General features: G+C 37.6%; 101 protein-coding genes, 1 tRNA gene and 3 pseudogenes (2 of these 105 only partly in view). 59 read left to right on the top strand and 46 right to left on the bottom strand.

From position 1 onward, the window contains the following. On the bottom strand, positions 1-833 hold the 5' portion of the coding sequence (trxB, locus tag GUU89_RS09285) for a thioredoxin-disulfide reductase (protein ID WP_162127648.1). The gene continues 112 nt to the left of window position 1, outside the view; only the first 833 of its 945 coding nucleotides appear in the window; it begins with the start codon at positions 831-833; its stop codon lies off the left edge, out of view. Positions 834-973: 140 nt separating this feature from the next. Here trxB and GUU89_RS09280 point away from each other — a divergent pair. From GUU89_RS09280 to GUU89_RS09255, 6 genes and pseudogenes are all read left to right on the top strand, one after another. Next, positions 974-1048 (top strand) — tRNA-Pro (locus tag GUU89_RS09280). A 251-nt stretch (positions 1049-1299) separates the two neighbouring features. Beyond that, positions 1300-1907, top strand: a pseudogene (gene udk, locus GUU89_RS09275) (uridine kinase). Positions 1908-1909: 2 nt separating this feature from the next. Continuing rightward, positions 1910-2263 (top strand): FtsB family cell division protein, encoded by a 354-nt coding sequence (locus GUU89_RS09270; protein ID WP_162127647.1) that lies wholly within the window; start codon positions 1910-1912, stop codon positions 2261-2263. 11 nt (positions 2264-2274) lie between these two features. After that, positions 2275-3636: a methylmalonyl-CoA mutase subunit beta gene (locus tag GUU89_RS09265; protein ID WP_162127646.1), complete on the top strand. Its 1362-nt coding sequence runs from the start codon at positions 2275-2277 to the stop codon at positions 3634-3636. A 1-nt stretch (position 3637) separates the two neighbouring features. Further along, the gene (gene scpA, locus GUU89_RS09260) at positions 3638-5764 is read left to right on the top strand and encodes a methylmalonyl-CoA mutase (protein ID WP_162127645.1); all 2127 of its coding nucleotides are present in this window, start codon (positions 3638-3640) and stop codon (positions 5762-5764) included. 61 nt (positions 5765-5825) lie between these two features. Then, a complete protein-coding gene (locus tag GUU89_RS09255) occupies positions 5826-6053 on the top strand; it encodes a DUF4287 domain-containing protein (RefSeq protein ID WP_162127644.1) in 228 nt (75 codons plus the stop codon). On the opposite strand, the gene GUU89_RS09250 is transcribed toward GUU89_RS09255, so the two are convergent. The 3 genes from GUU89_RS09250 to GUU89_RS09240 all read right to left on the bottom strand — a co-directional run bounded on the left by GUU89_RS09250 (position 6048) and on the right by GUU89_RS09240 (position 11320). Further along, entirely contained in the window at positions 6048-6491 is a 444-nt protein-coding gene (locus tag GUU89_RS09250; RefSeq protein ID WP_162127643.1) for a hypothetical protein, read from the bottom strand. The two genes, GUU89_RS09255 and GUU89_RS09250, sit on opposite strands and share 6 nt — an antisense overlap. 74 nt (positions 6492-6565) lie before the next feature. Then, positions 6566-8299, bottom strand: coding sequence for a TonB-dependent receptor (locus GUU89_RS09245; protein ID WP_162127642.1), 1734 nt, complete (start codon positions 8297-8299; stop codon positions 6566-6568). Positions 8300-8305: 6 nt separating this feature from the next. Further along, positions 8306-11320 (bottom strand): tetratricopeptide repeat protein, encoded by a 3015-nt coding sequence (locus GUU89_RS09240; protein ID WP_162127641.1) that lies wholly within the window; start codon positions 11318-11320, stop codon positions 8306-8308. 220 nt (positions 11321-11540) lie between these two features. Between GUU89_RS09240 and GUU89_RS09235 the strand changes: the two genes are divergently transcribed. Then, positions 11541-12224: a cell division ATP-binding protein FtsE gene (locus GUU89_RS09235; RefSeq protein WP_162127640.1), complete on the top strand. Its 684-nt coding sequence runs from the start codon at positions 11541-11543 to the stop codon at positions 12222-12224. 131 nt (positions 12225-12355) lie between these two features. Here the strand turns inward: GUU89_RS09235 and GUU89_RS09230 are convergent, their stop codons facing one another. After that, positions 12356-13588: an ArnT family glycosyltransferase gene (locus GUU89_RS09230; RefSeq protein WP_162127639.1), complete on the bottom strand. Its 1233-nt coding sequence runs from the start codon at positions 13586-13588 to the stop codon at positions 12356-12358. Positions 13589-13626: 38 nt separating this feature from the next. Here GUU89_RS09230 and GUU89_RS09225 point away from each other — a divergent pair, with 38 nt between their 5' ends. Beyond that, positions 13627-14340, top strand: coding sequence for a glycosyltransferase family 2 protein (locus GUU89_RS09225; RefSeq protein ID WP_162127638.1), 714 nt, complete (start codon positions 13627-13629; stop codon positions 14338-14340). Here GUU89_RS09225 and GUU89_RS09220 read toward each other — a convergent pair. Both GUU89_RS09220 and GUU89_RS09215 read right to left on the bottom strand, forming a co-directional pair. Then, entirely contained in the window at positions 14333-15175 is an 843-nt protein-coding gene (locus GUU89_RS09220) for a glycosyltransferase family protein (RefSeq protein WP_162127637.1), read from the bottom strand. The two genes, GUU89_RS09225 and GUU89_RS09220, sit on opposite strands and share 8 nt — an antisense overlap. Then, complete coding sequence (locus GUU89_RS09215; protein WP_162127636.1) at positions 15172-15462, bottom strand: glycosyltransferase family protein; 291 nt, start codon at positions 15460-15462, stop codon at positions 15172-15174. The genes GUU89_RS09220 and GUU89_RS09215 overlap by 4 nt, the downstream gene beginning before the upstream one ends. Positions 15463-15514: 52 nt before the next feature. Between GUU89_RS09215 and GUU89_RS09210 the strand changes: the two genes are divergently transcribed. Continuing rightward, positions 15515-16378, top strand: a complete 864-nt coding sequence (locus GUU89_RS09210) for a hypothetical protein (RefSeq protein ID WP_162127635.1) — start codon at positions 15515-15517, stop codon at positions 16376-16378. A gap of 36 nt (positions 16379-16414) precedes the next feature. Next, positions 16415-17350, top strand: coding sequence for a glycosyltransferase family 2 protein (locus tag GUU89_RS09205; RefSeq protein WP_162127634.1), 936 nt, complete (start codon positions 16415-16417; stop codon positions 17348-17350). Here GUU89_RS09205 and GUU89_RS09200 read toward each other — a convergent pair. Both GUU89_RS09200 and GUU89_RS09195 read right to left on the bottom strand, forming a co-directional pair. Next, positions 17334-17740, bottom strand: a pseudogene (locus tag GUU89_RS09200) (sugar 3,4-ketoisomerase). The gene GUU89_RS09205 and the pseudogene GUU89_RS09200 sit on opposite strands and share 17 nt — an antisense overlap. A 4-nt stretch (positions 17741-17744) precedes the next feature. Continuing rightward, positions 17745-18848, bottom strand: coding sequence for a glycosyltransferase (locus tag GUU89_RS09195; RefSeq protein ID WP_162127633.1), 1104 nt, complete (start codon positions 18846-18848; stop codon positions 17745-17747). A 37-nt stretch (positions 18849-18885) separates the two neighbouring features. Here GUU89_RS09195 and GUU89_RS09190 point away from each other — a divergent pair, with 37 nt between their 5' ends. Next, positions 18886-20022, top strand: coding sequence for a glycosyltransferase (locus GUU89_RS09190; RefSeq protein ID WP_162127632.1), 1137 nt, complete (start codon positions 18886-18888; stop codon positions 20020-20022). Between the two features lie 9 nt (positions 20023-20031). Here the strand turns inward: GUU89_RS09190 and GUU89_RS09185 are convergent, their stop codons facing one another. The 5 genes from GUU89_RS09185 to GUU89_RS09165 are packed head-to-tail and all read right to left on the bottom strand — an operon-like array spanning position 20032 to position 25219. Beyond that, entirely contained in the window at positions 20032-21528 is a 1497-nt protein-coding gene (locus GUU89_RS09185; protein ID WP_162127631.1) for an oligosaccharide flippase family protein, read from the bottom strand. Between the two features lie 26 nt (positions 21529-21554). Next, entirely contained in the window at positions 21555-22574 is a 1020-nt protein-coding gene (locus GUU89_RS09180) for a hypothetical protein (protein WP_162127630.1), read from the bottom strand. 7 nt (positions 22575-22581) lie between these two features. After that, positions 22582-23145 (bottom strand): acyltransferase, encoded by a 564-nt coding sequence (locus GUU89_RS09175; RefSeq protein ID WP_162127629.1) that lies wholly within the window; start codon positions 23143-23145, stop codon positions 22582-22584. 2 nt (positions 23146-23147) lie between these two features. Next, positions 23148-24245 carry a DegT/DnrJ/EryC1/StrS family aminotransferase gene (locus GUU89_RS09170; RefSeq protein ID WP_162127628.1) on the bottom strand — a complete coding sequence of 366 codons (1098 nt, stop codon included), beginning with the start codon at positions 24243-24245 and terminating at the stop codon, positions 23148-23150. Next, the gene (locus tag GUU89_RS09165; RefSeq protein WP_162127627.1) at positions 24242-25219 is read right to left on the bottom strand and encodes a GNAT family N-acetyltransferase; all 978 of its coding nucleotides are present in this window, start codon (positions 25217-25219) and stop codon (positions 24242-24244) included. The genes GUU89_RS09170 and GUU89_RS09165 overlap by 4 nt, the downstream gene beginning before the upstream one ends. A 153-nt stretch (positions 25220-25372) precedes the next feature. Here GUU89_RS09165 and GUU89_RS09160 point away from each other — a divergent pair, with 153 nt between their 5' ends. The 13 genes from GUU89_RS09160 (at position 25373) to GUU89_RS09100 (ending at position 38638) form a co-directional block, all read left to right on the top strand. Continuing rightward, the gene (locus tag GUU89_RS09160) at positions 25373-27694 is read left to right on the top strand and encodes a gliding motility-associated C-terminal domain-containing protein (protein WP_162127626.1); all 2322 of its coding nucleotides are present in this window, start codon (positions 25373-25375) and stop codon (positions 27692-27694) included. Between the two features lie 58 nt (positions 27695-27752). Further along, complete coding sequence (locus tag GUU89_RS09155) at positions 27753-28574, top strand: TrmH family RNA methyltransferase (RefSeq protein WP_162127625.1); 822 nt, start codon at positions 27753-27755, stop codon at positions 28572-28574. A gap of 15 nt (positions 28575-28589) precedes the next feature. Then, positions 28590-30146, top strand: a complete 1557-nt coding sequence (locus GUU89_RS09150) for a serine hydrolase (protein ID WP_162127624.1) — start codon at positions 28590-28592, stop codon at positions 30144-30146. A 76-nt stretch (positions 30147-30222) separates the two neighbouring features. Then, entirely contained in the window at positions 30223-32442 is a 2220-nt protein-coding gene (locus tag GUU89_RS09145; protein ID WP_162127623.1) for a RelA/SpoT family protein, read from the top strand. Between the two features lie 109 nt (positions 32443-32551). Continuing rightward, positions 32552-33007 (top strand): Fur family transcriptional regulator, encoded by a 456-nt coding sequence (locus GUU89_RS09140; RefSeq protein WP_162127622.1) that lies wholly within the window; start codon positions 32552-32554, stop codon positions 33005-33007. A gap of 74 nt (positions 33008-33081) precedes the next feature. After that, positions 33082-34353 carry an adenylosuccinate synthase gene (locus GUU89_RS09135; protein WP_162127621.1) on the top strand — a complete coding sequence of 424 codons (1272 nt, stop codon included), beginning with the start codon at positions 33082-33084 and terminating at the stop codon, positions 34351-34353. A 131-nt stretch (positions 34354-34484) separates the two neighbouring features. Then, positions 34485-35012 (top strand): SMI1/KNR4 family protein, encoded by a 528-nt coding sequence (locus GUU89_RS09130; protein ID WP_162127620.1) that lies wholly within the window; start codon positions 34485-34487, stop codon positions 35010-35012. 154 nt (positions 35013-35166) lie between these two features. Next, a complete protein-coding gene (locus GUU89_RS09125) occupies positions 35167-35613 on the top strand; it encodes a hypothetical protein (RefSeq protein WP_162127619.1) in 447 nt (148 codons plus the stop codon). A 142-nt stretch (positions 35614-35755) separates the two neighbouring features. After that, a complete protein-coding gene (locus tag GUU89_RS09120) occupies positions 35756-36133 on the top strand; it encodes a hypothetical protein (protein ID WP_162127618.1) in 378 nt (125 codons plus the stop codon). Positions 36134-36235: 102 nt separating this feature from the next. Beyond that, a complete protein-coding gene (locus tag GUU89_RS09115; RefSeq protein ID WP_162127617.1) occupies positions 36236-36445 on the top strand; it encodes a hypothetical protein in 210 nt (69 codons plus the stop codon). Between the two features lie 20 nt (positions 36446-36465). Further along, positions 36466-36780: a hypothetical protein gene (locus GUU89_RS09110; RefSeq protein ID WP_162127616.1), complete on the top strand. Its 315-nt coding sequence runs from the start codon at positions 36466-36468 to the stop codon at positions 36778-36780. 246 nt (positions 36781-37026) lie between these two features. Beyond that, positions 37027-37488, top strand: coding sequence for a hypothetical protein (locus GUU89_RS09105; RefSeq protein ID WP_162127615.1), 462 nt, complete (start codon positions 37027-37029; stop codon positions 37486-37488). A gap of 460 nt (positions 37489-37948) precedes the next feature. Continuing rightward, positions 37949-38638, top strand: coding sequence for a hypothetical protein (locus GUU89_RS09100; protein ID WP_162127614.1), 690 nt, complete (start codon positions 37949-37951; stop codon positions 38636-38638). A gap of 73 nt (positions 38639-38711) precedes the next feature. On the opposite strand, the gene GUU89_RS09095 is transcribed toward GUU89_RS09100, so the two are convergent. Continuing rightward, positions 38712-40589 (bottom strand): alpha-amylase family glycosyl hydrolase, encoded by a 1878-nt coding sequence (locus GUU89_RS09095; RefSeq protein WP_162127613.1) that lies wholly within the window; start codon positions 40587-40589, stop codon positions 38712-38714. 194 nt (positions 40590-40783) lie between these two features. Between GUU89_RS09095 and GUU89_RS09090 the strand changes: the two genes are divergently transcribed. The 5 genes from GUU89_RS09090 to rplT all read left to right on the top strand — a co-directional run bounded on the left by GUU89_RS09090 (position 40784) and on the right by rplT (position 44715). After that, on the top strand, positions 40784-41305 hold the full coding sequence (locus GUU89_RS09090) for a YybH family protein (protein WP_162127612.1): 522 nt from the start codon (positions 40784-40786) through the stop codon (positions 41303-41305). Positions 41306-41452: 147 nt separating this feature from the next. After that, complete coding sequence (gene thrS, locus GUU89_RS09085; protein ID WP_162127611.1) at positions 41453-43399, top strand: threonine--tRNA ligase; 1947 nt, start codon at positions 41453-41455, stop codon at positions 43397-43399. Positions 43400-43421: 22 nt separating this feature from the next. Next, on the top strand, positions 43422-43976 hold the full coding sequence (infC, locus tag GUU89_RS09080) for a translation initiation factor IF-3 (protein ID WP_162128658.1): 555 nt from the start codon (positions 43422-43424) through the stop codon (positions 43974-43976). A gap of 66 nt (positions 43977-44042) precedes the next feature. Further along, positions 44043-44240, top strand: coding sequence for a 50S ribosomal protein L35 (gene rpmI, locus GUU89_RS09075; protein ID WP_162127610.1), 198 nt, complete (start codon positions 44043-44045; stop codon positions 44238-44240). Positions 44241-44370: 130 nt separating this feature from the next. Further along, complete coding sequence (gene rplT / locus GUU89_RS09070; protein WP_162127609.1) at positions 44371-44715, top strand: 50S ribosomal protein L20; 345 nt, start codon at positions 44371-44373, stop codon at positions 44713-44715. Between the two features lie 86 nt (positions 44716-44801). Here rplT and GUU89_RS09065 read toward each other — a convergent pair whose 3' ends face one another. Both GUU89_RS09065 and GUU89_RS09060 read right to left on the bottom strand, forming a co-directional pair. Continuing rightward, complete coding sequence (locus GUU89_RS09065; RefSeq protein WP_162127608.1) at positions 44802-45644, bottom strand: isoaspartyl peptidase/L-asparaginase; 843 nt, start codon at positions 45642-45644, stop codon at positions 44802-44804. A gap of 3 nt (positions 45645-45647) precedes the next feature. Next, positions 45648-46520: a cyanophycinase gene (locus GUU89_RS09060; protein ID WP_162127607.1), complete on the bottom strand. Its 873-nt coding sequence runs from the start codon at positions 46518-46520 to the stop codon at positions 45648-45650. Positions 46521-46636: 116 nt separating this feature from the next. Here GUU89_RS09060 and rluF point away from each other — a divergent pair, with 116 nt between their 5' ends. The 6 genes from rluF to GUU89_RS09030 are packed head-to-tail and all read left to right on the top strand — an operon-like array spanning position 46637 to position 51780. After that, positions 46637-47410, top strand: coding sequence for a 23S rRNA pseudouridine(2604) synthase RluF (rluF, locus tag GUU89_RS09055; protein WP_162127606.1), 774 nt, complete (start codon positions 46637-46639; stop codon positions 47408-47410). Continuing rightward, positions 47411-47782: a fluoride efflux transporter CrcB gene (crcB, locus tag GUU89_RS09050; protein ID WP_162127605.1), complete on the top strand. Its 372-nt coding sequence runs from the start codon at positions 47411-47413 to the stop codon at positions 47780-47782. A gap of 36 nt (positions 47783-47818) precedes the next feature. Continuing rightward, positions 47819-48823: a DHH family phosphoesterase gene (locus tag GUU89_RS09045; RefSeq protein ID WP_162127604.1), complete on the top strand. Its 1005-nt coding sequence runs from the start codon at positions 47819-47821 to the stop codon at positions 48821-48823. Between the two features lie 3 nt (positions 48824-48826). Beyond that, on the top strand, positions 48827-49393 hold the full coding sequence (gene gldI / locus GUU89_RS09040) for a gliding motility-associated peptidyl-prolyl isomerase GldI (RefSeq protein WP_162127603.1): 567 nt from the start codon (positions 48827-48829) through the stop codon (positions 49391-49393). Between the two features lie 8 nt (positions 49394-49401). After that, positions 49402-50514, top strand: coding sequence for a peptidylprolyl isomerase (locus GUU89_RS09035; RefSeq protein WP_162127602.1), 1113 nt, complete (start codon positions 49402-49404; stop codon positions 50512-50514). Positions 50515-50547: 33 nt separating this feature from the next. Beyond that, positions 50548-51780 (top strand): peptidylprolyl isomerase, encoded by a 1233-nt coding sequence (locus GUU89_RS09030; protein ID WP_394350921.1) that lies wholly within the window; start codon positions 50548-50550, stop codon positions 51778-51780. Positions 51781-51831: 51 nt separating this feature from the next. Here the strand turns inward: GUU89_RS09030 and GUU89_RS09025 are convergent, their stop codons facing one another. Then, positions 51832-53277: an APC family permease gene (locus GUU89_RS09025; protein ID WP_162127600.1), complete on the bottom strand. Its 1446-nt coding sequence runs from the start codon at positions 53275-53277 to the stop codon at positions 51832-51834. 126 nt (positions 53278-53403) lie between these two features. On the opposite strand from GUU89_RS09025, the gene GUU89_RS09020 reads away from it, so the two are divergent. Continuing rightward, positions 53404-55218, top strand: coding sequence for a hypothetical protein (locus GUU89_RS09020; protein ID WP_162127599.1), 1815 nt, complete (start codon positions 53404-53406; stop codon positions 55216-55218). A gap of 35 nt (positions 55219-55253) precedes the next feature. Here GUU89_RS09020 and mazG read toward each other — a convergent pair whose 3' ends face one another. From mazG to GUU89_RS08995, 5 genes are all read right to left on the bottom strand, one after another. Further along, positions 55254-56027 carry a nucleoside triphosphate pyrophosphohydrolase gene (gene mazG / locus GUU89_RS09015; RefSeq protein WP_162127598.1) on the bottom strand — a complete coding sequence of 258 codons (774 nt, stop codon included), beginning with the start codon at positions 56025-56027 and terminating at the stop codon, positions 55254-55256. A gap of 80 nt (positions 56028-56107) precedes the next feature. Beyond that, a complete protein-coding gene (locus GUU89_RS09010; RefSeq protein WP_162127597.1) occupies positions 56108-56617 on the bottom strand; it encodes a DUF5606 family protein in 510 nt (169 codons plus the stop codon). A gap of 105 nt (positions 56618-56722) precedes the next feature. After that, positions 56723-57310 (bottom strand): peptide deformylase, encoded by a 588-nt coding sequence (gene def, locus GUU89_RS09005; RefSeq protein WP_162127596.1) that lies wholly within the window; start codon positions 57308-57310, stop codon positions 56723-56725. 29 nt (positions 57311-57339) lie between these two features. Beyond that, a complete protein-coding gene (ruvX, locus tag GUU89_RS09000) occupies positions 57340-57756 on the bottom strand; it encodes a Holliday junction resolvase RuvX (RefSeq protein ID WP_162127595.1) in 417 nt (138 codons plus the stop codon). Between the two features lie 6 nt (positions 57757-57762). After that, a complete protein-coding gene (locus GUU89_RS08995) occupies positions 57763-58653 on the bottom strand; it encodes a copper resistance protein NlpE N-terminal domain-containing protein (protein WP_162127594.1) in 891 nt (296 codons plus the stop codon). A 179-nt stretch (positions 58654-58832) separates the two neighbouring features. Here GUU89_RS08995 and GUU89_RS08990 point away from each other — a divergent pair, with 179 nt between their 5' ends. Together GUU89_RS08990 and GUU89_RS08985 are read left to right on the top strand one after the other, a co-directional pair. Next, complete coding sequence (locus tag GUU89_RS08990; RefSeq protein WP_162127593.1) at positions 58833-59648, top strand: 2,3,4,5-tetrahydropyridine-2,6-dicarboxylate N-succinyltransferase; 816 nt, start codon at positions 58833-58835, stop codon at positions 59646-59648. A gap of 21 nt (positions 59649-59669) precedes the next feature. Further along, positions 59670-61541, top strand: a complete 1872-nt coding sequence (locus tag GUU89_RS08985; protein ID WP_162127592.1) for an LTA synthase family protein — start codon at positions 59670-59672, stop codon at positions 61539-61541. Here GUU89_RS08985 and GUU89_RS08980 read toward each other — a convergent pair whose 3' ends face one another. Further along, positions 61542-62291, bottom strand: a complete 750-nt coding sequence (locus tag GUU89_RS08980) for a glycosyltransferase family 2 protein (protein WP_162127591.1) — start codon at positions 62289-62291, stop codon at positions 61542-61544. A 116-nt stretch (positions 62292-62407) separates the two neighbouring features. On the opposite strand from GUU89_RS08980, the gene GUU89_RS08975 reads away from it, so the two are divergent. Further along, on the top strand, positions 62408-63487 hold the full coding sequence (locus tag GUU89_RS08975) for a glycosyltransferase family 9 protein (protein ID WP_162127590.1): 1080 nt from the start codon (positions 62408-62410) through the stop codon (positions 63485-63487). Here GUU89_RS08975 and GUU89_RS08970 read toward each other — a convergent pair. Together GUU89_RS08970 and GUU89_RS08965 are read right to left on the bottom strand one after the other, a co-directional pair. Beyond that, positions 63484-64296: a glycosyltransferase family 2 protein gene (locus GUU89_RS08970; RefSeq protein WP_162127589.1), complete on the bottom strand. Its 813-nt coding sequence runs from the start codon at positions 64294-64296 to the stop codon at positions 63484-63486. The two genes, GUU89_RS08975 and GUU89_RS08970, sit on opposite strands and share 4 nt — an antisense overlap. Positions 64297-64338: 42 nt before the next feature. Beyond that, a complete protein-coding gene (locus GUU89_RS08965; RefSeq protein WP_162127588.1) occupies positions 64339-65100 on the bottom strand; it encodes a Kdo domain containing protein in 762 nt (253 codons plus the stop codon). Positions 65101-65193: 93 nt separating this feature from the next. On the opposite strand from GUU89_RS08965, the gene GUU89_RS08960 reads away from it, so the two are divergent. Next, entirely contained in the window at positions 65194-67044 is a 1851-nt protein-coding gene (locus tag GUU89_RS08960; protein ID WP_162127587.1) for a DUF3413 domain-containing protein, read from the top strand. Between the two features lie 124 nt (positions 67045-67168). Here GUU89_RS08960 and GUU89_RS08955 read toward each other — a convergent pair whose 3' ends face one another. Further along, positions 67169-67690, bottom strand: a complete 522-nt coding sequence (locus GUU89_RS08955) for a class I SAM-dependent methyltransferase (protein WP_235922014.1) — start codon at positions 67688-67690, stop codon at positions 67169-67171. Between the two features lie 132 nt (positions 67691-67822). Between GUU89_RS08955 and GUU89_RS08950 the strand changes: the two genes are divergently transcribed. The 6 genes from GUU89_RS08950 (at position 67823) to GUU89_RS08925 (ending at position 73836) form a co-directional block, all read left to right on the top strand. Further along, on the top strand, positions 67823-68779 hold the full coding sequence (locus GUU89_RS08950; RefSeq protein WP_162127586.1) for a hypothetical protein: 957 nt from the start codon (positions 67823-67825) through the stop codon (positions 68777-68779). A 2-nt stretch (positions 68780-68781) separates the two neighbouring features. After that, complete coding sequence (locus GUU89_RS08945; protein ID WP_162127585.1) at positions 68782-69924, top strand: acyltransferase family protein; 1143 nt, start codon at positions 68782-68784, stop codon at positions 69922-69924. Further along, complete coding sequence (locus GUU89_RS08940; protein ID WP_162127584.1) at positions 69921-70490, top strand: L-threonylcarbamoyladenylate synthase; 570 nt, start codon at positions 69921-69923, stop codon at positions 70488-70490. Before GUU89_RS08945 ends, GUU89_RS08940 begins: the two co-directional genes overlap by 4 nt. 19 nt (positions 70491-70509) lie before the next feature. Continuing rightward, on the top strand, positions 70510-71928 hold the full coding sequence (locus GUU89_RS08935; RefSeq protein ID WP_162128657.1) for a CCA tRNA nucleotidyltransferase: 1419 nt from the start codon (positions 70510-70512) through the stop codon (positions 71926-71928). Positions 71929-71999: 71 nt separating this feature from the next. Beyond that, positions 72000-73019, top strand: a complete 1020-nt coding sequence (locus tag GUU89_RS08930) for a COX15/CtaA family protein (protein WP_162127583.1) — start codon at positions 72000-72002, stop codon at positions 73017-73019. Positions 73020-73065: 46 nt separating this feature from the next. Next, a complete protein-coding gene (locus GUU89_RS08925; protein WP_162127582.1) occupies positions 73066-73836 on the top strand; it encodes a CDP-alcohol phosphatidyltransferase family protein in 771 nt (256 codons plus the stop codon). 38 nt (positions 73837-73874) lie between these two features. Here GUU89_RS08925 and GUU89_RS15130 read toward each other — a convergent pair whose 3' ends face one another. Beyond that, the gene (locus GUU89_RS15130) at positions 73875-74006 is read right to left on the bottom strand and encodes a hypothetical protein (protein WP_262886108.1); all 132 of its coding nucleotides are present in this window, start codon (positions 74004-74006) and stop codon (positions 73875-73877) included. Between the two features lie 272 nt (positions 74007-74278). On the opposite strand from GUU89_RS15130, the gene GUU89_RS08920 reads away from it, so the two are divergent. After that, complete coding sequence (locus tag GUU89_RS08920; RefSeq protein ID WP_235922013.1) at positions 74279-74602, top strand: low molecular weight protein tyrosine phosphatase family protein; 324 nt, start codon at positions 74279-74281, stop codon at positions 74600-74602. 15 nt (positions 74603-74617) lie between these two features. Here the strand turns inward: GUU89_RS08920 and GUU89_RS08915 are convergent, their stop codons facing one another. The 6 genes from GUU89_RS08915 to GUU89_RS08890 form a co-directional block, all read right to left on the bottom strand. Beyond that, entirely contained in the window at positions 74618-75373 is a 756-nt protein-coding gene (locus tag GUU89_RS08915) for a LytR/AlgR family response regulator transcription factor (protein WP_162127581.1), read from the bottom strand. A 109-nt stretch (positions 75374-75482) separates the two neighbouring features. Continuing rightward, the gene (locus GUU89_RS08910) at positions 75483-75791 is read right to left on the bottom strand and encodes a 2TM domain-containing protein (RefSeq protein WP_162127580.1); all 309 of its coding nucleotides are present in this window, start codon (positions 75789-75791) and stop codon (positions 75483-75485) included. Positions 75792-75793: 2 nt separating this feature from the next. Further along, on the bottom strand, positions 75794-76093 hold the full coding sequence (locus tag GUU89_RS08905) for a 2TM domain-containing protein (RefSeq protein ID WP_235922012.1): 300 nt from the start codon (positions 76091-76093) through the stop codon (positions 75794-75796). A 2-nt stretch (positions 76094-76095) separates the two neighbouring features. Beyond that, entirely contained in the window at positions 76096-77433 is a 1338-nt protein-coding gene (locus GUU89_RS08900) for a 2TM domain-containing protein (RefSeq protein ID WP_162127578.1), read from the bottom strand. Between the two features lie 45 nt (positions 77434-77478). Next, on the bottom strand, positions 77479-78099 hold the full coding sequence (locus GUU89_RS08895; protein ID WP_162127577.1) for a tetratricopeptide repeat protein: 621 nt from the start codon (positions 78097-78099) through the stop codon (positions 77479-77481). 196 nt (positions 78100-78295) lie between these two features. Beyond that, complete coding sequence (locus GUU89_RS08890; RefSeq protein ID WP_162127576.1) at positions 78296-80437, bottom strand: TonB-dependent receptor; 2142 nt, start codon at positions 80435-80437, stop codon at positions 78296-78298. Positions 80438-80740: 303 nt separating this feature from the next. On the opposite strand from GUU89_RS08890, the gene GUU89_RS15335 reads away from it, so the two are divergent. The 12 genes from GUU89_RS15335 to GUU89_RS08835 all read left to right on the top strand — a co-directional run bounded on the left by GUU89_RS15335 (position 80741) and on the right by GUU89_RS08835 (position 96356). Further along, entirely contained in the window at positions 80741-81532 is a 792-nt protein-coding gene (locus tag GUU89_RS15335; RefSeq protein WP_317163876.1) for a chloride channel protein, read from the top strand. After that, positions 81523-82017, top strand: a complete 495-nt coding sequence (locus GUU89_RS15330) for a chloride channel protein (RefSeq protein ID WP_317163898.1) — start codon at positions 81523-81525, stop codon at positions 82015-82017. Before GUU89_RS15335 ends, GUU89_RS15330 begins: the two co-directional genes overlap by 10 nt. Positions 82018-82021: 4 nt before the next feature. Beyond that, a complete protein-coding gene (locus GUU89_RS08880) occupies positions 82022-82639 on the top strand; it encodes an HPP family protein (protein ID WP_162127575.1) in 618 nt (205 codons plus the stop codon). A gap of 72 nt (positions 82640-82711) precedes the next feature. Further along, entirely contained in the window at positions 82712-83107 is a 396-nt protein-coding gene (locus tag GUU89_RS08875) for a hypothetical protein (RefSeq protein ID WP_162127574.1), read from the top strand. A gap of 119 nt (positions 83108-83226) precedes the next feature. Further along, positions 83227-83763 carry an IS1096 element passenger TnpR family protein gene (locus tag GUU89_RS08870; protein WP_162127573.1) on the top strand — a complete coding sequence of 179 codons (537 nt, stop codon included), beginning with the start codon at positions 83227-83229 and terminating at the stop codon, positions 83761-83763. Positions 83764-83776: 13 nt separating this feature from the next. Continuing rightward, positions 83777-84835 carry a nucleoid-associated protein gene (locus GUU89_RS08865; RefSeq protein ID WP_162127572.1) on the top strand — a complete coding sequence of 353 codons (1059 nt, stop codon included), beginning with the start codon at positions 83777-83779 and terminating at the stop codon, positions 84833-84835. A 154-nt stretch (positions 84836-84989) separates the two neighbouring features. Continuing rightward, complete coding sequence (locus tag GUU89_RS08860; RefSeq protein ID WP_162127571.1) at positions 84990-86828, top strand: BamA/TamA family outer membrane protein; 1839 nt, start codon at positions 84990-84992, stop codon at positions 86826-86828. Between the two features lie 130 nt (positions 86829-86958). Continuing rightward, entirely contained in the window at positions 86959-87222 is a 264-nt protein-coding gene (locus tag GUU89_RS08855) for a hypothetical protein (protein WP_162127570.1), read from the top strand. A 52-nt stretch (positions 87223-87274) separates the two neighbouring features. After that, a complete protein-coding gene (locus GUU89_RS08850; protein WP_162127569.1) occupies positions 87275-88171 on the top strand; it encodes an ABC transporter ATP-binding protein in 897 nt (298 codons plus the stop codon). Positions 88172-88180: 9 nt separating this feature from the next. Next, positions 88181-89017, top strand: a complete 837-nt coding sequence (locus tag GUU89_RS08845) for an ABC transporter permease (protein ID WP_162127568.1) — start codon at positions 88181-88183, stop codon at positions 89015-89017. Between the two features lie 16 nt (positions 89018-89033). Beyond that, on the top strand, positions 89034-91340 hold the full coding sequence (locus GUU89_RS08840; RefSeq protein ID WP_162127567.1) for a T9SS type B sorting domain-containing protein: 2307 nt from the start codon (positions 89034-89036) through the stop codon (positions 91338-91340). 27 nt (positions 91341-91367) lie between these two features. Next, on the top strand, positions 91368-96356 hold the full coding sequence (locus GUU89_RS08835) for a T9SS type B sorting domain-containing protein (protein WP_162127566.1): 4989 nt from the start codon (positions 91368-91370) through the stop codon (positions 96354-96356). A 375-nt stretch (positions 96357-96731) separates the two neighbouring features. Here the strand turns inward: GUU89_RS08835 and GUU89_RS08830 are convergent, their stop codons facing one another. The 12 genes and pseudogenes from GUU89_RS08830 to glgB form a co-directional block, all read right to left on the bottom strand. Next, positions 96732-99218 (bottom strand): DUF7619 domain-containing protein, encoded by a 2487-nt coding sequence (locus GUU89_RS08830; protein WP_162127565.1) that lies wholly within the window; start codon positions 99216-99218, stop codon positions 96732-96734. 93 nt (positions 99219-99311) lie between these two features. Continuing rightward, positions 99312-101084: a 30S ribosomal protein S1 gene (gene rpsA / locus GUU89_RS08825; protein ID WP_162127564.1), complete on the bottom strand. Its 1773-nt coding sequence runs from the start codon at positions 101082-101084 to the stop codon at positions 99312-99314. Positions 101085-101430: 346 nt separating this feature from the next. Beyond that, positions 101431-102684 carry a nucleoside permease gene (locus GUU89_RS08820; protein WP_162127563.1) on the bottom strand — a complete coding sequence of 418 codons (1254 nt, stop codon included), beginning with the start codon at positions 102682-102684 and terminating at the stop codon, positions 101431-101433. A 68-nt stretch (positions 102685-102752) separates the two neighbouring features. After that, positions 102753-103448, bottom strand: a complete 696-nt coding sequence (gene cmk, locus GUU89_RS08815) for a (d)CMP kinase (RefSeq protein WP_162127562.1) — start codon at positions 103446-103448, stop codon at positions 102753-102755. Positions 103449-103462: 14 nt separating this feature from the next. Continuing rightward, positions 103463-104494 (bottom strand): type IX secretion system protein PorQ, encoded by a 1032-nt coding sequence (porQ, locus tag GUU89_RS08810; RefSeq protein WP_162127561.1) that lies wholly within the window; start codon positions 104492-104494, stop codon positions 103463-103465. Positions 104495-104626: 132 nt separating this feature from the next. Beyond that, on the bottom strand, positions 104627-107077 hold the full coding sequence (gene lon, locus GUU89_RS08805) for an endopeptidase La (protein WP_162127560.1): 2451 nt from the start codon (positions 107075-107077) through the stop codon (positions 104627-104629). Positions 107078-107292: 215 nt separating this feature from the next. Next, positions 107293-108492: a fibronectin type III domain-containing protein gene (locus GUU89_RS08800; RefSeq protein ID WP_162127559.1), complete on the bottom strand. Its 1200-nt coding sequence runs from the start codon at positions 108490-108492 to the stop codon at positions 107293-107295. Between the two features lie 33 nt (positions 108493-108525). Beyond that, positions 108526-109632 carry a fibronectin type III domain-containing protein gene (locus tag GUU89_RS08795; protein WP_162127558.1) on the bottom strand — a complete coding sequence of 369 codons (1107 nt, stop codon included), beginning with the start codon at positions 109630-109632 and terminating at the stop codon, positions 108526-108528. A gap of 43 nt (positions 109633-109675) precedes the next feature. Further along, a pseudogene (locus GUU89_RS08790) lies at positions 109676-111018 on the bottom strand (MFS transporter). Positions 111019-111080: 62 nt separating this feature from the next. Next, positions 111081-111896: a M48 family metallopeptidase gene (locus tag GUU89_RS08785; RefSeq protein ID WP_162127557.1), complete on the bottom strand. Its 816-nt coding sequence runs from the start codon at positions 111894-111896 to the stop codon at positions 111081-111083. A 78-nt stretch (positions 111897-111974) separates the two neighbouring features. Beyond that, complete coding sequence (locus tag GUU89_RS08780) at positions 111975-114374, bottom strand: glycoside hydrolase family 31 protein (protein ID WP_162127556.1); 2400 nt, start codon at positions 114372-114374, stop codon at positions 111975-111977. Between the two features lie 163 nt (positions 114375-114537). Then, positions 114538-115343, bottom strand: the 3' portion of a protein-coding gene (gene glgB / locus GUU89_RS08775; protein WP_162127555.1) for a 1,4-alpha-glucan branching protein GlgB. 1099 nt of this gene lie beyond the right edge of the window; only the last 806 of its 1905 coding nucleotides appear in the window; its start codon lies beyond the right edge, outside the window — the gene reads right to left on this strand; it ends in the stop codon at positions 114538-114540.

Raw genomic sequence — 115343 nt, 5'->3', positions numbered from 1 at the left:
CCGGCAACATTGGTTTTAGAACTTCCCGGAACATTGATAATATAACCGGTTTCATCCAAAGTAATATAATCCGCAAAAATATCCGTATTAGGTTTGTGACCAATAGCTACAAAGAACCCCGTGGCCGGAATCGTAATCTCCTCACCAGTAGTTTTGTTCAATGCTTTTACTTCGTTTACCACTTGTCCGTCACCAATAACCTCAACCGTATCGTGGTTCATAAGTATGGTAATGTTTTCTGTTTTGCGAACACGGTCTTCCATGATTTTAGAGGCTCTGAATTTTTCGCTTCTTACCAACATCGTTACTTTTTTACAAAGTTTAGATAAATAATGCGCTTCCTCACAAGCCGAATCGCCTGCTCCTACTATCACTACTTCTTGATTTCTGTAAAAGAAACCGTCACAAACCGCACAAGCAGAAACGCCACCGCCGGTTTGCAAATAATGTTGTTCTGAAGCTAAGCCTAAATATTTAGCCGAAGCTCCCGTAGAAATAATTACAGTATCCGCATGCAATTCAATCGTATCGTTAATCCAAACCTTATGTACAGGTCCTGAAAAATCTACTTTAGTGGCCCAACCATCACGTATATCAGTTCCGAAACGTTTGGCTTGCTCTTGCAGTTGTACCATCATTTCAGGTCCGGTAACCCCATCAGGATAACCCGGAAAATTTTCTACTTCGTTAGTGGTGGTTAATTGTCCACCCGGTTGTGTTCCTTGGTATAAAACCGGATTCATATTGGCTCTGGCAGCGTAAATTGCAGCCGTATAACCCGCAGGTCCTGAACCTATAATAAGGCATTTAATTTTTTCTATAGTGCTTGACATAATTTGATGTTTAATTTGGGTGCAAATGTAACTCATTAAAATGAAAAAAATTATGCCGCTAAATCATAAAAAGCTATGAAAAAATAATTTTATATTATGCTTTGATAAATAAATAATAGCACTATATTTGCACTCGCTTTCGGGGTGTAGCGTAGCCCGGTTATCGCGCCTGCTTTGGGAGCAGGAGGCCGCAGGTTCGAATCCTGCCACCCCGACCGGTAAATCCTTTCTGTACCAACAGAAAGGATTTTTTATTTTAAGATAATTTGAAAAGAAACTCGCAAAACATTTTGCGGGTAATAGTGTCCAAATCAGGCTATCTAATCCTGCCAAAATGAATCCAACTTCATAAAGTCATTTACCTCTTTTATCTATTATCCATTTTCTTTTGTCTTTTCTCTAAAAAATCAAATTCTCTTTCGATATAATTTCTATTTTTGTTGGATATAAAACTAACACAACTATTATGCTTATTATTGGAATTGCGGGGGAACAGGAAGCGGAAAAACAACTGTCGTTCACCAAATTATGAATGAATTACCACAAACTGAAGTGGGTGTACTATCTCAGGATTCCTATTATAAAGAAAATAATAATTTAAGCTTTGAAGAAAGAGCACTTGTTAATTTTGACCATCCACGTGCTATCGATTTCGATCTTTTAGTGCAACATCTTAAAGATTTAAAAGAAGGCAAAACCATCGAACAGCCTGTCTATTCTTTCATCACGCACAACCGTACCGACGATACCATTGTCACTCATCCCCGAAAAGTAATGATAGTGGAAGGGATTTTGATTCTGACCAATCCGGAACTTCGAGAGTTATTTGATGTCAAAGTTTTTGTACATGCCGATTCTGACGAACGCTTAATTCGAAGATTAAAAAGAGACATCGCCGAGCGTGGACGCGATATGGAAGAAGTGTTAAACCGTTACCAAACAACACTAAAACCTATGCACCAGCAGTTTATTGAGCCTACCAAAGCCTTTGCTGACATTATTATCCCGAATGACAAATACAATACGGTAGCCATTGATGTGGTTAGAGCCGTAATCAACCAAAGAATTACCTAATAATGAGTTTATTTAAAAACCTGACTGATTCTTATCCGATTCTCAAAATATTGGGAAACAGATATGTTATCGTGTTGGTTTTTTTTACCGTATGGATGCTGTTCTTAGACAATACTTCTTATATGGAACACCGCATACTAAACAAACAGCTTGACGAACTCGAAGACAACAAAAAATACTATCAGGACGAAATCAAAAAAGACGAAGAGAATATCAAACTCCTCAAAAATCCGGACCAGATAGAAAAATATGCTCGCGAAAAATACTATATGAAACGCGACAGCGAAGACATCTACATCATTGAATTTGAAGGCGATTCCATCAAAGAAGAGCAATCCAGTTCAAAATCTTTATAAGACAAAATACCATGGCTGAACATTTATTTGATGCGTTCGAATCGGTTACTTCCAAACAATGGAAACAACAAATTCAATACGAACTCAAAGGCGCCGACTATAATGAAACTTTGGTTTGGGAATCCCCCGAAGGTATCAAAGTCAAGCCTTTTTACCATAACGATGAAGACACTGCTAAAGTAAGCATCAATACTCCTGAAAAACCTTTTGCTATCCTGCAAAATATCTTTGTACATGATGTAAAAAAATCCAACGAACGAGCCTTAGACAGCTTGAATCGAGGAGCCGAAAGCATTCGTTTTACTATAGAAAATGAATCCGTTTCTCTGGAAGAATTAATGCAAAACCTTCCTTTGGGAGCTACTGCTTATTTTTTTCATTTACCTTTCCTCTCGATTGATTTCGTTACTAAGCTTAATGCTTTTGCTAAAAAAAATAACGCTAATCTCTCAGTTCAAATTGACCCGATTGGACAGTTAGTAAAAGACGGCAACTGGTTCGGAAATTTAGAACAAGATTTTCAGAAGTTAAATGATATTGCTGCAACAACCGCTACTTCATTTCTTACAGTAAATTCAAGAACTTACCAAAATGCCGGGGCCAATATGGTGCAACAATTGGCCTATACTTTGGCGCATGTGAATGAATATTTTAATCGAATTAAAAACAGTAATCAACCCATTACTATTGAAGTAGCCGTAGGCACCAATTACTTTTTTGAGATTGCCAAGTTGAGAGCCTTACGTTTGTTGTTCAATACATTGGCTAAAGAGCACCAACACACTTCTGATTGTTACATCATAGTTACCCCAACCAAACGCAACAAAACACTCTATGATTACAACGTTAATATGCTCCGCACTACCACCGAATGTATGAGTGCTATACTGGGTGGAGCCAATGCCGTAGCCAATTTACCCTACGACAGTTTATACCACAAAGACAATGAGTTTGGTGACAGAATAGCGCGTAATCAGCTACTGGTTTTAAAACACGAAAGTTATTTTGACAAAGTAAACAACCCGGCGGATGGTGCGTATTATATAGAAACCTTGACCGAACAATTAGCCGAAAAAGCCCTGCAGTTATTCAAAGATATCGAAACCAATGGCGGTTTGATTACCCAATTGGTGGAAGGTACTATTCAAAAGAAAATCAATGAAAGTGCAGCCAAAGAACAGGAATTGTTTGATAACGGTAAAGAAATTTTATTGGGAACCAACAAGTATCCCAACAAAAATGATAAAATGAAACACGATTTGGAGTTATACCCTTTCGTTAAACAAAATCCACGCAAAACGTTAATCGTTCCGGTAATTGAAAAACGATTGGCTGAAAAAACTGAACAGGAACGATTAGCACAGGAGGAATAACATGAGAAAAAATATCCAACATATCACTTTGGGGAATTCCAACTTGAAGCATGAAACTTCAGACCCGAAACCGACTTTCCAAACCGCCGAAGACATCCAACTAAAACCTATCTATTCCGAACAAGATTTGGAAGGATTAGAGCATTTGGGCTTTGGTTCCGGTTTTGCCCCTAATCTTCGCGGTCCTTACGCTACTATGTATGTACGCCGTCCGTGGACCATTCGCCAGTATGCCGGTTTCTCTACTGCCGAAGAAAGTAATGCTTTCTACAGAAGAAATTTGGAGGCAGGACAAAAAGGACTTTCTGTAGCTTTTGATTTAGCCACTCACCGAGGGTATGATTCAGACCATGAACGTGTAGTTGGTGATGTGGGTAAAGCCGGAGTCGCTATCGACTCAGTAGAAGACATGAAGATTTTGTTTGACCAAATTCCGTTAAACGAAATGTCGGTTTCCATGACCATGAACGGAGCTGTGTTGCCTATTATGGCTTTTTACATTGTGGCAGCAGAAGAACAAGGTGTGGCACCCGAATTACTTTCCGGAACCATACAAAACGATATTCTGAAAGAGTTCATGGTGCGTAATACTTACATCTATCCGCCTACGCCTTCTATGAAAATCATTGCCGATATTTTTGACTATACCAGCAAAAAAATGCCGAAGTTCAACTCCATTTCCATCTCAGGCTACCACATGCAAGAAGCCGGAGCTACCGCCGATATTGAGTTAGCTTACACTTTGGCTGATGGTTTAGAATATATCCGCACGGGCTTAGCGGCCGGAATGAAAATTGATGAGTTTGCTCCCCGACTCTCTTTCTTTTGGGCCATTGGAATGAACCATTTCATGGAAATCGCCAAGATGCGCGCCGGAAGAATGCTTTGGGCTAAGCTACTAAAACAATTCAGTCCAAAAGATGAAAAATCGTTAGCCTTACGAACGCATTGTCAAACTTCGGGTTGGAGTTTAACCGAACAAGACCCTTTCAATAATGTAGCCCGTACTGCCATTGAAGCAGCAGCAGCAGCCTTTGGCGGAACCCAGTCGTTACACACCAATGCTTTAGACGAAGCGATTGCCTTGCCTACCGATTTCTCAGCACGTATTGCCCGTAACACCCAAATATTTTTACAGGAAGAAACCAAAATCTGTAAAACGGTTGACCCATGGGCCGGCAGTTACTATGTAGAAAGTTTAACCAAAGAAATTGCCGATAAAGCTTGGGCCTTGATAGAAGAGGTTGAAGCCTTAGGCGGTATGACCAAAGCTATAGAAGCCGGTATTCCAAAACTTCGCATCGAAGAGGCAGCAGCCCGCAAACAAGCCCGTATTGATAGTTCACAAGATATCATAGTAGGCGTAAACAAATACCGTTTAGACAAAGAAGATCCATTACACATTTTAGATGTGGATAACCAAATGGTACGCAAGCAACAAATTGAGCAATTGCAACACATTAAAGCCACGCGTGACAACGATAAAGTAAAAGCCTGTCTGGCAAAATTAACTGACTGTGCTCAAAACGCAAACGATAATTTACTATCTTTAGCCGTAGAAGCAGCCCGAAATCGAGCCACATTGGGAGAAATCAGTGATGCCCTCGAAGCGGTTTTCGGAAGATATAAAGCACAAATCAGAAGTTTCAGCGGCGTGTACAGTAAAGAAATCAAAAACGATCAAAGCTTTGAAAAAGCAAAACAATTAGCCGATGCCTTTGCGGTAAAAGAAGGGCGTCGTCCACGAATCATGATAGCCAAAATGGGACAGGATGGTCACGACCGTGGAGCCAAAGTAGTAGCCACAGGATATGCTGATGTAGGCTTTGATGTGGATATTGGTCCGTTATTCCAGACACCTGCAGAAGCGGCTAAACAAGCTGTTGAAAATGATGTACACATTTTAGGCGTTTCCTCATTGGCCGCCGGACACAAAACACTGGTTCCGCAAGTAATCGAAGAACTTAAAAAATACGGACGCGAAGATATAATGGTGATAGTAGGCGGTGTTATCCCGGCCCAAGATTACCAATTCCTCTTTGATGCCGGAGCCGTTGCTGTATTTGGTCCCGGTACTAAAATCAGCGAAGCAGCGATTAGTATTTTAGAGGTTTTATTAGAAGAGTAAAATTTATGATTATAAATAGAACACCTGCTGTAAAGTGGGTGTTTTTTTTATCTTTATACCAATGAAAAAAGCAATGAAAAAAGAATATTGGGACGTATCAGACGAACAAGTTATCGAAAAAACAGGCAAAAAAATTGACTATTGGATTCAAATCCTAACCGCCTTTGAAGCCAAAACTAAAAAATCAAATGAGGTAGTGTCCCATCTACAAAATGAGTATCAGGTACCGCGCTATTGGGCGAGAACACTAACCACTCTTTTCCTAAAATCTGATGGAAGAGCATTATAAAACCGATTCTATCAAATAGGTTTTTCCATTTAACTCAAATGAAAAACCAACGGCATTCCCCAGCAACTGACTGCCCAAAGGCGACTGAGGAGACAAAGCAAAGATGGTTTTATCTTCCACATTTATTTTTGGCAAAGCCGTGCTTATAAACAGTAGTAAACCATTAGCTTGTACCAAACTCCCCAAACCTACTTTTTGGTGTACTGCTGTCCCGTCAATCTTATCTAAAATATTTTTTTGCTCCAGAATTTCTTTCAGCTTGTAGTTTAGTTTTTCCTGTTCTAAATGCATCATTGAGAGTGCCGTTTCGTGCTTATCTCCGGCAGATCCTTTGGCATCATTCTGCGCATCAATCGTCAAGCCCGAAATCATATCCTGAAAAACATCAATACGATCCTGAATGAGTTGTTTGTAGCGAAGAAGGACAAGGTGTTTCATAGAGTAATCCAATAAATGACAAACGATAAGATGATAGTTTTATTAGTCAATCATCTTATCGCTCAGTATCTTTTTTAAAAATCAAATTTATAACTGGCACCACCCATTACTTGTAATCCTTGTACAGGATAGTTTAACCAACGTTGGTAGTTTTGATTCGCCAAGTTGTTTCCTTTTAGGAAGAATGTCAGGCGCTCGCTGTATTTGTAACCTATGTTGGCATTTAAATCGAAGTAACTTTTCAAAGTAATTGGCTCATCCGGGTATGGAGTGATTACTGAGTATTGTCTGAAGATATCTTTTCTTTCGCCTACGAAAAACACATTGATACCGGCAGACCATTTTGGAGTTATAGCTACATCCAAATTAGAAGCCATTTTGATGCTTGGCAAGTTCCAGGCTTCTTCCTCAACATCAGTAGTATAACTGCTGAAGGTTCCGTTTACGCCAAATGATACATTCTTAGAGAAATCAGCTTTTAGTTCTCCGAAAAAGCTAATCGTTTTAATGTTGTCATATACCACACCAAATGAATTGGTATAAGCATATCCTTCAATATTGCTGTTAAAATGATCATAGCCATTGCTTTTAAACATAGGTTTGTTTTCTTCATTTTTATAAGATCCGCGGAGGTTGTAACTTACACTACTGGCCAGTTTTCCTTTTAGTCCGGCATAGATATCGTACTTTTGATCAGTGGGTCCCACACCCAATGTTGGCGATACAAAAAAGTTTTCCTGAACAAAGTCGTTATAGGAATTCTGATGCAATGTCCCTTCTAATCCGGCATAAAAAATCATTAAATCCCCCACCACTCGGTACGAACCGGTAACTTGCGGATAAATAAAGAACTTGCTTTCTCCGGCTTCCTGAGCTGCACTGTAGAAAAGTCCGACACCGGCATTTACCGTCAAGTCATCTTTGTGAATTTTTACACTAGGCTGAAAACCAACATTGGTAAAACCATATTTATAGGAGTCTCCTCCAAAATAAGTTTGGTCAAACGAACCACTGATATAATCCAATACAAAGTCGGCTTTTATTTTCTGCTCAACAATATCAAATTCCAAAGAAGGCTTGGCTACAAAACGATTTTCGGCCGAACCGTAAGCATCCCAAAAACGGCTGAACTTTAACGAGCTTTCTTTTAAAATATCGCTTAGCCCCAGTCTTCCGCCAACATATAATGTGTGATAGGTTTGTTGTTCGTCAATCCCATCAATCATAGCATCAGTCAAGATATCAGGATGAATGCCATACCAATTATAAATCTGATGTTTGTATCCTAAATCGGCATTCCATGTCATAGTTTTGGTTCGACTACCGTAAGTCAAATCCAATCCGGTAGTTGAAAACTTATCGTCTAAAGCAATGCCTTTGATTCCTCCTTGTGATGAATTATGACGTAACATTCCTCCGAAGTAATCGGTATTGCTTACGTTTTCGGTAACAAAAAGCTCTACTCCTACTGTTCCGTAATTCCCGGCAGCCAGCGTAAGGTAGTTGCTGAATATTTTCTCTTCGGGCGATTTGTCAACATTGGCAGCTTTTCCTTTAGCCGGTGCAAAAGTAGACGCCACCGGAAAAGAGAAAATGTTGTATTGAATGTTTTCTTTTTTAGAAGTCTCTTCGTCTTCCAAGGTAGGAGTTTCTTTTACTTTAAAAGCGTCTGATATAGTCGGTGTATAAGGCTTCACAACGTTTACTACTTCGGTTCCTATATTATCGTCTTTCTTTTGGGCCATGGTCTTCTGTATACCTGTCAAAAGTAAAGCGGTTGCTAAAGTATATTGAAATGTCTTTTTCATAGTGTTCTATTTCTCTATTGATGAATTTGTTTTGGCAGCTTCGCCTTTGATAAAACTCAATTCGGTTTGGGCTTCTTCTACCACATCGGTATAGGATGCAAAATTTTTAATCACACTGTCCAATATAGAAGTGGCACTGAAGTTATCCTTCATTTGGAAGTAATTTTTAGCCATTACGATTAATCCTTTAGCTCCGAAATATTTGTAGCCTGAATAATCTTTGGCCAACTTCTGAACTGTTTTATTGGAGTCTTCGTATTTGCCGTCTTTGTTTTTAAAATAAGCATCATAATACAAGGCTTCGGCAGCCAATTCCCCTTTGGCAATGTTTAGCAATTTGGCATAGGCTGTTCTGGCTTTCACTTCATCATTGGCTTTGATAGCCGAACGAGCTACTATAATCTGAGCATCACTCTTTATTATATTATCTGTTTTTGGATTGGCCAACACTTTATCAGCATACACTACAGCATTCGGATAGTCTTTTTGGTCATAATACGCCCGCATCAAGTTGGCTTGGGCAAAGGTTATATTTTGTGGAAAATCAGCTTCGGTTTCTAAACGTTTCAGTACAGGCAATGCTTTGGAATAATCATCTTTTTTCAAATGAATTTCTGCCAAACGCGCTAACGATTGCTCGGTAAATTCATTTCTTGATTTACTGATTACATATTCGTAATTGGCCACAGCACTACTTTCTAAACCGTCAGCATAATAAGATTGTGCCAAGTAGAAGTTGGCTTTCAAAGCATGAATGCCGTTCGGAAATTTTGAAACATACCCACTCAAACTTGAAATAGCTTGTTTGGTATTGTTTTGTAAATATTGTTTCTCAGCCGCTTCATAGGTATCGTTATCCAAATCAGCATCAGAAACTTCAACAAAATCAAGTGTTCTTACCCATGACGCGTATTCGTCTACTTTACCGTTATCCATATAAATCAGACGTGCCGTTGAAACCGCCTCCAAGGCTTCGGGAGTATTAGGATATTCAGCAGCCACTTTTTTGAATTTGGTTATAGCCAATTCATCTTTCTGTGCATTGTAATACACCAGCCCTTGTCGTAAAATAGCTTTGGAAGCAAACGAACCGTTTTTGAATTCGCTCAACAATTGGTCGTACGTTTTTATGGCTAAGTCGGTTTTGTTTTCAGTTACATAGGTATTGCCTAATTCAAACAAAGCGTCATCGCGGTATTGAGAGGTTTTGAAATTTTGTAAAAACTTATTGAAGTCATCAATTTTCTTATCATTTCGGGAAACAAATCCATAGCTCAATGCTTTTTGGAATGCGGCATAATCGGCATCAATCCCTTTCATTTCAATAGCTTTATTGTAAGCATCCATAGCCGGCCAGTATTTTGTAGACACAAAACGGGAATCGCCTAAGCGCAAATAAGCATCATTCAAACGTACTCTATCGTCTTTTCCTCCCTCAATAAAACTCTGGAAATAGTTTCCGGCTTGGTCGTATTCCTTTTGTTTGAAATAGGCATAAGCAATATTGTAATTGATGTTTTTGTATTCCGGAGTTTCTTTTGCGGAAGCATAGCCCACAAATTGTTTGAAACTTAATAATGCTTCATTGAAATTATCCAAACCGTATTCGGTTTCTCCTTTCCAGAACATGGCTCTGGCGGTGAATTTTTCGTTTCTTGGGGTAGCGATTGATTTTTTGAACATACTCAAAGCTTCCTGATAATTTCCATCTGTATATAATTCGATACCACGATAGAACGTTACTTTTTGATACGCCGGTTTATTAGCTTCGGTATTATTTTTTTCTAATAAAGCCAAAGCATCTTTGTAGTTTTTAGAAGTGATGTACGAGTTAATCAACAAGGTCTCGATTTCGGTTTTGCTCGGAGAGTTAGGATACTTGGCTAAAAACGAAGACAATACATCCGGCACACTTTGGTAAGAGTTTCCAATTTCATAACTCAGTTTGGCATAATTCAGATTCGCATCTTCCTGAATCTTTTTGTCAAAATCCATTTCAGAAGCATTCTTGAAAGCGTTTAGTGCCTGTTGTTTTTTATCGGTTTTGAAATAACATTCGCCCAAATGATAATACCCATTTTGAGCTACAAAGTCTTTCCCGTCAATGATTTTATTGAATTGCGCTATGGCGTTTTCATAGTCTTTTTGTTTGTAGTAAGTGTAACCCAATTGATAGAAATCGGTATTGTTCCACTTGCCTTTTTTGCCTTTGTATTCTTTTAGGTAAGGCAAAGCTTTGTCATACTGTTGCAAGTTGAAGTAGCTTTCACCGATGATTTTATTCAACTCTGATTTTTCAGCCGCATTGGATTTAGGCATAGCGGTAAGACCGGCATCGATGGCTTTTTGAAAATCACCCGATTTAAAATTCATATCCGCTTTGAAATAAGACAATTTCTCATCGTACTTTTCTTCACCGGATACTTGCTCAAAATATTTATTGGCTTCCTGATAATTATCGCCTTCATATGCCATAAAACCTAAGTAATATTTGGCTTGAGAGCCGTAATCTTTAGAATTTACTACTTTTTTGAAATACTCGTCAGCCTCTTTTTTGTTACCGGCGGTGAAATAAGCATAGCCTTTTTGAAACGTAAATTTTTCGGTATCTTCTGCTGTCAAAGCACTTTCGTCAACTTTATCAAAATACTGCAAAGCCTGAGGAAATTTCCCTTGTTCAAAATAATATTGAGCCACTTCAATGTAAGCCTGATTCTGTTTGGAACTCGTTGGGTAATCGGCTACGAATTTCTCCATCAATTCGTCGGCATTATTCTGATTCAAATGAATGGCGCAATTGGCAATATAGTAAGCACAATCTGCCTGAACGTCTTGTTCTTTGTGGTCCTGTTTGGCTTTTTCGAAAAGGATTTGAGCGGATTGATACTGCTTGTCTTTATACAATTGCACTGCTTGATCAAAATCGGATAAACTATGGGTATAAATCGTCGATTGCTGCCCCGAAACCTTTGATATTCCTGCTATAACCAACAGAAAAAATAACATTGAAACTCTACGCATGGTTTTATTTTTTACTTATCCAAAAATATTACTCTATACCCTATAACGTAAAAACTATAGTATTTATTATAAACATTGTTGTAAACAATTTGAATTTAGGATTTAGGAATTGGGATTTAGGATTTTTAAAAAGTTTTATATTAAAAATGGCCATCCTTTTCTTTTCGATTTGGAAATTGGAGTTTATATTTATTACTTTTACCCAATAAACCCATTACTCATGTCAGCAACAGTTTTATCTTTAAAAAACGTTACGATTTATCAGGAAAACAAAGTGATTTTATCACAGGTTAACCTGGAAGTTAAAGAAGGTGAATTCCTTTATATCATTGGTAAAACCGGAACCGGAAAGAGTAGTTTTATGAAAACCTTATATGCTGATTTACCGCTAACGGTAGGCGAAGGCACTATCGTTGGGTATGATTTGGCACATTTAAAAGAAAACGACATTCCGTTTTTAAGAAGAAAGCTGGGCATTGTTTTTCAGGACTTCCTTTTGTTACCGGACAGAAGTGTAAATGAAAACATGTTGTTTGTGTTAAAAGCTACCGGGTGGACTGATGTGGCTTCAATGCAAAGTAAAATCATGGAGGTATTGGAAAGAGTGGGTTTAAAAGGTATTGCCAACAAAATGCCACACCAACTTTCGGGTGGAGAACAACAACGAGTAGCCATTGCCAGAGCTTTACTGAATGATCCTGAAGTAATTTTAGCTGATGAGCCTACCGGAAATCTTGATCCTCAAACCAGTGCTGAAGTATTGGCTGTGTTGAAAAAAATCAATGAAAACGGTAAAACGGTGATTATGGCGACGCACGATTATGCGGTGATTATGAAATTCCCGGCAAAAACCCTAAAATGTGAAGACAACACCATCTTTGAAGTGGTGCAGAAAACCGTTTAATTTTTTGGCTTTTCGGTAATTCTAACGCCTTGAGAGCAAGGTATATCCTAAGTACTTGTAATTATAGAGAAACAACCACAACACTGCTATAAAAAAAACTCAAAAACAGTATTTGACAAAAAATGATTTCGTTAGGAAACTGTTTTCAGAATACGATTTTTATAAAAGTCGGCCATCAAAATAAGTAACGCCGGATAAAATGCTAAATGAAAACGATCTCCTTCGTTACTGGAAATCCCCGAAATCAAAAAAACGTATATAATAAAACCGGAAAGCATTAACCGGAAAACATCTTGTTGCTTTCTTTTCACCAAACAATAAAAGGCTAAAGCAAGCCCAACCATTGTAAATACTATATTTTGAAGTTTGGAAATAGCCTTAAATAAAACATGAAAGAGTGAAAAACACATCGTCTTATCTTGATTTTCAGTAGCGTAAACGATGCTGTTTCCTTTGGAAGAATTTAAATAAAGATTTGTAGCATAAGCTTTAAGCAAGTTCACTTTATTGTTCAATAATTGGTTTTTCAAATCCCAAGTGGCTAAGGTTTTCATTTCATGACTGGATAAAGAGATGAAGTGTTTCGTTCGGGGGTTTTCTCCCGGAATATAGGCAATCCCATCTTTCAGGCAATCGGCTCTGGCTCCCAAATAATTGTAATATGTATACGAACCTATATAACTAATGGTAAAATCGCCATACTTTTTTTTTAATGAATACATATGAAAAAACAGCATCGATACACTAACCAAAATTACAACAGCATATTTATTAGTGAATACTTTTTTTGCTTTCTTACTATGATAAAGTAGTAATAAAATCACTAGTCCCAGCGGCATGGGTTTTACTAATAATATCAAAAAGGAAAAAGCAATGGCCAATGTCAGAAAAGAATAGCTACCGGTTTGTATAAACTTATGCATCAAATAAAATATCAGCACCAAAAGAAATACAAACAGCGCTTCGGCTATCAAATGAAATGCAACGGCTAAATTCCCAATGCACAAAATAAAAGCTATGGCAAAAACAAAAGCTTTTTGTCTGTTCCAACGTTCTGCAATAATTTTAAAAACGAGTAAAACCGTGGCCAACCAGCAAATAAAATTGACTATGATGCCCCATTGAATTACGAAGGCTGTTGAAAATCCAAACAAAAACGGGAGTCCAATGACGGCTGAAATAAACATAGGGCGGCTATCGTCCAATACCCCATTAAAATAAAGCACCTTAGCCGCATACAAATAAGTACTATCGTCACCCCAAGATGAAAATCCGGCTTGCAATTGGATGACGCTGGAAAAAAAGAGCACCCAAACCAACGCGATTAAAAACAATAAATATTCGTATTTTAATTTTGAAATCATACTTTTGTTTGTAGCAAAAATATACAATAAATCTGAACATGAACAAGCTATCCATTATCATTCCGGTTTATAACGAAGGAAAAACGGTGCATTTGATTTTGGATAAAGTAAAAAAAGTAACACTGCCACAAAACATTGGCAAAGAAATCATTATTGTCAATGATTGTTCTACTGATGATACCGCTTTAGCTATACAAAACTATATCTCCAATAATAGTGAAATGTCGATTTTGTATTTAGAACACAGCACCAACAAAGGAAAAGGCGCCGCACTTCACACAGGTATTGCCAAGGCTACCGGAGAATATACCATCATACAAGATGCCGATTTAGAATATGATCCCAACGAATACAAAATACTGCTACAACCCGTCTTAGATGGTTATGCCGATGCGGTTTACGGCTCTCGATTTATGGGCGGTAATGCTCATCGCGTATTGTTTTTTTGGCATACAATCGGGAATCGGTTTTTGACTTTTTTGTCAAATATGTGTACCAATCTGAATCTTACGGATATGGAAACCTGCTACAAGTTGTTTAACACCCAAATGTTGCAATCGTTAAAGCTAAAAGAAAAGCGGTTTGGATTTGAACCCGAAGTGACTGCCAAAATTGCTAAAATCCCAAAAATACGAATCTATGAAGTTGGGATTTCTTATTATGGAAGAACCTATGAAGAAGGCAAAAAAATCAATTGGAAAGATGGATTTCATGCTATTTATTGCATCCTTCGTTACGGTCTTTTCAGATAAATGACCCTATTTTTTGAGCGTTTTTAGTATCGTTTAAAATTTCCGAAAGCACGGTTGCTCTCTTATCATTTTCCAGATACGGTTTGTTTTTCAACTCGTTAATTTTGGCTAAAAATTCTGTTTCCGTATTGGCCAATTCACAAAGCTGTACCAAACTCTCATCATCAACCATATTCTTATTGATTAAACAAAAACGACTTTTGAACAGCGAATTAACCAGTTTCAATTTTGTCCCCGATTGCTGAAAAGACAATAACACATTGATATGCGCTTTGGCTAATAACAACTCTAAATGCTGTTCATTTTCAATAGTCACAAAAGCAATATTCGAAACATTTTTTAATTGTTGCTCTACAAAATCTTTTCCGTTAGAAGAAGCAATCAGTAAGGTATAATCGGGTATTTTTTGAAACAGTTGAATTAAAAACTGAACGGCTTTTTTATTATCCGGTAATCGCAAATCACCATGATACAAAGCATACTCCCCTTTTTCTGAAAGATTATTTATTTTGGTATTACCATGAAAAACGGGAACATACGAAACATTATCAGCCCACGATTTCACCATTTCATTTTCATAAACCGAAAGCGTAAAAACGTGTTTAAAATGACTCAATTGCTTTTCATACTTTTTGTATTTCCCAATTTCAAAATAATACATCATTTTCTTTACCCAATGCGTTTCACTTCGGTACATACCGGCGTAAAAATTGGATTCCAAATTGTGCAATCGCAAGAACTTTTTACTACGACAATCCATTTGATGCAACAACATAGTCGATTGCAGACCTTCGAATAAAATGGGCGCTTCAACGGCAGTAATATTTTGAATCAAACTTTTATGAAACCGGGATTTAATGGCAAACGGAATGGATGAAAAAAGGAAAAGCGGACTTCTGTTTTTTTGTATAAATGAACCGTTTCAGTTATCGCTTTCAGTTCTTCGGAAACGGCATTTCTTTTGTCATAAAAACAATGCAGATGAATGGCATATCCTAACGCATGTAAACTTTTAAGCTTATAAAAAACATCAATAACTCCACCATAATCAGGCGGATAGGGATTGTCAAAACTGATGATATGCAAGGGTTTATTGGCCATAGCGGTGAACAAAAATAACATATTTTTGATGTTATACCGAAATTAAATTACTTTTGAAATAAATAAACCCACTATGCTTAAAAAATCCATAATTTATTGGCTGAAAAAATATTTTTACAAACTTAAGCTTAGTTCCCAACTGTCTTCTTCTACTCAAATCCAGCAATTGTATTTGTATCATTATTACAAAGATTGTCAACGGAATGCTACTTTACCCAAATTCAATGAAACCGGATTTAAGGTGTTCTCTCAATTTGAGGAAGATGGCAAGTTGCTTTACATTTTTGCTCTGTTGGGTATGGGAAACAAAACCTTTGTCGATTTAGGTTCCAATGACTGTGTAAATAGTAATTGTGCCAATCTTGTGGTGCATTTTAATTGGAAAGGTTTGTTTGTTGACGGAGATAAAAAACTGTTGGAAATTGGAAAACGCTTTTACAAAAAAACACCGGATGCGTGGAGTTACAAACCTAAATTTGCCACTTGTTTTTTAACCAAAGACAATGTCAATCAGCTCTTGAAAGACAATGGTTTTGAAGGTGAAATTGAATTTCTTTCCATTGATATTGACGGCAATGACTACTGGATTTGGGAAGCTTTAGAAGTGATTCAACCCAAAGTAGTCATGATAGAAAGTCAGGTGGTTTTCGGAAATCAGAATTTGGTTGTCCCTTATCAAGAGCATTTCAAAGGTGACGTGAACAACAACCATTATTATGGTGCTTCGAGTTTGGCTTTGCAAAAATTAGGTCAAAAAAAGGGCTATCGATTAGTAGGTTCTAATGAAAACGGCAACAATTTGTTTTTTGTAAAAAAAGGGTTAATCGAACAGGAACTTCCCGAAATTACTGTAGAAGAAACCTTGCGCCATCCGTTTGCTACCGAACAATTCAAGCACTTTGAAGCCATTAAACACCAACCCTATTTAGAAGCCTAAGCCTCTTTTGAGTATCTTTGGACACAAATCAAAACTATGCCGTTTTTTACTGTTGTCATACCGCTTTTTAATAAAGAGACATTTATTGTAAATGCCATCAACAGCATACTGAATCAAACTTTTCAGGATTTTGAAATTATAGTGGTCGAAGATGGTTCAACCGACAAGAGTTTGGCCAAAGTTACCTCGATTCAATCGGATGCAATTCAAATCATCCAACACGATAAAAACAAAGGGCTTTCTGCGGCCCGAAATACCGGAATCCAAAAGGCGAAAGCTGATTATATTACATTTCTAGATGCTGATGATGTTTGGAAACCCCATTATTTAGCAAAAATTCATTCTCTTATTGTCCAATTTCCGGAAGCGCAACTGTTTGCCACCAATTATGAAGAATTGCATCAGAACAATATTGTACTGGTAAGTAAAAACGATAAGATTCCAAAAACAGACAGCCTTATTCCTGATTTTTTTGATTGTAATTTGGCTCGTCCGATTTATTTTCCGGGAAGTTTGTGTGTGGCTAAAACGGTCTTTAAAGCCATTGGTTCTTTTGATGAATCGATAACATTTGCGGAAGATGTTGATTTCAACATACGGGCCAATGCACAATTCCAATTAGCTTATTCTCCGGAAGTTATGGTTACCTATACCCTATTTTCAGAAAATCAAATTACCAATAGCCGCTTTAGTTCTAAAACCATTCCCAATTTTAATGCTTATGAAGCGATGGCAAAGACAAATCCGAGTTTGAAAAAGTATTTGGATTTTAACCGTTACATCATGGCTCGGAGTTACAAAATGGAACAGCATTGGGAAAATTACAAGAAATTAAAAAACGAAATTGACACCAATAGTTTGAATTTCAAACAACGCTGGCTTTTAAAGGCACCTGTAACTTTATTGGTTTGGGTAAAGAAAATAAAGTTGTTCTTTATTGGAAAAGGAATTTCAATTACAACTTATGATTAGCTTTTAAATAAGTTATAAATTCATCAAAATTGCGAATATAATCTTCCTCTGAAAAAACATCCGAAGCCAACACCAAGCACACTGATCCTGAAGAAAAATTTTCTAATTCGCGCCAAATATTGGATTTAATGAGCAAACCTTTATCCGGTTTATTGAGTGTTACCGTTTGCTTTTCTTTGCCATCATCTAACAGCACATCAAAACTTCCTGAAAGCGGAACCAACAACTCTAATTGTTCCTTATGGGCATGCCCCCGCGCGATGCAGTACTCGGAACATCAAATAAATAATACACTCTTTTAATTTCAAAAGGGACAATGTCTTTTTCAATTACAGCTATGTTCCCTCTGTAATCTTCTATTTTCGGAATGTTGACAATCGCAATGTTCATGGTGCTAACTTACAGTATTTTTCAGTAATTCTGTCCATTGTTTCCCAATTATTTCAATGTCAAATTGTGCTACACTTGCCTTGGCATTTTGCTTGCAGTATTGGTATAAATTTTCGTCTTCAACTATTAAATTCATAGCTTCCGAAAGCTTATCAAAATTTTGATTCTCTATTAAAAGTCCGTTTTGTTTATCTACTATAATTTCATTTGGCCCACTAAAACAGTCAAACGAAAGCACCGGAGTGCCCACGGCCAGCGATTCAATAATTACATTAGGAAACCCTTCATTTTTACTGGATAAAACCGTGAATAGTGCTTTTTGATAATACGTAAAAGGATTGGCCACAAACCCTTTAAACACCACTTTATCTTCTAATCCTAATTGCTGAGAAAGGGCTTTATATTGAGCTTGATTTTTACCTTCGCCCAGCATGATTAATTTGATATTTTTATCGGGCAAAACCGATTGCGAATAGGCTACAATCAATTTATCAAACTGCTTTACCTCATCATTCATTCGTCCGATAGCCAAGATAAATTGGTCTTCCTCGCTTTCATATTCATTTTTTAAACGGTCGATGGTTTTCAAATCAACCGGATTGTAAATCTGATTTACCTTTTGTGCCAAATTTTTATCTAAAATAGCTTGCTGAATCGCTTTAGAAACTGCAACAATCTTGCTTTTTTTATAAATCAACCGAGCTAAAAAAGTCGACTTTGGGAAATAAAAATCCAGAATACCGCTATGAACTGTATAGAAAGTGTTTTGTGGATAAATGCCTTTGGAAAGTAGTAGTTCTAAAGCAAAACCGGTTCGCATTCTGAAATCAATGACCGCATCAAAACGCCCTTCCTTTATGAATTTTTTCAGGGCAAAAAAACGATTTACTTTTCTTGTGATGGCATTAGAATTGGGATGAATCGTTCCTAAGTTTACTAAAGTGCCGGAATAGTCATAAACCACCATGTCGGCAAAAATACAATTGTGGACTTCAAAGCCCGACTCTTGAAAATAGACGGATAACAAAGCGTGTACTTTTTCGGCACCACCATTAGCGAAGCTATCACCGATGAGTGCTACTTTGTATCCTTTATTTTGTTTTATCATTGCTGATTGACTATTTTCGTAACAAATATAATGATTCATGCGGATTTTACTTCTTGGCGAATACAGTCGTTTGCACAATTCTTTAAAAGAAGGATTGAAAGCACTTGGTCACGAAGTAATTTTGGTGGGCAATGGTGATGGCTTTAAAAACTATCCGGTTGATTATTCCATCAAAGCCAAATGGTGTACCAGTAAACTTCTGGCTGTTCCGAGACAAATTATCCAACGGGTTTTCAAATTGGACATTGCGTCTTGGGAGCAAGGCATTCGGTTTTATTTGTGGCTGCCCAAACTGAGAGGTTTTGATGTGGTGCAATTAATTAACGAGAGTCCGATACAAACCAATAAACGCCTGGAACTTTATCTTTTAAAAAAAGTGGTGAAACAGAACGGAAAATTATTCCTGTTATCCTCGGGAGTTGACTATCTGAATGTGCAATTTTTATTAGAAAAGAAACCTCAAAAATCATTGCTCCAACCTTATTTTGAGAACCCTGATTTAAAGAAAGAGTATCAGTATGTTCTTGATTATTTGTCTGAAGGAAATTTAAAAATCCATGATTTCATTTATCAAAACTGCGTTGGTATCATTGCTTCTGATATGGATTATGTGTTGCCATTAAAAGAAAATCCGAAATTCTTAGGGTTGATTCCCAATCCTGTACTTTGTGCCGACTTGCCTTTTATTGAACTTCCTGAAAACAATCGCATTGTTATTTTTATGGGGATAAATCAGTGGAATTACCATCAAAAAGGCATTGGTTATTTTGAAAAAGCACTGGCTACTATTGAGGAAAAATATAATAATCGCGTGGAGGTTATCAGAGCCAAAAATATTCCTTATCAAGATTATATTACGCTTTACAACAAGGCACACATTTTACTCGATCAAGTTTATGCCTATGATCAAGGGTATAATGCTTTGGAAGCAATGGCCAAAGGAAAAGTGGTGTTTACCGGAGCGGAAAAAGAGTTTACTGAATACTACAATTTAACAGAACCCGTTGCCATTAACGCCAAACCTAATGTAGATTATTTGGTAACGCAATTATCATTTTTAATTGATAATCCACAGGAAATTACCGCAATTGGAAAACGTGCCCGTACTTTTATTGAGCAAGAACACGATCCTATTAAAGTGGCTCAATTGTATTTAACCCGCTGGGGATTCTAAAATCAGTTACTATTCTTTTTCGTTTCTATTTATTTTTTCTTGGAGAAATTCTTTTAAATTAATCCTATGATTCAGTTCTTTCAACGAATACAGCACAGAGAGTATAAAAAGTAATGAAATGAAAACATACACATAAAGTGATTGAAAACTATAGATGATAAGGACGGCAAAAGTGCCCAGTAGTAAATTAGTAATTAGTAATTTTTTACTGGTGGCGAAGAAATGAAAATCATAATGTCGGTTGACTACTATATAAACGTAAATACCAAAAAAGACCAGATTGAATACCGTTGCTAAACCTAGTCCGAGCAAACCAAAATAACGATAAAGGACGATGGATAAAATTAAGTTCAGTATATCGCCTAGCAGTGCTTGTTTGAAGAAAAGCAATCTATCGCCTTTTACCAAAATAATATAGCCCAACGGAAATACTATCGCTTTTAAAATAACCGAAAACAATCCCAGTTTCAGGATTAGAAATGAATTTGAAAACTCGGCGGTATACAACAGTTTTATGATAACCGGTGCCAGAAGATACATAAGGATAATTGCAGGGGTAACTATTATAACAGCCATCTCAATTTGGTTATTCACCAATTGTTTTACTTTATCATTATCCATACTTATAGCCGACAGTTTTGGAAAAAAATCATAGGACATGGCGTTAAAAATCAACCCTAAATAATTAATTAAAATTACGGTACTCACTTCGTAATAGCCTAGTATTTGCAAGGAATTGCCATCAGCATTGAGGTATAATTTTATTAAAAAGTTACCCAGCTGTCCTAAGATTAAATTGATGGACATGAAAAATCCCAATTTGAAAATGGGAGAAGATGACGCATAAAATTCTTTGAATTTAAAAGGAGTTATTTTAAAAGAATACTGTCTGGTGAAATAAATTGTAACTGCGAATAAAACCACGCTTGAGTATAACATTACCCAGATGATGCCCTCAATTCTTAAAAAGTAATAGATGATTATGGTTCCTATGGCAATAAAAAAAGCTGCCGTAATATTGCAAATAGCCAACGTTTTAATTTTATTAACCCCTTGCAGTACAGCCATTCTGGCATTAGACAAACTCGTAATAATAAAGTAGAAAGACAATAAGTAAAACCAATATTGTTTTTCGGGAGTGCCAAAAGTAAAATTGCTCAGGGTTTTGCTAAAAAGTAACGATATCAGAGCGCCAAACAAACTAATGAAAACAGCCATCTTTTGCAACATCACCACTGTTTTATTTAAAGCCGTATTGTCATCAGAATTGGTAGCTAAAGCAACTTCTCGTGTGGCAATGGTTAGAAATTCAAAATTGGTAATCGCCGTAATTATGTTGACCGCATTATTTAAAAGCGAGACTAACCCCAATCCAACAGGGCCTAAATAAACCGCTACAAACTTTGAACTAATGATACTGATCAAAGTTCTAAATACCTGCATCATGCCAAAAACCCCAGTGGCTTTTAGAATAGAGCGATACGATGTATTGTTTTTTTTGTTCATTATTTTAGTTTCTCTCTTTCAAAAAATCAATCAATTTTGCAGCCCATAGCTATGTATTGATTTTTAAAACTTTGCATCCATTTTTTCCAATCCTTTGATACTATTCGTTTACCGGCATCGCCATCCAAAACTGTAGTGATTATCTGCTCGTCAATATCATTGGGAAGCGATGAGATAACATCCAGTTTGTCCTGCAACCATGCTTCATTCATCATTTTATTGAACATAAACATATCCACATTTTCACCAAAGTCTTCTTTATATTGATTGGTAGCCGAAGAAACAAAACCCGTTTTCAGGATTTCTTTTTTATATCGGGCATACTTCTTATCATGGCCTTGCTTAGCATAAAATTTTACGGCATTGTAAATCTGTAATCCTTCATCAATGTAGTTTTTATGATTTTGCCACAATTGAATAAAATAATCTTTGTTAAAAATGGCGCCTGCCACTCCGTATAAAGTATAGTAAGCTAAATGTCTTTCATCGGTATTAATTTTTAAAAGACGAAGTGTTTTTCGAATTTTAAAGCGGTCAAACTTGTAGAAAATAAAATAATACAACGCCGGAATAATGGTAAAAAGTTTTGGTTCCAAAAGCACTATATCCTTCTTTTCAGTAGTCGATTTGCTTTGAACCACCAAGGGATTTCCAACCCAAAACAATTTTAAAAGGGCGATATTGGCATCGGTCACTTCTTGGTTAACTGATTCTAAATCGATATCCTCAACAAACCAAATATCATCTTCTATCAGCATAAAATTTGGAGAAGCCTTTTGGGCCGAAGCTACCCAAAAATCTATAGGAATTGAATAGTCATCCGGACTTTTACCTAACCCAGTAGCCTGTTGTTTTTTTTCATACAACTCAGACTTTTCAATAATGATATGAGGATATTTAGCTTTTAGCTTATCTAAATAAATTTGTGGTGTACCATCATCTAACAAAATTATTTTTCCGCCACCCAGTTTTACATGTTTATCAATTGAATATAAACACCGGTCCAGATAATAAGGTCTGTTAAATGATTTTATCAGTATATCCATAATTTAGTTATAGATTTCTAATTACTTGGGCAGGATTTCCGACAGCCACCACATTTTCAGGAATGTCTTTTGTCACTATGCTGCCATTACCAATGACTGAATTTTTACCAATGGTAACTCCTTTTAAAATGGTAACGTTGTCTCCTAAAAAAACATTTTCCGCGATACAAACAGCCGCGGATTTTGGTGTTCCGGTGACTCTTTCATCAATGGCTAAATGATGCCCGTCATTATCCACTATAGCGCAATTATAACCAAGTAGTGCATTTTTTTCAATGATAATTTCTGTAAAAGCAACAGCTGAAAAACCGTTATTGATAGACACATTATCGCCTATACTAATTGCACTGTCTTTGCCTCTAGCTTCCAAATAAAAATAGTGCGTATAAAAATTTGGAGAATTTATAACCCCAATTTGTACATTCTTCCCAAAATTAATTTTCCCTTCCCCAACTAACAACAAAGGCTGATGAAGTATCGGCTTTCCCGTAACTCGTTTACAAGTTGAGAGCCATTGGTATTTCCAAATGCGAAATTGAACAAAAAGTATATTCTTAAATTTAGCTACCATAATCAATACCGGTTTAAAACTTGAATAACAAAATCTACCTCAGCACTTGTCATCACTGGGCTAATCGGAATACTCAGCACTTCCTGATGGATTTTTTCGGTGATGGGGAATGACATATTTTTCCAGTCAGAAAAAGCCTGCTGTTGGTGTGGCGCAATAGGATAATGAATGAGCGTTTCTATAGTATTTTGTTTCAAAAACTCTTGCAATGCTGTTCTGTTTTCTGTTCGAATAACAAACAAATGAAACACATGCTTATTTGAAAAGTCCCAAGTTGGTAATGTGATTTTATCATTATTGATTTCAGTCAAATACCGCTTGGCAATGGCCCGGCGAAGGTCATTTTCTTTATCCAAATGAGGCAATTTCACATTCAAAAAAGCCGCTTGTAATTCATCTAACCTGGAATTTACACCTATAAAATCATTATGGTATTTTTTCTCCGAACCATAATTTCGCAAAGCAAAGATAACTTTGGCCAAATCGGCATCATTCGTTGTAATGGCGCCGGCATCACCCAGGGCTCCTAAATTTTTTCCGGGATAGAAACTAAAACCGGCGGCATCCGACAGATTTCCTGCTCTTGCATTACCCAAAAGTGCACCATGAGCTTGGGCTGCATCTTCAATCACTAATAAATTGTGTTGTTGAGCAATCGCCTTTATCTTGTCCATTTCGGCAACTTGCCCATACAAATGAACCGGTAAAATGGCTTTGGTTTTGGGAGTTATTTTGGCCGAAATCAAATCGGGATTGATATTATAAGTTTCGAGATTAGGCTCGACAAAAATCGGGACTAAATCGGCTTGCAATACTGCTAATATACTGGCAATATATGTATTAGATGGCACCAACACCTCATCGCCTTTTTGCAATTTACCCAGTTGGATATAGCCTTTGAAAATTAATACTAATGCTTCAAGACCGTTACCCACTCCAATGCAATATTTTGTTCCGCAATAAGCCGCAAAATCAGTTTCAAAGGCACTGACTTCATCGCCCAAAATAAACCAACCTTTATCTAAAACCTGTTGCATTTTTTGATGAAAGGCTTCCTGATAAGGCCAATTGATTTTATGTAAATCGAGGAACTTTATCATAGCATTACATTTTCGAGTAATGAATAATTGACAGTTGCCACTTCATAGAAATCCTGAACAGTGGTTTTAGCATCAAAACTTTCTTTCCAATACAATAAACCTTCATTAATCTTTTGCCCATTGTCTTCGTGAGAAGTTCCAAAGTCGAAATAAGCCTTGTCCTGAAAAACTTCGGTCAGTAAATTATGGTGTAAAAAATCCAAACTTCCCAATTCATTTTTTTGGTCATTCCCCGAGATATATTGTGAATGCGCTACTTTTTCAGAAACAAAAACGGTGGTACCGGCTACCATCTTATTTTCATGATACACATTAAAATGTCGAATATTGTTGGGAAAAAGCAGTTGCAATTTGATGATTTCATTAGCTGTATGTACCGGTTTGGCGTTGTGCTTTTTTGCTAAGTTGGGCAACAATATGGCTTCCCAAAACTGTTCAAAATTGGTTTCTTCCTTTATAGTCAATCCTTTCTTTATGCCTCGTTGTATCTCCTGTTTCCGACTGGTTGAAAAAGATAACGGTTTGGTCATATCAACAACCGAAAGACAATCTCTTCTAATTAATTGTGCTTTTGCTAAAAACAAAGCGTATTCAATTTCTTCTGAAAAAGTAGTTGGGTAGATAGACGGCAACAATTTTAATTGCACTGTAGTCATTTGATTGTCATACAAAAACTGCAAAACGGTTTTGACAATCGCAATCACTTTACCTAATTTGATTTTAGCATCAAATACAAAACCACCATAAGTGAGGCCTTGGTGAGAATATAAAACGTTATTTACTTTATTAGCCGGAAGTATCGCAACTAATTTTTCTGCTTCAAAAACAAGCAACGAATAGTCAGAAAACCGATCCTGATGGTATTCCATAAAATTGCGATGAAACAAAAAAGTGGCATTTTTGGCACTGCTTACAAAAGCATTCCAAAGAGCAAAATCGTTGGCTTCATAACGTCTGACAGTATAGTTTTTCACAGGTTTTGTTTAGACATCGGAAAATTAAACATTTATTTTTAAAAACCTTGGTATTGTTAAAAATTAGATTTTCACGATTAATTGAGTAATTTTAGGCTTCTTAATTAGTATTCAGTGAAGGTAGAACGTTATTTAGTGGCATTTATTGTAATCATGAGCTGTTTTTTCTCAGCTTATGGACAAAATGTAACCTTATACCAGCAATTCAATGGCCGTTACGATTTCACCTTTGTGGGGAATACTATGAATTTGGGGGAAAATAATTTAACTATCGGTTGTGAAGATTTGGTTGTTTCAACTTCAGCAGCCGACTTAACGTTAAATCCTGATCAATTGATTGAAAAGGCTTATTTGTATTGGGCAGGTTCCGGAACCGGTGATTTTAATGTAAAATTAAACGGTATCGATATTACGGCTCAAAGAAATTTTTCGGTGATTTCTAATGATGAATTACCCTACTTCAGTGCCTTTGCTGATGTTACCACTCAAATACAGAGCACCGGAAACGGCACCTACACCCTTTCGGAGTTAGACATTTCACAAACCCTACTCACAGAAAGCGGCTATTGTCAGAACCGAACCAACTTTGCCGGTTGGGCCATGGTTATAGTCTACAGCGATGTTACTTTGCCTATCAATCAAATCAATATTTATGATGGATTACAAAAGGTACCAAATGATTTGGTTATTAATCTTAGCAGTTTGAATGTTTTGGATAATAATAATTCTAAAATAGGTTTCATTGCTTGGGAAGGTGATAGTATGTTAAACACAGAGCATTTTGAGTTTAACGGAATAGAATTGAGTAACGCATTAAATCCGGCTGATAATGTATTCAACGGTACCAATTCGGTCACAGGAAGCAATACCCTTTACAATATGGATTTGGACATTTATGATATTCAAAATTATATTAATGTAGGTGATGTTACGGCACAAATAAAACTCACTTCCGTTTTTAATCCTTTTCTTAATGGACGCGATTTCATTATGGTTAATACTGTAATAACCAAACTCAACAACCAATTACCCGATGCTACAATTGCTATAGATTCGGTAGCTAAAACATGTGATTCTAAAACCATAGTAGTGGATTATACGGTTTCAAATTTAAATGCAACTAATGCACTTCCTGCCAATACCCCTATCGCTATTTATGCTAATGGACAATTATTGCAAACTACTGCTACAACTACAATAATTCCTATTGACGGAACTTGGTCTTCACAAATATCTTTGGTTTTACCCAACACGATTGCGAACAATTTCACGTTACAATTTATAGTGGATGATACCGGAAACGGAACAGGTGTGGTCATCGAATTGCTGGAAAACAATAACAGTTTCACGCAATTAGTTTCTTTATGGACCTCGCCACTATATAATAGCATTCCGCCTCAATATTTTTGTACTTCCGATATAACCAATTACACGATTGACTTATCAGCTTATAGTTCTTCTGTTTTGGTCAATGCCTCAGACAGCATTCATTTTTTTACTTCGTTGAACGATGCGATGGCTAATGTTAATACAATTGCCAATAGCACTGCCTTTAATTTGACTAATCCGATTACGACAATTTATATCCGACTAGATAATCAGCATTGTTACAGCATTACTCCCTTGGAAATAAATTTAAAACCCTATCCCGGATTTATTACACCAAGCGACATGAGCATTTGCCGTGAAACTGCTGAGAGTGCTTTTGATATATCAGAATACCAAGAGTCGATTGCTGTCACTACTACGGATTTAGTTACTTTTTTCGAAACAATGCAAGACGCTAATGCTAACACTAATGCTATACAAACTATTGAGAACTACTTGCCTAATATAACTCCCAAAACCATCTTTGTACGTATTGATAATGGGTATTGTTTTAGCACAACTTCGTTCACATTAGCCTATTTTGACGTTCCGAAATATAACACACTGCCCAATTTACTTAGCTGCAACGAAGGATTGACGCAAGGAACTTTTGATTTTTCAGCCTATGAAACGTCTGTAAAACAAAGTCCAAACGATACGGTTCATTTTTATGAAAGTTTGGAAGATGCCGCCAACGAAGTCAATGCGGTTTCGGATGCCTATCATTATGTGGCAACCACAACACCCAAAACCATTTTTGTCCGAATTGATAATGAAAACTGCTATAGTATCACTTCCTTTTTAGTAACCACTCGAAACTGTCCGCCTACGGTATACAACTATATTTCGGCCAATAATGATTCGGTTAATGACAGCTTTGTGATTGATGGACTTAAAAATATTTTTCTGAATTATAAAATCGAAATCTACAACCGTTGGGGAAGATTAATCTGGACAGGAAATAAAGACAGTGAAAACTGGAGCGGATATGCAAGAGAAGGTTTTGACAGTACCAAAGCCCCTGACGGAACATATTTCTATCTCATCTACCTCAATGACAAAGACTATCCCGAACCTTTAAAAGGTTTTTTGTATTTGAATCATTAAGCTCAAAAAATCAAAAAAATCTGTAACTTTGACGTTTCGTATCGTTGCTAATCCAAAGATGAAACAAATAACCAGCGCTCAAAACCCGTTTATAAAATCACTTGTTTTATTGCAGGAAAAATCCAAAGCCCGCAAACAATCAGGCACCTTTTTAATTGAAGGCCTGCGCGAAATTGAATTAGCTTTAAAAGGAAACTACGAACTGGAAACCATTTTATTCGTTCCTGAGATTACCACTACTTCAATCCTCTCCAAATTTTCAGCCGAAGCACAGCCGAACAGAACGAAGTTAAATTTTCAAATCGACTTCATTGAAATCTCCAAAGAAGTCTATCAAAAATTGGCCTATCGCGATACGACCGAAGGGATTTTGGCCGTAGCCAAGACCAAATCATTATCGTTAACCGATTTACAACTTCCGGAAAATCCTTTAATTATGATCATGGAAGCTATCGAAAAACCAGGAAACATAGGCGCTATGCTTCGTACTTGTGACGCCGCCAATATTGATGCCGTTATCATTGCCAATCCTAAAACCGATTTATACAACCCCAATATTGTACGCTCCAGTGTTGGCTGTTTGTTTACCAATCAAATTGCCACTGCCTCCACCGAAGAAACCATAGCTTTTCTTCAGCAAAATAATATTAATTTTTACAGTGCCACACTGCAAAATTCAACCGCTTACCACACCCAAAACTACACGCAACCTACAGCCTTGGTCGTTGGCACAGAAGCCACCGGACTTTCCCCACTTTGGCGCGACAAAGCCACTCAAAACATCATCATTCCCATGCAGGGCGAAATTGACAGTATGAATGTATCCGTTGCTGCTGCCATTCTGATATTTGAGGCCAAACGTCAAAGAGGATTTAATTAATTAAAAAATTGTCTGATGAATTTTAAATTATCACTGCTGTTCGTGTTGACAAGTCTAACGCTTTCGGCCCAAATTACCGAATCGGAAGTAGATGTTTTAGTAGAAAGAACCTTAAAAACATTTGACGTGCCGGGCATAGCAGTGGGTATTGTCAAAGACGGAAAGCTAGTTTTGGCCAAAGGCTACGGCGTTACCAACATCAAAACCGGTAAAAAAGTAGATGCCAATACCTTGTTCGGAATTGCCTCTAACAGTAAATCTTTTACCTCGGCAGCCTTAGCGATGTTGGTGGATGAAGGAAAAATAGATTGGGACGATAAAGTCATCAAGTATCTACCCGATTTCAAAATGTATAACGATTATGTAACCAACGAATTCACCATTCGCGACTTACTAACGCACCGCAGTGGCTTGGGTCTTGGCGCCGGCGATTTAATGATTTGGCCCGACGGTCATGATTTCACGCCAAAAGACATTATCAAAAACATACAATACTTAAAACCGGTTTCCGCTTTCAGAACCAAATATGACTATGATAATTTATTATACGTTATTGCCGGCGAAGTGATAGAGCAAGTTTCCGGAAAATCTTGGTGTGATTTCATTGAAGAGCGCATGATGAAACCATTACATATGGATAACAGCGCTGCTTCTTGGTCAAGACTGAAAGACACCACTAATACCATCGTTCCTCACGTGCCAACCAATGGAAAACTGGAAGTAATTCCGAGATACACTAACCACATATTTGATGCCGCGGCCGGAATTTATTCTTCTGTCAACGATTTAAGCAAATGGTTAATCCTGCAAATGAACAACGGAAAATATGACGAGAACCAACAATTATTCAGTCAAAAACAACACACCGAAATGTGGAAACCGCAAACCATCCTGCCGGTTCCCAACACCCAACCTTATAAAACCTTATTCCGAAACTATGGGTTAGGATGGCGACTGGAAGACATCAATGGCTATCTACAAGTATCACACACCGGCGGTTTAGATGGCATCGTAACGCAAACCATCATGATTCCGGAAATTCAATTGGGAATTATAGTATTGACCAACCAACAATCAGGCTCTGCTTTTATGGCTATTTCAAACACTATTAAAGACCGCTATTTGGGTATTACCAATGCAGACCATGTGTTGAGATTGAGTGAAGATCTTCAAAAAAGAGAAGGCGATGCTGATAAAATTACCGAAGAAGTTTGGGCAACGGTAGCCAAAAATACCAAAGCGAAAATCAAAATCAATAATTCCAATTACATCGGAAATTATAAAGACCCTTGGTTTGGTTTGGTTACCATTTCAGAAAAGAAAGGAAAATTATACTTTACCTCCAACCGCTCTAAAAGACTAACCGGTGAGATTTTCTTTTACAAAGACCAGAACTTTGTAGTCAAATGGGATGTGCGCAGTTTTCATGCCGATGCGCATATTTTCTTCGACTTAGATGCCAATGGAAAAGCGACACATTTCAAAATGAAAGCCATTTCGCCGTTGACTGATTTTAGTTATGATTTTCACGATTTAGACTTTACCAAAGACAAGCAATACCTCATCCGATAAAATCAATAAAATCATAAAATTATAGCTTGCACATCTCGTTTGTTATGTTTATTTTTAGGAATTGAACGAATAGGCTATGATTGAAATTGATTTAGAAGAAGAAAAAAAAGCAATTGCCCGAGAATACAAAGAATTACTTCGAATAAGTTATCAAACCCTTACTGATTCTGATAAAAAACTCATTCGTAAAGCATTTGATGTTGCCGTTGACGCACATAAAGACCAACGCCGTAAATCAGGAGAGGCTTACATCTTCCACCCTATCGGTGTGGCCAAAATTGTAGCTTCCGAAATTGGGTTGGGTGCCACCAGTATTGCCGCTGCTTTAATGCATGATGTGGTAGAAGATACCGAGGTGACTGTGGAAGACATTGAAAGAATGTTTAATCCTAAAATTGCCCATTTAGTAGAAGGGCTGACCAAAATTGCTCAGGTCAAAAAAGACATGAACATCTCCATGCAGGCGGAAAATTTCCGTAAAATGCTGCTGACTTTGAATGATGATGTTCGGGTAATTTTAATCAAAATTGCCGACCGTTTACACAACATGCAAACCATGGATTCGATGCCCGATTACAAGCAGGTCAAAATTGCTTCGGAAACCTTATACATCTACGCTCCGTTGGCGCATCGTTTGGGCTTGTACAACATCAAAACCAAATTGGAAGACCTGGGATTGAAATATACCGAACCCGAAGTTTTTCAGGATATTGTCAGCAAAATCAAAGAAACCAAAGAAGAGCAAGATCAATATATAAAGACCATTTCTGATGTCTTAAAAAAATCATTAGACGAAGAGGGTGTCGAATATGTGATGAAAGGCCGGCCAAAATCGATCTACTCGATTCGCAGAAAAATGGCGGCACAAAATGTTACGTTTGACGAAGTATATGACAAATTTGCACTCCGAATTATATACAAATCCAACCTACACGACGAAAAATTCCTCGCTTGGAAAATTTATTCTATCGTAACAGACCACTACCGCCCAAGTCCCAGCCGTTTACGCGATTGGATTTCCTCACCAAAATCAACCGGATATGAAGCCCTGCACATTACCGTCATGGGGCCCAAAGGACGTTGGGTAGAAATACAAGTTCGTAGCGAAAGAATGGATGAAATTGCCGAAAAAGGATACGCTGCCCACTACAAATACAAACAAGGTGCTACCGAAGAAAGCGGTTTAGATACATGGCTAAATTTATTAAAAGAAGCCTTAGAAAGTTCGGAAACCAATGCGGTCGACTTTGTAGAGGACTTCAAAATGAATCTCTATGCCAAAGAAATTTTTGTCTTCACGCCCAAAGGAGAAATCAAATCCTTGCCCAAAGGCGCTACCTCTTTAGACTTTGCCTTTAGCATTCACTCCGAAATTGGAATCAAAACCCGAGGAACCCGTGTGAACGGAAAATTAGTTCCGCTGAATCACGAGTTGAAAAGCGGTGACCAAATTGAAATCATTACCTCGGTTCATCAAAAACCAACGATTAACTGGTTGGATTATGTAACGACATCGAGAGCGAAAAATAAAATCAGAAACGTACTTAACGAAAATACCAAGAAAATTGCTGAAGACGGTCGCGAATTACTGACCCGTAAAATGAAACATTTAAAAATTACGTTGAATGAAGGCGTGGTCAATGAATTGGTAAATTTCTTCAAACTTAAAACCAGTCTGGATTTGTTTTACCGCGTGGGGATTGGCTCTATCGAGAACCAACAACTGAAAGATTTTGCCGCACAGAAAAGCAACACGCTGATGAATTTCTTTAAGAATAAAATCAAGCGCTCGCCAAATACAAACCAGGAAGAAATCAACAAACCCGAATTAAGCAACAACTACGATTTACTGGTTTTTGGTTCAGAACAGGACAAACTCGATTATAAATTATCCTCTTGCTGTAATCCTATTCCGGGTGACGATGTATTTGGTTTTATTACCATCAACGAAGGAATTAAAGTGCACAAAAAAGACTGCCCGAATGCCATCACACTGCAATCCAATTATGCTTACCGCATCATGCAGGCCAAATGGATAGATTCTTCGCAACAGGAATTCAAAGCCATTTTAAAAATTACCGGAATGGACAGTTTAGGATTAACCAACGAGTTGACCAAAGTTATTTCAAACAATATGCACGTTAACATTCAAAGTATTTCCCTAAGTGGTGATGCCGGAATCTTTAACGGGCAAGTTGCGGTAATTGTACAGAACAACAACATTCTGAAAAAACTAATTGAGAACATCAAAAAAATTGACGGAATTGACAAGGTTACCCGAGTGTATACCAATTAAAACTGCTTTTTTATGAAATACTTCGGTAGAGACGTAGCCATACTACGTCTCTACAATATTTTAAATCACGAAACTTTGAAACCATGTACAAAAAAATTACCTTTGTCCCATGACACTAATAGCCTCCGATAATATTAAAAATCAGGAAACCGTAAAAAACGTTTTTACGCTTTATCTGGAGAACAAAGGCCATCGAAAAACGCCGGAACGCTATGCTATTCTTCAGGAAATTTACGATAGCGAAGAGCATTTTGATATTGAGAATTTGTATATCAAAATGAAAAACAAAAACTACCGCGTGTCGCGTGCCACCTTATACAACACCATTGAATTACTGTTAGATTGCGGTTTGGTTCGCAAACATCAGTTTGGCCAAAATCAGGCGCATTACGAAAAATCATATTTCGACAAACAACACGACCACATCATCATGACCGATACCGGCGAAGTGATTGAGTTTTGCGACCCACGCATCCAAACCATCAAACAAACTATCGAAGAAATATTTGGAATTGAAATACACAACCACTCCTTATATTTTTATGCCAATAAAAAAGAATTATAACCTGTAGACAAGTAGCAATGCTACGTGTCTACGTTTTAAATAAACAACAACTACAAACAACAACACACAACACAATGACCGTAGACTTACTACTAGGATTACAATGGGGCGACGAAGGCAAAGGAAAAATTGTTGACGTTCTAACCTCAAAATACGACATTATTGCTCGTTTTCAAGGCGGCCCAAATGCCGGACACACTTTAGAATTTGACGGAATAAAACACGTCCTAAGAACCATTCCCTCAGGAATTTTTCACCAAAACAACATTAACATCATTGGAAACGGCGTCGTGATTGACCCCGTGGTTTTCAAAAGCGAAATTGACGGCTTGGCCAAATTCAACCTCGACTTACAATCGAAACTGATTATTTCGCGCAAAGCCCATTTGATTTTACCTACCCACCGCCTGCTGGATGCCGCTTCAGAAGCCGCTAAAGGCAAAGCCAAAATTGGTTCTACCCTAAAAGGAATTGGCCCAACGTATATGGACAAAACCGGGCGTAACGGTCTTCGAGTAGGCGATATCGAATTGGCTGATTTTAAAGAACGCTACCGAGCTTTGGCCGACAAGCACGAAGCCATGATTGCGTTCTATGATGTGAACATACAATACAATTTACCCGAACTGGAAAAAGAGTTCTTTGAAGCTATAGAAGATTTAAAAAAACTAAGTTTCATTGACAGCGAAGAATACTTGGCACAAGCCCAAAAGAAAGGCAAATCCATCCTATGCGAAGGCGCTCAAGGGTCTTTGTTAGATGTAGATTTCGGAACTTATCCCTTTGTAACTTCGTCTAACACTACAGCGGCAGGAGCTTGTACCGGACTGGGGATTGCCCCTAATAAAATCAAAGAAGTATACGGTATTTTCAAAGCCTATACCACTCGTGTGGGCAGTGGCCCCTTCCCTACCGAAGATTTTGGTGAAGCCGGCGATATGATGGCCAAAGTGGGGAACGAATTTGGCTCGGTTACCGGAAGAAAACGCCGTTGTGGCTGGTTGGATTTAGTAGCCTTAAAATATGCCATCCAAATTAACGGTGTTACCCAACTGATGATGATGAAAGGCGATGTGCTCTCGGGCTTTGACACCTTAAAAGTATGTACCGCTTACAACTACAAAGGCGAAGTAATTCACCATTTGCCCTATAACATTGAAGAAGAAAACGTAACTCCTATTTATACCGAATTTAGAGGATGGCAAGCCGATTTAACCGGTATGACCTCTTACGAAAGCCTACCAGACGCACTCAAAGACTATATCGAATTCATAGAACGCGAAGTGGAAGTGCCTATCAGCATCGTCTCAGTAGGGCCGGATAGAAAGCAAACCATTACCAAATAAAACAACAAACCCTTTCACTACTGAGAGGGTTTTGTTTTTATTAGTATATTTAGAGCAGTAAGCGAGGTAAAAGGAAAGTCATTTCTTTTTTTACTGAGCATGTAAATAAGTTAGCTGCAATATCGAAACACATGACTGCAAATGAATACGATAAATTAGAAAACTCAATGGAGAGCTTTGAGTTAATCAAACGAAAAAGTGAGGAACATTGGCGAAATAAAGAATTGGATTTATGCTGGGGATATCAAGTCCAAAAAGATTCAATATGGCGAAACGGATTATCCGAAAAGGAATTAGACGATTTTCAAAAATTGGTAAACATTGAATTTCCTCAAAGTTTGAAAAATTTTTACAGAACAATGAACGGTTTGGATAAACCGGGAATAAACTTGAATGGCGGAGAAGAAAAGCCTTCATATTATCCAACGTTTTATTCTTATCCGGAAGACATTCCCATTATTCAAAAACAAATTGAAATAGCCTTTTCACACAATCCAAAAGAAATTCAGGCAAACTCGAGAATCTTCCCGTATTTTGGTCATCGGTTTTTGGATTTCACAGAAAAGGAGAAAGTTTTATCAATCTATTTTGATGACATACTAGATTGGGAAGAAAATTTAGCCAAAGCAATAGCCAAAGACATTTTTGATTGGCAATGATACTACAGCTAACAACCGTTTTGTGCAATAGCAGCAATCGATTTTCCTTAAACTGAAAATCAAAACAGAATTAATATCTTTACCATTAACCGCTAACCTCCCCGCCACTGCTTAAGCCGCGGCACGTTATATGACATTTTAAAACCATGACAACATGATATACTCCATTGAAAAGGCAAATTTGATTTCAGAACAACTAAGAAAATTTAAAGATTGTTTTGCTCATCAACTTGCCGGTCACACGGCCAACATTAGTTTTTGGATAAAGGAAGTGAAAGAAGCTTTGGTTGTCCTTGATGAATACAACAAACGGTTTTACGCCATGCGTGACGAACAAGTAGTGTGGATAGAAAACCACGGAGAAGCTATACACGACTATTGCCCAACTTGCGGAGGCAAATGTGAGTTTTCAAATGGCATACCGTCTTTACCCATCAGAGTTGAAAGTAGTTTACTAAAAGAAACCCGAAAGAATTTAGTCAATGCGGCGTATTATTTTCTCATCAGAGGCTATAATTCTAAATTAATGGATTTGAAAACGTTAGAACATTTTTGCGCAGAAGTTGGAACCAGTATAGATCCGAAAGATTTAAACGAATAACAAAGTGTCATCTAAAAGCAGTTTGTATAATAGCTGTAATTAATTTTACTTCGAAAGAGAATTTAATATCTTTACAACTCGCCACTGCACTTAGCCTCGGTACGTTAGTGGCAAGACAAAAAAATCCGTTAAGACGACAAGTATGGTCAAATCAATTTACATAGCCAATATTTTAGAGTTGCTCTTAGACAATGATGAGGATGGCATCGCCGCACGCAAGCAATTGCCTTTTATCACCGAAAACGAAATTACCTATACCGGAGGCGGATTTGTGGTAAACTTTAATCAGCTGGAAGGGATTGCCGAATATAAAACCACCATTACAGACGGCACCGTGCTTGATGGAGTAAAAATTGAATCGCATGAGATAGAAGCAGAAGCCAGATTGTTTTTTAAAAATGGACTAATTCACTTTTTAGACGTTTGGTGTTATCTTGGTGACTATCCGAAAAAAGAATTAATAACCTATACATTGACGCAGACTTGGGTTGCATCGGGTAAAAAAATTATCATTGACTAAATGGGATACAAAACAGTTTGCTTAGATTGTCATAAGGTCTTCAGTTTGGGGACAGCCTTAAAAAATTGCAGAGCATCAAATTGTACGCAATGTGGCAAAAGCATGACTTTACTAAACCAAAAATTCAAAGCCCCGAAAGCCGAAAGCAAAGAATGGGAAACCATAAACTTTTTGGTAGCGCACGGATTTAAATACCAAAGCATTTACACCAAAAAAGAAGACGGCCTTTTATATAAGGTTGATTATCCTAAAAACATAAAAGACGCGAAAGAATTCGTAGTAAACTATAAAGAGCAAGCTTTAAAAGAATAAACACCCCAAACTCAGAACCATTGGAAAACATCACAGCACTACTTACTTCCTTCAGCAACGAGCATGACTTGTGGAATTTGACCAAAAAATCCGCTTTAGCCTGTCTTAAAAATTACGCCGCTGAAGACAATGATGATGAAATACCAGTTGAAGAAATTAGCTTAAAGCCACAAAAGCAGGAATTAGTGTTCTGGGAATATGGAAATAAAACGTTTATCCTAAGAACAACTTACTCTTTACATAAAAACAACGATTTTAGTATTCCCATCGGAGACTATGCCATGGATGTGACTGGCAGCGGTGAAATTGTTGATGATTGGTTGGTAATCTACTAGCCTCAACCCTGTTTGAAATACTTACTACTTTCCCTTTGTCATTTCGACGGTTAGGGAGAAATCGCATTAACTTGGTGCTATGTGATTTTTCATTGCATTCAAAATGACAATACTAACTTAAAACCCTTTCACTACTGAGCGGGTTTTGTTTTTATCAGTATATTTAGAGCAACAAGCGAGGTAAAAGAAAGTCATTTCATTTTTACTGCGCATATAAATAAGTTAGCAAACAGTTTTAGAAAACCTATGAATAAAGAAGATTTAAAGAGAAAAGTTACAGACGTTATTGATGCTCGGGAGCGACACGAAAAAACAAATTTTAACTATTTTAAAGGATTAACAACCATTTCTGTTGCTTTGATAGGTTTGCTAATTGGTCTAAAACCACCGCTCATTCCCAATCAATCTGCGAAAATATTATTTCTAATTACAATATGTTTAATCGGGCTATGCATTCTTTTTTCATTGATTGTTCAATTTTACGAAGTGATTTTTGACAAACAAAAGATTGATGCTCGTATAAAGATATTAAAAGAATATATAGATGATCCAGTCGGAGTAGGATTCGTTCAATTTGCAGAATTAAAAGAAGTTAAGTTTTTTCGCCTATTCAAGATATTGACATTTTCTTGTTTGATATTATCAATTATATCATTGATTTTTTATGTGTATTTTTCAGAATTTTATCCTGCCATAATTAATCATTAATTAACTTATTAAAACAGATTTGCTAACAGCGGTTTGGCGCAACAGCTGCGCCCGATTTTCCCGGATAGCGCGGATTTGGAATCCGTGCCCAATAACAATTTAAAACCCCTCCAAAAACTACCTTTTGAGCATTTTCAAGGCCTCCCAGCCTTAGCTGAGGCTTCGGACTCCTTTTTTGAGGCTTCGGACTCCTTTTTTGAGGCTTCGGACTCTTGTTTTTTTGCTTCGGTAGCTTTCTTTTTTACTTCAAAAGCCTTTTTCGTTGCCGCTAACATCTTAGTGGGCATAACGGAAACTTTAAAATCATTTTCGGAGGCTTGTGAAACTTCTTCGGAGCCCCTAAATCAGGCTTCTGAATTGTAATTTGCTGATTTTTAGTATTTATTTAACTTTTTTGTAGTCTTTTTTTGGCATCTTTATTGGTTGCCCTACAGCGTTAAATTTTTTAAATCTCATTATTATGGAAAAAAAAGAAGCAATCCGATTGTATAACTTTTCGGATGGAACCCTGGTAACAAAAGGGTTAGAAATTGTAGCGTTTATGCAACGTGATGCTGTACAGTTTGACGACTATGGCATAACTGCTGCCAAAGTGGGAGCGCTAAAAGACAGTATCAATGTTTTTGCCGACACCGTTACGGATATAGAAGCATTGGGCGACCAAATGCAAAGTACCGCATTAAAAGATGCCAAAGCCGAAACCCTGCGGGATGCCATAAGAGATGCCATGGCAAGAGTAGTATTGACTTATGACGCTAGCAGTGCAAAGTATAGAAAGTTTGGTACTGATACTTTATCTCATCAATTGGATAGTGATTTACTGATCACAGCCAAACGAGTGGTACGCGTAGCCACTGAATTGATGCCAAGCCTTACCCCAAATGGGCTCACCACCGCTCATCTTGACACTATAACTACTTTGAGTAATGAATTCAGCGATTTGATTGTTGAGCAAAAAGTAGAAATTGGCGACCGAGATATACTTCAGGAAGACCGTGTAGAAGCCGGTAACGAAATTTATAATGTTATGATAAAATACAGCAAACTAGGTCAATCCATTTGGCAAACCAGTGATGTAGCTAAGTATAATGACTACGTTATTTACAACACCATCAGTGGCGATCCGGAAGAAACCCCGCCAACCCCTTAACTGTTTAAGAATACACTAAAAAAATAACCCCCTTCTGAAAAGAAAGGGGTTTATTTTTTATACTACAATTGGCTTATGGCAATTTAAATATAAACGACTCACTGGGTCTAACCGTTAGTTTCATAGTGCCGCTGCCGTTGGCTACTTTCAACTTGGCCGTGCTGCCATACAGTTGGTCGGTTACGGTATAGGTGCCTTCTTTGAGCTGCCATTTGGCAATTACGTCTGAGGGTACTTTTAAGTCAAACGTGCTGGTGGTTACCCAAGAGAAGTTGGTTACTACTATCAGTTTTTCATTGGCAGACCAACGCACATAGGAGTAAATCCCGGGGCTGTAGTCTTCGGTACTATCACGGTTAGCCGTTTGTATTTCTTTAAAATGACCCATCAGGGCATCGCTTTTAATGGTAAAATTGAGCAAGCGGGAGTAAAAATCACGCAGGTCTTTTTCTTTTTGGGTCAATTGCCCTCCGTCAAACTTGCCTCTATTCATCCAGCGTTGGTGGTTGGGCACGCCCACATAATCAAAAATACTGGTGCGGGTAGGTTTTCCAAAGCCACCGTCTACCGTACCGGCCTCGCCTACTTCCTGTCCGAAATATATCATCGTTGGCGAAGAACTAATCGTTGCGGAGACCACCATAAGCGGTTTTCCTTTTTCGGGCGTACCGGCAAATGCGGTGCTGGCCAAACGTTGCTCATCGTGATTGTCTAAAAAGTGTAACATGTGGTGCTCAATATCGGCCAATCCTTTTTGAATGTCTGACAAACCATCGGGTAAGGTTTTGCCTTGTATCACGGCTTTTAAATGATCGTACGTTTCTACTTTATCATACAAATAATCCATTTTGCCTAAACGAATGTAGTTGCGGTACTCCTTCGGATTGTAGACTTCGGCCAATAAAAAAGCATTCGGGTTTTTCATTTTGATGGCAGAGTTCATATAGCTCCAAAACTCATAGGGAACCATTTCGGCCATGTCATATCTGAATCCGTCAACGCCCTTAGCAGTCCAGTACAACGCAATGTCACGGAACTTTTTCCAGGAATTGGGTACGTCTTTGTCTTTCCAAAACGCATAATGCTCTTCAAATCCTTTTCGGTCATAGCCGGCAGGTAATTCAGGAAAATCCTTGGTACCGTCGGGTTTGATGCCATAGTTAACTTTTACGGTTTCATACCAATCGTTGATATCCGGTTTAGGTTGACGCGATCCATTGCCGGTCCATTTAGCCGGAAACTCAGTAAACTTGCCGTCAATCAGCGGGTTTTGCTCGCCATTCAAAGGTTTGTAAGTATCTGAAGTCGGCACCTCAAAGGCTTTCCCCGGAATGTAATAAAAGTTGTTGTTGCGGTCGTATTCTACCGAGGTATTGTCATCGGCTCCAAAATCTTTAACCCCTCTCGGATTGCTCAAACTGTGGTAATTGCGGGCAATATGATTGGGCACTATATCAATAATGGCTTTTAGACCGTTGGCATGCGTACGGGCCAGCAAGGCTTCAAATTCTTCTAAACGCTTAGCCGGATTGACCGCTAAATCGGGATTGACATTGTAGTAATCTTTGACTGCGTATGGCGACCCGGCTCGGCCTTTAACCACATCGGGATCATCATTAGCAATACCATATCGGGTATAATCTCGAATCACATCATGGTGAGGAACTCCGGTATACCAAATGTGCGTTACGCCCAGTTTTTTGATTTCCTGTAAAGCGTCATTGCTGAAATCATTGAACTTCCCTACTCCGTTTTCTTCAATAGTGCCCCAAGGTTTGTTGGTGGTATTTTTGTTTCCGAACAATCGTGTAAAAACTTGGTACACCACCACTTTTTTGGATGGCGCGACCACCTCAATCTTCTTCTTCATAAACGGATTGGGCTTGGTTTGGGCAAAAGTTATACTCGTGGTACAACTCATGGCCAGTAGGAGTAACAATTTACTTTTCATATCGTTTTTGATTGTCCATTTAGTGCGACAAGTCACAGTCACAAATATAAAGAAATAAACAAACGGGTAAATAACAAATAGCTGAGGCGAAATAATTTCAATCGGCACGCTGATTTTCAGCAAATTATAATTATCTTTAACCACCCTAGACACTGAGGTTTAACCTAAAATAGTAATTTAAAACCATTAGATTTATGAAAACCAAAATTTTGAAAGGGATTGTATTGACTACCATTATGGCATTGGTTATTGCCTGCAATTCGAAAAAAGGAGACGCTCCTACTGTAGACAAAGACCAAATCAAAGCCGAACTTCAAACCATGGAAACGGCTTATGCAGAAGCTTTTAATGCCGGTAAACCCGATGACATTATTTATTATGCCGACGATGCTACCAGTTTTTCCCAAAACAAACCACCGTTGATGGGTAAGGAAGCTATTTACACCTCGATAAAAAATGATATTTCTTCGTTTGCCAAAGGGCATAAAGTGACGTTTACCGTTAAAGAAGTATTTCCTTCAAACGATGGCGAACAGGTAGTTGAAATTGGCAGTTATAAAGTGGTTGATACCACGGTAGCAGTAGTTCGCAGCGGAAACTACATCAGCCTTTTTGTGAAAAAAGACGGTAAATATCTTTGCATCCGCGATATGGGAGCCTCAGACATGCCGGCAGACGAAGAGAAAGCAAAAGAAGCCGAAGAGAAAAAAGAATAACGAAATAGTATACTCACCTAAAGCACCTTCCAAAGAGGTGCTTTTTTATTTAAAAATGCGTCCGAAAACTATTTTGTTATTCTGCCGATAGGTGTTGTATGTGTATGGGTAATCCCCTATATTTGCAGTCCATTAATTTTTTTAGGAATGATAAAGATTACGTTACCAGATGGTTCAGTTAAAGAGTTTGCAAGCGGTTCAACTCCGATGGATGTGGCCAAAAGCATTAGTGAAGGATTAGCCCGAAATGTGATTTCGGCTGCATTCAATGGTACCACTATTGAAACCGAAACCCCACTAACGACCGACGGGTCACTGGTATTATATACATGGAATGACAAAGAAGGTAAAAAAGCATTCTGGCATTCTACTTCGCACGTGATGGCGCAGGTTTTAGAAGAGCAATTCCCGGGGATTAAGTTAACCCTTGGACCGGCCATTGAGAATGGTTTTTACTATGATGTTGATTTTGGTGATAAAAAAATCACGGATGCTGATTTCAAAGCCATTGAAGACCGCGTACTAGAAGTTTCAAGAGAAAAACACGAATTTAAAATGCGTTCGGTATCCAAAGCCGAAGCCTTAGAAATTTATAAAAATAACGAATACAAAACCGAACTGATTTCGAATTTAGAAGACGGAACCATTACGTTTTGTGACCATGCCAACTTCTTTGATTTATGTCGAGGAGGCCACATTCCGAATACCGGAATTATCAAAGCCATGAAAATCATGAGTGTTGCCGGAGCTTACTGGCGTGGTGATGAAAAGAACAAACAGTTAACTCGTGTTTACGGAATCTCATTCCCAAAACAAAAAGACTTAACGGATTATCTGGAATTGCTGGAAGAAGCCAAACGTCGTGATCACCGAAAATTGGGTAAAGAATTAGAATTGTTTGCCTTCTCACAAAAAGTGGGACAAGGGTTGCCATTATGGTTGCCAAAAGGAGCTGCTTTGAGAGATCGTTTGGAGCAATTCTTAAAAAGAGCTCAGAAAAAAGCGGGTTACGAACAAGTCGTGACACCACACATCGGGCAAAAAGAACTATACGTAACTTCAGGACACTATGCAAAATACGGTGCTGATAGTTTCCAACCCATTCATACTCCGGCGGAAGGTGAAGAGTTTTTGTTAAAACCAATGAACTGCCCGCACCACTGTGAAATTTACAACAACAAACCTTGGTCCTACAAAGATTTACCAAAGCGTTATGCTGAATTTGGAACGGTTTACCGTTATGAGCAATCAGGAGAATTACACGGTTTAACTCGTGTGAGAGGATTTACTCAAGATGATGCGCACATTTTCTGTACACCTGACCAATTGGATTCAGAGTTCAAAAAAGTAATCGACTTGGTATTGTATGTTTTCGGTTCGTTAGGATTTGAAAATTTCACCGCCCAAGTTTCAGTTCGTGATTTAGACAATCCGGACAAATACATCGGAAGCGTGGAGAACTGGGAAAAAGCAGAGCAAGCGATTATTAATGCGGCCCGCGATAAAGGATTGAATTATGTGATTGAAAGTGGCGAAGCGGCCTTCTATGGTCCGAAACTGGATTTCATGGTAAAAGATGCTTTGGGAAGACAATGGCAATTAGGAACCATTCAGGTAGATTACAACCTGCCGGAACGCTTCGAATTAACTTACAAAGGTTCTGATAACGAATTACATAGACCGGTAATGATTCACCGTGCACCGTTTGGTTCGATGGAGCGTTTTATCGCCATTTTACTGGAGCACACGGCCGGAAATTTCCCGTTATGGTTGATGCCGGAACAAGCTATAATATTGTCATTGAGCGAGAAATATGAAAATTATGCGAAAAAAGTTTTAGAATTGCTAGAAAATCACGAAATTCGCGCCCTAATTGACAACCGCAACGAGACGATTGGTAAGAAAATCAGAGAGGCAGAAGTACAAAAAATGCCATTCATGTTGATTGTAGGTGAGGAAGAAGAGAAAAACGGAACGATATCTGTTCGTCGTCACGGTCAAGAAGGAAAAGGAAACATCACGATTACTATTGAGGAATTTGTTAAAATAGTAAACGAAGAAGTTGCCAAAACATTAAAGACATTTGAAGTTTAATTAAAATTATAGAGCCATAGCAATTAGAAACAACAGAGGTTACCAACCTAGAGAAGAGAAAAAAGCCGCACACCGAATTAATGAATTAATTCGTGGCGTATCAGAAGTCCGTTTAGTAGGCGAAAACATTGAGCCTGGTGTATTCAAATTTACCGAAGCACTTCGATTAGCCGAGCAGTTTGAAGTGGATTTGGTTGAGATTTCTCCTAACGCAGATCCTCCGGTTTGTAAGTTAATGGATTATGGGAAATTCATTTATCAGCAAAAAAAGCGTGACAAAGAGTTAAAAGCAAAATCAACTCAAATCACCGTGAAAGAGATTCGTTTCGGACCTCAGACAGACGAGCATGATTATGAATTCAAAAGAAAAAATGCTGAGAAGTTCTTAAAAGAAGGCTCTAAATTAAAAGCCTTTGTGTTTTTTAAAGGACGTTCTATCATTTATAAAGAACAAGGACAAATCCTATTGTTGCGTTTGGCACAGGATTTAGAAGAATACGGAAAGGTTGAAGCCATGCCGGTATTGGAAGGAAAGCGAATGATCATGTTCATTGCTCCTAAGAAAAAAGGGAAGTAATCACCAAAAGATTGCTTCACCAATATAGAAAAGTAAGTAAGTTAAATTAAATAAATCTAGGAAAAAATGCCTAAAATGAAAACAAAATCCAGTGCTAAGAAGCGATTCAAAGTAACTGGCTCTGGAAAAATCAAGAGAAAACACGCTTTTAAAAGTCACATCCTGACTAAAAAATCTAAAAAGCGTAAATTGGCTTTAACTCACGCTGGGTTGGTTCACAAAACAGACGAGAAAAGCATCAAACAACAATTAAGAATTATCTAATAACTGTAAGCTAACAGCTAACAGCCTTTAGAATTCTTTAGGTTACAAATTATTTAATAACCTTGGAGTATGGCTCAATAAGTTCCCTTGATTCAATTCGGGACGCCTGCTACAAAAACACAAGAAAATTATGCCAAGATCAGTAAATTCAGTTGCTAAAAGAGCAAGAAGAAAAAAGATAATGAAGCAAGCCAAAGGTTTCTTTGGTCGTCGTAAAAACGTTTGGACAGTTGCGAAAAATGCGGTTGAGAAAGCTATGTGCTACGCTTACCGTGACAGAAAAGTTAACAAGAGAAATTTCCGTTCATTATGGATTCAACGTATCAACGCTGGAGCTCGTTTAGAAGGAATGTCTTATTCACAATTCATGGGGAAAGTAAAAGCTAACGGTATCGAATTGAACCGTAAAGTACTTGCTGATTTAGCAATGAATCACCCGGAAGCTTTCAAAGCTGTACTTAAAAAAGTAAAATAAACGTTTGTACAACCTTGATTTAACTTACTTATATATAAAAAATCCCAGTCGCAAGATTGGGATTTTTTTATTTGTATAAAAGTGTATTAGTTAAAAACTTCTTCGTTTGTTCCATCAAAGCTGGCAAACACCATGCTCGGATGCGAATCTTGGTGGAATAGATTTCCTTTGTGGTCAATGGCAATAGCGCCGGCAAAACCATTAAAAGGTTTGAGTTCATTAAAGGTTTTTTCAAAAGCTTGTGCCAAAGTAAAACCATCCGTAACTCGGGTCACAATCTTAGCGGCTACTGCCCCACTGACGATATCTTCGCCCACACCGGTTAAACTTACACCGCAAAAAGCATTGGCATAATTTCCGGCTACTGTGGCTGAATCTGATATCCGTCCCGGAATCTCAAACCCTTTTCCACCCGTTGAAGTTGCCACCGCAATCTTACCGTCAGCGTCTAAAGCTACACAACCCACCGTTCCGGTTCCAGTCGATACCAATTTAGCTTCATATTCGGCTCTTCGTTGTGGAATTTCGGTAGAGAATTTTTCAAAACCGTGTTGACGAGCAAAGTTAGTTGCTCCGCTTCCGCCCAATACTTTATCATCATACTCCAATAAAACTTGAGCTACTTGCACCGGATTTTTGACTTCTTCAATATTAATCACACCGCTCATTTTCATCGTAGAACCATCCATCAAAGAAGCACTCATTCTGATTTTGCCATCACTCTGGATTTGAGAACCAATCCCGGCATTGAACAAAGCATCATCTTCCAAAAGAGAAACTGCATAAACTACCGTTTCCAAAGCTGAATGGGTTTGTAAATAAGCATAAGAATCTTTGGCAATACGAAGTAACGCTTGCTGCTTTGCTACCTTAGTTTCATGATTGGTTGATGATTCCGAGAAAAAACCTCCGTGGATGATAATCTTCATTTCTTAAACGTATTGTGAAGACTTAATAGTCATTTTGAAAGTAGTCAAATCAAAAGTATCATACATACTAAGTACGTGAGTTACCAAATGATTAATAGAGATTGGTTGCCCCAACTCTACTTGTGTTAAGTTTGTATCTTTTATTTCTCTTCCATCAACCAGGATGACCAATCCGGAACCAATAGCTTCCATTTTGGTATTGTGGGTAATCAACAAACCGGTATCTTCTCCCAGTCCAATCCCCAATACTTTTGGGTTTCCGACTACGGATTGAAACAAACGTCCGATTCTGCCTCGCTGTACAAAATGCGTATCGATAATTACACCGTCAATTAATCCTAATCCGGAAGTGATTTTTACTTCGCCTTTCAACAATGCTTCGCTACTGCTTCCTTGGTAAATCATATTATTGGAAGCCGCTGCTGCCCCTGCCGAAGTCCCAGCGTAGATGAATTCTTCATTGTGATACTTGTCCAACAATATGTCATGAAACGGAGTTCCTCCAAGAATAGAAGTCAATCTTAATTGATCGCCGCCAGTGAACATTACTACATCGGCAGCTTTTAATCTTGCCAAAATTTCGGGTTCCGAAGCTTGCTCTCGTCTTTCAATATTGAGCACATCTACATTGTCAGCACCCAAGTAATGTAGGGCTTTCACGTATTCAGGACCAATCTCTCTCGGGATTTTAGAAGCCGTTGTAATAACTTCAATTCGGGAATCTGTTTTGTGTTTAGATTCCTGTATAATTCTTTTTAAAATTCCGGCTTCAAAAAAGTTCAGATTCTTAGCCGCATTTTTATCTAAATCGGTTTCAGTGAAACTACCTTTATCAACAGCGCCACCTATTATTATTAATTTTCCACGTATATTCATGTGGGTAAAAATAACAAAAACATACTATCTACAAACCTTTTTTAACTCTTTTTGAAACCAATTTATCAACGGACTTATCAAGAAACAGTATTCTCAAATTATGTTATATTTGCCAAATGGAAGTCAATCAAACCCGTATCAATAAATTTCTTTCCGAAAGTGGCTTTTGCTCGCGCCGCGAAGCCGATAAATTATTGGAAGAAGGCCGCATTACCATTAACGGAAAAGTTCCTGAGCTAGGCACTAAAGTTTCTTCTGACGATGAAATACGTGTAGACGGAAAATTGATTCGCGAAAAAACAGAAAAACCGGTTTATTTGGCGTTCAACAAACCCGTTGGCATTGAATGTACCACGAATCAAAATGTACGCGATAACATTGTAGATTACATCAACTATCCTAAACGAATTTTCCCGATTGGCCGCTTGGACAAAGCCAGTGAAGGTTTGATTTTTATGACCAATGACGGCGATATTGTCAACAAGATTCTGAGAGCCCGAAACAACCATGAGAAAGAATATGTAGTAACCGTTAACCGTCCTATTACGGATAGATTTATTGAAAGAATGAGCAACGGCATTCCGATTTTAGATACCGTTACCCGGAAATGCAAAGTAGAACAAATCAGTAAATATGTATTCCGAATCGTATTAACACAAGGACTTAACCGTCAAATTCGTAGAATGTGTGAATATTTAGATTATGAAGTAACGGCTTTGAAGAGAATACGCATCATCAATATTTCGTTGGATGTTCACGTGGGGCGTTACCGTGATTTAACCGATGAAGAAATCAAACAATTGAACAAACTCATAGAACCATCAAGCAAAACAGAGGAAGCCAGTTTACCCAAAGCGAAAATAATTCCTCGAAACAACAAAAGAAACTAAATGCTAAAAACAATTCTCTACATAGCTGTCGGCGGAGCCATTGGGAGTGTACTACGGTTTTTGACTACCCTTTTGGTTTCTAAATTTTGGTCGAATAATTTTCCGTTAGCTACCTTTATTGCTAATGTTGCAGGCTGCTTTCTGATTGGAATTTTCATAGGCTTTTTAGCCAAAAACCAAGTAACCGACAGCAATTTAAAATGGTTTTTAGTCACCGGATTTTGCGGCGGTTTTACCACGTTTTCAACTTTTAGTGTTGAGAATTATAATTTGTTTCAAAATAACAACTCGCTTTTGGCTTTCGGATATATAGGTATGAGTATAATTCTCGGACTTTTTGCTGTTTGGCTGGGACTTTTTATTTCCAAATAATCGTCCATATCTGAAAAAAATGTAACTTCGCAACCAATGAAAAAGGAAGACATTTTGGCCATTCAGCAATTACTGGCCACACCAAAAAAAATTGCCATAATTCCGCACCGAAGTCCCGATGGTGATGCTATGGGTTCGACTTTGGCGCTCTATCATTTTCTCTTAAAAATAAACCAACAACCGGTAGTTATAGCTCCGAATGATTTTCCCAATTTCCTGGCTTGGCTGCCGAGTTCGGAAAAGGTTTTGATTTATGAAAATGACAAGGAAAACTGTACTGCTGTATTGAAGGAATCGGAATTAGTTTTTTTGTTGGATTTTAATGCATTGCACCGAACCGGAGAAATGGAACATGTATTGAACAAACTTTCGGCCCCAATGATAATGATTGATCATCATCAAAAACCGGATGGTTTTGCAACCTATACTTATTCAGACACCGCTTTTGGTTCCACTTGCGAGATGTTGTATAATTTCATTTCCTTTTTAGATAAAAAAGACTTGATTGACACAACCATTGCCAGTTGTATTTATACCGGAATTGTAACCGATTCAGGTTCGTTCCGTTTTCCGTCAACCACCGGCACCACACATCGCATTGTGGCTGATTTGATTGACACCGGAATTAACAATAGTGAAATTCATAACCTGCTTTTTGATAACAACTCCTATAATCGTTTGCAGTTAATGGGAAGGGCTTTGCAAAACATGAAAGCTTTTCCCGAATATAAAACGTCTTACATAACGCTTTCGCAAAAAGAATTGGATGAGTTTCATTATGAAAAAGGCGATACTGAGGGTGTCGTAAATTATGGCTTAACCATAAAAGGCATTCATTTTGCGGCCATTTTTATTGAACACCGAGATGAAAATATCATTAAAATATCATTCCGCTCTCAAGGTAATTTTGATGTAAATCAATTTGCCCGAGATCACTTTAACGGTGGCGGACATATCAATGCAGCCGGTGGAAAATCATATGAAAGCATGAAAGAGACCATTAAAAAATTTGAAAATTTAATTTCAAAAATAACCATTTAAGAAATGAAAAACTGTCCCAAAAGTATCTTGTTGCTATTGGTTTTTGTAACGCTCCTAAGTTGCAAACAACAACAAGCTCGAATGCCGATTTCGCGTTCGTCAGGTACGTTTATGAAAGAATCCGTAGAACGCAACAAAAAACTGATTGCCGGTGAAGAAGGTAAAATTGATTCTATCATTAAAAGCAATCCGAAAATACAATACATCGCTTCCAAAAAAGGCTATTGGTATCACTATGAAATCAAAAACGAGAACGATACTTTACGCCCAAAGAAAGGCGATATTGCTCATTTTGATTATGAAATCAAAGACTTAAAAGGCAATGTGGTATACTCGGAAGTAGAATTGAGACCACAAACGTATAAAGTTGACAAGCAAAACATCATGATGGGATTACGCGATGGTATTAAATTGATGCGTAAAAACGAGAGAGTTACATTTCTGTTTCCATCCCACATGGCTTACGGTTATCATGGCGATAACAAGCGAATTGGCTCTAACCAGCCATTAATTTGCACGGTAACTTTGAATGATTTTAAAGCCGAAGAAAAAGTAAAAACTGAGAATTAATTAAAAAAATGAATAAAAAGATTGGGCTTTTCTTAGCCATTATTGCATTAACCCTTAGTTCTTGTAAAGACGAATACAAAAACCTGAAAGACGGTTTATACGCCGAGATTGAAACATCAAAAGGAACTATTCTTTTGCAACTCGAATACCAAAAAGCACCTATTACTGTTGCTAATTTCGTGTCTTTGGCCGAAGGTAAAAACCCTTTTGTAAGTAAAGATTTAAAAGGAAAACCGTTTTATGACGGCTTGCAATTCCACCGTGTCATTCCTGATTTCATGATACAAACCGGTGACCCGCTAGGCAATGGATCAGGCGATGCTGGTTACAAATTCAGAGATGAAATCACCGACTTGAAACACGACAAACCCGGAATTTTATCTATGGCCAATTCGGGACCCAATTCCAACAGCAGTCAATTTTTTATTACCCATGTTGAAACTCCGTGGCTTGACGGTAGGCATGCTATCTTCGGACACGTTGTAGAGGGAATGGATGTGGTTAATGCCATTACACAAGGAGATGTAATGAACACAGTGACCATAATCCGAAAAGGAGAAGACGTTAAAAAGTTTGATGCAGTAAAGGTTTTCAATGATTATTTTAAAGCTGAATTGGAAAATCAAAAAAAACAAGCTGCACTTGATGCTGAGAGCAAAAGACTTTACGATGAAAAGTACAAAGGTGTTAAAGCTAAAAAAGTAGCTTATTTTGAGGCCTTGAAAAAATCAGCTGTCAAATCATCGACGGGTTTATGCTATAAAATAACACAAAAAACTAATGGTGAAAAACCTAAAGACGGAACAACACTTTTGATTAAATATTCCGGTTTTTTAGAAGACGGAACACTTTTTGATACGAGCAATCCCGAAGTAGCCAAGCAATTTGGAAAGTATGATGAACAAAGAGCTATGCAAAATGGGTATTCTGCTTTGCCTTTTCAAGTGGGAGGTCACAATCAAATCATTCCTGGCTTTGTAGAAGCTATGGGGAAAATGAAAATTGGCGATAAAGCTATCATTTATATACCCTCAAATTTAGGGTATGGTGAACAAGGAGCCGGAAATGTAATTCCACCCAATGCCAATCTGGTTTTTGAAATAGAAGTAACAGTAAAATAATTAATAGAATTTAAAATTTAATACATCATGAAAATAAAATGCAACATCTTGCTTTTGATTTGCTTGGGAATGTTAAGTGCCACTGCACAAACCACCAAAAAACCAACAAAAGCAACTAAATCAATCCAAGCAGTACCTACCAAAAAACCGGTAGCTACTCCTGCTGATCAAGGAATTTTTGCTGAAATCGAAACCGACAAAGGAAAAATTCTACTTCAGTTAGAATACAAAAAAACACCTATTACGGTAGCTAACTTCGTTTCGTTAGCACAAGGAACCAATGCTTCGGTAACAGACCCGAAATTGAAAGGAAAACCATTTTATGACGGATTAAAATTCCACCGAGTTATTGCTGATTTTATGATTCAAGGAGGTGACCCTCAAGGCAATGGTTCAGGAGGACCGGGTTATGCCTTTAAAGATGAGTTTACAGATGCTGCATTTGATAAAGCCGGAATTTTGGCCATGGCTAATTCAGGACCAAAAACAAACGGTTCACAGTTCTTTATCACACACAAAGACACCCCATGGTTGACCGGTAAACATACTATTTTCGGGCATGTACTTAAAGGACAAGATGTAGTAAATGCCATCAAACAAGATGATGTTATCAAGAAAATAACCATCACTAAAAAAGGTGCTGAAGCCAACAAATTTGACGCTGCTAAAATTTTTGCAGACTATATGGCCAGCAAAGCCACCGATGATCAAAAAGATCTTGCTGAACAGGCAGAAAGAAGAAAAAAAGAAGCCGAAATGCTAGCTGCAAAACAAGCAGAATACAAAGCACAATATGGCCCCGTAATTGCTGCTAAAGCTAAGTATTTAAATGAAATAAAAGCTACAGCAACAGAAACTCCTTCAGGTTTAAAGTATAAAATTACACAAGCCGGATCGGGTAAAAAACCAGCTGACGGATCAACGGTTTACATTCATTATGCAGGGTATCTGGAAGACGGAACTTTATTTGACAGCAGCTACGAAAACGTAAATAAAGAATGTGGTAAATTTGACGAAAACAGAGCTAAAGCAAATGGATATCAGCCTTTCCCATTTCAATATGGAAAAAAAGACGGTTTAATACCTGGTTTTATTGAGGGAATGAGTTTTATGAATTTAGGAGATAAAGCCCTCATCTTTATTCCATCAAAATTAGGCTACGGTGAAAGAGGTGCCGGAAATGTAATTCCACCAAATTCAAACATAATTTTTGAAGTTGAAATGTTAGAAACTATGCCAGCGGCTGTTCCGGTTCCAACAAAATAATTTAAATGATCTATTATACTAAAAAGCCCCGATAACTCGGGGCTTTTTTATTTATTCCTTTTTATGCATAAACAGATAATAAACCGGCACTCCTAAAGCCACAATCACCAAACCTAATCCGGTATTTCGAGTATCATAGACTAATAAAGTAACACAAATCAAACTAGTAATGATAATGTATAAAATCGGAACTACTGGATACCCAAAAGCTTTATAGGGTCTATCGGCATCAGGCTCTTTCTTGCGGAGGATAAACAAACCGCCTATCGTTAAAATATAAAACAATAAGGAAGCAAAAGTGGCATACGTTAATAAGTCGCCGTAACGACCCGTCAAACAAAGGAAACAAGCCCAAACACATTGCACCCACAATGCTCTCGACGGCACATCATAGTCATTTAATTCAGCCGCTTTTTTGAAGAACAATCCATCTTTTGCCATGGCATAAAATAATCGCCCACCTGACAAAATTAAACCGCTGTTACATCCAAAAGTAGAAACCATAATTAAACCTGCCATCATAAAAACACCCACATTTCCCATGATAGCACTAGCGGCTGCAGCTCCTACTCTATCTTCGCTGGCAAACATGATTCCGTTATGAATAACATCTCCGGTAGGTGTACCGTGTAATGGCAATACGGCTAAGTAAGCTATGTTGGCTAAAATATAAATGATGGTTACTATCAAAGTACCTAAAAACAAACTTCTTGGAATATTCTTTTTAGGGTCTTTAATTTCTCCGGCAATAAAAGTCACATTATTCCAAGCATCACTCGAAAACAAGGAATTGATAATTGTAGCTCCCATGGCTCCCATCAAGGCAACTCCTGATAATTTGGTGATGGTTAAGGTGCCGTCTTCTTCTAAAACGGTTTTGCTGGCGTCCCACATATTAGTGAAATTTTGAGCAAAAGTATCCGTATGAAAACCAATGTAAATCCCCAAAGTAATCAAGGCAAACAGCGCTATTAACTTTGCTGAAGTAAAAACCAACTGAATAATTTTACCGCTTTTAATCCCTTTGGTATTAATAAAAGTAAGCAAGGCAATGACAAACATCGCCAAAACCTGCTTGTTGGTAAAAGCAAAACTCTCCCCCAAAGTCAGTATCTTATTTTCTAAAACCGGGAAAAATACCGCAGTATAATTGGAAAAAGCTACCGCAACAGCCGCTATGGTCCCGGTTTGAATCACGGTAAAAACGGTCCAACCGTATAAAAACGAAATCAATTTTCCATATGCCCGTTGTATGTAGACGTATTGTCCTCCGGCGTTGGGCATCATTCCGGCTAATTCACCGTAGCTTAAGGCGGCCGACATAGTCAATAAACCGGTTACCAGCCAAATGAGCAATATCCAGGCGGCAGAACCAACATCCCTTGCCATAGCAGCTGTTACTAAAAAGATTCCGGAACCTATCATAGAACCGGCTACTAAACTTGTGGCATCAATAAGACCCAGAGAACGTTTTAATTCGTGCTTTACTTCAGACATATTTTTAAATCTATAATCTCAAATATACATTTTTTTAACAAAACGCTTTCACCCATATGACATTTATCAGTTTTTAAACCCCGAAGGTTTCCAATCTTTGTAAATTATAAAAACTATATCAATACTATGGATACTAAAAATCCCATTCATACTTTTCACATTCCCGTTATGGGATTAGCATATACTATTGACAGTCCAATCAGAGTGGCTCATTACGGAATATCATCCGTAGTTTCAATCATTGATGATGATATCATTGAAAAGATGCATCTTTTTTACAGTAAAAAATTCCATTTTTCGTATGAAGGCATTTCGACAAAAATCCATGATTATCGTGCCAAAAGAATCACGGCCTATCTCGATATGATTGATGATGTAGTCAAACAAAAATTTGATGCTTTCAAACAGGAATTAGCAGAAAGCAAAGAAGCTTTAGAGAATTATTTAGCGATGCTTCCTAACAAATCGGAAATGAAACAAAGTTTGCAAAACTTTTTAAACGATGGAAAAGCTGCCAAAGAAACTATTAAAAATTATCTTGAAACCCATCTGAGTCCGGGAAATATTGATGTGAATATAATGACTAAAGTTGATAAAGATAATTTTATCAAAAACGAACAACTGCCTGTTATTTTTAACGATGCTCATGCTTCACTACGCGGATTCGCCAATAGCAAACTTACTTCTTCAGTAGTACTTTCGGCCGGTATGAATCCAAGGCTATATAGTTATTTTGAAAGTTTTACAGATTTCTATCCCGACGCCAATGGTGAATTAAAAAAGAAAATAATTTTGAAGGTAAGTGATTTTCGTTCCGCTATGATTCAAGGGAATTTCTTGGCCAAAAAAGGACTTTGGGTTTCAGAATACCGCATCGAATCGGGCTTAAACTGCGGAGGTCACTCCTTTGCTACGGATGGCTTTTTGTTAGGACCAATCATGGAAGAATTCAAACAAAAGAAAGATCAACTGATTCAATCAGCTCATGAATTAATGATTAAAGCTTTGGCTCAAAAAGAAATGCCGGCACCGGAAAAACCATTGTCCCTAAAAATTACGGTTCAAGGTGGAGTTGGTACAGCGGAAGAACATGATTTTCTATTAGAATATTACGATGTTGATTCTGTTGGCTGGGGCTCTCCTTTTTTGTTGGTTCCGGAAGCCACTGCTGTAGATGATGCAACCCGTGCATTGCTGGCTAAATCAGAAGAAAAAGATTTTTACACCAGTCAGATTTCGCCTTTAGGGGTTCCTTTTAATACTGTTAAAGGCACCACAAACGAAGCTTTAAAATTGAATCGGATTGCTAACGATAAATCAGGAAGTTCTTGTCCAAAGAAATTATTAGCCTTGAGCAAAGAGTTTTCCGAACAAGGAACTTGCACCGCTTCAAGAAAATATCAGGATATCAAATTGGAAGAATTGAGCGCTCAAAAAAATCAATTGTCTGAGGTAGAATTTGATAAAAGGAAAACAAAAATAACCGAAAAAGCATGTCTTTGTGTTGGCTTGGTTAATGCCGCCTACATGGAAAACGGAATTAAGGTAAAAGGCGAAGAACAAGGGGTTGTGATTTGTCCCGGACCCAATTTGGCCTACTTTGACAAAGTGGTTGCTTTGGCAGACATGGTAAAACACATATACGGAAACGCATCTGTTTTGGGCAAAATCAATCGTCCTAATGTTTTCATAAACGAATTGAAAATGTATGTGGATTATTTGAAAAAAGAAATCACTGAAGTTACTAATGAAAGTACTACATCACAGCTCAAAAAACTGCAAGCGTTTAAGAACAATTTGTTAGACGGAATTGAATATTACGAAAAACTGTTTACCGAAACTTCGTTCTTCAAAAAGAATTCTGCTGTCATAGAAGACCAATTAAACAGCTATAAAAATACCGTGGTTTCCATTGAAATACCACAATTAGAAATTGCTTAAACCAAAAGCGACCTGAGTCAGTTCAGGTCGCTTATTTATAATTTCTTCGCTTCTTCCCAAAAGACATCCATCTCGGCCAAAGTCATATCCATCAAAGGCTTGCCAAGTTCTCCGGCTTTACTTTCGAGGTACATAAAGCGTTTCATGAATTTTTTATTGGTACGTTCCAAAGCATCTTCCGGATTTACTTTAAGGAATCTGGCATAGTTAATCATGGAGAATAAGACATCGCCAAATTCGGCTTCAATTTTATCCTGATTGCCGGCTGTTACTTCTTCTTGCAATTCCTGTAATTCTTCCTGCACTTTGTCCCAAACCTGGTGTGGTTCTTCCCAATCAAAGCCGACTCCTTTTACTTTATCTTGTATTCGGCTGGCTTTTACCAGAGCCGGTAAACTTTTCGGAACACCTTCTAATACAGACTTTTTGCCTTCTTTGAGTTTGAGTTTTTCCCAATTTTGCTTCACTTCCTCTTCGTCAGCAACCACAACATCGCCATAAATATGAGGGTGACGGTCGATTAATTTATCACAGATACTATTAGCTACATCGGCTATATCGAAATCATTGGTTTCACTTCCTATTTTGGCATAAAAAACAATATGCAACAACAAATCTCCCAGTTCTTTTTTTATTTCAGACAAATCGTTATCCAAAATAGCATCTCCCAATTCATACGTTTCTTCAATAGTTAAGTGGCGTAAACTTTCGAGCGTTTGTTTTTTGTCCCACGGACATTTCTCACGCAAGTCGTCCATGATATCGAGTAAACGATTGAAAGCATCCAGTTGTTGTTGACGTGTGTTCATAGCTTATGATTTGTGTAAAAATAAAAAATCCTATCACCGAAAATCAGCAATAGGATGTGTTTTTATTAGAAAGTAATTAACTATTTCTTTGTTTTTGGTTTGGCAGGAGCCTTTTCCGCTTTCTCTGCTTTGGGTGCTTTTTCGGCTTTTTTTACTTCTTTTACAACCTCTTCTTTTACCGCTTCAGCATTTTCAACTTTAGGCTCTTCTTTAGAAACTAATCCTTTAGACTGAAGAATATTATACCAATTCAATACTTTTTTAATATCGGAAACATATACACGGTCTTCATCATAATCGGGCAAAATTTCTTTGAAGTAAGCAACCAATTTAGCGTTATCCTCTTTATTGGAAATTGTTGGCCCTTCATTTTCTTTGATAGCAATAGCGCGCATAATTTCAACCAATGGTTTTTCTTCGCTATAAGTGTACATTGAAATTTCGGAAAGCAAACTCACATTACTTCTCATGCCTACAGTAATTTTCTTTCCATCAAGTAACGATTCGGCCAGAAAACCGGAGCGTGTTTGTAATTTCAATTCGAATAAACCCGGTTTTCCGGCAATAGCTAAAATTTTTTCTACGTTCATTTTTTAATTTAGTTTAGGGCAATAGTATTAATTCAAATTCTGGATGACAAATTAAAGTAAAAAAAGGTTTGGATTTTGGAATTTATACTTTTTTTATGCTTAAGATTATCTTCCTTTTTTATTGGCAAATTTCATTTTATAATCCGGACGCGCTTTGCCTTCCATGATGTTTTGTAATTTTTTCTTAATCAATGTTTTTTTCAACATCGAAATTTTATCGGTAAACAAAATACCTTCAATGTGATCGTATTCATGCTGAATCACTCGGGCAATCAAACCGTCAAACACTTCTGTTTTTTTATTAAAATCTTCATCAAAATATTCGATAGTGATTCTTTCATTTCGGTAAACATCTTCACGAACATCCGGAATGCTTAAACAACCTTCGTTAAAGCCCCATTCTTCACCTTCTTCTTTCAATATTTTGGCATTAATAAACGTTTTTTTAAACCCTTTCAATAGTTCTTGTTCTTCAGGACTTAAATCATCGCTGTCGCTAAACGGTTCCGTATCGATAACAAACAATCTGATTGCTAAGCCTACCTGAGGAGCGGCCAACCCAACTCCATAGGCATTGTACATGGTATCATACATATTGGCAATAACTTCTTTCAGATTAGGATATTCGGACGAAATCTCTTCACCTACTTTTCGCAGCACAGGCTCACCATATCCGTATATAGGAATAATCATTTTGCTTTTTTTTGGCAAAAATAAGGAAATTAAATCATTTTTCGTGTCAGATAATCTTGAAGTAAGATGGTAGCGGCAATTTCGTCAACCAAGCCTTTGTTTTGGCGTTGTTTCTTTGAAAGTCCACTATCAATCATCGTTTGAAAAGCCATTTTAGAAGTAAAGCGCTCATCAACCCTAACTACTTTCATTTCGGGAAATGCTGTGGTAAAGTCGGCCACAAATTTTTCAATTACCGGAGTACTTTCCGAAGGTTGCCCATTCATTTGCTTGGGTTCGCCAATCAAAACTTTGTTTACGTTTTCTTTGGAAAAATAATCTTTTAAAAAAGCAATCGCCGTGTCTGACGCTATGGTGGTTAAGCCCGAGGCAATGATTTGCAACTCATCGGTAACCGCAATTCCGGTTCGCTTCATTCCGTAATCAATAGCGAGTATTCTTGGCATTGTTAATTATTTTGCTGGTTCAAAGGTAGCTAAAACTTCCTTTTTACCTTTTTTAAGTTGAAGGATATTGTCATTAAGCGTGTAGCGATCTGCATTTTGCAACACTTTGGAAAAATGAGATTCTACTTCCATATCCAAACAAGCCATTTCGGTTGATACAACATTAACAAAAGCGATTCCGAAAGCGGAAGGCATCACATAATTTCCTGAAAAATTGTTGCAACCGGCGTAACCGGTAAATCTTCCATCTTTAGAATTTAATTTAATACCGTATATTTTTTTGCCTTTTTGCTTTATCGTTTTACCGTTAAGTTTCATGAGTTTCCAATGGGTTTCTGCCAAAGTCACTTTCCCCACTGCCGGATTTACTTTTTTGATTACGGTTTTGGCTTCCATTTTATTGTTCAGGTTGACTGTAGTTTGCATATCATCAGTGTTAACTGCATTTTCAATACCGGCTTTTTGTTTGGCCAAAATATAATCTGTAGCATGATTACCGGTGATTTTTTTGCCGGACATATCCAACTGCGTCAAAGTATTTTTAGCTACTTCATATTGATTAGGAGCATTCTCAACATTGTCAAACGTGACAATATTACCGGCTTTATTCCAAGAAAAAGTTCCTTTTTGTTCAAATATTTTATTGCCTTTGCCTATATAAGTGGTTCTGATGGTATACGTTGAATTTTCATTCAAACATACCGTCGTTTCAATGCCCTCACAATCGGCACAAGGCAAAATACCTTTGTAATTTCCTTCATAATTCAGCGTATTTTTAGCATCAACAACTTTGGCAACAACGGTTAAATCGTTTGGACTGCCTTTACTGTTGGTTTGCTTCTGACAGCTGGTAAAAAAAGCCACAAACAGTACAACTAAGAGCGAATATTTTTTCATAAACTATTGGTTTGACATTACATTTGAGGGCAGACAAACTTACTTATTCTGCTATGGAAAAAATAAAATTTAACATTATTTTTATACTATAAACCCACGAATAAATGCTTTGTTACTTTCTAAAAATGAAACTATCTTTGTGCACATTAGAAAACTGAACGCCGTTAAATTCAAAAATCATGGTTACACTACAAAACATTATAGAAACGGCTTGGGAAAACCGAGCTTTGTTGCAAGAAGAAATCACAACCAATGCCATTAGAGAAGTTATCGCCTTACTAGATGCCGGAACTTTACGCGTTGCAGAGCCTACAGCCAACGGTTGGCAGGTAAACGAATGGGTAAAGAAAGCCGTAGTAATGTATTTCCCAATCCAGAAAATGGAAACTTGGGAAGCCGGAATTTTTGAATACCACGACAAAATGCTATTGAAAACCGGTTATGCCGAAAAAGGAATCCGGGTGGTACCACCGGCAACAGCCCGTTATGGCGCATACATTTCTAAAGGTGTGATTTTGATGCCGAGTTATGTCAATATCGGTGCTTATGTAGATGAAGGAACCATGGTGGATACTTGGGCAACGGTAGGAAGTTGTGCCCAAATAGGGAAAGACGTGCATCTTTCGGGAGGCGTTGGAATTGGCGGTGTTTTAGAACCTTTACAAGCCGCTCCGGTTATTATTGAGGACGGTGCTTTTATCGGTTCACGTTGTATCGTGGTAGAAGGTGTTCGTGTAGAAAAAGAAGCTGTATTAGGAGCCAATGTATGTTTGACTGCTTCTACCAAAATCATAGATGTTACAGGAAGTGAGCCTATTGAATACAAAGGATTTGTTCCGGCTCGTTCGGTGGTGATTCCGGGAAGTTATACCAAATCATTTGCTGCCGGTGATTATCAGGTGCCATGTGCCTTAATCATTGGAACCCGAAAACCTTCCACCGATTTAAAAACTTCTTTAAACAATGCGTTGAGAGAATACGACGTAGCGGTTTAATTTCAATTGTAAAATCTGTCTATGCACAACCATCGTCTATTGCTGAAATTACTGGTTCGCCGAATATTTATTGTATTTGTCATTTATCAAATCAGTAGGGTTTTATTTCTGCTTTTTAACAGTGCTAATTTTACCAATTTAGACGTAAAGACGTTTCTAGGCGGTGCCTTGTTTGATTTGTCGGCTATTGGTTTTATCAATTTACTGTTCATTCTTTTACATTTATTTCCGGGGAATTTTAAATACCGAAACGGTTACCAAAAAGGCTTGAAAATTGGCTTTTTTGCTGTCAATCTTCTTTTTATCGCTACCAATTTTGTGGATTTAGAATACTACAAATTCACCGGAAGACGAAGTTCATTTGGACTCATTACCGCCAAAGGCATGGAACACGAAATCGGTGGTTTGATTATTTCCTTTCTTCAGGAGTTTTGGTACATCCTGGTTGGTTTTATTCTTTTAGCCATTTTACTTTGGCGAGTTTTATCAAAACCAAATTTTATTTTGCCCATTGAAAAACTAACGGTAAAAGTTATTTTTAAACAAATCGGAATACTGATTCTTTCCCTTGGCGTTGGTTTGTTAATGGCACGTGGCGGTTGGGGAGAAAAGCCTTTACGCATAGTTGATGCCATTAATTATTCATCGCTTGGCAATTCGGCTTTGGTATTGAACACGCCTTTCAGTATTATGAAAACAGCCGGTAAGAAAGAAACATTAGTTGATCCAAAATTTTACTCAGAAACTGAACTTAACCAAATTTTCAATCCGGTTTTTGTTTCCAATCCAACAGAAAATCCGATTAAGAAAAACGTCGTGATTTTTATTCTGGAAAGTTTCGGCGATGAGAATTTGCACAGAGGCTTCACACCTTTTGTTGACTCGCTGGCCACGCAATCCTATTATTTCAAAAATGGTTTTGCCAACGGAAAAGTCTCTATCGATGCTGTACCTTCTACTCTTTCGAGTATCCCGAGTTTGATGAATACTTCTATTATTTCCTCCGGATATTCCTTGAATAAAGTGTATGGCTTACCTAAAATCATGAAAAAACAAGGCTACAACACTTCGTTTTTCCACGGAGCTTTTAACGGCAGTCAGAACTTTGACCAATATTGCAAAGTAGCGGGATTTGACCATTATTTTGGCAAAAATGAATATGTAGGCCCTGAAGCTTTTGACGGCAGTTGGGGTATTTTTGACGAAGAATTCATGCAGTTTTTCAATAAAAAATTGACTAGTTTCAAACAACCTTTCTTCAGTACGTTATTCACTATTTCATCACACAATCCGTATAAAGTCCCGGATAAGTACAAAAACAAATTCATCAAAGGCAACCGAAAAATACAGGAAAGCATTGGTTATACTGACTATTCGTTACGACAGTTTTTCAAATCGGCTCAAAAAGAACCTTGGTACAATAATACCTTATTCGTTATCGTGGCCGACCATACTTGTTCCGAACCAACAGAAAAAAAATACAGCACCAATGTGGGGAAATTCAGAATTCCGATTTTGTTTTTTGACCCTTCCAACCCCAATTTAAAAGGAGTACAAGAGAAAAACTTTCAGCAGATTGATGTGTTGCCAAGTATTTTGGATTACCTGAAAATTAAAGACAAAGTTGTGACTTATGGTAAACCCTTCAGCTCTGATAAAAATTATGTGGTTTACTATTTAGACAATATCTACCATCTGATTCAAGATGATTATTATTTGGCGTTTGACGGACAAAAAGCGATTGGTTTATACAACTTCAAAACCGATGAACTGCTCAAAAACAATTTACTAGACAAAGATAAAAAGCGTGCTGCCGAAATGAGCAAGTTTATCAAAGCCTACATGCAATCCTTCAACGAAAGAATGATTTCGGATAAATTGACAACGCAATAATTACTTATTGGCTTTCTGAATTTTAATCAGTTTGGCATATTTCATATAAGAAAAGAAAGCTTGTATCATCGAAATACTCAAACCGTCTAAACCGTTTAGGATTCCGTTTTTGAAGAAATAGCAACGAACAAAAGCGACTGTTCCGTTGAGCACCGGTTTGAAGGCATTCACTCTTTTCCCTTGATCATACAACTGTTGGGCATGCCAACCGGAATATTGATTTTTCTTGGTAATAATCTGTTCCAAAGAATCCCAACCATAATGCAGAATGTGTACCGCTACTTTGGTTTCGTTTTGCGCGATGATTTTTTGATGCACTATTGATGGCGAAGGACCTGCCGTTTTTTTGTTGAAAAATCTAACTTTATGATCTGGATACCAACCGGCAAAATCAATCAATTTATCGGCTAAAAAATTCTTGATTCGGAAACTGAAAGCGTCATAATTGCCAACCAAATATTTTTCTTTCAGAATGAATTCTTCTGCATCGGCATCTAAAAACTCATCAGCATCCAAATTCAAAATCCAATCGTTTTTACAAAATGGCAAACCATGCGTACGCTGAGGACCATCGCCCAAAAAAGCTTGAGAGATAACCTTTGCTCCTTTTGCTGTAGCTATTTCAACCGTTTTATCTTTGCTTAAAGAATCCACGACAATCACTTCGTCACACACTTTGAATAGTGCATCGATGCATTTGCCGATATTTTTTTCTTCATTAAACGTGATAACCAAACCGCTGATTGCCATATTGAGTTGCTTTTGTTGGAAGCAAAAATATAACTTTTGCTACTAATTTCATCACAAGGCTGACGCATCTTTAAATACTTTGTATTTTAGCGCCATCAATAAAAGGATTGTCATTTATGAAACTATTGGTTATTCAACAAAAACGAATTGGCGATGTGCTGACCAGCACCATTTTATCCAACAACCTGAAGAAATTTTATCCTGAGGCTACCGTTGATTATATGTGCTATCCCAACTGTGTGGATGTGCTGAAAGAAAATCCGAATATTGACAATATTATTGTTTTGACCAATGAAGTGCGGAAATCGTACCCCAAATTAATGAAGTTCATTTTTCAAATCAGAAGCCAAAAATACAATGCCGTTATTGATGCTTACAGTAAACTGGAAACCAATTTGATCACTTTGTTTTCGGGAGCCAAATACAAAATCTCATACGATAAAGGCTATTCGAAAATCTTCTACAATTACAACATGAAGCGCATTCCGAACGGTACCAAATCCGAACTGGGACTGGCTATTGACAACCGTTTATTGTTGCTGAAACCTTTAATTAAAGAAACCATTACTGACTATAAACCAAAGATTTTTCTAACACCAACCGAAATTCAGGAAGCGAAAAATTTACTGGGTAAATTTGGTATTGAAGTGGGTAAAAAACCGTTATTGATGTTCGGGATTTTAGGTAGTGAATGGTACAAAACCTATCCTTTGGAAAACATGGCCAAGATCATTGATTTTGCTGTTGAAAAACTGGATGCTGATATTCTATTCAATTACATTCCGTCACAAACCGAAGAAGCACAGAAGGTGTATAATTATTGCACCGAAAAAACCAAAAAACACATTCACTTCGACTTGTATGCCAAAGGGTTGCGTCCGTTTTTAGGATTGTTATCTCAATGTGATATGTTGATTGGGAACGAAGGCGGTTCCGTGAATATGGCAAAAGCTTTGAATGTACCCACCTTCTCGCTATTCTCTCCATCAGTTGATAAAGAAACCTGGCAGATTTTTGAAAATGAAAAAGGCAATGTTTCCATTCATTTAAAAGATTTGAAACCCGAAATTTATGAACAACACGATGAGAAGTACATCAAGGAACACACCTTTAAGTATTTTGACGAATATCCGTTGGAATTAATTTTAGAAAAGTTGGAAGCGTATTTCAAAGACTTAGGTTTCCCGAAAAACTAAAGAGAAGAAATTCCGTTTTCAATTTGAATGACTTTGTGCTTGCGATTATAGCTTCGTATCGCATTGTTTTTCTCCCAAATTTCAGGACTTGAATACCCACGAGCGTGGTCTAAATGCAGACAAATAGCACTGTAGCGAATTTGTTTGGAAAACAATCCTAAGTTGAATAATCGTTCACCCAATTCCCTGTCTAATCCGCCGTACTTCATGTCATGATTGAAACCATTAACGGCCAGAATATCACTTTTAAATCCTGAGGAATTGTGCCCGTTCCAGGAACGTTTGGTGGGTGTTACCCAATTCATAAAATCGGCAAAGAGCTTGCTGTGCGTGAGTTTGGTAATTTTGAAATTCATCTTCAACCCTTGCTGCTTCAACCACGAAATATGGAAACAGTTTTGGGAAATAATATCCTCATCAGTAATAGCTTGAGAAATCGTCATCGGCAACTTAAAGTAACCACCCGAAAGGAAATACCCTTCTTCTTTAAATTTCAAATGCACTCCCACAAAATCTTTGCGCGGGATGCAATCGCCATCAGTAAACAGTAAATAATCGGAATTGGTTTTTAAAATGGCTTTATTGAGGATTTTGGATTTTTGAAACCCGTCATCTTCCTGCCACACATGAACTATCGGATGTTTGAATTTAGAAGAGAACGCATCCAGCACTTCTTTGGTCTTTGGTGTAGAACCGTCGTCGGCGATTACCAATTCAAAGTCGGTTTCAGTTTGAACGCTAAAGCCAACAAGGACTTTTCGCAACCAATCTTCGGCATTGTAAGTGGTAATGATAACGGAAACTTTCATCCAACGGTTTAAGAAGTGAAAAATACTATTTTTTCAGAAATTTTACTTCCAAAACTTTAAATTCTTTTTGATTCTTTTCTTGCGGTAGTAGCGGTATTGGAAATCAGCCGTCATTTTCCAGAGTGTCGTAAAGATTTTTTCTTCAGATTCACCTGAAACTTTAGCATATTCATTGCTCATCACGGCTACCATTTCTTTGTGTGGCGTCAAGCGGCATAGGTTTTTCATGCGCAATTCAAACGGCATTTCATGGTGGAATTCCATACGGTTTAAATCCACAAGAAAAAAGTCATATGCACCGCTTTCATTCTTTTTAATCAAGGTATTACCGGGTGAATGGTCTTTGAACTCGATTCCTTTTTGATGTAATAAATAAGAGAATCTAGTAAACTGACGCAGTATATTATCGCCATCCGGGTAATTCGGAATTTCAACCAATTCACGGTAAGTCAAATCGGCTACCAAATGCTCGCTGACGTAATAACTGTCTTTCAATCCAATCCAATCCATATGTTCTAAATAAGCTATGGGTTCAGGAGTTCCGATGCCGTTTTCAATTAATTTGTTGGCAAATTCAAAAGAGCGCCTCGCTTTGGATTTTCGGAAATAACGGTAAATGATTCGGTTGATGAGATGCGGAACTTTGAAGGATTTAACATTTAATGTTCTGCCGTTTAATTCGAACAGTTTTATCTTATTTCTTCTGCCGTCGATAAACATTTTTCCGGTGGTGGAAAAGTTTTGAAGTATCGAAATAACGTCGGATTGTGATAAATTACAGTTCGGATTTAGGCGGAATTCCATCAAATATTTTTTTACAAATTTAATTAGATAATTTTCAAAATAACTAATTAGATTTGCAAATTAAATTTAAAGTTTTCATTACATACAAGTTACATGGACATTGCCAAAAACAACCTCAAAAAACAACTCTATATTGTTTTTCTTTTTAACGTCATTGTCCTGCTGATTATTTCTAAAAAATACAGCGCTTTTTTTGAAAATGCCGATACTTTATTTACCAAGTTTTACTTAACGGTTACCACATTCAGTCATTTTTTTCTGTTAGGTTCTTTGCCCATTTTACTAAGTTTAATGACTTTACTTTTAACCAAATCGAAACGATTGACCAAAGGCATTCACATGCTGTTTTCGGTTTTGGTGCTATTGATTATTCAAATTGACTCGACAATTTTCGGGCAATTTCGTTATCATATTTCACCCATCGTGTTGAAGCTGGTTTTCGGAAAACGCTCAGGTGATATCTTTCAGTTCTCGGCCATCAACATTATCATTTCCGTTTTATTTGTGGCCGGTTTAGTGGCATTGCAGTTTTTCTTTTTCTTTTTGGCCCAAAAACTAGTCATTAAAGATGTTAAGTTACGCATCAAAGCAACCATGACTTTTTTTGTTTTTGCTACGCTTTTCAGTCATTTTGTTTATGCTTGGTCGGATGCCAATTACTATCGTCCGGTAACGCAAGTTAAAAATGTTTTCCCGGTTTTCTATCCTTTGACGGCTGATGATTTATTGGATTCTATGGGCTTGGTGGATGAAGCCAAAGCCAAACGAAACAAAGAACTAACCAGTACCGATTTCAGTAATAAAACGGTGAATTATCCGTTGCATCCTATAGTTTCAGAAACTCCGTCAAAACAAAAAAACATCTTGTATTTGATTGTTGACACTTGGCGTTACAATTGCATGACGGAAGCCATTACGCCGAATATTTATAATTTTTCAAAAAAATGCCAGGTATTCGACAATCATATCAGTGGTTCCAACATGACTACCGGTGGTGTCTTTTCATTGTTTTACGGAATTCCGGCCACTTATTTTGACACCTTTACCGGTCAGGAAATTGCACCGGTTTTTATGAACGAATTGCAAAAACAACAATACGATTTACTGATTTACGGAAGCTCAGGATTAGAAAATCCGCCCTTCAACCGAAATGTTTTTGCTAAAGTTCCCAATTTACGTGTATTCTCAAAAGGAGAAACCCCTTCAGAAAGAGATTTGACCATCAATAACGAATGGATGGCTGCGATTGAAAAACACGATGCTAAAAAACCTTTCTTTGGCTATTTGTTCTACGATTCGGCACACGGTTTTGACATTCCGAAAAACTACAACCTGAAATTCAAACCCTCGTTGGCCGAAGTGAATTATCTTGACATGGACGATGATTATGATCCTACATTATTATACAATCGCTATTTAAATTCCTTGCATTATATTGATGAGTTGATTGGAAAAGTGCTGGCGCAATTAGAGAAAAAAGGAATGTTAGACAACACTTTAATTGTGATTACCGGTGATCACGGACAGGAATTTAACGACTGTAAAAAAGGCTATTGGCAACACGGCGGTAACTTTTCTAAATTCCAAATCAGGACTCCGATGATGGTTTTTGATGCTTCGAAAATGCCTAAAACATTTACCCATCAAACGATACATTACGACATCACGGCTACTATTTTGAAAGATTATTTGGGTGTAAAAAATCACCTGAACGATTTCAGTTTCGGGAAAAATTTATTCACACCCAACAAACGCGATTATTTCATTTGTGGCTACAACCAGAAATTTGCCATCATTGAAAAGAATAAGATTACCAATATTTATCCGTCGGGACTTTTTGATGTGACAGATGGCATGCTCAATCCGTTGCAAGACGAGAACATTAACTACGATTTAGTGACGGAAGGTTTGAGCGAAATGAACCGCTTTTTCGTAAAGAAATAAGTTTACTTTTTACCGGCTACCGTGGCGTATTGCAAGTAAAAAATATCCAGCTGCGTAAAGAAAAACGGAATGTTGTACAAATACGGTTTAATCGATTTGGTTCGATTGATTCCCTCATTCACCTTCACCTTATACCCCGCTTCTTCATACATGCGACGAATGCTTTTTGGGTGTAAAATTTTAAATGCGTGAAATCCATAATCCCGTGGTCGCAGTATTTCCAGTCTTTCCCAATTAGCAATTTAAACAACTCATTATGGTAACGCATATTCGGAATAGAACTGATTACAACGCCTTTATCAGACAGTTTGTTTTTTAATTTGGCCAAAAAACTTCCCGGGTCAAACATGTGTTCCAACACATCATTAAAGTAAATCGCATCAAAATAATTATCCGGCAAATCATCAATAAAGTCTTCGCACATACCGGTAAACACTTTGTCTAAAATGCTTTTGGCTGCTTCAGCTTCATCGGGCATCATCTCGATTCCCCAAGATTCAACCTGATGTGTTTTTTTGATTTCTTCAATAAAACAACCGTTACCACAACCCACTTCCAACACACGCTTGGCATCGCTTGGCAAATATTTCAACATTTCGTAGCGTACTTTACTGTAATAATGGCTGGGTTTGTTGTCGTAATTCATGATGGTTTATTTTTTTTCAAATATAGAATTTTTAAATTATATCCCTAAACAGGATTGTTTGTTTGTTTTCTACACTTGTTTATCGCTTTGCCACAGAATCAATTATATTTGCAAACACTTTACTTTGGGACCATGAAAATAACACTGATAAGCTTTGACAATTGGGGATTAAACAAACACATTGCCACTACTTTAGCGCAACGAGGTCATGAAGTTCATCACATCGACTTTCACAGTTTTAGTTATAAATACCCGAATCCGCTGTTCAAAGTATACAATTTTGTGCTGAAAACTTTTTTCAAAAAGAACATCAAGAACATTTATTACGGACAGGAAATCATCAAAAAAGTAAAAGCCATTGGCGATAAACAGGATATTATTTTAACTATCAAAGGTGATTTTGTCGACCCTAAATATCTTATAGAATTAAAACAATTCACCACGAAATCGATTGGTTTTTTTAATGACAACACTTACCGTTGCCCAAAGATAAAACGAGCAATTCCATGCTTTGACGAAGTATATTCGTTTGAAAAGGAAGACTGCGAAACTTTTGGATTGCACTTTGCTCCCAACTGGATTTACACCCAAAGACCGGATGCCAACATAGATTACCACTATGATGTTTTCAATATCAGCTCTAAAGACAAACGATTAAACACTTTGTTGAAAATTGCCCAAGATTTGAAGTCAAAAAACATTCCGTACAAATTTATGGTGTTGGATAAAGACAACTCTTCACCATCTGACGATATTGATTTTTTTACTACCAAAGTGTCTTTAGAAGAAATGACTAAATTAATTGCGGCTTCTAAAACATTGTTAGACATCAACCGTCATGGCCAAAAAGGACTAACGTTCCGTGTATTTGAAAGCTTAGGCTTAGAGAAAAAATTAATTACCACCAATCCTGAAATTGTTACTTACGATTTTTATAATCCGAATAATATATTGGTCGTTGACGAAGAAAATCCGAGTATTCCGGCTGATTTCTTTAAAAATGAATACGAAAAATTGCCCGAACCTCTTTACTACAAATACACTTTGGAAGGCTGGGTGGATCAAGTTGTTTTTGGTAAAAAGTTATGAGCATGAACGACAGTATTTACCTTTACCTGATTCCGGTTTTCATCGTTTTATGGGGTACCACCTTGATAATAAATAAGTTCATAAAACTCGATTTACTTCCGGTGAAATATCCCGAGATTGATGGTGTTCGCGGGTATTTGGCTTTTTTTGTTTTTCTGCACCACAGCTACATTTGGCAACAATATTTGCAAACCAAGGAATGGAATGATCCAAATTCAAATCTATTTACGCACTTTGGGCAAACAAGTGTGGTCTTGTTTTTTATCATTACGGCTTTTCTTTTCATTACTAAAGTCCTCGAAAGCAAAACTGATTTTGACTGGAATCATTACTTAAAATCACGCTTCTTCCGATTGTTCCCTATGTACCTTTGTGTGGTTTTGGTGGTGTTTATAATGGCCGGTAGTTATACCCATTGGAAAAAACAGGACTCCATTTTAAATCTTATAAAGAGCACCAGTTCATGGCTGTTTTTTACCGTAAACGGAGCTACCGACATTAATGGATTTGACAAAACATTCCTAATGAATTCGGGCGTAACTTGGACATTGCCGTACGAATGGATGTTTTATTTTCTGCTGCCCATCTTTGCTTTGTTGTTGCGAAAAAAGGTTGCACCAATAATTGTCCTGCTTTTCACCTTCGTTTTCCTGATAATTCTTTACATCAACCAAGCTTCGATTCGACATTTTATGCCTTTTATCGGTGGAATTGTTGCTGCAATTTTACTGAAGAAATTCGATTTAAAACCCATAACACAAAAACCTGTTTTTACTTTCATCGCCTTGGCACTGTTGACCTGTTCAGTAGTCTTTTTTGATAGTGGTAGAAAACCGATTCCTATTATTATCTCCACCCTATTTTTTATCATTATTGCTTCCGGGAATTCATTTTTTGGATTGCTGACGAGTTCGCTTTCACGGAAATTAGGGCAAATTACGTATAGTTTATACTTGATTCACGGCACGCTTTTGTTTATCATTTTTTACGGAATCATTGGGGTTGAACAAGCTGCTAAACTGAGTAGTTCAGAATATTGGGGAATTATTGCTGTCTCTGTAATACCTTTGCTGTTCCTAAGCCAGCTTACTTTTAAATACATCGAATTGCCGATGATGCACTATATAAAAATTAAAAAATCATGAGCGATATTAATACTGAAGTTCATAACGCCTTTGAAGTCATCCAAAACGGAGGTATCATTCTCTATCCTACCGATACGGTTTGGGGAATAGGCTGTGATGCTACAAATGTGGAAGCGATAAAAAAAATTTATGCCCTGAAACAACGCGAAGAAACCAAAAGCATGATCGTGCTGATGAATGGCGATAAAATGATGTACAATGTGTTCAAGGATATCCCCGAAACGGCTTGGCAAATTTTGGATTTATCCGAAAAACCAACGACTCTAATCCTTGATAATCCGCGGAATGTAGCCGCTAATATTATAGCCGAAGACAAAACCCTTGGTGTACGAATTGTAAAAGAACCCTTTTGTTTCAAACTGATGGAACGCATGAAAAAACCTTTGGTTTCCACCTCAGCCAATATTTCCGGAATGTTTACGCCAAAATCTTTCAAAGAAATTTCCCCCGAAATTATAAAAGGTGTAGACTATGTAGTAAATTTGCAGCAGGACAAAATTTGCGATAAACCGTCAACGATTATAAAGCTTTCGTTGGACAATCAGGTGAAAATTATTCGTAAGTAACTTATCAAAATTTGTGGCTATCAATTACAAACAAGCATTAGACAATAAAATCTTTGAAATCGTTTCCAAAGCTTCTCAAGAACTTAACTTGGAAAGCTACGTAATCGGGGGCTTTGTTCGCGATTATTTATTGCAACGCGATTTTAAAAAAGACATTGATATAGTGGCTATCGGCTCCGGAATTGACTTAGCCTTAAAAGTTTCCGAATTATTGCCGAATAAACCAAAGGTGCAAGTGTTCAAAAACTACGGCACCGCTATGTTGCGTTACAAGGAAATTGATATTGAATTTGTTGGTGCCCGAAAGGAAAGTTATGCCGAACACAGTCGCAATCCAATTGTAGAAAACGGCACCTTGGAAGACGATCAAAACCGTCGGGATTTTACCATCAATGCCTTGGCTTTTTCTTTGAATGAAAAGAACTATGGCGATTTAGTTGACCCGTTCAACGGCTTAACCGATTTGGAGAACAAACTGATTAAAACGCCTTTAGATCCGGACATTACGTATTCGGATGACCCTTTGCGGATGATGCGTGCCATCAGGTTTGCGACCCAATTGAATTTTACGATTGAAGCTGAATCATTGGCATCAATTGCAACTAATAAAGACCGAATCAAAATTATTTCCGGAGAAAGAATTGTAGATGAGTTGAATAAAATTTTGTCGACAGCTAAACCTTCTATTGGCTTTTTGCATTTGTACAAAACCGGATTATTAGACATTATTTTACCCGAATTAACGGCCTTAAACAACGTAGAAGAAATTGAAGGGCATACTCATAAAAACAATTTTTATCATACCCTGGAAGTGGTAGACAATATTTGCCCGAACACCGATGATGTTTGGTTGCGATGGGCTGCATTGTTACACGATATTGGCAAAGCTCCTACCAAACGTTTCAACAAAAAACAAGGCTGGACCTTTCACGGGCATGAATTTTTGGGCGGAAAAATGGTTAAGAAAATCTTTGAAAGATTGCACATGCCGTTGAATCATAAAATGAAATTTGTGGCCAAAATGGTCATGCTCAGCTCAAGACCCATAGTACTTTCCGAAGATATTGTTACCGATTCGGCCGTGCGTCGTTTAGTGTTTGATGCCGGCGAAGATGTGGATAATTTGATGACCTTATGTGAAGCCGATATCACGACAAAGAATCCGGCCAAATTCAAAAAATACCATAACAATTTTGATATCGTTCGACGTAAGATTATTGAAGTGGAAGAGCGAGACCACGTTCGTAATTTTCAACCCCCTATTTCAGGCGAAGAAATTATGGAGATGTTCAACTTACAACCTTCAAAAGAAATTGGTGTTCTAAAAGAAGCGGTAAAGGAAGCTATTTTGGAAGGCGAAATTCCTAACGAATACCAAGCCGCCTTCGATTTTGTTTTGGCCAAAGCTGAAAAAATGGGGTTGAAGAAAATAAATTGATGTTTGATTAACTTTTGTTGAAGCAACAATTTGCAGAACCATTAGTTAATTTTGTAAAATATTTTTATAAAATGAAAAAAGATAAATCAGTCATTTATTGGCTACTGTCAGGATGTGTTTTAGTGTTTGTAATGGTTGTTGTTGGCGGCATTACTCGTTTAACAAATTCCGGTTTATCTATGACCGATTGGCATTTGGTGACCGACACTTTACCCCCTTTGAGTGAAGCAAAATGGCAAGAAGCCTTTGAAGCCTACAAGCAATTTCCCGAATACCAAAAAATCAATATTCACAACGATTTTCAATTAGCCGATTACAAATTCATTTATTTCTGGGAATGGTTTCACCGCTTTATCGGAAGAATTATTGGCTTAGTGTTCTTAGTTCCTTTTGTGTATTTTTTACTTAAAAAGAGAATCGACAAAGCCACACTGCAAAAATGTTATGTGCTGCTCGGAATGGGCGCTCTGCAAGGTTTTTTCGGTTGGTTTATGGTAAAAAGCGGTTTGGTTGATAATCCTGATGTGAGTCATTTTCGCTTGTCATTGCATTTGACTTTTGCCTTTATCACTTTTGCTTATACGCTTTGGGTAGCCTTAGATTTAATTTATCCGGAGAAAAAAGAAGTTATAGTTCCGTTGAAAAAAATAGCAAGAATTACACTTGTTTTTCTGTTACTACAAATCATTTACGGAGGTTTTGTAGCCGGTTTAAACGCCGGTTTGATTCACAATCATTGGCCTTTAATGAGTGACGGACAATTCTTCCACGATAGTATTGCTTTGGAAAAAGACAGCTGGTTAACCCGATTCACCGAAGGCAAAAGCGGCGTGCAATTTGTGCACCGAACCATGGCCTACGTGGTAGTAGGATTGATTTTGTTCTTATACTTCAAAAGCAAAAAATACACCCTTTCAAAACAACAACAAAACGGGCTAAATGCCTTGGTTTTCATAGTATTTGTTCAATTTACGTTAGGTGTTTTCACCTTGCTGTACAGTGTTCCGCTTTGGTTGGGATTGACACACCAAGTGGTGGCTTTCTTCCTATTAACAGCGATGACGTATACCTTACACCGCTTAACAAAATAAAATACCCTGACTATATTGTCACAATTCCTTAGTTCATGAATGTTACATGTCAAAACTTGCTGCCCAAGATAAATTTTTAGATTTATCCGATTACGGAAGAACCTTCGGAAGGTTTTTGGCCAATCAATTGAAACATACCCGTTGTACTCCTATTCATGTTACTTTACTGTTTGGTCTTTCCGGATTGATTGCTATTTATTGCATTTTGCAAAAGCACTATTTTTTGGCCGGCTGTTTTATTGTTTTAAAATCGGGAATTGATGCTGCCGATGGCGAGTTGGCCCGACTAAAAAAAACACCTTCCTACTCGGGCCGATATTTAGACAGCTTGTTTGACATTGTGCTCAACTTTTTGTTGCTGATGACCATCTGTTATGTTTCAAATGCCACGATTGGATTTACACTTTTGGCCTTTATCGGGTTGCAATTGCAAGGCACTTTATACAACTATTACTATGTGATTTTGCGAAACAAATCCGTAGGTGGTGATACCACCAGTAAAGTATTTGAATACAAGACTCCTAAAGCCTTGCCCGGCGAAACCCAAAAAACCGTCAATGTTTTATTTGGTCTTTACACCTTGTTGTATGGCGGATTTGACAAAATTATTCACGCCATTGACCCCGATGCCTATAAAGTAAAAACCTTCCCCAATTGGTTCATGACACTCCTTTCGTTGTATGGCTTGGGCTTTCAACTGTTGATTATGGCCGTGATGTTGCCTCTGGGTTGGATAGAGTTTATCGTGCCATTTTTTAGCGCCTACACCTTTTTAATTTTGGCCTTGGTGGGCATAAGAAAAACACTGATTTCATAAAACACACCACCGACAGTAAAAAACCAACTTCTGATAATTTACAAGGGCTCTGAGCCTCGGAATGAGCTTCCGTGTCTTAGGAACGGTCTTCCGTCTCCCAATTCTAAGCTGCCGTGAGTTAATTTTGAGCTTCCGTGTCTTCCCATCAGGTTGCCGTCTCGGTAAAACAAGCTTCCGCAGGGTATTTTTATGCTTCTGTGCCTCAAGTTTTAATTGCCGTGAGGTAAAAAAGTATTTCCGTGGTGAAAAGAATGATTTTTGGAATGGAAAAAGGCTAACAATTCTGATTTCAAGCAATTGCGAATTTATGGTAAGTTCATCTTCTCGTTTCACAAGAAATTTTATCTTTAACCGCAAATACAACGTTCCTCAGTTCTTGCCTTCTTGAAGTCTTGACACTTTAGCGGTCAGTATTAACCAAGTTTATTCAGAAAACAGACAATTGAAAAACATATTATTTATTTGCAGCAGAAACAAATGGCGAAGTTTGACAGCAGAAACTATTTATAAAAATCATTCCGAAATTCATGTCAAGTCTGCAGGAACTGAAAATTCAGCACGAGTTAAAGTAACTTCAAAATTATTGGTTTGGGCTGATCTGATTTTCGTGATGGAAAAACATCATAAAGAAAAATTGAATGAAAAATTTCCCGAAGAAACAAAAAATGCAGAAATCATTTTTTTAGAGATTCCTGATAATTATAAATTCATGGACAAGGAATTGATTGAAGAAATTCAACTTTCAGTCTCAAGTTATTTGCAATAAAACACCAGCTGTCTATTAGCCCAACCATTCTTTAAAATCATTGACCCTTTCACGAGCTACAATAACCTCATCTTCTTTGTAGGTGGGTAAAAGTACTTTTAGCCTTGAATTGCTGTACAACTGGATTTCTTTAATGGCTTTTAGCGGAACTATGAATTTTCGGCTCACGCGATAGAACGCTATCGGTTCAAGTTCTGTTTCAAGTTGTTCCAAAGTAGTGTCTAACAAATAATCGCGATTGTCAAAAGTGTGCAAGTAGGTGCCTTTGTTTTCACTGAAGAAACACTCTACCTCATCAATGGCGATCATCTTAAGTTGCTGTCCCATTTTGATGGTAAACCGCTTTTTATAAGTTCTTTCAATAGGATTGACCAACATTTTTTTAATCATTTCAAAATCGAGCGACAAGTTGGGAGCTGCTATATTTCGAGCCTTAAATTTGTTGACCGCCGTTTCTAAATCGTCTTCATCAATGGGTTTCAACAAGTAATCGATGCTGTTAAGTTTGAAAGCTCGCAAAGCATATTCGTCATAGGCTGTGGTAAAAATCACGGCACTGCTAATGTCAATGGTTTCAAAAATTTCAAACGACAAACCATCCGATAATTGAATATCGAGGAAAATCAAATCAGGATGAGGATGCGCATTGAACCAATGCAGTGCTTCTTCAACAGAATGCAATAGTGTCGTAACCTGTAAGCCTAGTTTTTCTACTTTGCGCTGCAGTAAACGTGCCGCTGGCTTTTCGTCTTCAATGATGATAATATTCATTTTATTTTATATAATTAAGACATTTATAGTTCCGAATGTCCACTGGACATTCTCCTTTTAATTTCAAATGTCTTCAATGATGATGATGTTCATGACTTATTTGAAAAGGTTATTCCCACTTATTGTTTTTCTCTTTCTCCATTAACTCGTTTATCTTTTTTTCTTCCCAGTTTTTACCTAATAGCATACCGGGCATAAAAACCGACAATCCGTGAGCAGCCAAACCAATGCCCCAAAATAAAGCCGTCGAAAAATGGCTAAGTTCAAAGCTCCAGGAACCATCCTCGTGATAGTCGATTTTAGATAAAATTATGGCTGTATTAATCACAACATATACCAGAGCATGAGTATAAAATCCTTTGATTTTCTTTACTCTTTTGGCGGCTTCCAAATATTTTATTTCGTCTTGATGTTGCATAACTATTCGAATTTATTTCTTTTATGTTCTTCTTCCATGTATTGTTTAATTTTTCTTTCTTCCCAATCTTTGTTGAAGAACGGAAACCAGTTAAACACTTTCATCGCGTGAAACAGCAGCCCAATTCCCCAACTCACCATCGTCCAAAGAAACCAAAGGTATTGTGGAGAATATCTTAAATTAATGTAAATCAAACCTGCCATTACCAGTACATAAACCATCAAATGCGTGTAAAATCCTTTGATATCTTCAACCTGCTTACGGGCACGTTGGTATCTTTCGTAGTCGTTATTTGTTGGCATGATTATTTCCATTTGTTGGTTTGATTACTGTCTTTGTTTAAAATCTCTTGAATTTTACGCTCTTCCCAATTTTTTCCGTAGCCAAAAGTTTCTAAAGCATGAAACAGCAGTCCCATTCCCCAGCCTAGCATTGGAAACCAAAACCATTGGAAGCCTCCGGTTCTCAAATTAATAAAGATTAAAAACGGAATCACGCAACAGTAAGAAATTAAGTTGCCATAAAATCCTTTGAGTTTCTCTACTCGTTCTTTGGCTTTGAGGTAAGCCATATTTTCGTTGTATATATTTTTAGTTTCCATGATTACAATTTGTTTAGTTAAAATTGGAATTTTTACTTTAAATACTGCTTCGGTTTGATCTACCAATACTTTACGTTCCGAAATCAGCCCATAACGATTGACTATATTCTGTAATCCCACACCCTGTCTATCCTGCAGGACTTCTTTCTTCTGTAAATTATTTTCAACAATTAAATAATTATTTTCAATATAAATTCTGATGTGCAATGGTTTTTGCTCACTGGCAACATTGTGTTTGATGGTATTTTCTAACAGCAATTGCAACGAAAGAGGTACTACTTTAGCTTCGGGATTGTCATAATCCGTGGGTACCTCATAGGTAATGCTGTTTTCAAAACGCATTTTCAACAGGTTCATGTAGGTTTTGGCAAAAGCCAATTCTTCCTGAACGGTAACCAATTCTTTGTCTTTTTGTTCCAACACATACCGGTATATTTTTGACAGTGAAGTGGTGAACTTTTGTGCATTATCAGGATTCTCCTCTATGAGTGAACTCAACACATTTAAACTATTGAAAAGAAAATGCGGATCGATTTGATTTTTTAAACTTTCAAACTGTGCCGAGGCGGTTCCGGCAATGATTTTTTGCTCTTTGACTTTGCTGTCATTATAAGCTTTGTAGAAATAAAAAGCATAAAACGACAAGGAAACGATGATGGTAATTACCAACGAGAAAAGATAATTGGCTGCTTGTTCCTTGGCAATAAATTCTTGGTACGTATGTCCGTTTACAATTACTTCCTCAAAAATACGCAGCAGAAAAATTACTGCCAGTGTGATGACGAATGAGCTTAGTATACCAATAACTATTCGTTTTGAGGAAAATCGACTCGTTTGAAAAACTTTGTCCAAGTAATGAAATAAAGCCCAATTGGCATACGAAAGCGAGAAAGTATACAAGGAAGTATAGCCAAACTGAAGCAACATTCGGTTGTTAAAATGAAATTCGTTTCCTAAAATAAAATTCAAAACCTGTATCACTATAAAAATAATGAGGGTTAGCAGTATGGCTTTTGGGAGTATTTTATAAAAACGTTTCATGTACGGTAATTATTTGTTTTTCTCTGATTTGTTTTTAAGGCTGGCTTACTTACACTTATTCATAGTTTGCTCAGCTCTTTCTAATCCCCAATTTGGGTGAAATGGAGTGTCAGGCTTAAATTTAGCAAATAAATCAATCGATTTGGCTACCTGAGCACATAAAGGTTTTGTATCGGCACCGGTCCATTTGGCACTGTTAATTTCAAAATCAGCTTTGCAAAAAACCACTCTTGGGTTTTCAGGTGCAATGGCTTGTGCTTTAAAATACTGTTCCATCACTTTTCCTGAATATTTCATGCCGTTAGTCATAGGATCCTGAACTATCATAGCGGTATATAACATGGCTTGGAGCACCATAATCTCCGGGTTATTCGGACTTACCACACTGGCGTTGTCAATGGCCGTTTGCGCTTTGTCTAACATAGCCGGTACTTTGTCTTTATTGGCAGGATTGAACGAAGCGGTAACATTGACCATTCCCACATAATAATTAGGCAACCAGTTTGATTTTTCTGCCGAAGCTATTCTTTCAAACATAGCAGTGGCGTCTTCCGTTTTACCTTCTTTCCAAAGCAACATGGCTTTGCCCATGCCTTGTTCATACTGACTTTGAGCTGTTAATAACGAGCAAATAAAAAAGGTGAATGCTGTGATAATTGTTTTCATGTTGTTAATTTTAATGTTGTTTACGATTGTTTTATGATTTTGTGATTGAAACTTATTGTTTTGATGAGTCAAAAGTATCTTGATTTTTATTCTGATAAAATTTATAATTACTGAATTGTTGATTTTGACGGATGAATTGTTTTGAACGAGAAATTAGGATAAGTAAAATGTTTTCAGCTTGTGCCCTATTTCCATTTTACAAATTCTTCAACTGATTGTCTTTCTTGTTATCGCTAATCGTCCAGAAGAAACCAACAAAGAAAAATCGGTCAGCGGTTGGTGCAATTTCTTTTCGTTCATAAATGTTACTGGTGTTGGGCGTGTTAGCATATTGATACCCGAATACATTCTGTGTGCCCATAATATTAGACACTGAGAAATACAATATCTTTTGTTGCGACAATAAATACGCCCAATTAAAACTCAAACTGTTATACGTTTTAGTTTTGCCGTTCATAAAAACCGATTCGTTTGGGTTATTGTAAGGTCTGCCACTATTGAACTGGTGTGTAAATCCGATTTGTGATTTCCAATCTGAAATCCAATATTTGGTTACCAAAGATAAGCTGTGTTTTGACACAAAACTTGGAGTTACTTCGGCGGTGTAGTTTTTATAATTTCTTTCGGTGTCAATATAAGAATACGAAATCCAATACTCTAAATTTTTAATCGAATTGCCGTCTCTCCAAAATACATCCAGCCCTTTGGCAAAACCGGTTCCGTTGTTGTTGAACTTTGTATTATAATCCACATTATCGTCAGTATACTTTACCAAATCGCTGTATTCTTTTAAATACACTTCAGTACGCAGCGTTCTGTTTTTCTTTACATATTGGTAATTCAAAATATAATGGGCGGCCTTCTCGGTGGTAAAATCATTCGAATATTTCAGATAGTCCTGTTTTGGCGCTTGTTCAAAATTACCATAAGCAAAAGAGAACTGACTGTTTTTCGAAACTTTATAAGCAATAGAAGCTCTTGGTGAAATACTGTTTTCCTGAATGTAATTGTTATTTGAAGCTCTTACGCCTACTTTAGCGGCAAAATTTTTCGAAAAGAAAATATCGGCTTCTGTATAAATCGCGGCGATATCAGCATCATAACCGTTTCGGGAAGTCGTGTTAAAATCTTCATCGAATTGTGTGATAAAATAATCGGCTCCAAAATTCAATTTCACACGGTCTGATAGCTTTTTGGTCAGTTTCAATTTCATATGTGACGCATGTTCAGCATTGTTAACTCGATTGGCATCGATGTCAATTTTATTCTGACCATAACCATAGCTCAATCCGCCAAACAATTGCCAGTTGCCTGAAAAATTGCCTCTATACGAAGTATTCAAATAAAAATTATTGTTTCTTAAATTCACGCGAACTTTCTCCGTCTGGTTAATATCTTCCTGATTCAAATCGAAGCGGGCAGCATCAAAAGCAGCGTACATTTTGAAAATCCCATTATTGAAATTATAGCGATAAACCGTTTCTCCTGACAAAGACTGATAAGGTCGGTTCCAATCTACATTTTGAGGAATGGCCACTTGATAAGGAGCCAAATCAATGTAAGCGGTGTTTACACTCAAGGAGCTTTTTTTCCATTTTTGGGTGTTGCTGAATCCTAAACCAACGGTCATTAGCGAAATATCGGTTTTGTTTTGATCAGCTTCGTCTTGAGTATTCAATAATAACACACTCGACAAGGCTTCGCCATATTCAGCTGAATAACCACCGGTAGAAAAGGAAATACCGCTAAACAAAAAGGGTGAAAATCGTCCACGCGTGGGTAAATTATTAGTACTGGCACCATAAGGTTGCGCTACACGAATACCATCTACAAAGGTTTGTGTTTCATCGGCTTCTCCTCCGCGAACGAATAATCTACCGTCTTCTCCAACGGTTTGCGTGCCCGGTAAAGTTTGCAAGGCTGCAATAATATTACCGGCTGAACCGGCTGTGGTAACAATGTCTAAAGGTTTCAATACCGAGACCCTGCTTTTTTCTCCGGCACTGAATGTCCCTGCCGTTACCACAACAGCATCCAGAGTGTTGACACTTTCTTTTAATTTAAATGTTTTGTCTTTGCAATTGGCTACATCGATTGGTGCTTTCAAAGTTTCAAAAGCCAAATAACTCACCACCAAAATCTGATTTTCTTTGGCATCGGTAGTAAAGCTGAAGTTTCCTTTTTCATCAGTAGAGGCGCCATCATAAGTCCCGTCAATAAAGACATTGGCACCAACGACCGGTTTGTTTTTTTCATCCACAACAGTTCCCGAAAGCGTATTTTGAGAAAACCCTAAAGTGGTTAAGAGAAGTAAAGTTAATGTGTAATAAAGTTTCATGTTTCTGAATTTTGATGAGCCAAAGTTGCATCAAGCTATAAAGCTATACAATTTTAGATTACTGAATTGTTATTTTTTGAAGATGAACTGTTTTCCGGAAGTACATTTTTATATTCTGTTAAAGATTATTGTTGTGTCGCTTCTAAAAAGAATATTTAAAAAAATCAAAAAAGTTGTGAGTTCAAAATATAGAACAACTTATGGCTGATGTTTAGCGAATTCTTGTTGGTTAAAATTTTAACTTTTCTAAAAGCACATTTTCTTTTTTCAAAGGTTAACTTTGTAAAAACTTAGTTATTTCCAATGAATACTTCCCAGCAGCTTAAGAAAAACTATCATTTTATTAAATACCAAAAACTGATTGTTGTTTCGGTGCTCATTGGTTTCTCGAGTACTTTATTGGCCATAATCTTAAAACGAATTACAGAGCATTATGAAACCATATTGCTTATCAAAGCAAAGGAGCATTGGTTTTACCTGTTCCTTTTTCCGCTTTTGGGTTTGGGGATGATTTACTTTTTCCGGCAATATTTGTTTCAGAAAAAAGAGAATAAAGGCATCCGTGAAATATTTGAAACTACCGCACAAAGACGGAACAGTTTGCCGATATATAAAATCCCGTCACACTTTATCAATGGTTTTATCACCGTTATTTTTGGCGGTTCTACCGGAATTGAAGTTTCTACCGTTGTGGCCACAGCCACTATTGGTTCCATAGCCCAAGAAAAAGAAAATTTGTTCAACCGTCATAAAACCGAACTCATTTGTGCCGGTGTAGCGGCCGGAATAACGGCTCTATTTTTCAGTCCATTTGCCGGAATCTTATTTGCTTGGGAAGTAATTTCTAAAAAAATAAACGCTGTTTTTCTACTGGTATGTAGCATTGCAACAGCCGTTGCTTGTTTGATGTTGTCTCTTTTGGATGAAAAACCGCTGTTTACGGTACAGCTTCAAGGCTGGCATTGGTATGCTTTGCCTTATTTTATTTTATTAGGACTCCTTGTCGGAATGCATTCAGTGTATCTGACCAAGTGTGTGCTTTTCTTTAAAAAACGCTTTACCAAAATCAAAAACACAGCAACCGTATTCTTATAGGTACTCTTATTTTAGGTGCTTCACTAGTACTCCTTCCGCAACTTTATGGCGAAGGTTATCATGCCATTAAGGAAAATATTTTGATGGCTAATCATACGCTTTTAACTACATCTATTGCCATTACTTTTCTTGGCATTATCCTGCTGAAACCTATTGTTACTTCGGTTACTTTAGCATCAGGTGGTGACGGCGGTGTTTTTGCTCCGAGCATCTTCATTGGAGGCTTTATCGGATTATTGTTTGCCATTTGTTTGAATACCTTTTTTAAAGCTGATGTGATTCCGCTTAACTTTATGATTTTGGGCATGGGCGCTATGCTTAGTGCCAGTATCAACGCACCGTTTACCGCTCTTTTTTTAACTTGTGGAATTATTAACGATTACTCTTTGTTTTTCCCGATACTCTTAACCTGTTTGGTGGCCAAATATACAGCGCAGTATATTTATCCTTTTACCGTTTATACCTATAGTCCTAAGGCTAAATAATTTTATGCCCACTCCAAAAATAAAACGCAACTATCGCAAAGCCCGTTATGTGCTTTATAAAGAAACTTTAGTCGATTTCAAAGAGCACTTTTGGGCTTTCTTAGGTTCGTTTGTCGGCATGGGTGCTATAGCCTATTTACAGTATGGTAAATTTGCACATTCCGATTATGTTTTTCTTATTGGTTCCTTTGGAGCTTCGTGTGTGTTGGTGTATGGCGTTATCCAAAGTCCGTTGGCACAACCCCGAAATCTGGTTGGTGGTCATTTGATTTCGGCTATAGTTGGCGTAACTGTTCAAAAACTCCTTCCTGAAGTTTTATGGTTATCGGCTCCATTAGCTGTTTCACTTTCAATTGTGTTCATGCAAATAACCAAAACCTTACATCCTCCTGGTGGTGCTACAGCACTGATTGCGGTTACCGGCTCACCGGCTATCATCAAACTTGGCTATTGGTATGTCATCACCCCTGTGCTGGTTGGGGCTTTAATACTACTGGCAGCCGCTTTGGTTTTCAATAATATAACGGCCAATCGTCAATATCCAACCGATAAAAAGTTTACAAAAATCAAAAACAAAATCAGGCATAATGCCAAGGCAAACCTCAAACAATTGCTAAAATAATTTTTCCCGTTTCAGCAAAAAACAGCAAAAAAATCAGTAGACTTGTATTCCAACAAAAACAAAACAAAACCAATGAAAATTATTAAGTCTCTCTTCGCTTTTGCTGCATTCTTTGCTCTGAATTCAGTATCAGCAAAAACCATCACCGAACGATGGCCTCAAATTAAAGCGTATCACGAACTGATAACGCAAACGTACCACCCCGCAGAAGAAGGAAATCTGGACCCCATTAAAAACAATGCCGAGTTATTAATGCAAAAAGCAGATGATTTATCGGTAGAAACAATGCCGGAAGAATTCAGAAATCCGAAAACCATTGAAACCCTTCTTTCTTTAAAAAAACAAACTCAAACGGTAAATGATTTGGTGCAAAAAGAAGCTGCCGATGACGAAATCACCAAAGCCTTAGCCATGCTGCATGACACTTTTCACAAAATTGTAAGCATGTGCCAACCGGAAAAAAAATAACTCTCAGAACCTAGCCAGCCGCTAGGTTTTTTTGTGCAAATTCTTATCAACAAAACGCAAATCCAACTTCAATTTGTAAAATTAAATTTTACCTTTGCACGCTTACTAAAATACAGATTATGATTTATAAATTCAGAGCTATTCTCGATGCCGAAGACGATGTTTTCAGAGATATTGCCATACAAGAAGAAGACACTTTAGAAGATTTGCACAATGCCATTGTCAACGCCTTTGGATTTGACGGTATGGAAGTAGCTTCGTTTTATACTTGTGACGACCAATGGAATCAGGAAGAAGAAATCCCAATGTTTGATACCGGTGATGTTGTTGGCGAGCAAAAAACTATGAGTGATTATGCTTTAAATCAGTTATTGAGTGAAGATCAAACCAAAATTATCTATGTGTATGATTTCATCAACATGTGGACCTTTTTAGTGGAATTGGCAGCCGTAGAAGAAGCGGAAACCGGGGTTACTTATCCGAATTTATTATTCTCCCACGGTGAATTACCGGCAGCAGCTCCTGAGAAAGAATTTGAGGCTGAAAACGAAGATTTCTACTCTGAATTTGAAGATGATTTAGACGAGGACGATCTGGATATGTTTGGCGGAGACGACAGCTTCGAGGATTTCGGATTTGAAGAGAATTGGAATTAAGCAACAAAAAACTATGATAAACCTATTTAACGCTCATATTGAGAGCTTATCAATACACCGAGTGGGAAACAAAAGTCGTAACGAAGCGATATTTCTTTCCGACCAAAGTTATAATCTGAATGATGAAATTGTTCCGTTGTTAAAGGAATATTTCTTTAAGCCCTTCCGTGACAAAGAAGAAAACTATTTTCAATTTGCTCATGATGTGGATTTGGAATACAATGACATGTTCAATTTGGCAACAGAAATTTTTACGAATCCAAGCGATGTGCACGAAGTTTCTAAAAAGATTACCAAACATCTTTTTGAACAATCCAATCATCCGCATATCAAAAACGGAGAAGTGTATGTAGCCTATATCACTAATCTGAATATTGACAACAATGTGGTGGATGCTATTGGGGTTTTCAAAAGCGAAATCAAATCGGATTTCATGCAGTTTGAAGAAAAAGGCACTACATTAGAAATGATTTTACAACAAGGAATTAACCTTAATAAATTAGACAAAGGCTGTTTAATCTTTAATCACAAAAAAGAAGAAGGCTACAAGATTCTAACGGTTGACAGTAACCGTTATGATGCGCGTTATTGGTTAGAACATTTCCTTTCGGTAGATGCTTTTCAGGATGAAAATTTTTATACCAAAAAGTATTTGAAATTCTGCCAAGGTTTTGCCAAAGATGTAGTATTACCTGCCGAAGACAAGAAAGAAGAAGTCATGTTTATGAACCGTTCGGTAAACTTTTTTGCCAAAAACGATGAGTTTGAAGAAAGCAAATTTTTGAACGAAGTATTAGACAATCCGGATTTGATTCCAGAGTTTAAAAACTACAAAGTTGACAAAGGCGAAAAATACAGTATTGAAGATATTACCAATTTCCCGATTGCCAATGGAGCCGTAACCGACGCCCGAAAGTCAATTAAAAACGTGATTAATTTGGATACTAATATTCAAATCAAATTAGACTTCATTAACCCTGAAAGTGCTGAAAAATTTGTAGAAAAAGGCTGGGATGAAGAAAAACAGATGTATTACTATTTAGTGTATTTCAACAAGGAACAAAAAAGCTAGCACACTGTTGGCAGTACGGTCAACAAGTTCCTATCTTATAACTATAAATCCTCAATTGTTAAAAGCAGTTGAGGATTTTTAATATAAATAAAACCGAAAATTATATAAATTAAGCTTGTCAAAAGCTATTATATTTGCTTGATTCGAACTGACTATGAAATTCAAATACCTATTTTTTATTTTCCTTTTAATAACTGCTGGCCTCCAAAGCGAGGCACAAGAGAAAAATAGTGGTAATGATTCCGTCAAAGTCTATAAAAAAATAGAAACCTATTCGAAAAAAAGTAAAGTCAATAGTTTTGTTTACAGGCTTTTATTTCGATCACAAAGAAAATCTACACCCTCCACCAACACCAAGAGAAAGCGTTATTTTATCAAAAAATCTTTTGACCGCAACGAAGGTAAAATTATCCGAAGTATTACTATAGAAACTTTGGACCCTTTTGGATATTCTGTTGACAATTACAAAGATGTTCCCGAAAAAGGTTTTGAAAAATTTGGTAACAATCTTCACATCAAATCCAAAAACTGGACGATTCGCAACTTGCTTTTATTTAAGAAAAATGAACCTTTGGATTCCTTGGTTGCCAAAGAATCAGAGCGTTTAATTCGAAAACAACGTTACGTTAGAAGTGTCATCATCAAACCTGTAGAAATTCCGAATTGCAATGATTCTATAGATATTTCAGTACGCGTTTTAGACTCCTGGAGTTTGATTCCAACCGGAGCCATATCTAACACTCAAGGTAGTTTTGAATTAACAGAGCGTAATTTCTTTGGATTAGGACACGAATTTGAAAATGACATTAACCGTCGTTTCGAAACCGGACAAAATGCTTACAAAGCCAAATATACCATCAGTAATATTAAAAATACTTTTATTAACACCACATTTACTTATGAAAATTCAATTGATAATTTCACGACCAAAAGTGCGCGAGTGGAACGCCAATTTTTCTCTCCATTCACCCGATTAGCCGGTGGTCTTTTTTTAGAAAATCGATTTTATATTGACTCTCTTCCCGATAATGCCGGGGTATTTGCCAAACAGCGCTTCAAATTAGAAACACAGGAATATTGGGCAGGTCATTCTTTCAAGATTTTTGGCGGTAAAAACGAGGATTACCGAACTACTAATTTGGTTACTACCATTGGTTATAAGAGCACTACTTATATAGAAGAGCCTACTTTGACTTATGATCCTACTAAGTTTTTTTCGAGTGAAAAATTATATTTGGCCAGCATTGGTTTAAATACCCGAAAGTTTGCCGAAGACAAATACCTTTTCAATTTTGGTATAATTGAAGACGTTCCGTATGGTCAGGTTTATGCCATAACCGGTGGAGTACAAGAAAAGAACAATCTGAAACGGGCTTATTTTGGCGGACGATTTGCTTACGGGAATTATTTTGATTTTGGCTATCTGGGCACCAATATTCAGTGGGGTAGCTTTTATAATAATGGCTGTACCGAAGAAACTACTTTTCGAATTGAAGGGAACTATTTTACCAATTTGCTTTCATTGGGCGGATGGAAAATTCGACAATTTATAAATCCGACACTAGTTATTGGAAATCACAGAGCGCCAATTATCAAAGACCGTCTTTCTTTTTCTGATGCCAATGGTATTTCGGGTTTTACTAACCCATTGATAAGCGGTATACGTAAACTTTCAGTCGGTTTTCAAACCCAAACTTACGTTCCCGGCAATTGGCATGGTTTTCACTTCAGCCCCTTTTATAACATGACTTTTGGGTTATTAGGTAATGAAACGGATGAAGTTTTCAACCAACGCTTATATTCTAAATTCAGTTTAGGTGTTTTAATAAATAATGATTATTTGGTGTTCAACAGTTTCCAGATTTCATTTTCTTTCTATCCTTCCATTCCGTATGAAGGCACCAATCTTTTCAAAACCAATACGCTCAAAAACGACGATTTGATTTTACCTGACTTTCAAATTGGACAACCGGTTATTGTTCCTTTCAAATAGCCATCGGATTACATTAATTTGTAAGTAATTTTTATTATAAATAGTTAAAAACGTGTATTTTAACGATTATATTTTGCTCTTAATCGGTTAATCTGTATGTTTACTTACCCGAAACCAACACCTTATTTGTATGAAAACAAACTACTTACCCGAAGGAATGGTGAAAAAAAATTATCTCTGTTCCTTACTAGGACATCGTTTTGTTGAGACCAAAAAAGTCAACAATCATTTTAGCGAATTTGAATGTGAAGTTTGCAAGATGCAGGCTACTAATGACAGCCGTGGACATAAAATAACACTGACCTCAAAGCTGAAAGAAATTAATGAAACTTTATTTTATCTTCAATTAAAAAAGCAATTTATCGCCCGTTTTTATTTTACAAAAAAAGAATAGTAACAAACTAAGGTTTCAATCGTCAAACCAGCAAACCTTAAAAACTTAACCCTTGGAATCAACTATTCTTTCCATCAAAAAGCTGAACAAACGGTACGGCAAAATTCATGCAGTAAAAGACGTTTCTCTCGAAATACACAAAGGCAATGTCTACGGAATCTTGGGTCCCAACGGCAGCGGAAAATCCACCACTTTAGGAATTGTATTGAATGTAGTCAACAAAACTTCTGGTGAATACAGTTGGTTTGATGGCGCTATGCAAACCCATGAAGCGCTGAAAAAAGTAGGTGCCATTATCGAAAGACCCAATTTCTACCCTTATATGTCGGCCAAAGAAAACCTGGAATTGGTTTGCAAAATCAAGGGAATTGACTACTCCAAAGTAAACGAAAAGTTAGAAATCGTTGGACTGATGGATCGCAAAGACAGCAAGTTCAAAACCTTTTCATTGGGAATGAAACAACGCTTGGCCATTGCTTCTGCCCTATTAAACGACCCTGAAATTTTAATCTTAGATGAACCTACCAATGGCTTAGACCCGCAAGGGATTCATCAAATTCGCGACATCATTAAGCTGATTGCTTCACAAGGCACCACGATTTTATTGGCTTCGCATTTATTAGACGAAGTCGAAAAAGTATGTAGCCATGTTTTAGTTTTGCGTTTTGGTGAAGTTTTATATACCGGCACTGTTGACGGAATGACCAACCAAAGCGGCTTTTTTGAATTACAGGCCGATAACAATACCACACTTACGGAAGCTTTAAAAAATCATCCGGAAACCGATAAAATTTCGGAAACCGAAGGAAAAATAATTGTGTATTTTAAAAACAAGGTAGACGCAGCACAACTAAATAAGTATTTGTTTGACAAAGGCATTTGTTTGAATCACTTAGTTCAGAAAAAAATAAGCTTGGAACAACAATTTTTAGCATTAACCAACAAATAACAGCCTGTCATGAAAAGATTACTAGCCATAGAATTACAAAAAATCTGGAAAAACAGAGCCAGCAGAATACTAACCATAAGTTATTTTGTGATTCTTTCTTTCATTGCTTTAATAGCTTCCATCAAATTTGATATCGGCAATTTTAAAATTCATTTTGCCGAAATGGGCATTTTCAATTTTCCGTTTATTTGGCACTTTAACACCTACATTGCCGCCATATTAAAGTTCTTTTTAGCCATCGTTATTGTTTCAATGATGGCAAATGAATACAGCTACGGTACTTTAAAACAAAACCTCATCGACGGGATGAGCAAACAGGAATTTGTACTCTCCAAATTCTTAACTGTCATTCTTTTTGCCTTTACCTCTACAGTTTTTATTTTTATCATGTCCTTACTTTTAGGATACAGCTTCTCTTCTTATACGGAATTGAGTATAGTATTTTCGGGACTGGAATACCTATTGGCCTATTTTATAAAACTGGTTGGCTTTTTCTCTTTCTGTTTGTTCCTTGGTGTATTAGTAAAACGTTCTGCATTCGCCATCGGTTTTTTGTTTGTATGGAATATCATTGAAGGAATAGCCAAAGGAATTTTAACCTTTAAAATTTTCCCGAAGAGCGAAACCGCAGCCCAAATTATGCAGTTCTTCCCGCTGGAAGCCATGAGCAATTTAATCGTAGAACCTTTTACCCGATTGTCTATAATCAAAAGTATAAAGACTACCATTGGCGACAATGATATTAAAGATTATGATGTGCACTTTACGTCACTGTTAATCGTTTTGGCGTGGACAGCCCTTTTCATATTCTTATCGTATAAAATCATCAAAAAAAGAGATTTATAGTATCTTTGCGGATGCTATGAAGCTATTGCGAATTTTATTTTTTATTTTGCTTTGTTGTTTTTCCCCGAAAACTATTTGGGCGCAAAACATCACGGTTACTGATACCTACACGGCACAGCAATTAGTAGAAAATGTTTTAATTAACAGCCCTTGTGCCAACGTAGCAAATTTCAGTGTAAGTGGAGGGAATTTTGGTTCAGGGGAACAAAGTTTTGGTTATTTTACAGCCGGAACCAGTAGCTTTCCTTTTGCAAATGGTATCGTATTAAGTACAAGTACCGCTATCGGCACACAAGGTCCCAACATCTCTCTCCTTAGTGACGATGCACCGGGTTGGCTGGGTGACCCCGATTTAGAACAGGCATTATCCATATCCAATACTTCCAATGCTACCGTACTCGAGTTTGATTTTACACCGCTAACCAGTCAAATCAGTTTTGATTATATTTTTGCTTCAGAAGAATATCACGGTACAGCACCTTGCCATTATTCAGATGGGTTTGCTTTTTTATTAAAAGTCGCCGGAAGTCCCGACAGTTATCAAAACTTAGCATTAATCCCCAATACATCAATACCCGTAAAAGTAACAACCGTACATCCTGACATCCCAGGTAATTCAGGTTGTCCGGCAGAAAACGACTCTTTTTTCGGAAGTTATAATGACAGCACAGCTCCCATCAATTTTGACGGACAAACCGCTATAATGACTGCAAAAGCTAATGTAATTCCGGGAACTACCTATCACATTAAATTAGTAATTGCCGATGAAACCAATCCGCAATACGATTCTGCTATCTTTCTTGGCGGTGGAAGTTTTAGTGTGGGTACCGATTTAGGTCCTGACCGATTAATAGCCAACAACAATCCGCTTTGCAACAGCGATACTTATGTGCTGGATGCAACCGAACCCGGCACCAATACTTATAAATGGTTCAAAAACAATGTAGAACTGCTAGGCGAAACTAATCCAACTTATACCGTTACCAGCGCCGGAGTTTACAAAGTAGAAATAACATTAAACAGCACCAGCTGCATAGCAGAAGGCGAAGTTACTATTGAATACGTTGGGATGCCCAGCACTGCTCCTATCACTCTCGTACAATGCGACGACAATAACGATGGTATAGCTTTTTTTAATTTAACAAAGCTGACCCCAATTATACAAGGAAGCTCATCGGGTAATACAGTTGTGTATTATTCAAATCTGTATGATGCTCAACATCATCTTAATGCAATTACCAATACTACCGCTTTTCAAAACAACACTACTAGTCAGGTTGTGGCTGCGGTAACAAATTCATTTGGTTGTGACAGCTATGTTACCATAAACCTTCAAATAGCCGACAATCCCATGCCAATAATAAATCAAATTAAGATTTGTGATGAAGATGGCACCCATGATGGATTTACGGCTATCGATTTAAATCAACAAGTAACTCCTAAAGTACTAAACACCTTACCCAACGGATTGTTGGTAGAATATTACTTGACTGCGGCCAATGCGGCCAATCAAACTAATGCATTACCCAATATTTTTACCAATACAACTACACCCAACCAAATCATTTTTGCCCGAATTGTAAATGGCCCTGATTGTTATGGTATTATCCCGGTGCCTTTACAAAGTATTACATTCAATCCTGCCAATTTTAATGATGAAACCGTGTTTCTGTGTGATGGTAAAACAACAACCACCTTATCCGTACCAACAGGATTCAGCAGTTATACTTGGAATACCGGAGCCACCACCTCATCTATTCCGTTACTAACTTCAGGAACTTATACCGTAACGGTAACCAATTCCAATGGTTGTAGTGTTACAAAAATATTTACTGTAGTAGCCTCCAGTGCGCCGATAATTACTTCGGTTGACATTGGTGATTTTTCAGAAAACAGCAATACGGTTCAAATTAATGTAAGCGGCAGTGGGGATTATGAATATGCTTTGGACGGCATTCATTTTCAAAGTAGTTCATTGTTTACCAATGTAACGCCCAATGAATACAACATTGTAGTTCGCGACCAAAACGGCTGTAATCCTAATGCCATAGACCATATCTTTGTACTGGATTATCCCAAATTTTTCACTCCAAACGGAGATGGCATTAACGACACTTGGCAAATTAAAAATTTATTTTACTACCCCAATGCCATAATCTCCATTTTTGATCGTTACGGCAAATTCATTTACAGCTTTGATGCCAACCACCCGGGTTGGAATGGTAAACTAAATCAACAGGAACTTTTCGCTGATGATTATTGGTTTGTCATCACTTTAAACAATGGCAGAATCATCAAAGGCCATTTTGCCCTCAAGCGATAAATGCTTTTTTTTTACTAATTTTATCCAATGAAAAAGATTGTTGCGCTTTTTGCTTTTTTGCTGTCCTTATCCACAACAGCCCAATTTAGTAAAACCCATTATATACCACCATTATCCAATACTGATTCTGCTTCCGCTGTGCCTCAAGGTCAGTCTATGTATATTTCATGTCCCAGCATTACCCCTGTCAATTTTCAAATTCAGGAAATTGGCGGCAATACGATTACCGGTACTGTTAGCCGCGACGCACCTTTTGTGTATGTTATTGGCACAGGCTATGACACCCAATTATTAATTTCAAGAAGCGATGTTAATACGGTTAAAGACAATAAAGGATTCATCGTTCAAGCTGAAGATTTAATTTACGTCACCGTCAGATTAACAGCATCTAATCAAAACTTTCAGGCAGGTGGCCTTGTTTCAAAAGGTAGCGCCGCGCTCGGAACCCAATTCAGAATCGGCGCCTTTATCAACACCGGTATCAGCGCCATTACTGATACGCATTATACTTTTGCTTCCATACTGGCAACCGAAAACAATACCGTTGTTTCTTTTGGCGATATAAAACCCGGAGTAGATTTAATCAACAATACTGCCGCTTCAAATACCCCAAGCGATATAACACTCAATGCCGGCGAAAGTTATGTCATAGCCGTAGAAGGCCCAACAGACGGCAATAGAGACGGATTAATCGGGGCTTCCATTACCTCTAACAAACCAATAGCAGTAAACTGTGGCTCTTTTGCCGGAACCAATGGAAATAATGATGCTAATATCGATTTAGGTTTTGACCAAATTGTTTCCGCCGAAAGAACCGGTCAAGAATATATTTTTGTCAAAGGCTCCGGAATTGATGTAACCGAACGACCACTATTGGTTGCAAATGAAGACAACACCGCTATCTATTTAGATGGCAACGCAACTCCTTACACCACCTTAAATGCCGGCGACTATTTAGCTCTCGACGGAAGTGCCTTTTCGGCCAATGGAAACCTATATGTAAGTGCCTCTAAAAATGTTTTTGCTTATCAAGGTATAGGCGGTACCTCAAGTCAGGCCAATCAAAACATGCACTTTCTGCCTCCATTAAGCTGTCAAACACCCAAAACCATAAATAATATTCCTTTTATCAACGAAGTGGGTGGTTTAACCGATTTTTTCGGAACGGTTTGTATTGTTACTAAAGCCGGAGCTTCTCTTGATTTTATTATTGACGGAACCAATTACAGCTTAGCCACTTTACCCTCCGGAATCAATGTCAACGGCCCGTTAGCCGTAACCGGTAATGCTAATTATGTAACCTATACTTTTGAAAACCTAACCGGAAATGTTTCTGTTTTTTCATCAGAGCAGGTGTACCTTTCCTACTATGGTTCGAGTAGTGCGGCTACTTATGGCGGGTATTATTCTGGATTTACCTTTGACCCTGAGATTATTCTGCAACCTCAAGCCACAGCAACCTCCACTTGCATTCCTTTTGTTGATTTACAAGTCAACGCCATCAGTGGTTTTGATCTCTTTCAATGGTATTTTAACGGAACCCCCATTACAGGTGCCACTGCCAACACTTATACGCCTACCCAACCTGGTTTTTACAAAGTTAAAGCCACTTTAAGCGCTTGTAGTACCGATTTCTATTCCGCAGAAATTCCGGTCAGTGCCTGTGCCGCAGATACTGATAATGATGGTACAAATGACAATATCGATTTGGATAATGACAATGACGGCATCACCAATTGCACAGAATCCTTTGGCAACCAGTCTGTTTCTCTAGCCAATACAGCTTCCGGAACTATTACTGTCGGGCCTTATTCTAATTCTTTTACCGGAGCAGTCACAACCTCAGCTACTGCCAGTCCAACCCCTTTCACCGGAAATGCCGATGGTAGCTTTGTAACCGATATTCCGCCCGGAAAGACCAACTGGGTAAAATATCAAATGACGTTTGCTCAACCGATTTCGCTTAGTTTAGAATATGTTACGACGGCCAATGCCACCGACTTGCTCGATTCTAACGGAGAATACACCATCAATTCACCCATAAATAAAACAATCACCGTTTTAAATCCGGACAACCAATTGTTGATTGACACTAATTATGATGGTTTTTATGAAAGTGGCGTTACCCAATTCTCCTCTTTCGAAATCCGATTCCGATTAAACAATACTATTCCGCTGGCCGCCGGCACCGGTACCTTTAAATTCCTGACCAAAAGCTCAGGTACTATAAGCTTTAAGCACCGAAATCTGTCTGACAATGTGGGCAATAAAGCTACCATGAGATTGTTGGCAACCTGCATCCCTAAAGATTCGGATAACGACGGCATACCCGATCAGGATGATTATGACAGTGACAACGACAGCATCCTCGATTTTGTGGAATCGCAAGGACAAACGGTAACACCGCTATCCAATGCAGATACCAACGGTGATGGAATCGATAATATTTTTGCCAATGGTATTACCCCCGCTGATACAGACAGCGACGGCATTCCGAATTATTTGGATTTAGATGCTGACAATGACGGTATCGTGGATATAATCGAATCCGGAAGCCCAGGAAACGCCAGCAATACCAGCGGCATAATGACCGGTAACTTCGGTACCAACGGACTCCATAACAGTTTAGAAACTTCGCCTGACAGCGGAATTCTTAACTACACTTTAGCCGATACGGATGGGGATGGCATGGCCAATTACATTGATTTAGACAGCGACGCCGACAACTGCAACGATGCTACCGAAGGCAGTATTAATTTTATCATTGCCGCACCGATTATCATTACTACTCAACCTCAAAATGTTATCGCTTGCGAATTACAGTCGGCTACTTTTACCATAACAACCAATCCGGTAAACTCCTATCAATGGCAATTGTCTACTGATAACGGAGCTACTTGGACCACGCTGACCAATAATGCCACTTACTCCGGAGTAACTACGGTAACGTTAACCATTTCCAATGTTTCTCCAACGATGGTCGGCTACCAATACCGTGTCTTTTTAAATAAAAACGGAAACAGTTGCGGGCTATATTCCACCGGAGGTATTTTAACCACGTATCCGCTTCCGGTAATTACTACTCCTATCTCGTTAAAACAATGTGATGACAATACGGATGGAATTTCTACCTTCAATTTAACGCAAAAAAATGATGTGATTTCGTCAAATTACATGAACGAAACCTTTACTTATTATACCAATCTGGCAGCAGCCAACACCCAAAACAATACGTTCTTAATTGCCAATCCTATTGCTTTCACCACCGGCAACACCAGCGTTTACGCCAGAGTGGTCAACAGTAACGGCTGTTTCAGAGTAGCGCGCATTGATTTGACTATTTCGGTAACACAAATTCCGCCAAGCTTTCAGGTGCAAAACCAATACCGCTTTAAGTGTGATGATTATCTTGATCCTGTTAATGATGACCGTGACGGCATAACCAAGTTCGATTTTACCCCCATCACCAACAGCCTGTTAGCCTTTTTACCAAGTAATGTTTCTATAAAATATTATAAAACCGAAGCCGATTTCTTGGCCGAAACCGATGCCGCCGGAAACTCTTTAGCTATTCCGGACCCTTCCAACTACCGAAACATTGGTTTCCCCGGTACGCAAACCATTTGGATTCGTGTAGACAGCACAGCAGACAACTCTTGCTTTGGTTTTAAAAAGTTTGACCTGGTGGTAGAATCCTTGCCTTTTGCCTATCCGGTAAATGCCAACAACCTGATTCGCCATTGCGATGACAATCAGGACGGAACTTACGGTTTTGATACTTCCGGAATTCAAGCAGCAGTAGTAAACGGACAGCCTAATGTCAATGTAAAATATTTCAGAGCCAACGGTACTCCGCTTCCTTCGCCTTTACCCAACCCGTTTCCGGTCAACACCAATGAAACCATTACCATCAGAGTCAGCAATAACAATACACAATCCGCTGACGGTCCTTGTTATGAGGAAGAAACCTTGCAGTTTATTGTGGATGATTTACCCGAAGTCTTCCCTATTGCGGCAACGTTAACTACTACTTGTGATGATGAAGCTATTGTAATCGATCAAGATGGGCAACACGATTTTGACACCACCAATTTTGAGGCTACTCTTCTCGGGACACAAACCGGAATGAACGTTTACTATTTTGACGGCAACAATAATCCGCTGCCTAGTCCGTTGCCAAATCCTTTCACAAGTAGTACGCAAAACGTAAAAGTAGTAGTCGAAAACCCTATCAATACGGCTTGTACCGCCCAAATGATTATTCCGTTTGTGGTACATCCGTTGCCAAAAATTGACCAAGAAGAAACCGTACTCATTTGTCTCCCCGATACACAGGCTACTTTAGATGCCGGAATTCAAGATGGTTCCTCAACAACCAACTATTCCTTTCAATGGTATTTGAATAACAACATCCTGGCCGGACAAATCAATCCTACACTTACCGTCAACACTACCGGAGTATATAGTGTACGAGTGACCAATACTTTTGGCTGCGCCGCAACCCGAGTGTTAACGGTGATTAGTTCCCAAATAGCCAGCATTCAGGATATTGTCATAACCGATTTAACCGAAATCAATTCGGTAGCCATAACCGTAACAGGCTCCGGAATTTATGAATACGCGCTAGATGACAGTAACGGCCCTTATCGCGACACCGGCCTCTTTACCAATGTGCCGATGGGACTCCATGAGTTATACGTTCGCGATAAAAACGGTTGTGGCATCATTGGTCCTATATCAGTTCCGGTACTGGGTATTCCGCAGTATTTTACTCCCAACGGCGATGGCTATCACGACTATTGGAATGTGAGAGGAATTAGTTTGCTTTCGCCCAATGTCAATTCGATTGTATACATCTTTGACCGCTTCGGAAAATTAGTAAAACAACTGTCGCCTATAAGCAATGGCTGGGACGGCACCTATAATGGCCATGAACTGCCGGCTGATGATTACTGGTACGACATTCAGTTTGTTGACGGTCGCAATGTAAAAGGACACTTTGCTTTAAAGCGATAGTACTAAGAAACTAAAGTTAGTTGCATTACTTGAATTGTAATTTTTAAATATCAATTTGTTGGTCTCCAAACATTGATACCTACTGACAAAAGCCTCAATTCTCTTCGGAAGAGAACTAAAACCCTTATTTAGAGATATCACTTCCTTATTTAGAGAATAAGTTCTCTTCGGAAGAGAATTAAAACCCTTATTTAGAGATTGCGCTCCCTTATTTAGAGAATCGGTTCTCTTCGGAAGAGAACTAAAACCCTTATTTAGAGATATCACTTCCTTATTTAGAGAATCGGTTCTCTTCGGAAGAGAACTAGAACCCTTCCTAAGAGAACTCGAAGTAGTAGGAACAAAAAAAAGCCCCGATTACTTGAGGCTTTTACTTTATTCTTTTATGAATTTTGATGCTGTAGTTCCTTTATCGCTAATAATCTTAATAAAATAATTTCCGGCTTTCAGGTTTGTGACATCAATGGTATTAGCTGGATTAGTCACTACTTCAACTAATTGCCCCAACATGTTATAAATACTGATGGAAGATATGGTTACGCTTTGTTTTGAAGTAATAGTAAGCTCATTTTTAGCTGGTACCGGAGACAGACTGAAAAGGGTATTGAAATCAAAATCAGTAGTTCCTAAGGTCGTCACAGTCGTGATAGCTGTATTGGTAACAATAGGTGCATTGTAATCAAAATAGATATTGGCAGTATTACTAAAAGTATCGCCTACTATTAAGGTTGGTTTAGTTTTAATTTTAAACGCAACGTATCCGTCGTTATTGGCATCATCAAAGGGCAGGTTTATATTTTCGAAAATGAATTCGACTTTATTGGTATTGACAATTCGGGTCACAAAATTGTGGCTGCCATTTATTGGTAATAAACTATTGATATCAAATTTAGTAGAGTCAATAATATCTTTTAATACTATATTTACCGCATTAGCGGTACCTGTGTTTTCAAAACGAATGAAGTAATGCACATACTCACCCACCACACTTGGTGAAATCACAGCTCCTTCCAAACAGGTTTTATCATTAGGGTCATAAGAATTAACAGCTTTTTGGTTAAATATTGCCACATTATCATCTGGGGTTTCATCTGTTAAACCTGAAATAGTAGTTGTGTAGTTAAGTATGGAGCCACCATCTACCGAGGGTACTTCTGTTGGCCCATTTAGATGTAATGTCAGCTGTATTTCTCTTGATTCAAAAGGAGCTAAATTGATAAAATTCCATGACAAATTATTAGTCATCTGACTATTCAAAGCAGGAGTTGCGGAAATGTAATCTAAGATGGCATCATCAAAATTTAAAGTAACTGATCCCGATTGGCTATTGGTTCCTTTATTTTTACATACAATTTTGTATCTGACATCAAAGCCGGGACGGCACACATTTAAAGGAATAAGAAATACTTCTAAATCATTGTGAGTACCATTTGAAGCTATACAAAAATTTTGGTCAAACGGACTTGTTTCTGTTGGAAACGTAACCGTTGTGGTTGATGGTGAAATGTTGAAATAGGAAGGATTTTCCAATACCGGTGTAATGGTATGTGTACCACCCTGAACCGGAATAGTATAATTCCCAGAATCATTTGAAATTAAATTTCCCGAAGAGGTTCCATTGGAAAAAAATAATTTCAGAAAAGGATAATTGATATCTGAAGGAGAGCATCCATTGCTGTCCTCATCATATTTGTTACTTCCCTGAATGGTATAATATGTTCCTGATGGTGTGAATGAACAATAAGAATTTACAAAACAATTAGAATAGTTATACGAATTTATTCTGTACTGAATATAATCAAGCATTGTATCGTTGGCACAGATATAACTCAAGTTAGGATTATTTGCAAAAAAAACATCATCTAACGACATTATCTGAATAGTTGCTCCTTTTATAAATAAAGTGTTAAGTAAGTTGTTGCTACAATCCAAATAATGCAAATTGGTGTGATTTGTAAGTTCTAAAGTTGTCAATTGATTATTTACACAATAAAACCGTTCTAGCAGTAAATTTGTTGACAAATCCAAACTTGTAAGGTTTAAATCACTACAGTATAGTGCTTTTAGGTTTGTTAACCCGGTAACATTAAGAGAATTTTGTAAAGGATTCATACTACAGCTAAGTCCTTCAAGGTTGGGAAACAAACTAAAATCAATAAGTGGCAATTGCGGGTTAACCGAACAATTTAAATATTTAAGATTTACTAATCCAGATATGTTTAATGAACTCAATTGATTATTGTAACATCTTAGATCTTCAAAATTCGGCAAACCACTTACATCTAGACTCGTCAACTGATTATAACCACAATCTAAAGACTTTAGATGAGGATAAAGTGATAAATTTAATGTTGTTAGGTTGTTTCCATCACAACTAAGATGATTGATAATATTGGTACTACTCACTGTTAGATTGGTTAGTTGAGGATTGCCACCACAATAGAGTTTTTCTAAATTTATCAGGTTGGTTAAGTTTAAAGATGTAAGTTCGGTTCCCCAACAGTTTAGTTCCTTTAACTGTGGTAAACCGGAAACATTTAAACTAGTTATAGGATTTCCCCAGCACTTCAACGAAATCATATTAGTAAAATATTCAATACCGCCCATATTGGAATACATATTGCTTCCATTCTGTCCTCCAACATTCATTTCTTTTACAAGTAAAGCTTCACTGACCTGAATTTGCCCATCATTATTAACATCGAGATGGAAAAAATTACCCGAAAAATCGGTTACGACTACATTATTAGTATCTGATGTTAGCAATCTTGCTTTAAACTGGGCATCAGGAAAATTAATTATCTGCGCCTTTCCAATAAACACAATAAAGAGCAGGATTAAAAAAGTATATAGTCTTTTCATAGGACAAGTTTATCACTCAAAGATATACAAAAACAGTTACAAAAAAAAGCCCCGATTACTCGGGGCTTTCTATTTATCAAGAAATAAAGAAAATTATTTTTTCTCTTTCTTTTCCATTTCTGCTTTTAATCCGGCAAGGATATCATTGTTATCTCCAAGAGTTGATGCCGGAGCATTGTTGTTAGAAGATACCGCTTCAGCTACTGCTTTAACGTTTTTCTCTTCTTCTTCTCTAAAGATAGCGGTGTGAGAAGCTACTACTCTTTTGAATTCTTTGTTGAACTCAATTACTTTGAATTGTGCTTCGTCACCTTTTTTCAATTTCTTACCGTCTTCTTTCTCTAAGTGACGAGTTGGGATAAACGCAACTACATCATCTCCGAAATCTACAGTAGCTCCTTTGTCAACAATCTCAGCGATAGTTCCGGTGTGGATAGTTCCAACAGCGAAAGCATCTTCATGTTTGTCCCAAGGGTTAGCCGTAGTTTGTTTGTGACCTAAAGATAATTTACGTCCGTCAACATCCAACTCTAATACTACTACATCTAATTTGTCACCAACGTTAACAAATTCTGATGGGTGTTTGATTTTCTTAGTCCAAGACAAATCAGAGATGTATACTAAACCGTCGATACCTTCTTCTAACTCAACGAATATACCGAAGTTAGTAAAGTTTCTAACGATTCCTGTGTGTTTAGAACCTACAGGGTATTTAGCTGTAATATCTGTCCATGGATCTTGCGTCATTTGTTTGATACCTAAAGACATTTTTCTTTCGTCTCTGTCTAAAGTCAACACAACTGCTTCAACAACATCACCAACTTTTACGAAATCCTGAGCACTACGTAAGTGTGTAGACCAAGACATTTCAGAAACGTGGATTAAACCTTCAACACCTTCAGCAACTTCAATGAAAGCACCGTAATCAGCAATAACTACTACTTTACCTTTCACTTTGTCACCTACTTTAAGTTCAGCTCCAAGAGCATCCCATGGGTGAGCGTTTAATTGTTTTAAACCTAATTGGATTCTTGTTTTCTCATCATCAAAATCAAGGATAACTACGTTCAATTTTTGGTCTAATTCCAATACTTCACTTGGGTGGTTAATTCTTGACCAAGACAAGTCAGTAATGTGGATTAATCCGTCAACACCACCTAAGTCAATGAACACACCATAAGAAGTGATGTTTTTCACAACTCCTTCTAATACTTGTCCTTTTTCTAATTGACCGATGATTTCTTTTTTCTGAACTTCGATATCCGCTTCGATAAGCGCTTTGTGCGAAACAACAACGTTTTTGAATTCGTGGTTAATTTTTACCACTTTGAACTCCATCATTTTGTTTACGTATACATCGTAATCACGGATTGGTTTCACATCAATTTGTGAACCCGGTAAGAACGCTTCGATTCCGAATACGTCAACGATCATACCACCTTTAGTTCTACATTTAACGAAACCGTTAACGATTTCTCCTGTTTCGTTAGCTGCAATAACTCTATCCCATGATTTGATAGTTCTTGCTTTTCTGTGAGATAATACCAACTGACCTGTTTTGTCCTCACGAACGTCAATCAATACTTCTACTTTGTCACCCACTTTTAATGCTGGGTTGTAACGGAACTCATTCAAAGAGATAACTCCTTCTGATTTCGCGTTAATGTCAACAATTGCGTCTCTGTCAGTAATTCTTACTACTACACCTTCTACAACTTCTTCTTGATCCGTTGAAATGAAAGTTTTAGTAACTAAGTTTTCAAACTCTTCTAAGTTTTTTTGATCTACTGCGTCAATTCCTTCGGCATAGTTATGCCAGTTAAATTCATTTAAAAACGCTTCTTGTTCTTTGTTTAATACAGCCATGCTGATAAAAAATTTGTATGTTATGTTCTTTGAGTTTCATAATGCAAATAAAAACACAACAGTGTTAGATTTAAATAGTTGATACCTAAAGGAAACTCTTCTTCGCCAAAAGGTGTGCAAAAGTAAGCATAAAATCTTAATTACAAAATATTTACAGTGAGAAATTTAACTTCCAAAAGGCTGATTTTAAGAAGCGAATGGCTTGGGCATTCCGAGAAACGCAATTCCTACTGTCCGCGCTACACGGTAGCCAGCTCCCATCAGGGCTAAACGGGAAGGGCATGACATAAAAAACCCTTTCAACGGTTGAAATGCTGAAAGGGTTATTACCATAAAAATATTTTTTCTAATGACTCACATTCGCCACATCATTCGGATTGTGCTTGTGCTTGAACAAAATGGCAAAGGCAATAGCAATCACCAAAGCATATCCGGCAAACGAAAGCCAAATGCTGTGCCAGTCGCGAGTGCCATCATGCGTAAAGAACTCATCAATAATATAACCGCTTACTAATCCGCCAAAGAAAGCCCCAAAACCATTAGACATCATCATAAACAAGCCTTGAGCCGAAGAACGAATCTTAGAATCGGTTGTGGTTTCCACAAAAAGTGAACCTGAAATATTGAAGAAGTCAAACGCCATTCCGTATACGATGCACGACATGATAATCATCCAAAGTCCGTCAGCCGGATTTCCGTAGGCAAACAAACCAAAACGCAGTACCCAAGCCAACATTGAAATCAACATTACTTGTTTGATACCAAAGCGCTTTAAGAAGAAAGGAATTGCCAAAATAAACAAGGTTTCCGATATCTGTGAAATCGACATCACCAAAGTAGATTTGGTCACAATAATACTATTAGCATATTCCGGTACTTTCCCAAACTCAGATAAAAATACATCACCATACATATTGGTCAACTGCAAGGCACCTCCTAAAAACATAGAGAACAAAAAGAACAACGCCATTTTGTAGGTTCCGAATAATTTAAAAGCATCTAACCCTAGTTTTTGGGCCAAGGTTGCATTCTCAGCAATCAACTTTTGCGGTGGACATTTTGGTAACGTAAAGGAATAAATCCCCAGAATTACAGCCGAAATAGCCGATATATAAAACATATTAGCCGAAGCTTTATTTCCTGACAAATTGGTCAACCACATCGCGGCAATAAACCCAATGGTTCCCCAAACTCTGATAGGCGGAAATACTTTCACCACATCAAAATTATTATTTTTCAAAATGTTATAAGCTACTGAATTGGACAAAGAAATGGTGGGCATATAGCACAACATAGCGGCAAAAATTACCCAATAAAAAGTGGTCGGATTATCAACCTGCGGTATATACAAAAGTGCAATTCCACCTAGGATATGCAAAATACCATAAAGATTTTCGGCATTAATCCATTTATCGGCAATGATTCCTGTGATGGCAGGCATTACAATAGAAGAAAGGCCTAAGGTAGAAAAGATAGCTCCGAATTGCTCGCCGCTCCATTGTTTGGTACCAAACCAATAGTTTCCTACGGTAATTAACCAAGCTCCCCAAACAAAGAACTGGAGGAAGCTCATCAACGTTAATCTCAATTTTATACTCATAAATAATAGTTTTTGGTTTAAAGAAAATAGCCCGTAAATCTACTATTTTAATTGAGACAAACAAATATTTACAACGATTTCGTCACCTCATCCACCATTTCTAAAACGGCAGCAAATTGTTCCTCTCGAGTGAGGTAAGAATTATCTATTTCAACAGCGTCATCAGCCTTACGCAAAGGAGAATCCTCGCGGTGGGTATCAATATAATCGCGGCCTTCAACGTTTTTCAACACTTCTTCAAACGAAACATTTTGTCCTTTGGCTTGCAACTCGTCAAAACGTCTTTGAGCACGGGTTTGAGCGCTTGCCGTCATGAAAACTTTAAGCTCAGCTTTCGGAAAAACTACCGTGCCTATATCGCGACCATCCATCACTATCCCTTTGCCTTTGCCCATGGCTTGTTGCTGTTCTACCAATTTGGCACGAACTTCAGAAACCTCAGCTACTTGACTCACAAAATTGGATACTTCTATCGTTCTGATTTCAGTTTCAACATTGACATCGTTTAAAAACATTTCAGCAAAACCCAATTCAGCATTAAATTCAAAGTGCAAACGAATGGAAGGCAAACTGTTGATTAAGGTTTCTTTATCAAAGTAATCGGCCGTAATGTAACCGTTTTGCATGGCAAAATAAGTAACCGCACGGTACATTGCACCAGTATCTACATAAACATAACCCAAGTGTTTGGCTAGTTGTTTGGCTAAAGTGCTTTTTCCGGTAGAGGAAAATCCGTCGATGGCAATGGTAATTTTTTTACTCACAATTTTTATTATTTTTAATATCGGTTGCCCGAAAAATCTATAGTTAATCCAAACAAACTGGTATTCGCGGCCAAAGTATATCTTGAATAAGAATAATTGAATTTCAAGTTATTGACTCTCAATCCAAAACCAACTGAAAGTCCCGAAAAATTTCGTTGTTCTAAAATACGTAATTCTTCCGCTCTTCTGAAGTTATACCCTAGTCGAATATTGAATCCTTTATCCGGAAATAACTCCGCTCCCACTACCACATGACGTAAAGCATTATTAAAAATAGAGACTTTTTCAGGAGTCGACCCTCCGTCTAAAGAGCCCTGCGCCCTGTTCGGATTAGAGAAAGCCAATTGCCATTGCTGCATGTTTTCTAACGTTAAATGCCAACGAATCGGAACATTTTCCATTAATTGTGAAACACCAACCATTACTTCTAAAGGTAATTTTTCGCGAGTTTCCGAATAAGGCGTAATTTGCGTTCCTATGTTTCGAATGACCAAAGCCCAATTTACATCGTTTCGGGTATCAATAAATAATGCGCCTAAATCAACCGCAGCACCAAAAGAATTATAACTTTCTAAGGTTGAAGAAATCATTTTGGCATTGGCTCCAATATAAAAATCAGAATTCGGAATATTATAAGCATAGCCAAAAGTCAGGGCGATTTCACTTCCGGTAAAACTGGATGTTTGCTGGCCATTTTCGTCATAACCGTCAAATTTTCCGTAGTTGACATAATTCACCCCACCGAAAAAGGTTTGCACGTGGCGGTCATACGTATAAGCATAGGCAGCCGTTCCATAAGTTACTTCGCCAAAATAACTGCCGTAATTCAAGGCCAGTTTATTATCCATTTCCGGATTAATTGTAGCCGGATTGAAATGTGCTTGGTTAACATCCTGATCATAAAACGTCAAGACCTTTCCGCCCAAAGCAGCTTGTCGCGGGGAAGTGACTAAGTTTAGAAATTGATATACCGACTTCCCTCCCACTTGCCCAAAAGTGGTTAAAGCGGTGAGGTAAAATACAATACAAATTAATTTTCTAAACATCAAAAATGGCTTATGCTACATACTATAACGGAAATGCGAAGATATTATTTTATTATGGATGAAAAAAAGTTAAAAGAAAAAGGCATAAGCGTTATTTTACTCATGCCTTAGGGGTTTTATTTTTATTGAAACTTATAATTTCTTAGCGTTCTTTACTTTCTGATTGGTAAGTGCTACATCAATAACTTCGCTCATTTCTTTCACATAATGGAAAGTCAATCCGGCAATATACTCCGGTTTGATTTCATCAATATCACTTTTGTTTTCGTGACATAAAATGATTTCTTTGATGTTAGCTCTTTTGGCGGCTAAGATTTTCTCCTTAATACCACCAACAGGCAATACTTTACCACGAAGGGTAATCTCTCCGGTCATGGCCAAATTTTTCTTTATTTTTCTTTGGGTCAGTAACGAAACCAACGAAGTCAGCATCGCAATACCGGCACTTGGTCCGTCTTTGGGCGTAGCTCCTTCCGGTACGTGTAAGTGAATGTTGTATTTGGAAATCATTTCAGGATCTAAACCGAAAATCTCTGCGTTGGCTTTAATGTATTCTAAAGCAATGGTTGCCGATTCCTTCATCACGGTTCCTAAATTTCCGGTTAAGGTTAGGTTGCCTTTTCCTTGTGAAATCAAAGATTCAATGAATAATATATCCCCTCCAACGGATGTCCAAGCCAATCCTGTTACCACTCCGGCCACATCATTACTTTCAGATTTGTCGCGTTCTAATTTAGGTGCACCCAAGATTTTAACAATATCTTCATCCGTGATTTTCTGGTTGTATTCTTCTTCCATTGCTACCGATTTGGCTGCATTTCGAATGACTTGTGCAATTTTATTTTCCAAACTACGAACCCCCGATTCACGAGTGTAGCCTTCAACAATTTTTTCTAATTGTTTTTTACCTACCGTTAAATCTTTGGCAGAAAGTCCGTGTTCTTTTAATTGTTTTGGCAATAAATGCTGACGGGCAATCTCCACTTTTTCTTCGATAGTGTAACCGGTCATTTTGATGACTTCCATACGGTCTTTCAAAGCCGGTTGTATTGCCGCCATGTTATTGGAAGTGGCTATAAACATTACCTTAGATAAGTCATAGCCCATTTCTAAGAAATTATCATAGAAATCACTATTCTGTTCCGGATCTAAAACTTCGAGCAATGCTGAGGAAGGATCGCCTTGATGGCTGTTGGACAATTTATCAATTTCATCTAAAACAAAAACAGGATTCGAAGTTCCAGCTTTTTTTAAGCTTTGAATAATTCTTCCCGGCATAGCCCCAATATAGGTTTTACGATGTCCGCGAATTTCGGCTTCATCACGTAAACCTCCTAAGGAAATACGAACATACTCTCTGCCCAAGGCTTCAGCAATTGATTTTCCAATAGACGTTTTACCAACTCCGGGAGGGCCAGTCAAACAAAGGATAGGCGATTTCATATCGTTGCGCAATTTTAAAACGGCCAAGTGCTCAATGATTCTTTTCTTAACATCTTCCAAACCGAAATGGTCACGGTCCAATATTTTTTGAGCTCGTTTTAAATCAAAATTATCTTTGGTAAAATGATTCCAGGGCAATTCTAAAAACAGTTCTAAATAGTTTCTTTGGATACCAAAATCAGGAGCCTGTGGATTCATGCGTTGCATCTTCGAAAGTTCTTTTTCAAAATGCTTTTTTGTTTTTTCGTTCCAAGTTTTGGTTTTGGCTTTTTGACGCATTTCTTCGATTTCCTCTTCATACGAAACACCTCCCAACTCTTCTTGGATAGTTTTCATTTGCTGATGAAGAAAATATTCGCGTTGTTGTTGGTCTAAATCAAAACGAACTTTAGACTGAATATCATTTTTCAGCTCCAGTTTTTGCAACTCTACATTCATATATCGCAGGGTTTCCAGCGCTCTTTCTTTTAAAACATTAATCATTAACAAATCCTGTTTCTCTTTCACCGTAAGGTTCATGTTGGAAGAAACAAAATTGATTAGAAAAGACTGGCTTTCAATATTTTTAATGGCAAAAGTAGCTTCCGTTGGAATGTTCGGACTTTCCTTTATGATTTGGACAGCCAATTCTCTGGTAGAATCGATTATCGCTTGAAATTCGGTATCGTGTTTTCCGGGACGTTTTTCTTCAACTTCTTTAATACTGGCTCTCAAATATGGCTTTTCAGAAGTAACGGCATCAATAGCAAAACGTTTTTTTCCTTGCAGGATAACAGTAATATTTCCATCGGGCATTTTTAGTACTCGCAAAATTTGAGCTACTGTACCAACGGTGTAAATATCATTTTTGGTAGGATCTTCGTCTTCTTCGTTTTTTTGAGCTACAACCCCTATGATTTTATTTCCGGCATTGGCATCGTTAATCAACTTGATGGATTTATCTCTTCCGGCAGAAATTGGAATAACTACGCCCGGAAAAAGAACCGTGTTGCGTAAAGGCAAAATGGGTAAAGAATCCGGCAGTTCTTCTTTATTCATTTCTTCCTCATCTTCGGGGGTCAAAAGAGGAATTAAATCGGTTTCGGTATCGAATTCTTGTAGTGACAGATTGTCAAAAGAAAAAATGTTGTGGTTTGGCATGGTATTTTTTTAGGTCAAAATGACATTATAAACTAGTCGATGCTACACAAATGTAGGGCAACTTTTTCAACAAATAAATTAAAATCGTTGTATAACAATTGTAATGGCATAAAATCGACATCCCAACGGATTAAATCGATTAGTGCACTTATAGGGCAAGGATTGTGCCAAAAAAAAATCCGCCGAAATGGCGGATTTTTTACTTTATTTTCTTTTTAAGGCAGGAAAATAGCATCTTCACATTCAAAGTCGAATGAACCATTTGTTACTTGGAACGGACCTGTTACTACATCGTTAGCATCATTTAACATATAAGGAAAACTGAAGGTTCCTTTTATTCTTTTAGTAGCAGGATTAAACTCGGTTATGGTAAAGGTTCCTTGAAGCTCATCTTCATAAGTATCCCATGGATTCGTTGCATTCACAATGATGATATCAGCTGATATAATTTTTTCAGGATCTGTAGGGTTATCAGGATTTACCTGATAGGTTCCCGGTGCCCAGTACTGTTTATTAATTTTTATATTGATTTGAACAAAATTGTTAGGCGTAGGATTAAGCGGATCGGTGTCTCCTTGAATCACTAAAATTCTATCCTCATTTAAGCTACTTATTTCTTGTTTCGCTTTTAAACCGGTGAACGGATAATAATAAGGCTTCATACCGGTAAAAGGCTGTCCATTAACAGTTGCATTCATGTACGCAACCGGTGTCGTTGGATTGGTAATAGCAGCAGATACAGTAATTGGCCCTATCCAACTGCTGTTTTGAGTAGCTGAACATGTGGCTCTGACATAAAAATCGTAAGCTACCGTGGCTGAAACCCCGGAAACTAATTTTGATGTAGTAGTAGAAGTTACCGGAGTACCAGTTCCAACCACGAAACCTGTCATCCCGTATTGGATTTCCCAAGAAGTTTCTGTGGCTCCTGCTGTCCAGGTAACATTTACATTAGTGTTTGTAGTGGTATCTCTGGTAGCAGTTAAATTAGAAGGATTAGGACAGTTAGGATTAACAACCACAACGCCCTGTACATTTACTGGACCCACCCATTGGCTGCCCGAATCAGCACTACAGTTTGCTTTTACATAAAAACTGTAACTGTTTGAAAAATTTAATCCGGTCACTACATAGGTTGTTGTTGTAGCAATTACCGAAGTTCCGGTTCCTTGCACAAATCCTTGAGCACCGTATTCAATCGTCCATGTGGTTTCATCTCCTCCGGCTACCCAACTCAAACTAATCGAGTTATTATTGATAAAACTACTGGCCTGAAAAGCTGACGGTGCATTACAAGTAGGTTGATTAAAATCATCCAAATCGATAGCACTGTCAATAGGCTCTGTTTCACAAGAGTTAAAGGTTATCGCCGTAAATATTAAAAATAATCCGGTAAAAAATTTTATCTTATTCATATAGTTTGGTGAATTTTACTTGTTGTAAAAAAATTATTGTTTGGTGTAAATAGTAGTGATATCGCTCGTTATTTCTAAAACAACACCATTCTGATTGTCGTATACTGTTCCGGCGGGAACTAAATTCGAAAGGGTATTTCCTGAGACAGTAAAAGTAAATGGATCTAAAGTAGTATCATTGCTTGTTACTGTAAGTTGATTACCATTTAACACCCAAGTTCCGGTATCAGTAGGATCTACAAAACAAGTATAGTTACCGCTAACAATATCAAGATCAACTCCTTTTGCATCAGCCGTATAAGTATTGTTGGCATTTATAGTTAAAAACATATTATTTAAACAGTCAACTTCATCCATTTGATTGATGTGTGGAGTCCCATCTCCATTCAAATCTGTCGCAGGTGAGGTATTGAAAGCCGTTAGTTTATAAGTTCCTGCAATAGTAGTAGTTTGAGTTACTGCATTTACCACTATCGGACCAATCCAACCACTATTTTGAGTAGCTGAACAAATAGCTCTTACATAAAAATCATAAGTAACTGTAGCTGATATCCCAGTAACTTGTTTTGTAGTCGAAGTTGAAATTACTGAATTACCGGTACCAATAACGAAACCTGTCATTCCATATTGAATTTCCCAAGAAGCTTCTGTGGCTCCTAGCGTCCAGGCAACATTTACATTAGTATTTGTAGTGGTATCTCTAGTGGCACTTAAACCGGAAGGATTAGGACAATTAGGATTAACAACAATTCCCTGCACATTTACAGGACCCACCCATTGACTACTCGAATCTGTACTACAGTTTGCTTTTATATAAAAACTGTAACTGTTTGAAGAATTTAATCCGGTCACTAGATAGGTAGTTGTAGAAGCAATTACCGTAGTTCCGGTTCCTTGTACAAATCCTTGAGCTCCATATTCAATGGTCCATGTGGTTTCGTCTCCTCCGGCTACCCAACTCAAGCTAATCGAATTATTATTGATAAAACTACTGGCCTGAAAAGCTGACGGTACATTACAAGTAGGCTGATTAAAATCATCCAGGTTTATAGCACTGTCAATAGGCTCCGTTTCACAAGAAACAAAAGCGAAAACCGAAAACAACAGCACTATGCTCAGAATCTGTTTTATGTTTTTCATAATCAATTTTATAAAGAAAGTCCAAATATAATTTTTTTTGAAGTTACGACAATACTTTTTTCGGAACTCTTAATAAAAGAAAAAAACCAATCACAAAAAACACTCCTAAAAAAACTATTGCATTACGCATACTTCCTGTAACCTGATCTATAATTCCATATATAGACATTCCAATGACAATACCTATTTTTTCGGTGACATCATAAAAACTAAAAAAGGATGCGGTATCTTCTGTTTCAGGCAATAATTTAGAATAGGTTGAACGCGCTAAAGATTGAATACCACCCATGACCAAACCTACTAAACCCGCCATAATATAAAAGTCATTGGGCACTTTCATAAAGTAAGCAAAGAGACATAAAACAGCCCAAAATGCATTTAGAAAAAGTAACGTTTTATATTCCCGAATTTACCGGAAGCTCTCGAAGTTAAATATGCTCCGAGTACAGCAACCAACTGAATGAGCAAAATACAGATTATAAGTCCGGTTTCTTCTACCTGAAAAATTTTGTCAATTCCTTGCAAAGTAGGGTCTTCAGGGTTCCTCCAAGTGATTTCAGTGGAACCAAAATAAGTAGCGACCAACATTACGGTTTGTACCGCCATTATAAATACAAAATAACTGTATAAATACCTTTTCAAGGCTAAGTTTTCTTGCAACTGTTTCCACACTTTTCTGATTTCCTTAAAACCATTAAGCACAACTGCTTTTGTTATCGGTTGCTTGTTATGATTGCCTTTCGGCAGATAGTAATAAGTAATATGACTAAAACCTATCCACCAAAGACCGACAGAAATAAATGAAATCCTCATTGCTTCTTCTGCACCATCTATTCCGAATGTTTTCGGAAACATTACCATGGCCAAATTGAGCATCAATAAAAGCGTACTTCCTATATAGCCCATCGAAAATCCTCTGGCGCTAACTCGATCCTGTTGATCCGGGAAAGCAATATCCGGTAAATAAGAATTATAAAAAACCAAGCTCGACCAAAAGCCAATCAATCCAAAAAAATAGAGTGTATAACTAATCAATAAGTTATCCAAATTAAACCAGTATAAGCCGATACAGGATATGGCTCCCATATAACAAAAGAAACGCAGAAAAGATTTTTTATTCCCCACATAATCTGCAATTCCCGATAATATGGGCGAAAAAATAGCTACCATCAAAAAAGCAAAAGCAGTAACAAAGCTTATCATGGCCGTGTCTTTACATTGCATACCAAAAAGGGTCACATAATTTTTCCCACTTTCTTTAAAAATGATTTTATAAAATACAGGAAATACAGCCGAAGCTATAACTAAGCTATAAACCGAATTGGCCCAATCATAGAAAGCCCAAGCGTTGAGTAATTTTGGATGACCTTTTGGAAGTAATGGCATAAAATAGTTTTTAAATAAAAAAATCCCGATGTCTCGGGATTCAAATATAGTTTATTTTATAATTAAAATTTAACGCCAAACTTAGCCGCTTCAGCTTTAGCTTCAGGAATTTGTCTTCTGATGTTGGCAATCCTGGTTTCATCTGACGGGTGCGTGCTCATAAACTCCGCCGGTTTACTGCCCCCGGAAGCTTTTGACATGCGTTCCCAAAACGCAACCGCTTTTTCAGGATTGTATCCGGCAATAGCCATCAATTTCAATCCAATCATATCAGCTTCGCTTTCATGACTGCGGCTAAACGGCAACATTCCTCCATATTGCGAAACGCCCGAATACGCCAACATAGCCATTTGTTGTGTTTCAGCACTTTTGCTTCCTGTTGCCAAGGCTACTCCGGCTGCTCCGGCTTGTTGCAACATTCCGGCACTCATACGTTGTTGCCCGTGATTGGCCAAAGCATGTGACACTTCATGCCCCATAACCGTTGCCAGTCCGGCTTCATCTTGGGTTATTGGTAAAATTCCGGAATACACCACAATTTTTCCGCCTGGCATACACCAAGCATTTACTTCTTTATTTTCAACCAAATGGTATTCCCATTTATAATCTTTCAAATATTCGGTATAGCCATTAGCATTCAACCATTTTTCGGCAGCCGCTTTGATTTTCATTCCAACAGTTTCCACTTTCTTGGCATCGGCCGTTCCGGCTACCACTTTATTTTCTTTTAAAAAGGTACCATATTGTTGAAAAGCAGAGGGAAATATTTGACTGTTATCAACCAAAGCCATAGTACTTTTTCCTGTAAAAGGATTTTTAGCACATGAAAAGACCAATAGCACAGCTAACGATACACATAAGAGGATTCCTTTTTTCATAATTATATTATTTGAGTTACAAATTTACATAATATATGGTCAAAATAATTACATAATTTAAAATACAAATTACATAATCTAGGCACCAAAAATGTGCAATTCAGTAAAATCTTTATCAATTAAAATGGTATTATTTCCGTTGTACTGAATTTGCTCCAAAGGCATTTTTTCATTGTCAACCTCTATTTTCTTCACCTTGAATGGTAAGGAATTTAAGTTGATTTTGAATTTAGAATAATGGGTTTCAAAAGTACCTTCAGTGTGTTGCTGAATGATTAGTTCTTTTTCTTTTCCGTTCAATGAAAAAGTTCGCAACGAAAAACGTCCTTTGTTGTAATCATAACCATCCTGCGCGTCTTCATACACCGTCGACTTTTCTTTGCCTAACTTATAATACACCTCCAAAATGAGTTCATCAAACTGCAATTCACCCACATATTGCTGCACCGGATATTTGGGAAGAATTGCCCCTTCTTTGATAAACACCGGAATTTCATCATAATTCGTATTTACCCAAAGTTCTTTCATGCCTTCGGTTAACTCGCCGGTCCAGTAGTTGTACCAATTGCCTTTGGGCAAATACATGCGACGTCCTTGGGCATTAGGTTCTAATATCGGGCAAACTAAGATTTGGTTTCCGAAAATAAATTCATCGGTTCTATAATGGGTTTGAAAATCTTCTTGGTCAAAATATACCAACGGTTTTAACATAGGGGTTCCTTCATTCACATATTGCCAAAACATAGTGTACAAATACGGTAACAATTGGTACCGCAATTCCACAAACTTCCTGGTAATATCAATCACTTCTTCGCCAAATGACCAAGGTTCCTGTTCGCCATGATCGCCCGAAGAATGGGTTCGGCAAAAAGGATGGAAAACACCTAACTGAATCCAACGTGCATACAATTCACCCGAAGGCTGCTCAGCGAATCCACCAATATCCGAACCGGTGAATCCCATTCCGGAAATCGACATTCTTTGCATTTGTATGTTGGCAATCCATAAATGTTCCCAGCTGGCAACGTTATCGCCTGTCCAAGACGAAGTATATCGCTGCGCACCTGAATAGGCAGAACGGGTGATGATAAACGGTCTTTTCGGATAAGCAAATCGTTTCACTCCTTCATAAGTGGCTCGTGCCATTTGGGTGCCGTAAATATTGTGGGCTTTTCGGTGACTGCAAGGGTTTCCGTCATAATCATGACGCACATCGTAGGGGAAGGTTTTCCCGGGAACATCCATAACAGCAGGTTCATTCATATCGTTCCAAACGCCTTTGACACCAATTTCAGAAATCAATTCTTTGAATAAACCTGCCCACCATTCACGCACTTCCGGATTGGTATAATCCGGGAAATTACATTCGCCCGGCCATACTTTTCCCTTCATAAACGGGCCATCGGCTCTTTTGCAGAAATAATCATTTTTCAGAGCTTCCTGATATACCCAATAGTCTTTATCGATTTTAATGCCAGGGTCAATAATCACCACGGTTTTGAAACCGTCTTTGGCTAATTCGGCTACCATTCGTTTAGGTTCTGGGAAATACTCTTTGCTCCAGGTGAAACAACGAAAGCCTTCCATATAATCGATATCTAAATAAATAGCATCACACGGAATACGCAATTCCCTGAATTTAGCGGTTACTTCTTTTACTTTACTTTCGGGATAATAACTCCATTTGCATTGGTGATAGCCCAACGTCCACATTGGCGGTAGTTCGGGTTTCCCGGTTAAATGAGTGTAATTTACAACCACATCGCTCATCTTCGGACCGTAGAAAAAGTAATAATTCATCTCTCCTCCTTCGGCCCAAAAACTCGTAACATTTCTTCTTTCATGACAAAAATCAAAAAAGGTTCTGAAGGTATTATCAAAGAAAATCCCATAGGCTTTATTGTGGTGCAACCCGATGTAAAACGGTACTACTTTGTATAATGGCTCTTGGTCTTTATGGAAGGCATATTGGTCGGTGGCCCAATTTTCAACACGTTTTCCTTTTAGGTTTAGGTGCGTCGCTTTGTCTCCCAATCCGTAAAAACTTTCACCGTCTTTAGAGGCTTTGCTCATTTTTACAATATTGCCGCCGTGCTCGTAACATTCTTCCCAATGAAACCCTATTTCATCTTCCAAAATGGTAAAGCCATCTATATCGTGAATCGAAACTTTTAAATCTTTTTTATTGACTTTACAAAAGACTTTGCTGGTTTTTATTACATAAAAGCTAGGTTCTTCAACAACCTCTAACTGATTGTAACCGTGGGATTGGTTTTTATCAATAGCATAGGAAAAGTCGTTGCTGAAGTAGCCTTTGGTGGTATAGCGAAAACGAATCAGACTGTCTCTGAGAATCGTGATTTTTAAAATGACATTATTGTTGGTATGAAAATAAATACTGTCAACATCTTTTTCGAAAGAAACAATTTTGGTTGGAAACTGATCGCCTTTATGCTCAAGTTCTGTGTTGGTAATCATGCTGATTTTTTGTGTCTAAGGTCAAATTTACGAAGATGAAATCTAATACAAGTCAACAAATCAGAGGAGTTTTTAACTACAACGTTTGCGAACCCGTATAACTAAAAAAGAAGCTAACTCTCTGTTGAGAAGCTGCTTCTTTCGTATTTGAATTAATAATCTTTTATCCTATTTTATACACCGAAATCCCCAAAGGCGGCAATAGTACTTCGGCCGAATATTCTCTGAAATTCCATGATATTGCATCAATTTTTACGGGTTTAGACATCACCACTCCGCTACCGCCATATTCGGTGGCATCAGAGTTGAAAATCTGTGTCAGTTTACCTTTGCTCGGCAAACCGATCCTGTAATTATCTCTCACCACCGGCGTAAAATTGGCCACTACAATCAAGCTTTCTTTTTCGTTGATTCCTTTACGAATGTAACTTAACACCGCGTTTTCAGTATCGGTATAGTTTATCCATTCAAAACCATCTACATGGAATTGCTTTTCATACAGGGCCGGATTGTTTTTGTATAATGCATTTAAGTTGGTGATGCATTTTTTGATGCCGTCATGATACCCGAACTGCAACAAATGCCAATCTAAACTGCTGTCAAAAGCCCATTCGCTGCTTTGGCCAAATTCAGCACCCATAAACAATAACTTAGCTCCCGGATGCGTGAACATGTACCCATACAGCAAACGCAGATTCGCAAATCTTTGCCATTCGTCACCCGGCATTCTGCCCAAAATAGAGTGCTTCCCATAAACCACTTCGTCATGCGATAACGGCAACATAAAGTTTTCGGTAAAGGCATACGTCATCGAAAAGGTAATATCGTTTTGATGGTGGCTTCGGTAAATGGGTTCTTTTTTGAAGTATTGCAAAGTGTCGTGCATCCAGCCCATCATCCATTTCATACCGAAACCCAATCCGCCAATATACGTTGGTCGGGAAACCATAGGAAAACTGGTGCTTTCTT

This window comes from Flavobacterium phycosphaerae, assembly GCF_010119235.1.
Classification (GTDB): domain Bacteria; phylum Bacteroidota; class Bacteroidia; order Flavobacteriales; family Flavobacteriaceae; genus Flavobacterium; species Flavobacterium phycosphaerae.
This window is presented reverse-complemented; position numbering and strand designations above follow the sequence as displayed.

Bases quoted from the DNA above. Each gene is read 5' to 3' on its own strand.
- GUU89_RS09270 (WP_162127647.1), top strand. From the start codon at position 1,910: ATGAGTTTATTTAAAAACCTGACTGATTCTTATCCGATTCTCAAAATA.
- GUU89_RS09265 (WP_162127646.1), top strand. From the start codon at position 2,275: ATGGCTGAACATTTATTTGATGCGTTCGAATCGGTTACTTCCAAACAA.
- scpA (WP_162127645.1), top strand. From the start codon at position 3,638: ATGAGAAAAAATATCCAACATATCACTTTGGGGAATTCCAACTTGAAG.
- GUU89_RS09255 (WP_162127644.1), top strand. From the start codon at position 5,826: ATGAAAAAAGCAATGAAAAAAGAATATTGGGACGTATCAGACGAACAA.
- GUU89_RS09250 (WP_162127643.1), bottom strand. From the start codon at position 6,491: ATGAAACACCTTGTCCTTCTTCGCTACAAACAACTCATTCAGGATCGT.
- GUU89_RS09245 (WP_162127642.1), bottom strand. From the start codon at position 8,299: ATGAAAAAGACATTTCAATATACTTTAGCAACCGCTTTACTTTTGACA.
- GUU89_RS09240 (WP_162127641.1), bottom strand. From the start codon at position 11,320: ATGCGTAGAGTTTCAATGTTATTTTTTCTGTTGGTTATAGCAGGAATA.
- GUU89_RS09235 (WP_162127640.1), top strand. From the start codon at position 11,541: ATGTCAGCAACAGTTTTATCTTTAAAAAACGTTACGATTTATCAGGAA.
- GUU89_RS09230 (WP_162127639.1), bottom strand. From the start codon at position 13,588: ATGATTTCAAAATTAAAATACGAATATTTATTGTTTTTAATCGCGTTG.
- GUU89_RS09225 (WP_162127638.1), top strand. From the start codon at position 13,627: ATGAACAAGCTATCCATTATCATTCCGGTTTATAACGAAGGAAAAACG.
- GUU89_RS09215 (WP_162127636.1), bottom strand. From the start codon at position 15,462: ATGTTATTTTTGTTCACCGCTATGGCCAATAAACCCTTGCATATCATC.
- GUU89_RS09210 (WP_162127635.1), top strand. From the start codon at position 15,515: ATGCTTAAAAAATCCATAATTTATTGGCTGAAAAAATATTTTTACAAA.
- GUU89_RS09205 (WP_162127634.1), top strand. From the start codon at position 16,415: ATGCCGTTTTTTACTGTTGTCATACCGCTTTTTAATAAAGAGACATTT.
- GUU89_RS09195 (WP_162127633.1), bottom strand. From the start codon at position 18,848: ATGATAAAACAAAATAAAGGATACAAAGTAGCACTCATCGGTGATAGC.
- GUU89_RS09190 (WP_162127632.1), top strand. From the start codon at position 18,886: ATGCGGATTTTACTTCTTGGCGAATACAGTCGTTTGCACAATTCTTTA.
- GUU89_RS09185 (WP_162127631.1), bottom strand. From the start codon at position 21,528: ATGAACAAAAAAAACAATACATCGTATCGCTCTATTCTAAAAGCCACT.
- GUU89_RS09180 (WP_162127630.1), bottom strand. From the start codon at position 22,574: ATGGATATACTGATAAAATCATTTAACAGACCTTATTATCTGGACCGG.
- GUU89_RS09175 (WP_162127629.1), bottom strand. From the start codon at position 23,145: ATGGTAGCTAAATTTAAGAATATACTTTTTGTTCAATTTCGCATTTGG.
- GUU89_RS09170 (WP_162127628.1), bottom strand. From the start codon at position 24,245: ATGATAAAGTTCCTCGATTTACATAAAATCAATTGGCCTTATCAGGAA.
- GUU89_RS09160 (WP_162127626.1), top strand. From the start codon at position 25,373: ATGAGCTGTTTTTTCTCAGCTTATGGACAAAATGTAACCTTATACCAG.
- GUU89_RS09155 (WP_162127625.1), top strand. From the start codon at position 27,753: ATGAAACAAATAACCAGCGCTCAAAACCCGTTTATAAAATCACTTGTT.
- GUU89_RS09150 (WP_162127624.1), top strand. From the start codon at position 28,590: ATGAATTTTAAATTATCACTGCTGTTCGTGTTGACAAGTCTAACGCTT.
- GUU89_RS09145 (WP_162127623.1), top strand. From the start codon at position 30,223: ATGATTGAAATTGATTTAGAAGAAGAAAAAAAAGCAATTGCCCGAGAA.
- GUU89_RS09140 (WP_162127622.1), top strand. From the start codon at position 32,552: ATGACACTAATAGCCTCCGATAATATTAAAAATCAGGAAACCGTAAAA.
- GUU89_RS09135 (WP_162127621.1), top strand. From the start codon at position 33,082: ATGACCGTAGACTTACTACTAGGATTACAATGGGGCGACGAAGGCAAA.
- GUU89_RS09130 (WP_162127620.1), top strand. From the start codon at position 34,485: ATGACTGCAAATGAATACGATAAATTAGAAAACTCAATGGAGAGCTTT.
- GUU89_RS09125 (WP_162127619.1), top strand. From the start codon at position 35,167: ATGATATACTCCATTGAAAAGGCAAATTTGATTTCAGAACAACTAAGA.
- GUU89_RS09120 (WP_162127618.1), top strand. From the start codon at position 35,756: ATGGTCAAATCAATTTACATAGCCAATATTTTAGAGTTGCTCTTAGAC.
- GUU89_RS09115 (WP_162127617.1), top strand. From the start codon at position 36,236: ATGACTTTACTAAACCAAAAATTCAAAGCCCCGAAAGCCGAAAGCAAA.
- GUU89_RS09105 (WP_162127615.1), top strand. From the start codon at position 37,027: ATGAATAAAGAAGATTTAAAGAGAAAAGTTACAGACGTTATTGATGCT.
- GUU89_RS09100 (WP_162127614.1), top strand. From the start codon at position 37,949: ATGGAAAAAAAAGAAGCAATCCGATTGTATAACTTTTCGGATGGAACC.
- GUU89_RS09095 (WP_162127613.1), bottom strand. From the start codon at position 40,589: ATGAAAAGTAAATTGTTACTCCTACTGGCCATGAGTTGTACCACGAGT.
- GUU89_RS09090 (WP_162127612.1), top strand. From the start codon at position 40,784: ATGAAAACCAAAATTTTGAAAGGGATTGTATTGACTACCATTATGGCA.
- thrS (WP_162127611.1), top strand. From the start codon at position 41,453: ATGATAAAGATTACGTTACCAGATGGTTCAGTTAAAGAGTTTGCAAGC.
- rpmI (WP_162127610.1), top strand. From the start codon at position 44,043: ATGCCTAAAATGAAAACAAAATCCAGTGCTAAGAAGCGATTCAAAGTA.
- rplT (WP_162127609.1), top strand. From the start codon at position 44,371: ATGCCAAGATCAGTAAATTCAGTTGCTAAAAGAGCAAGAAGAAAAAAG.
- GUU89_RS09065 (WP_162127608.1), bottom strand. From the start codon at position 45,644: ATGAAGATTATCATCCACGGAGGTTTTTTCTCGGAATCATCAACCAAT.
- GUU89_RS09060 (WP_162127607.1), bottom strand. From the start codon at position 46,520: ATGAATATACGTGGAAAATTAATAATAATAGGTGGCGCTGTTGATAAA.
- rluF (WP_162127606.1), top strand. From the start codon at position 46,637: ATGGAAGTCAATCAAACCCGTATCAATAAATTTCTTTCCGAAAGTGGC.
- crcB (WP_162127605.1), top strand. From the start codon at position 47,411: ATGCTAAAAACAATTCTCTACATAGCTGTCGGCGGAGCCATTGGGAGT.
- GUU89_RS09045 (WP_162127604.1), top strand. From the start codon at position 47,819: ATGAAAAAGGAAGACATTTTGGCCATTCAGCAATTACTGGCCACACCA.
- gldI (WP_162127603.1), top strand. From the start codon at position 48,827: ATGAAAAACTGTCCCAAAAGTATCTTGTTGCTATTGGTTTTTGTAACG.
- GUU89_RS09035 (WP_162127602.1), top strand. From the start codon at position 49,402: ATGAATAAAAAGATTGGGCTTTTCTTAGCCATTATTGCATTAACCCTT.
- GUU89_RS09025 (WP_162127600.1), bottom strand. From the start codon at position 53,277: ATGTCTGAAGTAAAGCACGAATTAAAACGTTCTCTGGGTCTTATTGAT.
- GUU89_RS09020 (WP_162127599.1), top strand. From the start codon at position 53,404: ATGGATACTAAAAATCCCATTCATACTTTTCACATTCCCGTTATGGGA.
- mazG (WP_162127598.1), bottom strand. From the start codon at position 56,027: ATGAACACACGTCAACAACAACTGGATGCTTTCAATCGTTTACTCGAT.
- GUU89_RS09010 (WP_162127597.1), bottom strand. From the start codon at position 56,617: ATGAACGTAGAAAAAATTTTAGCTATTGCCGGAAAACCGGGTTTATTC.
- def (WP_162127596.1), bottom strand. From the start codon at position 57,310: ATGATTATTCCTATATACGGATATGGTGAGCCTGTGCTGCGAAAAGTA.
- ruvX (WP_162127595.1), bottom strand. From the start codon at position 57,756: ATGCCAAGAATACTCGCTATTGATTACGGAATGAAGCGAACCGGAATT.
- GUU89_RS08995 (WP_162127594.1), bottom strand. From the start codon at position 58,653: ATGAAAAAATATTCGCTCTTAGTTGTACTGTTTGTGGCTTTTTTTACC.
- GUU89_RS08990 (WP_162127593.1), top strand. From the start codon at position 58,833: ATGGTTACACTACAAAACATTATAGAAACGGCTTGGGAAAACCGAGCT.
- GUU89_RS08985 (WP_162127592.1), top strand. From the start codon at position 59,670: ATGCACAACCATCGTCTATTGCTGAAATTACTGGTTCGCCGAATATTT.
- GUU89_RS08980 (WP_162127591.1), bottom strand. From the start codon at position 62,291: ATGGCAATCAGCGGTTTGGTTATCACGTTTAATGAAGAAAAAAATATC.
- GUU89_RS08975 (WP_162127590.1), top strand. From the start codon at position 62,408: ATGAAACTATTGGTTATTCAACAAAAACGAATTGGCGATGTGCTGACC.
- GUU89_RS08970 (WP_162127589.1), bottom strand. From the start codon at position 64,296: ATGAAAGTTTCCGTTATCATTACCACTTACAATGCCGAAGATTGGTTG.
- GUU89_RS08965 (WP_162127588.1), bottom strand. From the start codon at position 65,100: ATGGAATTCCGCCTAAATCCGAACTGTAATTTATCACAATCCGACGTT.
- GUU89_RS08960 (WP_162127587.1), top strand. From the start codon at position 65,194: ATGGACATTGCCAAAAACAACCTCAAAAAACAACTCTATATTGTTTTT.
- GUU89_RS08955 (WP_235922014.1), bottom strand. From the start codon at position 67,690: ATGAATTACGACAACAAACCCAGCCATTATTACAGTAAAGTACGCTAC.
- GUU89_RS08950 (WP_162127586.1), top strand. From the start codon at position 67,823: ATGAAAATAACACTGATAAGCTTTGACAATTGGGGATTAAACAAACAC.
- GUU89_RS08945 (WP_162127585.1), top strand. From the start codon at position 68,782: ATGAACGACAGTATTTACCTTTACCTGATTCCGGTTTTCATCGTTTTA.
- GUU89_RS08940 (WP_162127584.1), top strand. From the start codon at position 69,921: ATGAGCGATATTAATACTGAAGTTCATAACGCCTTTGAAGTCATCCAA.
- GUU89_RS08930 (WP_162127583.1), top strand. From the start codon at position 72,000: ATGAAAAAAGATAAATCAGTCATTTATTGGCTACTGTCAGGATGTGTT.
- GUU89_RS08925 (WP_162127582.1), top strand. From the start codon at position 73,066: ATGTCAAAACTTGCTGCCCAAGATAAATTTTTAGATTTATCCGATTAC.
- GUU89_RS08915 (WP_162127581.1), bottom strand. From the start codon at position 75,373: ATGAATATTATCATCATTGAAGACGAAAAGCCAGCGGCACGTTTACTG.
- GUU89_RS08910 (WP_162127580.1), bottom strand. From the start codon at position 75,791: ATGCAACATCAAGACGAAATAAAATATTTGGAAGCCGCCAAAAGAGTA.
- GUU89_RS08905 (WP_235922012.1), bottom strand. From the start codon at position 76,093: ATGCCAACAAATAACGACTACGAAAGATACCAACGTGCCCGTAAGCAG.
- GUU89_RS08900 (WP_162127578.1), bottom strand. From the start codon at position 77,433: ATGAAACGTTTTTATAAAATACTCCCAAAAGCCATACTGCTAACCCTC.
- GUU89_RS08895 (WP_162127577.1), bottom strand. From the start codon at position 78,099: ATGAAAACAATTATCACAGCATTCACCTTTTTTATTTGCTCGTTATTA.
- GUU89_RS08890 (WP_162127576.1), bottom strand. From the start codon at position 80,437: ATGAAACTTTATTACACATTAACTTTACTTCTCTTAACCACTTTAGGG.
- GUU89_RS15335 (WP_317163876.1), top strand. From the start codon at position 80,741: ATGAATACTTCCCAGCAGCTTAAGAAAAACTATCATTTTATTAAATAC.
- GUU89_RS08880 (WP_162127575.1), top strand. From the start codon at position 82,022: ATGCCCACTCCAAAAATAAAACGCAACTATCGCAAAGCCCGTTATGTG.
- GUU89_RS08875 (WP_162127574.1), top strand. From the start codon at position 82,712: ATGAAAATTATTAAGTCTCTCTTCGCTTTTGCTGCATTCTTTGCTCTG.
- GUU89_RS08870 (WP_162127573.1), top strand. From the start codon at position 83,227: ATGATTTATAAATTCAGAGCTATTCTCGATGCCGAAGACGATGTTTTC.
- GUU89_RS08865 (WP_162127572.1), top strand. From the start codon at position 83,777: ATGATAAACCTATTTAACGCTCATATTGAGAGCTTATCAATACACCGA.
- GUU89_RS08860 (WP_162127571.1), top strand. From the start codon at position 84,990: ATGAAATTCAAATACCTATTTTTTATTTTCCTTTTAATAACTGCTGGC.
- GUU89_RS08855 (WP_162127570.1), top strand. From the start codon at position 86,959: ATGAAAACAAACTACTTACCCGAAGGAATGGTGAAAAAAAATTATCTC.
- GUU89_RS08845 (WP_162127568.1), top strand. From the start codon at position 88,181: ATGAAAAGATTACTAGCCATAGAATTACAAAAAATCTGGAAAAACAGA.
- GUU89_RS08840 (WP_162127567.1), top strand. From the start codon at position 89,034: ATGAAGCTATTGCGAATTTTATTTTTTATTTTGCTTTGTTGTTTTTCC.
- GUU89_RS08835 (WP_162127566.1), top strand. From the start codon at position 91,368: ATGAAAAAGATTGTTGCGCTTTTTGCTTTTTTGCTGTCCTTATCCACA.
- GUU89_RS08830 (WP_162127565.1), bottom strand. From the start codon at position 99,218: ATGAAAAGACTATATACTTTTTTAATCCTGCTCTTTATTGTGTTTATT.
- rpsA (WP_162127564.1), bottom strand. From the start codon at position 101,084: ATGGCTGTATTAAACAAAGAACAAGAAGCGTTTTTAAATGAATTTAAC.
- GUU89_RS08820 (WP_162127563.1), bottom strand. From the start codon at position 102,684: ATGAGTATAAAATTGAGATTAACGTTGATGAGCTTCCTCCAGTTCTTT.
- porQ (WP_162127561.1), bottom strand. From the start codon at position 104,494: ATGTTTAGAAAATTAATTTGTATTGTATTTTACCTCACCGCTTTAACC.
- lon (WP_162127560.1), bottom strand. From the start codon at position 107,077: ATGCCAAACCACAACATTTTTTCTTTTGACAATCTGTCACTACAAGAA.
- GUU89_RS08800 (WP_162127559.1), bottom strand. From the start codon at position 108,492: ATGAATAAGATAAAATTTTTTACCGGATTATTTTTAATATTTACGGCG.
- GUU89_RS08795 (WP_162127558.1), bottom strand. From the start codon at position 109,632: ATGAAAAACATAAAACAGATTCTGAGCATAGTGCTGTTGTTTTCGGTT.
- GUU89_RS08785 (WP_162127557.1), bottom strand. From the start codon at position 111,896: ATGAAAAAAGGAATCCTCTTATGTGTATCGTTAGCTGTGCTATTGGTC.
- GUU89_RS08780 (WP_162127556.1), bottom strand. From the start codon at position 114,374: ATGATTACCAACACAGAACTTGAGCATAAAGGCGATCAGTTTCCAACC.